Origin of the sequence: Sphingobacterium detergens (assembly GCF_003610355.1) — a bacterium.
GTDB classification, from domain to species: domain Bacteria; phylum Bacteroidota; class Bacteroidia; order Sphingobacteriales; family Sphingobacteriaceae; genus Sphingobacterium; species Sphingobacterium detergens.
Genome location: NZ_RAPY01000007.1, coordinates 57,672 through 173,014, shown reverse-complemented (window position 1 = coordinate 173,014; position 115,343 = coordinate 57,672). Strand labels below are relative to the sequence as shown.

Sequence of the window (115,343 nt, the reverse complement as noted above, 5' to 3'; positions counted from 1 at the left end):
AACGAATCATGATGGCATGATTGAAATCGCCATTGAAACCCATAAAGCCAATCGCTCCGGAGTAGAACGAACGTTGCAATCCCTCGTAGCGGTCAATGAGTGTCAATGCCATGTGTTTTGGAGCCCCAGAGAGCGTCCCGGCAGGGTAGGTATCTCCTACAATGTCGAATGGATTGATATTATCTTTTAATACCCCTGTTACCTTCGATACCAAATGGATGATATGCGAGTAGTATTGTGGTTCCATATAGGATTCTACTTTAACCTGTGTACAGTGTCTGCTCAGATCATTACGAGCAAGGTCTACCAACATCACATGTTCCGAGGTTTCTTTCGGATCCTGTTTTAGCCTAGAGGCAATTTTTTGATCTTCCTCCATGTTTCCGGTTCTTTTGAAAGTTCCGGCAATCGGGAAGATCGTAGCCTGCTTGCCATGGATGCGCAATTGTGCCTCAGGCGATGAACCGAATAGTTTAAAGTCACCATAATCAAAATAGAATAGGTAAGGTGAGGGGTTAATGGAACGTAATGCACGGTAGACATTAAATTCATCACCTGAGAATGGTGTCCGGAAGCCTCGGGATGGAACAATTTGAAAGACATCTCCACGTTGGATATGTTCTTTCATCTTTTTCACCAATTGGCGATGTTCTTCATCGGTACGGTTGGAACTTTCCTCTCCAGCCAATTTGAACGTATATTCTGGGAAGTTTTTGTTCTGGATCAGGAATTGCATGCGTTCCAGTTCTGACTCTTCATCTTCCAAAAGATGTTCGAAGATATAAAGCTGATTACGGAAATGGTCGATGGCAATCACGTACTTGTAGACATGGTACTGCATAAACGGTATTTTCCGTGCCGGATCGACGGGTGTCGTCAGTTTGATATCCTCAAAATGTTCGATGCAATCAAATGTAAAGTAGCCAAATAGACCATTGGAGATTAGGTTCAGTTCGGCTATCGTAGAATCTTCAAAAGAATTCCTGAAATCGGATACCTCCTGACGTAATTCTATTTCTTGTGCATTTTTTACAATTCGTTCCTTTCCGGGATAGGTTAATGTTAACTCTCGCTCATCTAGTTGAATCCCTGCAATGGGCTGGCAACAGATATAGCTGATATTGTTGTCACGACTATGGTAGTCGGAGCTTTCCAATAAGAGTGAATTTGGAAAGATATCCCTTAATCGAAGATAAATACTCACCGGTGTTGTTGTGTCGGCGAGCAACTTTCTGCTCTGTGTTTTGAATTTATACTTCATTTTATTCTTTTTCTTCGTTATGATAAATTTTATACAAAAAAAACCCGATACTGGTTAGCATCGGGTTTGGAATTTCCACAAATGGTTTTGGTTGATTATGAAATATTATGACAATACCAATTGATTCCCGATGCTTATTGCTTCAGGCCACCACCAATTTGTATTTGTATATCTTCGTGTCATTATTACACAAATTTATAAAAAAAAATAAATAACCAAACTTTTTGTGATAAAAAAACAAAAAATCCCCTTATTTCTTAATCATTTAATAAATCAGGGCGTCGTTCTTGTGTTCTTTTTAGCTGTTGTTCGTCCTTCCATGCAGCAATTTTTGCTTCATGTCCACTGAGTAAAATATCGGGTACTTTGTGCCCTTTCCACTCTGCAGGGCGTGTATAGATCGGTGCATCCAACAATCCGTCCTGAAAAGAATCTGAAAGCGCAGAGGTTTCGTCCGATAAAACTCCGGGGATCAAGCGGATGATCGCGTCTGTAACAATTGCCGCTGGAAGTTCACCTCCAGACAGCACATAATCACCTATAGAGATTTCCTTTGTCACATATATATCTCTGATGCGTTGGTCTATACCTTTGTAGTGACCACAGAGAATCATCATGTTACCTTTTGTCGAGAGCCCATTTGCAATATCCTGATTGAAGGTTTCTCCATCGGGAGTCATATAGATGATTTCATCGTATGTCCGTTCGGCCTGCAATTGTTCAATACACTTAGCGAAGGGTTCGATCTGCAGCACCATGCCGGAGCCGCCGCCATAGGGGTAATCGTCTACACTTTTGTGCTTATTTGTTGAGTAATCTCTTAAATTGTGTACATATATCTCCGCGAGGCCTTTATTCTTTGCACGTTGCAAAATAGAGTGTGCAAATGGACTTTCCAAAAGGTCTGGTAGGACCGTAATAATATCAAAACGCATGGCGCAAAGATACACAAAAATGATCCATTGTATATTTATAAGATTGATTCGCTTATCTTTGTGGCAAATTTAAGTGTACATACAGTGATTGACGTAAATAATATTTCTGTTTCCTTTGGGGGAACGACTCTTTTTTCGGATGTGTCTTTCTCGATCAATGAGAATGATAAGATTGCATTGATGGGTAAGAATGGTGCTGGTAAATCTACCCTGTTGAAAATTATCGCTGGAGTGGGTAAACCTACGACAGGTAATGTGGCGGGGCCAAAAGATGCCGTCATTGCTTATCTACCGCAACATTTGCTGACACAGGATCATGTGACGGTCTTTGAAGAGACCTCGAAGGCTTTTGAAGAGGTCTATGGGATGCGGGATGAATTGGAGCAGCTGAACGAGCAATTGAATATCCGTACAGATTATGAGTCGGATGATTATATGCAATTGATCGAGCGGGTGTCGGAACTGAGCGAGAAGTTTTATTCGATCGAAGAGGTCAATTACGATGCAGAAGTAGAAAAGGTATTGAAGGGGCTTGGTTTCGAACGTTCTGACTTTACCAGACAGACGTCGGAGTTTTCCGGGGGATGGCGTATGCGTATCGAGCTTGCCAAAATACTCTTGAAGAAGCCAGATCTGATTTTGTTGGATGAGCCAACCAACCACATGGATATCGAGAGTATCCAATGGCTAGAGGATTTCCTTGTCAATTCTGCCAAGGCAGTTATTGTTATTTCACACGATAGAGCCTTTGTTGATAATATCACGAACCGTACCATCGAGGTAACGATGGGCCGTATCTATGATTATAGAGCCAAGTATAGCCATTATTTGGAGTTGCGTCAGGAAAGACGTCAACACCAATTGAAAGCTTATGAGGAGCAACAACGTTTTATTGCTGACAATCAGGAATTCATTGATCGTTTCAGAGGTACTTACTCGAAGACGCTGCAGGTGCAGTCGCGTGTAAAGATGTTGGAAAAGCTGGAGGTTATCGAAATAGACGAAGTAGACACTTCGGCGCTGCGCCTGAAATTTCCACCTTCACCTCGGTCGGGTCAATACCCTGTCATTGTGGAGGATCTTACCAAGGCTTATGATGAGCATGTGGTATTCCATAAAGCCAATATGGTGATTGAACGTGGCGAAAAAGTTGCCTTTGTCGGTAAAAATGGAGAGGGTAAATCGACCATGATCAAAGCGATTATGGGTGAAATAGATTTTGAAGGTACATTGAAGGTAGGGCATAATGCCAAGATCGGTTACTTTGCCCAAAATCAAGCGGCATTGCTTGATGGTGAATTGACTGTTTTTGATACGATTGATCAAATTGCAATAGGTGATGTGCGTGTTAAAATGAAAGATCTCTTGGGTGCTTTTATGTTTAGTGGTGATGACACGACGAAAAAGGTGAAGGTATTATCTGGTGGAGAGCGAACTCGTCTGGCCATGATAAAACTTCTTTTGGAGCCAGTGAATGTGTTGATTCTCGATGAGCCTACCAACCATTTGGACATGAAGACCAAAGATATTATCAAAGATGCCTTAAAGGATTTTGATGGTACCTTGATCCTTGTTTCACACGACCGTGACTTTTTGGACGGCTTAGCAGAAAAAGTATTTGAATTTGGAAATAAGCGTGTCCGTGAGCATTTTGAGGATATCAAAGGATTCCTGGAATATAAGAAAATGAGCAGTTTGAAGGATATTGAGCGATAGCATCTAGATCAATGGAATGTAAATGTATGCTGTAAGTCTATCTCATATAATCATACGCTACAAGTTTTTGTTCAAATCCTGATATTTGCAGCACAGAAATCAGAAACTGTAAACGAAGCCTGCTTAGCTCAACTGGTAGAGCAACTGACTTGTAATCAGTAGTAGGTCCTTGGTTCATCCCGACAGGAGGGCTCAGTTATAAAAAGCGGCTTTTTGTATAAAGTCGCTTTTTTGCGGTTTAAACAGAGATTAAATCGAATTTTCAAGCTTTTGTCCCGTAATCCCAAAGCGTGTGAAAGATACCTTCCTGATCAATACGTTCATAGGTATGTGTGCCAAAGTAGTCTCGTTGTGCTTGTATAATATTTGTAGGTAATTTTTCCGATCGGTAGGCATCAAAATAAGAGAGTGCGTTTACATATCCGGGTAAGGGTATCCCGTTTGCGATAGCATCTTTCAATACCTGGCGAAACCGTTGTCGGCGATGTTCAGCAATAAATTACGTCCCATTACGCCGAGTCCAACTATTCCAAAATCGTAGGTATTCATTTTATCTATACTCATCGTTTAATACCGTTTTTCAAAGTTGAAATTTACCATTTTTGTTGAAACTATAAAAGACAATTATCAGCAGATCGGTATGAGGTGCTTTTCTCGCTTCAATTACTTCGCTGGTATTGAGTCTTTTGTTGTAAACCAACAGATAATCCGTATATTGAACTCTCCTAAACATCAATTTTATTTATGATCATTGGATTAGACATTGGGACATCATCTGCGAAAGCTGTTGCATTTGACTACGATGGTAACATCTTGTCGCAGCATAGTATACCTTATCCCATATTAAACCCGTCGGAAGGTTGGTATGAGCAAGATCCGGAGATTGTTTATGACGCATGTATTGAGTCTATTGCACATGTAATGATTGGCTTAAAGCAATCTAGTGCCGAGATACCGAAACCCGTATGTATTTCGGTGAGCAGTGCTATGCACGGACTAATCGCTGTTGACTCGGCGGGTAAGCCACTTAGCAATTGCATGATATGGGCAGATCGCAGAAGCGAGGATATTGCGGTTGCCTTGCAGGCAAGTGAGGCGGGCAGGCTGTTGTACCAGCAGACGGGCACACCAATACATCCCATGTCTTTGCTTTGCAAATTAATGTGGATAAAGTCTAACGATCAAAAATTATTTGCTCAGTCGCACAAGTTTATCGGTATCAAAGAATTTCTTTTTTACAGGCTCTTTGGAGTTTATGTGGTCGATCATTCCATTGCATCTGCAACAGGGCTTTTCGACATACATCAGCTAACATGGTCTGAGCAGGCATTAGGATTGACGGACATATCGGAAGAGCAACTAGCATCACCAGTTCCGGTCGATTATGTTTTAAATATGCCTAGCCGAGAAATTGCGGCCTTGATGCACATCCCTGAAGATACCCCTTTTGTTATAGGTGGTAGCGATGGTTGTTTGGCTAATCTCGGGGTGGGGGCTATAAGTCCTGGGGTGGCTTCGGTAACTGTCGGTACCAGTGGAGCTATTCGCGTAGCAAGTTCGCAGGCAAATCAAGAAAAAAAACAAAGGCTATTTACATACCTACTGAGACCAAATGAATATATAATTGGTGGAGCGGTTAACAATGGCGGTGTATTACGCAACTGGTTTCGAGATAATTTTTTGCAAGAATTTAATCAAAAGGAAGCGGATGGAGATCCTTCCGCGTTGTTAAATGCTTTGGTGGACTCCGTCGTTCCAGGGGCGGAGGGCTTGATATTCTTGCCCTATTTAACTGGTGAACGGGCACCACATTGGAATTCCAATGCAAAAGGCGTTTATTTTGGAATACAGTTGCATCATGGCAGGGCGCACTTTGCGCGGGCCATGATGGAAGGGATGTTGTTTGCAATTTACAGCGTAGGATTCGCATTAGAGGAGAACACCGGCCCCATTCATACGATCTTTGCAAGTGGTGGCTTAGCGCGTTCATCGTTGTGGGTACAAATGCTTGCAGACATTTTCAATAAGCCTGTATTCACAAAAAATACGGTAGAAAGCTCTGCATGGGGAGCAGCATTGATAGGTTTGGAAGCACTGGGTATACAGAGGGGTAATCCTACCGTAAAAAACAAGCAAGCGGAGGGAACACAAGATACCGAGCGCTATTACAAACCGAGTGCGGAGAATCACGCCGTATATATGAAGAACTTCCGGAAATTTGAACACCTGTACCACATATTGGAAGGTGAGTTTTAACTAGCTATAAATTATTATGCCTCTAATCATCGTTATTTTGGGAGTAGCTTTACTACTTCTTTTGGTCACTGTCGTCAGGTTAAACACGATCTTTTCATTACTGATAACTTCTGTTGCGGTCGGTTTTGCTATGAATATGAACGCCATGGATATCCTTAAATCTGTTGAAACCGGAGTGAGCAGTACCATGGGTCAGTTGGCACTTTTGTTGGCTTTCGGGTCTTTACTGGGGAAGTTGATGGCAGAGGGCGGTGCTGCAGAAAAGATTACAACGGTACTCACGGCTGTATTTGGTAGAAAGAATTTACCTTGGGCAATGGTTCTCACAGGCTTTTTAGTAGGAATTCCCTTGTTTTACAATGTCGGTTTTATTGTCTTGGTACCGTTTGTTTTCATGATATGTGCTTCCAATAAAATGCCCTTGCTTTACGTAGCCATTCCATTGCTGGCAGCGCTGTCCGTGACGCACGGTTATTTGCCACCACATCCGGGAGCTACGGCTATAGCGCTTGCCTACAAAGCGGACATAGGTTTGACAATGGCCTATGGCGTTGTTGTGGCGATTCCTGCTATAATTATCGGTGGACCACTCTTTGGCAGGATGCTTAAGCGTATTCCGACCAACCCACCGGCCGAGTTTTTTCCTGAACACAATCAAGCAGATAGGGAAGAGCTTCCCGGATTTGCAATTAGTATATTCACTGGGCTGTTTCCAATAGTTTTAATTGCTGTTGGTTCATTTTCACATCTACTATTCCCAGAAGGCTCCGCTTGGCTGACGGCACTACGTTTCTTGGGTGATCCGGTGGTGGCTTTAATGATTGCATCGCTAATGGCAATGTACACGATGGGTATCCGCCAAGGTAAAAGTTTGCGGGAGCAGTCAGCAAGTGTGGAAGAAGCAATCCGCGGGATAATGATGATCCTTTTTATCATTGCAGCATCAGGCGCCTTCAAGCAAATTTTGGTAGATAGTGGTGTAGCGAACTACATCGCTGACTTAACCGCAGACCTTAGTTTGTCGCCTCTTGTGCTTGCATGGTTAATAGCCGGTATCATTCGCCTGGTTATCGGTTCGGCTAGTGTTGCTGGGCTCACGGCAGCGGGCATTATGCTTCCCATTGTGCAGGCGGGAGATGTTACTCCCGAATTAATGGTGCTAGCGACGGGAGCGGGTAGTCTCATGTTCTCACACGTCAACGATCCGGGGTTTTGGATGTTTAAATCTTATTTTGGAGTGAGCATGAAGGATACGTTTCGCTCATGGACGGTGATGGAAACGCTCGTTTCTGTTATTGGATTGATCGGTGTCTTAATTTTACACTGGCTTGGTCATTGATAGCGATAAACAGGCCCGCGTACTGTGGCTGTAGCTCAACAAAACGATTATATAAAGTAATTGCTAGGATACATTAATAGGACGGAGAGTCTCAAACGAATATTGAATTATACAGGCCCATAATCGGTTGATTATGGGCTTTTTTTTGATGGAAACCTTTGTTTGATTTTTTTTTCTTAATATCGTGACAATGAACCAAATTTTGTTGTTTGAGTTATTCTAAAAAATATGCATAGATCACATCAACTCTATATCTTCCTTTTATTTTGGCTAAGCTGCTGTTTAAGTGCTGTTCCGGTATTGGCACAGTATACTGTCGATAATGTACCTAGTCCGAAATTACAGGGACAAGATTACTTCGTGTCCAATCCCGATGGGATCTTGTCATCGGGTACCGTCGCTGAATTGGATGGTTTATCCACACAGATCGAAGCAGCTACCAAAAGTGAGTATGCCATTGTATTGGTCAATGACTATGTCGGTGACAGCGATTTTGAATTTGCACTTAAACTATTTAATACCTGGGGTATCGGCAAGAAGGGGAGTAACAATGGTCTATTATTGTTTATTGCCAAAGATCGGCGGGAATATCGTTTTATTACGGGGTATGGGATGGAAAGTACCTTGCCTGATGCCTATTTAAAGCGGATCGGTGAGAAGTATCTGGTGCCTAATTTTCGAAATGGAAATTATGACCAAGGAGTTCTTGAGGCTTCACAGTTTATCAAAACCATTCTAACTTCTCCTGATAGCAAGGCTGAATTGGAGCGCCTGATGCCTGAGGCAACTCCGATCTGGAGCTTCAGCAGTCCTATCCTGCGAAATTCACTTTTGGTGCTGGCTTTATTTGCGATCTGTTATATCTGGCTGGGTGAGGTGACCCGCGCGATAAAGGGACAGTTAACCAAGAAAAGTAAGTATTTTCCACCACTGGTCAGCGGCTGCGGTTGTATGGGGATGTTGATGTTTGCCAGTGTATTTATATGTGCTTTTGCATTGAACAACTTTGAAGTCGTTTATCAATGGAAGAACCTTCCTTACTTTATTTTTATATTTGGCAGTATTACATTGGCGATGAAATATAATGCGAGCCGTACGCAGATTGTCAATTCTTATCGCGATGAGGAGAATATCCAGCAAGCCTTGCGTAAATTTCGCATTTGGGGACTTGTTCCTTTGTTGCTAAGTCCTTTGGCGCTGTTTGATCTTTTTGGAATAAATAAGCGGATTCGAAGGAATGAACTACGATTGACCCCTCCGGATGGTTCGGGGCGTTGGTTACGGATGAATAAGGATGATGTATCTATCCGAGAAAGTGCTTACCTGGATCAGGGACAGCTCATGGAGGAGAAAATTGGTAGCCGATCTTATGAGATTTGGATAGATCAGACAAGCAATGAAACCAAGTTGGTTCCCTGGGATGAAAACGCAGGGTACATTGATTGTCCTCAATGTCATTACCGTACGTTTGAAACGGGACTTACACATACGATCCGATCGGCAACATACAGTTCGCAGGGCTTGGAGGAACGTTTTGATAAATGTAAGAACTGTGGGCATCGCGTATCTCATGGCGAGCATACTATACCTGTTAAAGTACGGTCTTCATCGAGCAGGTCTGGTGGCGGTGGATCCAGTAGTAGCGGTGGCGGAAGTTTTGGCGGCGGTTCTTCAGGTGGTGGAGGCGCAGGTGGGCGATGGTAGTTCGTGATTTAGGGGCAAAAAAAAAGGTTTTCAATCGGGGAGAATGAAAACCTTAAATAACCAATTATAAACCTAAATTATGATGGTACAAATATAGTGTATTTCTTACACTATCAAAAGTTTTTTTTAAAAAAAATAAAAAAAGTAAGCTATATAGCGCATATATGATTTCTGTTTATAAATTAAAACCAAAGTTTCAGCAGTTATTGATGCCGATTCTGACTTTGTTGCATCGGAAAAAGGTAACAGCCAATCAGATTACTATTGGCTCGATCGTTTTGTCTTTGGTTATTGCAGTGTCGTTTTGGTACGCTGACCGGATGCCAATTTTGTTCTTGGCATTACCGATCGGTTTATTATTGCGGATGGCCTTCAATGCATTGGATGGCATGATGGCCCGTCTTTTCAATCAGACAAGTAAAAAAGGGGAAGTCTTGAATGAGGTAGGTGATATTGTCTCCGATGTCCTGATCTTTTTCCCCTTGCTGAAATTTCATCCCGAGAGTTTATATCTGGTGATATGCTTTATTATTTTGAGTGTCATCAATGAATTCTGTGGTCTGATTGGAAAAGTTGTGGCCAATGATCGTCGGTATGATGGGCCCATGGGTAAAAGTGACCGTGCATTGTTGCTCGGCGTATATGGTATTTTGAGCTTGTTACAGATCTCGATAACGACTATTTCAGTCTATATTTTTGCTGTGTTATGTTTGTTATTGGTCTTGAGTTCGATAACGCGATTGAGAAAGGCATTGGTGGTACATGAGTGAAGTATCCAATCCGAAGGACAAATTTGCTGACGTACCTGTACGGGTCAGAAGCTGGGGGTACATTGTACTGGTACTGGCGGTTGCTTTCGTTCCGCAAACAATAGCATTGCTGTTTGTTTCCTGGCTGACGTTTCAGGGGATGCGCGAATTTATGAAGATGTTTGTGCCCAATTTTAGTTTTGCGTTGCCTTTTGCTATTGTAGCTGGTCTATTGCAGCTGATCCTTTTAATCTACTGTTCATATAGCGCCTATCTATGTTGGGCGACACTATTGTGCATAGGGGTTGGGCTGTTTTTCCGGTTGGGACAGAAAACAGCGATGGACGCTGCTATCGGAATGACCTTTGGAGCGGCTGCCTGTCTGCTTGCATTCAGCCAGTTGGCCTTTATCCGGGCAGTACAAATCAATCAGGATGAGCTGATGGGATTACGGCTTGTGGCCTATATCATCGTTTTAACGGAACTGAATGATGTATTCCAATATCTAATGGGTAAATTCTTTGGTAAACGAAAGATCGTTCCGCGTATCAGCCCAAACAAAACTGTTGCCGGATGTATCGGTGGTATCGGGCTGACGGTAATTTTGAGTAATATCTTGGGCTATCTGTTATTGCCATTTGGGGATTTTATCTGCTTTTCGTTGCTTGGTCTGCTCTTTGGTACTTTAGGATTTTGTGGTGATGTGCTTTTCTCCTTTTTGAAGCGCAAGACGGGAGTCAAGGATACGGGTACATTAATCCCCGGACATGGTGGATTACTGGATCGGATAGATAGCTTGGTGTTTAATGCACCTGTTTTCTATGGCTTGATTTGTTTGATAGAAATGACGAATTTGTAAATAAAATCAGAATCTCATAGCTAATATATCGCGAAATGAATTATCAACGAGCAGTTTTATTTTCAGGAGGTGGTACTCGTTTTGGCTTGTACTTGGGAATGTATGCCGCGTTGGAGGAACTGGGGTTAAAACCGGATCTACTGATTGCTACCTGTGGTGGATCATTGGCTGCTGCGATTATTCAGGCCTTTGCAACGGATGCAGAGCGGAAATCTTATCTCCAATCCGAAGAGTTTTATCGCTTCTTCTGTGGACATCGGCTTACGGAACAACGTCATCTGGGTAAACTGGGGTGGTATGTGCTAAAAAAGGAGTGGGATAAACGATCTGCTCCTTATCTGGAAGATGTCTTTGATCGTTATCTGGTCGATATGGAACATGATCTTTCGCCCTTATTACCGACTTTGAACCGCCCATTTTCGGAAGAAATACCGTCGATTATTATTGGTTCGAAAATGCTTTTTGACCGTTCGGAAGTTGGGGAGAGACGTGGCGAACGTAAGCTTTATCAGAAAATCCTGATGGGGAATACAAATGCACTATCGAACGTAAATCTGGATAGCATTCAAATTCAAGGTGAAAATTATGGACAAAGTGCTGTTGCCCCAACGATAGCGATAAATTCAGCGGTGACATTGTTGGAGGCTGTTCGTATTTCCATGTCCGATATGTTTTATATTGAGCCGATACAGCGAAATGGGGAATATTATGCCGGTGGAGCCATTGATCTGGTCCCTGTAGAGTTGGCGAAGTCTTTGGTGGCAGAAGTGATCTGTGAGCGGAAACAGTCGTATAAATTGCAGGAAGAGGGATTGGTAAGAGCGGTATTGGGCTTTAGCGGAAACCAACGCTTGCGGGATATTGATCAGCAATTTCAAGGAATCCGATGGATCGATACGGCTGATGCTGCGGAACAGTTAACAGGAAACTATTGTAAAAAAGGCATCGATTGGCGTAGATTTGAAATAACATTGTCCCTACCAGCAAGTCTGGATGAATTTGCCACCGCTTTGGAAGCACAGTGGAATTATGGATATCGGAAGACGCTGGAACTGCGTATGGCGTAGTACACGATGTATCGGAGTAATGGTCGTCGGAAGTGTATATGGTTTAATACGGGATCTATTGGAGAATTTGGGCTGCATACATCGAAGGTTTATTTGGTTGACAAGATAGCCCGATTAAGCAGGTAATATAATCGCTATTTTTTTGTATAAAATGAAGGTATTTATCGCAGGCGGAACAAGCGGAATAGGTTTGGCACTAGCACAATGCTACCTCCAACAGGGGGCTGAAGTTGCTGTATGTGGTCGAGACATTTCAAAGTTGACCAATCAGCCAGCATACCATGCGCTCATCAAGTTTGAAGTAGATGTATGTAATCGGGATGCTTTGGCTGATGCCGTTGATTCTTTCTGTAATCATGTGGCATTGGATCTTTTTATCAATTGTACAGGCAGTTATGCCGATGATGTGGCAGAGCGCATCAGTTATGAGGAGGCAAGTGCGATGCTCCGAGTCAATATGCTGGGTACCCTGAATTGCTTTGAAGTCGCCAGCGAAGTCATGCGTGGACAATCAAAGGGGCAGATCGCAACAATAGCATCCGTCTCGGGAACTTTAGACTTTCCGAATTCAAGTTTGTACAGCAAAACAAAGCGAGCCGCAATCCAAGTAGCTGACGCTTATCGGAGGGCATTGCTTCCGTATGGGATTGCAGTGACAGTTATCGCACCAGGGTATGTGGATACAACTAAGCTCCGTCAACTTAATCAGCAGGATCTCTCCAAAAAGCCCTTTTTGATCAGTGTAGACGATGCCACACAACGCATCTTAAAAGCGATACAACAAAAGAAAGAAATCGTGATTTTTCCGAAGCGTATGAAATGGCTGATGAGATTTTTAGGCCTGCTCCCCCATGTATTATTAAGTAAAATCATGTTTAGGAAAGCCAAATGGATGAAAAACGATTAAAGAAAGTAGGCGGGCAGCTCCTTGTTGTCATCTATTGCCTGTTACTTTTTCAACTTACCTATCCTTATACAGCAGCCTACGCCTCCAGTTTAGCTGCGGTACCTTCTTTTGTATTTGCTTTTGAACAGTACATCCCATTCATTCCATGGATGATTCTGCCCTATATGAGCAGTGGGCTGTTTTTTTGCCTTGTGCCATTTTATTGCGGACAAAAGAGCGAACTCCAGTGCTATGCAAAGCGATTTACGTTTGTTACCCTGATTGCGGCATTGTGCTTTCTCCTTTTTCCGTTGCGGTTTTCTTTTGACAGACCGTCGGTTGAAAATCCTCTGTTTACCATTTTCTTTTCCTTCTTAAAGGAATATGATTCGCCTTTTAATCAGGCACCCTCCCTGCATGTCGCTTATGCCTGTCTTTTTTGGTCGGTGCTGCGTTGGAAGTTCAACGGATGGAAGAAAATAATCTTGGGCATCTGGCTCCTGTTGATGGGCCTAGGGACATTGACGGTATATCAACACCATGTGATCGATCTATTGACAGCTTGCATATTGGTTCAGGTCAGTTTTATACTCTTTCCAAATAAGGAGTGGGGCAGAAATCAACAGCCAGCGAATACTTATTACCTCATCGGGTGGATATTCATGCTACTGGCACTCTTCTGCGAGGGATACGTATTGCCGCTGATTGTTTTTGCTTGGATTGCCTTAGTCTGCTTTGCGGTTGGTTACAATTACCTGCGCGGTAATAAGGGGTTTTTAAAGGATCATCGGGGTCGAATACCGCTGATAAAGAAAGTATTTTACGCCCCTTACCAATTTGCGTACCGGTTGATGTGGCGTTTTTTTAGAAAGAAAAATAATCCGCCGCTGATGGAATTACTACCCCGCTGTTATGTGGGGCCAAGGTTGGACGCTTCGGAACTTATAGCCTTGGGGTTGGATCGCAATCTGGTTGTTTTTGACCTTGCAGCTGAACTGGAGGAAGTAAAACTCTTGGGTGCCATAGAAAAGTATCATTCTTTCCCTTTGCTGGATATTGCGGAGATCAATGTGCATGATGCCTATGTGATCATAGACGCAATGGTATCCGCTTATCGTACATTGGATGAACATGAAAATATGATCATTCATTGTACAATGGGTTATAGTAGGAGCATGATTTTTGCTGTTCTGATGATTCAGAAATTATTATCTTTAGATTTAAATAAAGCTATTGATCGAGTGAAGTCGGTCAATAGGCATATGGTGTTACAGGATCATGCGATCCAGTTGATGAAAATTATCGTCGCGGACAGATCCTAATCAAAAAGGGTGGCTTGGTCTTTGTTTTTAACCGCCATATCTGAATAGATACTAAAATTACATACGCCATTGTATTGATGGAATAAATTATAAAAAGATGAAATCAGGTTATTTTAAGAGTTTCGATCAAGGGGAACTGCTATATCGTGTTTGGAATTATCAAAAGGGACAAAAGGCTTTAGTTGTATTGCACCGTGGGCATGAACATTCAGAACGCCTGCAGGAGATGGCTACCGATCCACAGTTTGCCGATTATTCCATCTTTGCATTTGATCTGCGTGGACATGGCCATACCAAAGTGCCGGTATCACCAGTTTTCATGGATAATGTGCGCGATCTAGACAGTTTTGTGGCCTATATCCATGCCGAATATGCGGTTGATACGAAGGATGTCTTTGTCATCGCCAATAGTATTGCTGGGGTCATTGTGAGTGCTTGGGTACATGATTTTGCTCCTCCGATCGCAGGTATGGCTTTATTGGCTCCTGCCTTTGAAATTAAACTGTATGTACCACTGGCCAACCAGATGATTGCGCTTGGCACCAAGCTGAAAAAGGATCTTGTTATCCAAAGCTATGTCAAGGCGAAGGTACTGACCCATGATATTGAGCAACAACAGGCTTATGATGCCGATCCCCTAATCTCAAAATCCATTAACGGCGCTTTATTGGTCGACCTATTGAAAGCTGGTGTGCGTATCGTAGACGATGCAGCCGCAATCGATATTCCCGTGATTGTGCTATCAGCTGAAAAGGACTATGTGGTTAAAAACTCGGTGCAAAAGCAATTTTTCGTTTCCATCGCTTCCAAGCTAAAGACATTTATTACCCTACGCAATTTTTATCATGGTATCCTGTTTGAATCCAACAGACAGAAAGTCTATACCTATTTAAAAGATTTTATTACGAAAGCCTATGCAAGGCAAAAGCCTGAACAGGGGCTGGAGCCTGACGAGTTTTCGGTGAAAGAATATGAGAAATTGTATCATAAGGTGATGCCTGCGGCTGAGAAGCTTAACTATGCTTTTCAGAAATGGACTTTAGGCAAGATCGGATCATTGAGTCATGGTATGAACTTAGGGCTTCAGTTTGGTTTTGATTCGGGAATTTCATTGGATTACGTCTATCGCAATGAACCGAAAGGCAGGTTGGGGCTGGGTAAAGTCATCGATAAAGGGTACTTGGAAGCGATCGGCTGGAAAGGAATCCGTATACGCAAACAGCATCTATTACGTCTATTAGAAGAGAATATTGAGCAGGTCGAGTCTACAGGCCGACCTGTGAAAATTCTGGATATCGCTGGCGGTACCGGAAATTATTTGTTTGACATCAAAGAAAAATATCCGGAAGTGGAGATCGTGATCAACGAGTTTATGTTGTCAAATATTGCAGTGGGAGAGAAAATCATCAAGAAGAAAGGGTTCCAAGGAATACGTTTCAGCAATTACGACTGTTTTGATCCGGAGACTTACAGCAAACTGGATTTTGAACCTAATATTGTGGTGATCTCTGGTATTTTCGAATTGTTTGGCAACAATGAAATGGCGAGCAGGGCGGTACATGGTGCGACTTCCATTTGTGAGGAAAATAGCCATCTGGTCTATACCGGACAGCCATGGCATCCACAATTGAAAATGATCGCTTATGTGCTGAACAGTCATCAGAAGAAAGACTGGGTCATGCGTCGACGTTCGCAGAAAGAACTGGATCGGATTATGGCTTACAATGGAGTGATCAAAGAGCGGATGCTTATTGACGATTACGGAATATTTACCGTTTCTTCGGGAGCTGTAAAGTAGGGTAATTCCGCTTCGAAAGGACTGTAGATACCATCGTTGCTAAATCATTTGATAAATTATTTTTCTCCATTGGTTCGGATAGACCAATGGAGAAAAATTAAGTTTATGGTTTTAATTCTTATACTCCCGGATCGCCTGAATAATGCCTTCCAGATTTTCATTGAAGTCCAGTAGCTGACCGAATACTTTATCGTCTTTGGCCAGTCCACCATGTTTATTGTTCTTGCGGAAGATTTGCTTGATCGTTTCCCAACGTTCCAGTTCAACAGGGTTTAGCAGCTCGGCTAACTCTTTTAGCTTTAAAAGGTTACTTTCGGTATCCGTTGTCAGTGTCTGCGATTCGCTCTCATAGTGTGCGAGAAGAACCTGATCAATTTCCTGCTCATTCATCATTGGTACCACCTGTGCAACCAGTTTGCTCATATTCCGATAGGATCCCTGCATTTTGAATGGTGGTTCGGTGCGGTAATTATCCTGCATCGCTGCACTCTGAATATAATTCTGATTCACTTTGATCACGACATTTCTGATTTTCAGTACATGTCGCAGCACCGCGATAAAGTCATCAACATCCTGTTTCAGGTAGTTGCCCTCTAAATCGGGCAATTGATCCATAACAGACTGTGCATAATTGACTAGGGCATAAAAGTCATTAAATGATTTGCTTGCAATCTTTTCGAGGTAGCTGTTTTCAATCGCCGCATTTTCAATCAAACTGAGGTTGAATAATGCTTCGGTATCACCGATCACATCACCGAGATTGTACACGTCGGCACGGTTGGCAAGCATGTCGGGAATCTGAAACTTAGAGCCGCTCTCTGTATATGGGTTTCCGGCCATCACGATGCAGAAGCGCTTGCCACGGAGGTCATAGGTCTTGCTCTCGCCCTCAAAAATACCATCAATCTTACGTTGACCATCGGCAAGGGAGATAAATTTCTGTAAAAACTCCGGATTTAAGTGCTGGATATCGTCCAAATACAGCATGACATTGTCGGCCATCTCAAATGCAAGATTGATCTTTTTGAGCTCTTCCCGTTCTCCGGATGTTTTCGCTTCAATCGGATCAATGGATGTAATCGAATGACCAATGGTCGGGCCATTGATTTTGACGAAATGTAAGCCCATCGTTTTGGCAAGATATTCCATTAAGGTGGTCTTACCGTAACCTGGTGGCGAGATCAACAGCAGCATTCCCATACGGGCTGTACGCTTGTTGTCGCCTGCGGCTCCTAGCTGTTTGGCGAGGTTATTTCCGATCAATGGGAAGTAAACTTCGTTGATCAGCTTATTACGGACAAAGGAAGTCAGTACTTTGGGCTCAAACTCACCGATCTTTAGTTCTTTGGCATAGGACTTCGCAAGTTGTTCCTTCAATGTGGAGAATGCCACAAAACGAGGTACATTATACTCACTGAATTGCGCCAGACGTGCTAAAAACTCATGATATTGGATATGTTCCTCTCCATTGTTCTGGATCGGGTGATTGCCTTTTAATCCGCTGATATGCGCCTGGTCTTTTGCGATGATCAGGTGATACGCATGGGTCGGATAAAGCAACATGATCGCTGCTTCCTCGATATATTTGCGTAGCGTAAGATATTCCGGATGCTCATCCACAAAGGAGTTGAGCCAGTTTAAGGTCAGGTAAAAGCGATCTACCAAGCTAAACTGTTCGTTCTGAATATCCGCTTCAAATAGCTTGTAACTTTTCTTGGATTCCAGCAATCGAATAAAAGCCTTTTTCAGTTCATCGGATTGTTCACTGACGACAAAGGTATTGTAGCTTGTAAACGTCTGAAAAAGGTAAGTCGCGAGGTCGCGCCCCTGAATGGTAGAGCGATCCAAATGTGTCTCCCATGCATTGAATAACTTGGTCAGTTCATCAATGACAGACTGGTAACGATTTGAATTTGGAAACGTTTTTAATATCGTGTATGTCGAGTGTATCAGTGCCAGCTGCTTTGTCCGTTGATCATCCGAAAGGGATTGCCAAAATAACTGAGCCATCGTACGCAATAGGGGATCATAGCGAAGCAGATCCAATTTAGTATCCAACTGTTTGACCGTATCATAGATCAACAGTGCATCCACATTGTGAACTCCTTTGACATAACCTTCCGAATAACTTTGCTCCACAGTCTGTGTGATAAATAATGCGGCATCAAAATCTTGTTCTCCTTTTGAAGCAACGAAAGCTTTGTATGCAAGGTATTCTGCACGATAGACTTCCTTATTTTCAGAGACAAGTTCCTGATCCCAGATGTCCTGAAAACTGTTGATTTCCTCGGCCTGCACCTTTTGATAGAAACTTGTCCCAGTGAGGTGGAAATACAGTTCATCATTTCTGCGCAGCAAGGTAAGGCTGAGGGATTGACTATTGACTGCAAACTTATGCTTGCCCAGTGCAATGATATTTTCGCCATCAACAAAGAGATCATTTTTATCGCGTAAAACCCGTAAGGCATCTTCCTGTGATTTCTTTAATAGATTTTCAAGGTTTTCTGCTTTTGAGACATCCTGCAGTGTTTTTAGCTCCTGTACCAACTGTCTGATCTTGTCGATCATCAGATCCGAGGCAAAGAAGCTAAGGATCTCTTCCCGCGTTGCAAATGTCTTGGATTTGTTTTCAATGTTCTTTAATACACGAAGACCGATCTGTTCGAGCGAGGATGTCCGCTTGTTGATCTGTTCAACGATTTGTTCCCTGCGGGAATTAAAGGCCTTGATAACCTCATCACGTTTGTCCGCGATCTTCAGGGCAAAATCTTCAAATTCAGAAAATTTACTTTCAAGTTCCTCCAGCTGAACGATGACTTTTGTGTAATATTCGTCTACCTTTTCGGTTGTCGTTGACAGTTCGAGGTAGTTGGTCACGGATTGCTCCAACAGAGTCAGTTGTGCTGAGAACTCCGCTATCGCTTCCGTACTCTTCAATGAATTGAGTTTTCGCGTAAGCTGTGCACGAACCTCATTTAAGGAGGAGAAAATAACCGAAATCTTCTCAATGATTTTGGTTGTCTGTGTAGAGTCGTCAATTTTTAGACTATTGAGGATATCAATCAATAGTTCCAGTTCGCTTGAAATGGCTGAATTGGCTTCCTCAATTGCTTTGGCATCGTAGACCTTCACTATGGCCTCCACATTTTTCTTCTGCTGTTCCACCTTTTGTTCGTAAGGAAGCAGGGCTTCATCACGTAGGAGAAAAGTAATGGTTTTTTCGGCCAGTTCGGAGGTGATGCCCTGCAATTTTTCCAACAGACTATCTATCCTGACCGTATCAATATATTTTACATTTTTAAGGTCGATGATCTCACCCTGAAGACGACGGGAGTCGGCCAATTGATGGACGAGCTGATCGAGTTTGTCTACAACAGTACTATTGATGGAGAAGGTGAGTTCTTCCATCTTTTTTTCTGCTGCTATATTTAATTCTGCTGCATGTTTGCGTTGCGCCTGTACTTTGACGAACTCATCAATAGCGGTATTGGCGACTTCCTTGATCTGTGTTAATGGCTGGCCAAGATTTGATAAGGCGTCATCTTTTATCCAAAAATAGGAATCCAATAAAACTGTGGATTTTTTGAGGATATCTTCGTATAAACCTTCGTAACTGTCTTCTTTGTTGATCAGTTGTATGACCTCCTGTGCCTCGGCCATCGCCTGCACGATTTGTTTATTACCTACTTTATAAAGGGGATCATCTTTCTTCTGCTCATTTTCTTTGAGCATGGCCATATAAGGTGTTTCCCAGATCTGCACCTGATGATGTCTGGTGGCTTCCGCCTCGGTTCGGAAATAAATTAAGCTACCATCTTTGAACAGGGTAAATCCATTGCAGATAATCGGGGTTTCGACATGCTGTTGGATGATGTTATAGGACAGTAGGATATAGGTATTGGTTTCCTCCTGACAGAATATATACAGAAAATCTTCACCATTTGGGGAGGCTATCCTACGCAGGAACGATACATGTTCAAACTGGGCGTCAAAAACCTTGTGTGTACCATTTTGTAAGTAGTATCCATTGGAAAAAATAATCCCTTGATTGTCCGGTAATAATATTGCTGATTCATTCAGTGATTTGAGGTTGATTACTTCCTTTGTCCGTTGGTTATAGACAAAGGCCCTGAAATCTTCCTGGTAGGGTTTGATGCGTACAGCAATAAGATTGCCGAGATCTGCATAGTAATAATCGGCATCGTCCAATTGTTGGTCTGCATTGACCACTTTTTCGGAATAGATCCCTTTGCCACTGTCTGTATTGTTTTCGATCTTGAAGGTGATGTCGCCATTGATTGCCTCAATAAAGATCTTATCCATAATGGATATATGGGGATATTTTCCGAGTCGGCGATCATCGAGCGTTGTTTTTGTCCAGTCAAATTCAAATTGGTTGGGCAATTTGGCTTCATGAATGCTGCGGTCATCCTGATATTGGAGCTTACCATCTTTGATTAACCATTTGAATGCTTTAAGGTCAGCAGGATTTTTGCTGGTCTGAAAGATCATATACAAATAGTTCTCCGTCCTACGAAATTTGGAGAATATGGAGTCCCTATAGTATTTATATAGATTTTGATAATCTGAGATAAAATTTTGATCGTTGATCAGGTCGAGGGACTGCGGAATAAATTGATTATTCTCAAATGCATAAACACTGAAAACATCTTCCAGCTTGATCTCGGTACGCAGTCCAAAATGCACGTTATACCCAAAAATACATTGATTATCCAAGGCCAGAATGCCGCGGGCAACACAGTTGTTTTCTGTGGTGATCCGTTGATTGGCTTTGAGGACAAAGCTCGTTGAATTGAAGACTTCTTTACGGGCTTCATTCAACTGTTGGAGCTTGGTCGCTAGTTCTTCTTTTTGTGTAAGAAGCCGCTTTCGGATAATCTCATATGCACCTTGATCAAGGCTATCGTTCTGATTTATTACGTTTTCTTCTGGCATAAGTTCCGCTAGTTCTTGACTTATTTAACTTTATTGAATTTTAATTCCTGACCATTTTGATACAGCGTCAGCGCTGTGATCTGATCATTTTCTTTGCTGAATTTCAGCTCGGCTTGCACAGCCGTATAAAATAACTCTAACTCGTTTTTCGGATAGACTTCGATGGCTGACTGTCCCGATAACTGGGCAAATAGACTACCATTATCATCCGCTGTAATTTTGAACTTCAATTCAGGTTGTTTTGTGTATTCATATGTCCCTAAAAGCTGTTTGATCTGAAACTCCACAAGAATGATCGCTCCCGTTAATTTTTCACGTTCAATAACTGGAGCTTTTCTTTTTTGAAGAATTGCATTCACAGCGGATGTCAACGGATATACATCAACCGTATTCCATTTGTTCATTAAAGCGATGAAATATTTTTGTTCTTTAAAATCTCGAATGTTGATCGTTTTATAGCCTGGATATCCCCCGCTGTGAAAATGCATCTTGCTTTCACTGTTGGTACTGTCGGTAAAGAGCCAGCCAAAACCATAGTACAAACCTGCCATTTTAATGGATTTGCCATTATTGAGCGTATCGACAGAGATGGCCTTCATGAAATTTTGACGCGTTAATAGCGTATTGTTTTGGATAGCCTGATTCCATTTGAAGAGATCTTGAGCTGTACTACTTATTCCATAGGGGCCACTTCCGCCATCAAAATAGGTTAGATAGCTAAATGCGGGAAAGTCATCAACACTTTTGAAGCTCTTGGTCTTCGCATCATAGGCCATTCCTTTTGCGTAGTTTTTAAGGTCAGCATTGGATGAACGCGCCGAAAATACAGACGTGTTTTTCATTCCGGCGGGTTTGAATATATGCTGCTGCATATAGGAAGCAAAAGATTGCCCAGATACTTTTTCTACAATCAGAGCTAGAAGCAGGTAGTTTGTATTCGAATAAGTGTATTGATCACCTGGCTTAAAGGAGGTGCTGTCAATCTTTGTCTCAATTATTTTGAGGAAGTCCTGATTTGTATTTATTTTTTTCTTGTCAATCCATTGCTGATCCCAAGCCAAAAATTCCGGTATTCCCGAGGTATGACGCAATAGATTTTTGATACGGACATTTTTGAATTTTATATGTGGGAAATATTTGGTAATATCATCCTCATAGGAGAGTTTGCCCTGTTCTTCCAATTGCATAACGGCCATCGCTGTAAACTGTTTACTCACCGAGGCCAATTCAAAACGACTATTGCTATTTATTTTTTTCGTTTTTGCAGGGTTTTCGAAACCTATATATTTCTCAAAAACAACTTTTCCACCATCGGCGACCAAGAATGCTCCGCTGAATTCACCGTCCTGATTTAGGGATTGGAATAATGAATCCAATCGTTGCTGCACCGTCTGGGCAGTTACCAACAGGGTGTTTAAGCACAGGAAAATAGAAAATAGGACAAAACGAATCATATGATTACTTTGGTTTTTAGGGTATCATCTTGAGCCTGTTAAGATTTGATTCTTTAAAAGGCTCAAGATGATGAATATGGTTACAGCTTTTTATTGGAAATGCCTAAGTTTTTTGCCAATCCAAATAGGGAATTGATAAAACCTGCATCTTCACCGTTCTCGGCATCTGTGGCCGCTTGCTGTAATTTGATCAAAGCTGCAGAAACTGTTAAGTTCTTGATATCATTCGATGAGATACCATATTTATCTGCTAATCCACGTACTTTTTCAGCAAGATCACCTTTCCCGTCTGGGCCCAATAGCGAATTTTTGATATCAGTTGCATGTTTCGAAGTGTCGATCAAATGGTCAAAACCTTTGGCATTGGATACCTGACGCACAATGTTTTCGAAGAACATGGTTTCACCACCAACGATGTCAATCTTCGCTGTTTTAAGCGCTTCGGACAATACACCAGCCTGTGCTTGTGCAATATCTTTTTGGATATTGATCTGTGCAAGTTCAATGTCTCGTTCTTTCTGTAATTGTAATTTGAACTCTTCGTGGTCTTTACCCACACCATCCAGTTTTTTCATGGCCTCGGCTTTCTCTTCAATACCTTTCGCTTCGGCAAGAGCTTTTTCACGAACAACTTCCGCCTGTGCTAAACCTTCTTTGCGCATGGCTTCGGCTTTTTTCTCGATCACAGTTGCCTGTACAGTGCCTTGCTTCTCTTCGGCTTCGGCTTTTGCAACCATTACTTCGGCTTCAGACAAACCTATTGCGGCTTCTTCTTTCGCTTGTGCTTCCGCTATGATCTTACGGCTTTCGGCCTCTTTGAGGGACGCTTCTTTTTTCGCTTCGGCATCTATTAATAATTCCTGTGCACGTTTTTCAGCGATCTTACGTGCTGCTTCAGCGTCAATTACTTTTTTCTCCGCTTCTTGTTCTGCAGCAATTTTCGCTGCTTCAGCAGCTTTTACTGTAGAAATTAATTTCTCTTCGGCTTCTTGTGATGCTGCAATAACGCCTGCTTGTTTCTTCCGTTCTACTTCGCGGAATACTTCAATATCTTTGACTCCTTGTTGCTCTTCGATAACACCTTTTTCCAATTGGACACGCTCTTTGATCACACCCTGGATACTTTTCTTCTCAGTCTCAATAGAACGTTCTTTGTCAATCTGAGCCAAGGTAACAATACGCTCACGTTCGGTTTGTTCCAGTGCACGGTCTTTTTCAACACGTTCTGCTTCGACAGCATCTGTACGTTGCTTGTTCTTCTCGGCGATGATTATCTGACGCAGCTTATTTTCTTCCTGTACGGCCAGTTGCTCTTCGGTCGAAATGCGGACGCTTTCATATTTCAAGCGTTCTTCTTCACGTACCTTTGCTATTTCAGCTTCTTCACGTGCCTTGATATTATCAATTTCACGTTTTTGTTTTTCTTCTTTTTCGGCAAGTTGACGATCAAGTTCTAAAATCGCCTCACGTGCTTCGACGTTTTGCTTTTTGATCAATTTCTCTTCGTCACGACGGATGAAGTTGGCATTGATATTTTGTTTTGCTGTCAGCTCGGTGATTTTCTTGATACCTTCACTATCCAGGATGTTACTGGGATTTAAGTGTTCGATATCTGTTTGTTCCAGGTAGTCGATCGCACAGTCATCAAGGATATAACCGTTCAGGTCGGTACCAATGATATTGAGGATTTCATCACGAAACTCACGACGGGCTTCATACAATTCGATAAAATCGAATTTCTTACCTACGGTCTTTAGCGCTTCAGAAAATTTAGATTCAAAGATGCTTTTTAAAGTCTCAGGCTCACTTGCACGGTCACAGCCCAAATTCTGGGCAACGTTGATCACATCATCTACATTTTTGTTGACACGAACAAAGAATGCCACCTTAATATCTGCACGGATATTATCTTTACAGATCAATCCCTCGCTCTGCATACGGGCAATCTCAATTTTTTTGATGGAGATATCCATGATCTCCATCTTGTGGAAAACAGGGACGACATACATCCCCTTATTGAAGGCAACTTTTGTCCCGCCGACCCCCGTCCGGACAATCGCTTTTCCTTGTGGGATTTTTTTATAGAATGCACTCAGTACAACGAAGAATGCAAAGATTAGAAAGACAGCTAAACCGACAATTAGCAATATAATTCCGTTTAAGCCACTTAAAAATAAAAGAGGTTGATATAGCATATGATTAGTATTTATTTAGATTTTAGTATTTAGATTTTTCTTGTGCAAACTTATGGCTGACAAGGCGGTTCTGTTTTGCGCTTCAATTTTAAATATTGTCTATGGTGATTTCCTTCGTAACATAATAATATTTTTTGTCCTTGGATTCGTCCACGATAATGACATCATCCCCATAGCCGATCTTTTCACCATTATGACTCACGACATTGAGACGGATAGGGTCTTGTTGGATGATAAATTCAGCGGAACCTACTTTTTTGCCTTCAATACTTGCGCGCATTTTTCCCATGCGACCCAGGAAGTCATGGCTTGCTTCGCCATTATAGCCAATATTTTTAAACATTCTTGCGAGCGGTTTGGTCAGAAAATGCATTAAGAAAAACGTAACGATAAAAACAGGAATTAAGATCAACACCGATTTTATTCCCCAGGATGCGACGTCAATATACAATGAAGATACAATGGTGATCACCCAGCCAATGAATTTAAACATGGTCACAATAAGCATAATCGGTACTTTTCCGACATTGATATAATCCATTGCCTTGGCAAAGAAGCCCGGTTCGGTATGCGTATCGGAATCCGTATGATGGTGTGGGTGATCTGATCCATCAGCGTTCATATCATGCGAGCCATCTACGTCGCTGACATCGGGAGTAGGGTGTAGATCTATATCGGCATCCGCATCAAATAGATGTACACCATCGCCCATAAGAAACATAAAAAACCAATACACTACAGAAAGTCCTGTCAGGACAGTCATGATGCCATTTGATAATGGGTTGAATAAGATATTGATTAATTCTGTCATCGTATTTTCTTTTAAATTTTTTCTCGTTTGAACGTGTAATGAAACGACCAAGAGTGACCATTGACCTCCAAGTCTTGCATCGCAACCAATTCCCAGCCCTGATTACCTAGATCATTCAGGATCTCGTCGATTTTGTCCGGATCTAATTTGGTCCCCCAGAAACCTTTGGGCTCGATTTTGACTGTTTTATACTCAAATCTCCGCATCGCCATTTAATTTTCGTTTTAACTCTTCCAATTCATTGTTGACGGAGTCCGAACCACCGATGTTCTCATTGATCTCATCTATCCTACTTTTGTTGCCCGTTGCGATTTCGCCATAGGCTTTGGCCAAAGCCTCATCCTCTTCGACCTTTTCCTTCATGCGTTCCAGCATGGAAATGGTGCTGTTGGAATCAATGTTGGCTAGTTGTCGGTTGACCATTTTAGCCGCATTGGATACTTTAACCCGTGCTTTTAAGGTTGATAGCTCACTTTCCCATTTAGATATATTGAATTTAAGTATATCTACATTTTTATGCAACTCCTCTGCGGAACTCTGATGGATCGTCGCCTGTTTTTCCAATTCGGTGGCTTCGATCAATAACTGTTTTTTTAGTAATAAGGCTTCTTTGGCTAAGCTCTCTGCCTTTTCTGTAGAAAGGTCGCCTTTTTGAGCCTTTTGCAATAATAAAATGGCTTTGTTTTCAAATTCATTGGCCTCTTCTTTTTTCTTCTCACAATTATTTTGCGTACGTATGGCTAGCGCTTTTACTTTTGCGTAAGCTTCCAACGATTGCTCTAGGTCTTCTTTCATCTCACGGATACCTTGTTCCGTCATTTTGATGGGGTCCTCCATTTTGTCCACTACAGCGTGGATTTCTGCTTGACCGATTCTGAAAATTCTCTTAAAAATATTCATTATTCTATAATTTTGAAAAACTTATTAACTGATTATAATATTCACTGATCAAAAGACTGAGCGAATTAATAGCCGCATCAAATTCATTTTGATCGAGATTATGTATTTGCATGGTATATCGGAATATGACCTTTTTGCCATCCTCTGTCAAGGCAAACCCGCCATGGATGATATCTCTATTTTTGATGAGCAACGATTTGAACATGTCCATGTTTTCGTTGTTTATGGTAAATAGGTACTGCTCGAAAATTATGATAGGCTGCGCAATACCTACAATGAGATTGCGAATACCATCATCTTCGTTTTCGATAACAAAAACACCCTCTTTTTCATCTTTATGAGTGATGTTATAACCGATATTGGCGATATAATTTTCAATTTTTGAGAAGTACATAATCAAGTTTTTTATATATTGCACATATTCTTTGCATAAAGATAGTGAATTGCAAAAATATTTTGCAAGAAAAAATTAATTTTTTTTTAAAATGAGTAACGTCGGGAATAATATTAAGAAGCTGAGAAAGGTGAAAGGATTGAGTCAACAGGCTTTTGGAGATGTTTTTAATCTTACTAGAGGTAATATTTCATCTTACGAAGAGATGCGTGCTGAACCAAAAATCGAGATTGTCTTGAAAATTGCAAATTATTTTGGCATTCCTGTGCAGCATCTGATTGAAAAAAATCTATCCGTTAATGAGATCCTCAATTTTAACGACTATTTTCAGCCCGATATTCCTACATTAGGTGGTAAGCGACTGTCGCAGGTTCCGTTGTTGGAGCGAGAAGTGTTGTTAGATGCTTGTACTTATGTATCAAAACTAAATGAACTTCCGGTCATTGAGTTCCCGCTGCAAAGCCGTAATCGTTTTATAGCAATGGAGTATATGGATGCTATACCGGTACCAGGTGATTTTGTCATAACAGCACAATCGATTCTATTTTTTGAAGAAATTGATATTGAAAGCCTGCATACACTAAATAATGCCTTTGGACTGTGTTTTTCGGCAGAGGAATTCTTTATTGGGAAATATACCATGGTAGAAAGAGAAATAAGTTTGGTGTTAAACGCTTGGAAAAAAGTCGACTTTGTGTTGGCCGAGAAGGGAAACTTTTGGAAATTGTATGGTAAATTTGAAAGAATATAGATTAACATTGGTGATCGGGACCAAACACCAGCTCATTTGTACTGATGAGATCAACACTTATAGCGCCAAAAGCAGCGTGAATCGAGCGAACCGAAGAACCGAATGATTGAGCTCACGAATACCTTAAAATACCAATTTAATGGGTAAACGAGCTCATGAATGCCATTGGAAATAAATACTTACGAATAACACGTTAATCTAAAAATAATTGATGAACAAATAATTTATACAGATGAAAAAACAGATCTTATTTGTCCTTTTGATATCATTCCTTGCTTTTATCAGTTGTCAAAGCAATACATCCACTAAAGCAAAAAGTGACCAAATCCCTGAAAAACCAGCTGTAGAGCAAATTGAAACCTCAGCCAAAATAGGCGAGATGGCAGGTTGTTCAACAGAAGAGGCGATGAAATTAATCCTGGCGCTGAAAGAGGTTGAGGAAAGTAAAAGAAACTTGGATAGCTTGACTGATCACAAAGCCAATATTTCGTTCATGATCGATAGTTTGAAACAGGATGGAAGAGAGCTGTATTCTCTTACCGCTGGATATAATAGTGAAGAAAGATTTGAACCTTACTATCATTTCTATTTGAATAAGAGTGATTGTAAGAATATCCAGATTCTGGACATCGTTTCTGGAGAGTATCTTCCTTTGGAGGCCTGGAGGAAGCAGAATCGTAATTAAAGCCATGGTTTTGTTACAATCAGGTGCTATTTCAATCATCGGAGATTTAAACTTAAACGCATGGGGAAGAGAAAAACTGAGGTTTTTTAATATTTATTTGTTTTGTGAAAAAATATATTTGGATTATAAAATAAAATAATCCAAATTTAAGTTGGTAAATAATTTTAATTTATTATAAACTTATTCGTTTCATGAAAAAAATGATATTATCTGCAGCAATTGCTGCAATTTTCTTTGCTTCTTGTAATAATGCAGATAGCAAAAAAGTAGAAACAAAGGATACAGTCACTACAACTGATACTGAAGGTGGTGTTGCGCAGACAACAACAACAGAAACAACTACGACTACTGCAGTGCCTAAGTTTAGTTCTCCAGAAGCACAACAGTTGGCGGACGATTACACAAAATATGTGAATGAATATGTTGCTGCTGCTAAAAGTGGAGATGCGACTAAAATCCAAGAGTTAGCTGGAAAGCAACAGGAGTGGGCTACAAAAACAGCTACTGCTCTTACTAAATTAACTCCGGAAGATGCAAAGCTATGGACAGAGTATGCTCAAAAGCTAGCAGCAGAGTTAACTGCGAGTGCAACAAAATAGTTTTTTTGATATAAAGCGGAAAGTAGGACAACGTTAGATGTCCTACTTTCTTTTTATCCCTAAATTAAAATGGGAGCTCATCCTCATCCTCCTCTTGTAGTACTGGAATATCCTCGTTTGAGGAAGTTTGATCTGATAGAATCAAAAAGCTGTCAACTTTGATTTCGGTAATATACGTTTTTATTCCTTCAGCATTTTCATAGTTACGATAGGTAAGTTTCCCTTCAACCATTAGTTTGGTCCCGCGACGACATTTCTTTTCAATGGTATTATTCTGCTTACCCCAAATGACAAGGGTATGCCATTGTACTTCTTCAACCCATTCACCCGCTTTGTTTTTGAAAAGATCATTTGTGGCAAGTCGTAAAACTGAGTAATTTGTCCCTGTTGAAGTGGTTTTGATGATAGGATCATTTCCTAAATGACCGATTAATTGTACTTTGTTACGTAATGTGCTCATTTTGTCTGATTTTTAAATGTTTCTAATAATTCTTATTTTAGTTATAGGCCATAACCTTTAATGGATGTGGAATGACCTTGAGCAAAGATGAAAAGGAGAGGAAATAATAATCGTCTGTTTACCATTTGTATTCGACTATAGTCGGTTGTAACCGTTTGTTGTCGTTTAAATTTCATATTAAACACTATGGAAAAAATCTGTTTGGAATGTGGGCAAAATATAAAAGGAAGATCGGATAAGCGCTTTTGTGATGACTCTTGCCGAAATGCATATAACAATAAACTGAATAGCGATCAAACTAATCTAGTACGCAATCTGAATAATATCTTGCGCAAGAACCGCCGTATTCTAATGGATGTACTAAACGGAGAGGGGAAAGGGATGATAAAGGTGCAAGGTGAAAAATTAAAGAGACTGGGTTTTGATTTCAAATTCCACACACATACATTTGCTAATAATAAAGGGCAAACCTATAAATTTATCTATGAGATGGGCTACCTCATGCTAGAAAATGACTGGGTATTGATTGTCCAAAAGAAGCCATGATAATACGCTATTTACGATTTCTTTTTCCTATTATTTCTTTTGGGAGAAGAGTTCTTCTGATTTTATAAAATCTATTCATACAGCTGTATTTCAGCTTACATGAATCATGAATTTCGATTCGCGCAAGCTGAATACCAATTAATCCTAACTTACATCGGCTCCTCTAATTCTAAAATAGTTTACTGCTGAGAAGATGATAATCACGAAGTAATAGCATAGAGGGATTAGCAGAAAAAGCCAGCCTGTAAAGATGTAATTTAACGATGAAGGCAATCCAATTTTTAAAAAATCTGCCGCAAAAATATAACCTATAAAGGCGCCGAGAAATAAAAGACCGGTGGCATGTATGATGATTATCTTTTTTAGATGCTTGCTGTATTGGGCATCTTTATTTTGCTTGGTGTAGCCCATGATCGCTGGGACCAACAGGCCTAATAGCGGGTTGACTAGAAAAGTTAAGGAAGCTAGATAAAGTGCCTTTATACTTCCGCTTTGATTTTTGTCGATACTGATTTGATTTACATTTGGCATAATTAATTGTTCTAAAGGAATTTCTAAAATCTGACTGATTTGTCTTAAACTGAAACCACTGATCTCCTCTGTCCCCTTTTCGATTCGTTGTACTGTTCTTAGAGATAGGCCGGCTTGATTGGCGAGATCCTGTTGTGTCAGTCCTCTGAGCTTTCTAGATTGTTTGATGAGTTGATTTACTGTTTGACTTTCCATGAAACGAAAATGACTAAAAGATTGATGATGTTAAAAAAAACGATATGACAATAATATGCCAATGATATAGCGCATTTGTAAGTTGTTAATAATCAAATATTTTGTAATTTGATAAATATTTTGAATCTTTGCAGCACAATAAGGTATTAATATAAAATAAAAAAACGGAAGAATATGTTTGCTATACTAAAAACCCCAGCTTCGTCCTTAAAGAAGAGTCTTGGGCATATTCTCCGGAATACCGCACTCTCTTAATCTTCTTTTCCGGACCACTTTTGGCATTTGTATATGACATCGGATTGTGATGTCTGTATTGCCACGAGATCATTTGAGATGATCTAACCGATAAAAGGAAATGGCATCTGTGTGGCTAGAGGTAGCCGCAAGAAGCTCAATACTCATGTAATGTTTTAAAAAAACGATGAATTCAGTGAATAAATATGTTCTCCAGGCCTTGGATAATTATCCATATTATCTGGAGGATACGCTAGAATCCTTATCCTATGCCTTGTCATACGATGAATCCAATACCATGGCATTGTGCCTAATGGGGCGGGTCTATGCGGAGCAGCTGTTTGATTATGAACAAGCAAAGAAATATTTTCAGGAAGCTTTAAGCCACAATGTGCATGCTTTGGAGGTGTATCCTTATTTTATACAGACCCTGATAGACATGGGGGATTACGAAGCGGCAAAGAAAACCATCAAATATGCGTTGACATTGCCGGGGATGTCCCTGGCTGTAATCTGGATCAAGAAGGTGTTGCTACTTGAGAAATTAAAGAAATACAAAAAGGCTTTAAAAATCCTCAAAATGGCTAAATTGGATAATCTGAACAGCGATCTGTCCACGATCATAAAGTCTATTGAAGATCGGATTAAAGGAAAATTGGAAATGAATAAGATGGGCAAAAAGCGGAGTAAATAACAGACGAAGACGCTTAATGTCGGATAAAGTATTCAAAAAAAAGCCCAAGATGAAATTTCATCTTGGGCTTTTATCAATATAGTTTAAGAATTATTCTGCTCTTAAGATTTTCGCAGCTTCAACCATTGATTCTAAAGCAGCTTTAGTTTCAGGCCAAGCACGAGTTTTCAAACCACAGTCAGGGTTAACCCAAAGTTGTTCCGAAGGAACTACTGCTTTTGCTTTGCGCAATAGGTCTACCATCTCATCTTTGCTTGGTACGCGTGGTGAGTGTATATCGTATACACCAGGACCGATATCGTTCGGGTATTTGAAATCACCTGCAAAAGCATTCAATAATTTCATTTGCGAACGTGAAGTCTCAATTGTAATTACGTCTGCATCCATTGCTGCGATATCTTCGATCACGTTGTTAAACTCAGAGTAACACATGTGTGTGTGGATCTGCGTATCATCCTCTACATTGGATGAAGATACACGGAATGCACGTACAGCCCAGTTTAAGTAATCTTTTTGATCTGCTTTGCGCAATGGTAATCCCTCACGGATCGCTGGCTCATCGATCTGAATGATTTTGATACCTGCTTTTTCCAAAGCTTGTACTTCGTCTAAGATCGCCAATGCGATTTGGTAAGTTGTTGTTGAACGTGGTTGGTCGTTACGTACGAAAGACCATTGTAAGATTGTTACAGGACCAGTCAACATCCCTTTAACTGGACGGTTTGTCAATGATTGAGCGTATGAAGACCAACGTACAGTCATATCTTCTGGACGGTATACATCTCCATAAATAATTGGAGGTTTTACACAACGTGAACCATAGGATTGTACCCAACCGTTTTGTGTAAATGCATATCCAGCTAGTTGTTCACCGAAGTATTCAACCATGTCATTACGTTCGAACTCACCGTGAACCAATACGTCGATATCTAATTGCTCTTGAAGACGGATTGTGTTTTCAGTTTCTTCAGCAATTGCTTTATCGTACTCTTCTTGTGTGATCGATCCCTTTTTCAAATCAGCTCTCCATTTACGCACATCTTTTGTTTGTGGGAAAGAACCGATTGTTGTCGTAGGGAATGCTGGCAAGTTGAATTTCGCTTGTTGTGCCGCTTTACGGTCAGCAAAAACGGATGTACGCTTTGCATCATCATCAGTAATGTTGCTTGTACGTGTTTTAACTTCTGGTTTGTGGATCAATGGAGAAGTACGACGGCTTTCTGCAGCAGCTTTGTTTGCTTCAAAACGTTTTGTTGTTTCTGCATCAACTTCGCCTTCTGCTAAGACAGCTAGATCTTTTACCTCCGCTAATTTTTGTTTTGCGAATGCTAACCAGTTTTTAACTTCAGCAGGTAATGATTGCTCATTGTGCTCATTATCTAAGTCAAAAGGAACGTGCAATAAAGAGGAAGAAGGAGCAATCCAAACGCGGTCTTTGCCTAAAGCATCAACTGCTTGTTTGATTTTAACCAATGATTTTTCGTAATCGTTTTTCCAGATATTACGGCCTTCAACAATACCTAAAGACAATGTCAATGAAGCTGGAACTTTAGCTAAAACGGTATCCAATTGGTTTTCTCCACGTACTAAATCCAAGTGTAATGCATGGATCGGTAAGTTAACCGCGATATCTTCGTTGTCTTTTAAAGCTTCGAAGTAAGTTGTCGCGATCAATTTGATGTTTTTGGCAGCAGCAGCCAATTTCTCAAACGTAGGTTGGTATAATGCTTTTACTTTTGCATCTAAATCTAAAGCCAAGAAAGGTTCGTCGATCTGAACATATTGTGCTCCAGCTTCTGCCAATTTAGACAAGATTTGCTCATATACAGGAACTAATTTGTCTAATAGGTCGATACGGTCGAAACCAGCTTCTTTTTCTTTACCGATCAAAAGGTAAGTGATTGGACCTAATAAAACAGGTTTTGTCTCAATACCCAATGATTTTGCTTCGTTGTATTCATTTAAGAATTTCTCAGAAGTCAATTTGAACTCTTGATCTTTTGTGAATTCAGGAACCATATAGTGGTAGTTGGTATCTAACCACTTGGTCATTTCCATTGCAGTCACATCGATTCCTTCTTGTTGGAAACCGCGCGCCATTGCAAAATATAAGTCTAAGCTGTAGTTGTTGTCTACTTTATTCAACAAAGAATGGTAACGAGCAGGAATTGCGCCAACAGTAAGGGTTAAATCCAATACTTGATCGTAAAAAGAGAAGTCGTTGGAAGGGATCAAATCTATTCCAGCATCTTTTTGTGTTTTCCAATTGCCTTCACGAATTTTTTTTGCTGTGTCCAATAATTCCTCAACAGAAGATTTTTTAGCCCAATAGGCCTCATTGGCTTTTTTCAATTCGCGGAACGCGCCCACACGAGGGTAACCTAAATTGTTAGTCAATAACATAATAATGTTTTTAATATTTCTTTTCAACTATATTTCTTGCTAGAGAGAGAAGGACACACTAGAATTCGGTGACTTCGGCTTATCATTCCCATATCAAGTAGGGTAGAATTTAGCACCTTGTCAAGGGACAGGTTGCTAAGGCTTCATCGGGTCTATTCCCTCTGCCTTTCTCTATAAGCGATGCTAAGTTAGAACATTTCTTTTTGATATGCAAATTTTTTATAAAAGTGCATCTATTTTTTATATTCTACTAAGGATAGAAATGATTTATTTCTTTCTTTTTATTGGAAAGGAGGGTGAAATCACGCATTGGTATCTCACCCTCTATGCCTTTAACTCACCAGGAGTTTGTAACCTTTACCGTGGACATTGACGATTTCAACCTTGCTGTCTTCTCTTAGGTATTTACGAAGTTTGCTCAGGAATACGTCCATACTTCTACCTGTGAAGTAATTGTCGTCATGCCATATTTTTAATAAAGCTTCTTCCCTGGTCAATACATCATTCTTTTTTAAACAAAGTAGGCGAAGCAATTCAGCCTCTTTTGTCGATAGTTTTTGCATTTGACCCTTGTAGGAAATCTGCTGACTCGTATAATCGAAGAAGTAATCTCCAATTTCAAACTTATCTGCAACTACTTCGTCCTCTTTATCTCTGACACTTCGTTTCAATAGCGCATTAATCCGAAGAAGTAACTCCTCGACACGGAAAGGTTTTGTGATATAATCATCCCCACCTAATTCAAACGCTTCTGTCTTGTCCTCCATCATGCCTTTTGCGGTGGCGAAGATAATAGGTACTGTGCTATTTGTTTTTCTGATCTCACGGCCCACGGTAAAACCGTCTTTTTTAGGCATCATGACATCGAAAATGCATAAATCATAATCATTTTTTTTGAACTGAGAAACGGCTTCATCCCCGTCAATACAGAGCGTAACGTCAAATTTTCCCTTTAATTCGAGATAGTCCTTTAAAAGATCCCCCAAATTGGGATCATCCTCTGCTAATAATATCTTTTGCATAATGAATCTATTAATTTTCACTAATGTTCCCTGAATATACAAAAAAGGAACGTGTTATTTTTTTACGGGCAAAATTACTTCAAAGGTTGTGCCCTTATCTTTCTCACTTTTTACGGTGATTCTTCCATTGAGTCTTCTCAAAATATCCTGAACATAGCTTAAGCCCAGACCAAAACCTTTAACGTTGTGGACATTTCCTGTGGGGATACGATAAAATTGATCGAATATCTTTTGAAGGTGATCCCTACTCATGCCGATTCCATTGTCTGCGATAGTGATAACAATGTTGTCGCCAATATTTTTAGAACTGATATTTACATGTAAATCTCCTTTACTGTACTTAATTGCATTGTCCATTAGATTGTAAAATACATTGGAGAAATGCAGTTCATCCCCGACAACAATATCTTTTGTTGCCGCGAGATCGACACTGAATTTTCCGCCGATATTCTGCATCCGGAGCTGCATACTGTCTGTGACAGCGGCAACGAGGTCATTTATATGCACATCTTCGCGGTCGAGTTTCAGTGTTTCCTTTTCTAGTTTTGCTAAGTCTAATACGCGTTCAATATGATTTCCGAGGCGAACATTCTCATCGTAGATGATATTGGCCAATTTCTGTACACGTTTGTGGTCCGCATTGATATCAGGATCCTTAAGTGATTCACTGGCAATCATGATCGTGGCCACAGGAGTTTTAAACTCATGGGTCATGTTATTAATGAAGTCAGTTTTCATCTCAGATACCTTCTTTTGTCTAAAGATAATGATGAGTGTATAAGCAAAACATCCGACCAATAGAAATAAAAGTGTGAGCATAGGAAGTAGCAAGTAGCTCATATTATCTGCTATGATCGCCTTTTTGTTTGGGAAGTATATGGTCAGCTTCCCTGGGGCAGCACCAACATCACCTTTAAATAACGCTGTAGAATACTTTGTGGTATTTATGGGATTATTTAGTTCGGCCTCATTGAGAATATTATTTAGCAAAATATTGCTGGTGCTCCATATCTCGATATTAAACGGTGCTTTGATGTCACGATGGATCAATTCTTCTTTTAGGAGTTCCTGAACAATAATAATATTCAACCGATCCTTAAGCGGTCTTTTTGCCAACTCCATTCCGATAGCGACGTCTTCGATATAATCAGCCTTTTTACCACCAAGCATGGCGACAGAGTCATAAACATTGAAGCCATAGCCTGCATTTTTTTTCGACAGTTTATTTAATTTGGTTTCTAGCTCAAAAATTCGTTTCGATAGTTTTGGATTAGATCTTGGGGGAAGAGCGATAATACTTTTTGCTAGCAACCTTTTGAAATCATCGATATGAACAACGAGAAACCGAGTACTGTCGTCTTTTCCTTCTACACGTGGAATCGTTTTTGTTGCAGAAACAAGAATATCTTCTTGGTAATATAGTCCACTTGTCGGGGTTTTAACGATGTTAATTTCAACGAGATCTTGGTATTGAGTTCGTTTGACATAGGTTTCGTAAAACCAGTTTTCAATATTAATAATATTTGGATAGGTTGCTTTTAATCTATCTTCTTCTAATTTATATTTTTGATATATATGGTCCAATTTGCCTCTCAGGTTCTCAATCTGAGTTTGTAGTTGGAGCTGTTCGGTCAACTGTTGTTGCTTTGCCTGTTCCTGTTTGGATTTTTCGATATTACGCTCCTGTTGTACTTTCGCGAAATCGACAACTTCACGTCGCTCGAGTTTTCCAGCAACAGCAGTAAGTGCAGCATTGACTGACTCGTCAAAGAGCTGTGATTTTTGACGGTAGGAATCTCTCAGGAAATAGAATTGCATAGCCAATACGCCGATTAGTGCCAAAGACATTAGTCCAATGATTAATACAATACTATTTTTCTTCATGAAATTATGTTTTGCAAATATATATTTTCAATAGCATCATGAGCTCATTACATCCTGTGATTCTGAGCCATTCCCACATTCCATCTGTTGCTTTACTTGAATTGTTACAAATATAAAGATGCTAATTTGTTTTGGAGTTGTTTTAACAATGTTTAACAGCAATTGCTTTAAATCTTGGTTATGTTGTTGTAAATTAGAAGTTAAAATAGATTATGTTATGAAAACTTATGTATTATCATTGGCATTGTCTTTTACAGTGGGGATTGCTTTCGGTCAGATTAAGCTAAAAGAGCATCGTCCGTTACTGCAGGATAAGCAATCCAAGATGCCAGTCCTTGGATTAGATACCACATCGGCTAAGTATAATATGCCTGTTCAGAAATTCAAAAAGCTGGATGGTCTGGCACCTATGCCGGGAACAGAAAAATCGCCCAAGAGAAGAAAATCACAACAGGATACATTGCGGTTTAGGCTATTGGAAGATAGTTTGAAAGTAAAAGATTTCAAATTAAAGATTGACTCCTTGTACCCTAAGAAATAAAAAAAGAAAGGCATTCTCACGATGAGAATGCCTTTCTTTTTTATGATCCTATTTCTTACAACTGAGAAACACGGATTGTATTTGTTTTACCTTTTTCAATTAACGGAGTGGATGCCGTATTGATGATAATTGATCCTGGTTTAACATAGTTGTTTTTTACAATAAATCTATTGACATCATGGATAGAACCATCTGTGCTCTCAAATTTGTCGTAGATAAATGTTTTTACACCCCAAAGCAAACTCAATTGTTTCAATAGCTTTTCTGTTCCGGTAAATACCAAGATGTCTACGTTTGGTCTATAGCTTGTAATTTCAAATGCAGTTGCTCCAGAAGAAGTCAACACAGCGATTGCTGAAGCATTTGTTTTTTGAGCAAGATAAACTGAAGAAGCGCAAATCGCGTCTGGAATAAGTGTTCCGTCGTGGATTTCACTAACTTTCTCATTATAATAAGGATAAGAAGTTTGTTCCACGTGGATAATAATCTTACTCATTGTTTCGATTACAATTTCAGGGAATTCACCCACAGAAGTCTCGCCACTTAACATCACTGCATCTGCACCATCCAATACTGAATTGGCAACATCGTTTACTTCAGCACGAGTAGGACGAGGTGTTGTAATCATGCTCTCTAGCATTTGCGTAGCAATAATTACAGGTTTTGAAAGGTCTCTACATTTTTGGACAATGATCTTCTGAAGTCCTGGTACCTCTTCCATTGGAAGTTCAACACCCAAGTCACCACGAGCAACCATGACAGCGTCGGTAGCTTCGATGATTGCATCGATGTTTTCGATTGCTTCAGGTTTTTCTACTTTCGCGATTACGCGTGCGTGGCTTCCTTTTGCAGCAATGATTTCTTTGCATTGTGCAATATCTTCTGCCGAACGAACGAATGACATCGCGATCCAGTCAGCTCCGTGATCCAATGCAAAGTTTAAGTTATCTAAATCTTCTTCAGTCAATGAAGGGATAGATACTTTGGTGTTTGGTAAGTTTACGCCTTTACGTGAAGTAAGGACACCACCATGCACCACTTCACAAGTAACCGTGTCTTTATGGTTGGTCTCTAAAACACGAAGTTGAAGTTTTCCGTCATCAAGTAATATGATTTCGTTGGCTTCAACATCGTTTGGAAAGTTTTCGTATGTAATGTAGATTCTGTTTTCGTCTCCAATGAGTTCATGTGTGGTAATTTCAACTTTTGAACCATTTACGAGAACAGCACCACCCTCTTTCATTTTTCCGATCCGAATCTTGGGACCTTGTAAGTCAGCTAAGATGGCAACATTGAATCCGGTTTCATTATTTATTGCATTTATAGTTTCGATTACCTTAAGGTGATCTGCCTGGCTGCCATGAGAGAAATTCAACCGACACACATCAACCCCTTTGGCAATCATGTTGGTCAAAACTTGTTTGTCTGCCGAAGCAGGGCCTAATGTTGCGACAATTTTAGTCCTTTTTTGAACTTTTTCCATCTGTTATTTTGTATTTTTAATGTTCTTCATTTATGACAACAAACGGCAAGCCGTATTGTTGTCTTTTGTCAAAACTAAATCGAATTAATTTAGATTTACAGTTAGGTGTATTTGCTACACTAACCTACAGTCTGCTAAAATATGAGATTTTCTTTAGATTTCAATATTTTTGGTGATATTTCTTTTGCAATGACCACTTCCGGTAATTTGCTGATCCTTTTGATTATATGTTCAACATCGTCTTCGCAGATGTAATTTTTGATGATGACAAAGAAATCAAAATGGGGGTTTTCGGGAATTAAAAAGGTTCCCTCAATACTTTTATTGTTAATAAGAAAATATTCTGTGTCGGAATCCGGACTGAGATAATGAAAAGCAGTGAAGTGATAGCTGATTTTTTTCTTTACGTCAAAGATGATATGATATTCAAGTTCTTCTTCTGATTTATTTTTCGGGCGACCGTCATGGTCGTATTTGCTCTCCTTGCCTCTGGAAAAATCCAGGTTTGTCACTTTGTTGATAAAATGGCAGAGGCGGTAATCTTTAAGCGGACAGGTAATGGCGAGGAGGGTGAAATCTAACTCTTCATCCATATCCATGTCTAACCTTGCTACTAACTTATTGACCACTTTTTTCCTAAAATATATGTCCTTATGCTAACGAAGGTACTAATAATTTTAAGGTGGGAATATACTTTTTGTGTAAAATTTGAGTTAATTAGCTGAGTGTTTGGAATACAAAATAATTTTTGTTATACTTGAACTAAGTTAATATAGAGTGGGTTAGCTAGTATAAGACGCGAATAAGTTCGGTCGCCTAACATGGTGACTTTCATCTAAATATCAATTTAGGTTTGAATTTTGATGAAATTTATTTTTCTTTGCACAGATTTATTAAACAATTAAACTATAAAATCATGTCAGATATCGCTTCAAGAGTAAAAGCAATTATCGTTGAAAAATTAGGTGTAGACGAAAACGAAGTAACACCAGAAGCTTCATTCACTAATGATTTAGGTGCTGATTCACTTGACACTGTTGAGTTGATCATGGAGTTTGAAAAAGAATTCAACGTTGCTATTCCTGATGATCAAGCAGAGACTATTGGTACTGTTGGTCAAGCAATCGCTTATTTAGAAAAAAACGTTAACTAACTAATTTAATTAGGCTAATCGTAATAAATGGAGCTTAAAAGAGTAGTAGTAACAGGATTAGGCGCCCTTACACCAATTGGTAATACCGTCTCAGAATACTGGGAGGCGTTAATAAATGGTGTAAGCGGAGCTGCTCCTATTACGCATTTTGATGCGTCAAAATTCAAAACTCAGTTTGCGTGTGAGGTAAAGGGGTTTGATCCACATGATTTCATGGATCGTAAGGAAGCTCGTAAAGTCGATCCTTTTGTACAGTATGCAATTGCGTCTACTGATGAGGCAATTAAAGATGCTGGCTTAGATTTTGAAAAATTAGATACAAATCGTATCGGAGTAATATGGGGCTCAGGAATTGGAGGTCTGACAACTTTTACAGAAGAAGTTGCCAACTTTGCAAAGGGAGATGGAACACCACGTTTCAATCCTTTCTTTATTCCGAAGATGCTCGTTGATATTGCTCCAGGACATATTTCAATGCGTCATGGCCTTCGCGGTCCTAACTTTTCTGCAGTATCGGCCTGTGCCTCTGCTACCAATGCAATGATTGATGCTTTCAACTATATTCGTATGGGCAAAGCAGATGTGATTGTTACTGGTGGATCAGAAGCTACAGTCAATGAAGCTGGAATTGGTGGATTCAACGCTATGCATGCTTTGTCAACAAGAAATGATGATCCCAAAACAGCTTCCCGTCCTTTTGATAAAGACAGAGATGGTTTTGTTTCGGGTGAAGGTTCAGGTGCCTTGATCTTAGAAAGCTTAGAGCATGCCTTAGCACGTGGTGCAAAAATCTATGCAGAGATTGCAGGTGGTGGAATGAGTGCAGATGCACACCATATCACAGCTTCGCATCCAGAAGGATTGGGCGCTAAACTGGCAATGACAATGGCTGTCAATGATGCGGAGATGGATTTTTCAGATATTGATTATATCAATGTCCATGGAACATCTACACCGGTCGGCGATATCAGTGAAACAAAGGCTATTGTTGACCTGTTTGGTGAACACGCATATAAATTGAATATCAGTTCAACTAAATCAATGACTGGACACCTTTTGGGTGCTGCAGGAGCTATAGAAACTATCGCTTCGATCTTAGCTGTGCAAAATGATATTGTCCCACCGACAATCAATCACTTCACAGATGATCCGGAAATTGATAATAAATTGAATTTTACTTTCAACAAGGCGCAAAAACGTACAGTGAATGCGGCGTTGAGTAATACATTTGGATTCGGTGGCCATAATGCTACCGTGATTGTAAAAAAATATAAAGCTTAATGTTTGATCCTTCAAACATGGTTTGGTAATATGAGCTAGCGACAGGTTCTTTAATTAGAACTTGTCGCCTTATTTTTAGATGAGATGCCTTTTTCAAGGATATACAAGTTATATATTTCGCCGGATCGGGAATATGTTAAGAAACTAAAAAACCTACTAGGTTTTGTTCCCGGGAATGTGCATTTGTACAAGATGGCATTTAGACATAAGTCTGTTGCAGTAACAATCAAAGAGGGGGCTAAGAACAGTAATGAACGCCTGGAGTTTTTGGGGGATGCTGTTTTAGGTTCTGTCGTTGCCGAATTGTTGTTCAAGAAATATCCGTATAAAGACGAAGGTTTCCTAACTGAGATGCGTTCCAAAATCGTGAGTCGTGCAAACCTGAACCAACTTTCCAGAAAACTAGGATTCAACGAAATGATACAGTTCGATGCCCGAATGATCAGTTTCCCGAATAAACAAGGATCGTTGTTAGGTGATGCATTTGAAGCGCTGATTGGTGCCGTGTATCTGGACAAAGGTTATGTATTTACAAAAAGCTTTCTCCTAAACCGTATTATTAAACCACATGTTGATATCCAATTGTTGGAGCAGACCGAGACTAATTTCAAAAGTCGATTGATCGAATGGTGTCAGCATACTGGAAAAGAAATCCTATTTCAACAAACAGATAATCCAGAGGGTGAATCTTCGAAGATGTTTAGTGTCGAAGCTGTTGTAGATGGAGTTGTATGTGGTCTTGGACGCGATTTTAATAAAAAGTCGGCTGAAAAATTAGCAGCGGAAAAAGCCTGCGAATTTCTCAAGATTCTGGAAGTAGAATAAAGGATTTTTTGTTCTTTAATTTATTTAGTCCCCGCTAAATATTAACTTTGCCGGATATGGCAACAGTAAAACCTTCTTTGGCGAAAGGAACCCGTGATTTTTCGCCTTCCGAAATGATCAAACGTAATTATATTTTTGACACATTGAAAGCTGTGTTTAAAAAATATGGTTACAATGAAATACAGACGCCTTCATTTGAGAATTTAACGACCTTAACAGGTAAATACGGTGATGAAGGTGATAAATTGATCTTTAAGATCCTTAATTCCGGAGACTATTTGACAAAAGCTCCAGATAGTCTACTACAAGATAAAAATTCGAATAAGCTAATTCCTCATATTTCTGAAAAAGCACTAAGATATGATTTGACGGTGCCTTTTGCACGTTACGTTGTGATGCATCAAAATGATATCTCCTTACCATTTAAGCGTTTTCAGGTACAACCAGTCTGGCGTGCGGATCGTCCGCAAAGAGGCCGTTACCGCGAATTTTACCAATGTGATGTTGATGTGGTGGGATCAGAAAGCTTGCTGAATGAAGCTGAATTTATTCTGATTTATCAAGAGGCCTTCGAACGTTTTGGATTGAAAGATTTTAATATTAAAATCAACAACCGGAAGATCCTTTCTGGTATCGCCGAAATTATCGGAAAGCCAGAACTTATTGTCGATATGACTGTCGCCATTGATAAGTTGGATAAAATCGGATTGGATGGAGTCAATAAAGAATTGTTGGAAAGAGGTTTTACCGAAGCCGATCTAAATCTTTTGAAACCGATTATCTTATTGGAAGGTTCAAATGGGGAGAAACTTGCATCGCTAAAATCTATCTTGGCCAATTCCTCCATTGGTTTAACCGGTATTGCAGAGATTGAAGAGGTCTTTGATTATATTACCAAGTTGAGCGGGGATACGGAGTTATTGACCCGTATTATTGATCTGGATATTACATTGGCGCGAGGTCTCAATTATTATACAGGTTGTATTTTCGAGGTAAAGACAAATGAAGTAGCTATGGGAAGTATTGGGGGCGGTGGCCGCTATGATGACCTTACAGGAATGTTCGGATTGAAGGATCTGACAGGAGTGGGTGTCTCATTCGGTGCTGACCGTATATACGATGTGTTGGAAGAATTGAATTTATTCCCGGCAAATAAAGCGGATTCTACCAAGTTGTTGATTATCAATTTTGATAAACAACTTGAAACCTATACGCTAGGTTTGCTCAATAAACTTCGCAAGGAAAATATTGCGGTTGAATTGTATGCCGCTCCAGTGAAGCTGAAAAAGCAGATGGGTTATGCTGATGGAAAAGGAATCCCTTACGTGTTGTTGGTTGGAGATGAAGAGGTTTCATCCGGTCAATTATCGCTCAAGGACATGGAAAGTGGGGAGCAGGTGAAGGTTACCGAAAGTGAGCTTATCCAAAAACTGCGCTAGTAAACAATTTGTATAAAATAGATAAAGCCAAATGATTATTAAGTCGTTTGGCTTTTTTATTTTCATAAGTTTTTGATTTATTTGATTGTGCCGTTCATTTATTTGCTAAAAAATGCTATATACTTTAAATCAAATGTCTTAGAAGTGTCTTAAAGTATAAATAAAATTGACTTTTGACCAAGAAAATTCATCCAAAATTATTAGATTTGTAGTCTAGAATTGTAAGAAAATCAAAACTTTGAAATGAGTTCAACACCTATAACAAAAGAGACATATTTGGAGTGGTATAAGTCTATGTTACTTATGCGTAAGTTTGAAGAAAAAGCAGGTCAACTTTACGGACAGCAAAAGATTCGTGGTTTCTGTCACTTGTACATAGGACAAGAGGCAGTAGTCGCTGGAACGATGTCGGTTATCAAACCTGAGGATTCTTTAATCACTGCTTATCGTGATCACGCCCACGCTTTGGCTAAAGGCGTTTCTGCAAATGCTTGTATGGCTGAATTATATGGAAAGATCACTGGTTGTTCAAAAGGTAAAGGAGGCTCAATGCACTTCTTCTCTAAAGAACATAAATTCATGGGTGGCCATGGTATTGTCGGTGGTCAGATTCCTTTAGGTGCTGGTATCGCATTTGCTGAGAAATATCTTGGTACAGATAATGTAAACATCTGTTATATGGGCGATGGAGCTGTACGTCAAGGTGCATTTAACGAAACACTAAACATGGCGATGTTGTGGAAACTTCCAGTTATCTTCGTGTGTGAAAACAACGGTTATGCGATGGGTACTTCTGTACAACGTACAACTAACATGCAGGACATTTACAAAATGGGATTAGGTTTTGATATGCCTTCTGCTCCTGTAGATGGAATGGATGTCGTTGCTGTACACAACGCAATGGATGAAGCTGTTCAACGTGCTCGTGCTGGCGAAGGTCCTACATTCTTAGAAATCCGTACTTACCGTTATAAAGGACACTCAATGTCTGACCCTGCGAAATATCGTACGAAAGAGGAATTGGAAGCGTATAAAGATCGCGATCCATTATTGGCTACTAAACATGCTATTTTGGAAAACAAATATGCGGATGATGCTTGGTTTGCTGAGGTTGAGGCCGATGTGAAAAAAGTAGTTGATGAGTCGGTGAAATTTGCAGAAGAATCTCCTTACCCAACTGCAGATGAATTGTACAAAGATGTTTATGTACAACAAGACTATCCATTTATTTTAGATTAATACTCTTTAACTTGATAATATAATACAGAATGGCTGAAGTAGTAAGAATGCCCAAAATGAGCGACACAATGACCGAAGGGGTCATCGCAAAATGGCACAAAAATGTTGGTGATAAAGTAAATTCTGGTGATTTAGTAGCTGAAATTGAAACAGATAAAGCTACAATGGACTTTGAGTCTTACCAAGAAGGTACTCTTTTATATATTGGCCCTAAAGAAGGTGAAGCAGTAGCGATCGATGCTGTTATTGCTGTTTTGGGTGAACCTGGTGAAGATTTCCAAGCTTTGTTGAGCGGTGATGCTCCTGCAGCTGAGAAAGCACCAGAAAAAACCGAAGAAAAAAATACAGAGGAAGTTTCTACTCCAGAATCTTCGGCGAGCACAGTTACAGCTGAGGAATTGGGATGTACTGTGATCACAATGCCATTGTTAAGTGATACCATGAAAGAAGGTGTTATTGCACAATGGAATTTCAAAGTTGGTGACACGATCAAATCTGATGATGCTATCGCTGATGTAGAAACAGATAAAGCGACAATGGAAGTTACAGCTTATGCTGACGGTACATTGTTGTATGTTGGTCTTGAAGCCGGAGAAGCAGCAAAAGTAAATGATATTATTGCTATTGTTGGTCCTGCAGGAACTGATATTACACCTTTATTGAATCAAAAATCTGCTCCTGCAAAAGCGGAAACTGCGGAAGCACCTAAGGCTGATTCAGCTCCTACTGCAACTGCAGCTCCAGTAGCATCTGCTACAAATGATGACGCTCGTGTAAAGGCTTCTCCATTAGCACGTAAGATTGCAAAAGACAAAGGCATCAACTTGAGCGATATCAAAGGATCAGCAGATGGTGGTCGTATCGTGAAAAAAGATGTTGAATCTTTTGTTCCTGCTGCGGCGAAACCTGCTACAACAGCAGCTGCAGCGGCTCCTGCTACAGAGACAAAAGCAATTACTTTACCTACGTATGTTGGTGAAGAACGTTATACAGAGAAACCTGTCAACCAAATGCGTAAGACAATCGCGCGTCGTTTGGCGGAATCATTGTTTACAGCACCGCATTTCTACTTGACAGTTTCTATCGATATGGATAATGCAATGGTTGCTCGTGCGCAAATCAATGAGATCGCTCCAGTAAAAGTATCATTCAATGATATCGTGGTGAAAGCTGTTGCTGTCGCGTTGAAAAAACACCCAGCAGTGAATTCGTCTTGGCAAGGAGATAAAATCCGTTTCAACGAACATACCAACATTGGTGTGGCTATGGCTGTTGAAGATGGCTTGTTAGTTCCTGTAGTACGTTTTGCTGATGGTAAATCACTATCTCACATCTCTGCTGAAGTGAAAGATTTTGCTCAAAAAGCGAAAGCGAAAAAATTACAACCCGCGGATTGGGAAGGATCTACTTTCACAGTTTCCAACCTGGGAATGTTTGGAATAGATGAGTTTACATCTATCATTAACTCTCCTGATGGTGCTATTCTTTCAGTGGGAGCTATCCAAGCTGTTCCGGTTGTGAAAAATGGTGCTGTAGTTCCTGGTAACGTAATGAAAGTAACTTTGGGCTGTGACCACCGTGTGGTAGACGGCGCAACAGGTGCTGCATTCTTACAGACTTTAAAAGCATTGGTAGAAAATCCAGTTAGATTACTAGCATAGATTCCACAAGCCAATAAAATATTAGCCACTTTAGTAATAAAGTGGCTTTTTTTGTTCTAAAAATTCGTTTTTTTATACTAAAATCTTCATTTTAGCATTATTATCTTTAAACACGATTCTTTATTGAAAATCAAAAAGAATACACATTAATCAGAGTAAGAATAGCATGATTGTGATACAGGTATCGTGTAAAAAATGAGATACAGAATTGGCTTAGTGAACTAGGCAAACATAACACAATATAGAAAATCCAGGAGAAGCAATACGTGAAATTATTTTTTTTAAAGGGAATGGCAGCTCTTTTGTTCGTATCTACAATCGCTTGTAGTTCAAAAGAGAAAAAACAAAAAGAGGCGGCGATAGCACAAGCAAAAATAGATAGTACAAGACTCATTTATAATCCCCAGGATGCTGATCCAAAGATTGATGCCTTTATGAAAAACTTGCATTCAAAGGCTGCATTCAATGGAAATGTGCTGGTGGCGAAAGATGGAAAAATTCTATATCAAAATACTTTTGGCTGGGCCAATTACCTGAAGCGCGATAGCTTGGCAATTGATGATAAGTTTGAATTGGCTTCAGTCACCAAACCAATAACGGCTGTGGGTGTATTGAAGTTGGTCGAAGCTGGAAAATTACGTCTGGATCAGACGATCAATGATTTTTATCCGGATTTTCCGTACCCCGGTATTACTATTAAAATGCTATTGACCCACCGCTCGGGTTTACCTAACTATGTCTATTTTTCGGAAGACCACTGGCCTGATCGAAAAAAAGGAATGACGAATCAGGATGTTATGAAAATGCTGACAGAATTTAAGCCAAATAGATATGGTGCTCCGGGTGGTCGTTTTTTCTATAATAATTCCAACTTTATGGTTTTAGGAGCTATTATCGAAAAGGTGTCGAAGCAGGATTATGCGACCTATATGAAAGATAGTGTCTTCAATGTTGCAGGTATGACGAATACTGCCGCGTTGTCAAAGGCTGTCTATGATAAGATCCCAACTAATGTTATTGGTCATGATAAAGTATGGCGAAGATCTGTTGTACAGAATTTTCAAGATGGCCCATTGGGTGACAAGGGAGTTTACAGTACAGTACGTGACCTATACCGCTTTGATCTGGCGCTGCGGGATGGACGATTATTGAAGCAATCGACCTTGGATTCGGCTTATCGCGGTTACCCTGATGCCAAAAAAGGCATTTTTAGCTACGGCTACGGATGGCGGACATTTGAACATGGAAACGATCATATTGTCTACCATACCGGATGGTGGCACGGTTTTCGTCACATTTATGTACGGGATCTGAAAAGGAATATTGTGATTGTTTTACTTTCCAATATGACAAATGGTAGCTTGGTGAAATTGGATGAACTTTATAAAATTTTGGGGATGCCAGTTTTACGTAAGAATGCCTACAGTACCCATGGCGATTTTATTATTGATGAATAGATCCATTCCCTTGATCGCTGTAAAAAATAGAAGCAGTGTGTTTAAAGGGAAACTACAGGATTAAAACTCCAATACCGATGAAGGCTGTGTAAATGCCTTTGCGCCGTATAGTTGATGAACAAATAAGTATAAGGATGAAAAAGACATTAATCTTAGGTGCGAGTACGAACCCTTCGCGTTATTCAAATAAGGCAGCGAATATGCTCCGTAAGCACGGACATGATATTGTTAACATCGGTTTGAGCGGGGGAGAAGTGGCTGGTGCGCCTATCGAGAAGAAAGGCGAGGTGCATACCGATATTGACACAGTGACCATGTATCTTGGGGAGCAAAATCAAAAGGAGTATTATAACTATATTCTAGCAACTAAGCCAAAGCGTATAATATTTAATCCGGGAGCTGAGAATGCTGAGTTAGAGCAGATAGCTATGGAGAATGGTATTAAAACTGAAAGAGCCTGTACTCTGGTATTATTGAGTACAGGTCAGTTTTAGATTTTGGATTTCTGGAGCAATTCAACAGACAAATACTTTGTGATAAAATAGTTTGTCAAACCGATTGTATTACTGTCCAGATTCAAGCTTGATACTTTTATATCGCAATGTTCTTTTAATATCGCCATTGTATACGAATTGATTGCCTGTTGTATCGGGATCGTGATTAATTCATTGGCTTTGGCAATTTTACCGCCAAGTACAATAAGTTCTGGATTGAGCAGCTGGATCAGGGACGCGAAAGCTTTACCTAGATTTGTTCCCAACTTAGAAATTTGGTTTATAGCAAATTGATCACCTTTATTAGCCGCCTCGATCACATGAGTTGGTGTTAGGTGATCCAGTTCCTCCTTATGTAATTCATTGAGCTTAGTAAGTTCACCTTTTTGGATCTCCTGTTTTGCATTGTTGACCAGAGCAATTCCCGAAGCAACTGTTTCAAGGCAACCTCTTTTTCCACAATAACACAATTCGCCATTATCAATAAAGGGCATATGACCCACCTCGCCGGAATAACCATCCCGTCCGAGATAAACTTCACCATTGGAAACTATTCCAAGACCTATTCCCCAATCCATTAAGATAATAAGGCTATTTCTCGTGTTTTTGGCTAGACCAAATTTTAGTTCTGCATATGCTGCGCCCTTTACGTCATTGAGTATATAAACAGGTTTGCTATATTTGTTCTCGAAGTATGCCGTAATGGATTGTGATGCGTCATGCAAAAACGTCTCATTAGTTCCCTCCTCAGCATTGATTAGACCCGGCATGCTAATGATCAGTCCGGTTAAATTTTCCGTATCTACTGATTTTTCTAACAAATATTGATCGATAATCCGCGTAATATCATGAAGATTATCAGCATTGCGTGATAATTCATTATCCAGTTCTACAGTTTCAGCAACTATATTTTGGTTGTTATCCATGATGCTCAGCGTAATGGAGAAGCGCTGCAGCTCGATGCATAACACCTGAAACAATCCATCACACAGCCGATATAGGTTTGGTTTGCGACCACCGATAGATTCTCCCTTGTCAAATTGACGGACAATGTTATCCTCCAATAATTCAGCAATCAGGCTGTTGACCGTAGGAAGGCTTAGGGAGAGATTTTTTACAATGTCGTTTACTGATACAGATCCTAATTCGGCTATTAATTTGATAATTGAAAGTTTATTGAATAGATTTTTCTTTTCAGGTTTACTATCCAATTTTTTGTTAATCAGTAAGTTCACGGCTTTTGTCATAAAACATCATATTTTGAATTAGAATCCTAGAACCTTAATTTAATAAAAGTTTTGGAATCATTCGGTTATTTTTCTCACTTGTCAAACAAGCCGGTTGTTTAGAAAAAAGGGGATAAGATCCCTTATCCCCTTTATTTTACACTTCGTAAAACTATTTGAGCTTTTTTACTCGAATGTCTTTGAAGAATACTTCAGTTCCATGTCCCAAGAAACCAAGGTGGCCACTTGTACGTTTTAAACCTGGATGCTCTTTACCATCCAACGTGCCATTTTTACTGGCTTCAGCAATATCAGCGTCAACGATGACAGTGCCATTCAAGGTTACCTTAACACGGTTGCCTTTTACATAGATTTCTTCGGAGTTCCACTCACCCAATGGTTTTAAGTAACCTCTTTTAGCTGTTACCACACCGTAGATAGAGCCATGATATTGATAAGGTTTTAAATCTTTATAGACATCGGCATCGTTATCGAGAACTTGGATTTCCATGGCTTCATAAGCCGCATCACCTTCTAATGGGGCACGTATCCCGACACCATTGTTAGCTCCTGGTGTCAATTTGAAGTCAAAGCGATAGATAAAATCTGAGTACTCTTCTTTTGTATACAAGTTTCCACCAAATTTAGCATTAGGGTATACCCAGATATAACCTTCATCATTAATGATGTAAGCTTTGTTTTCAGTCCATTTGTCCAGATTTGTTCCGTCAAATAGCACCTCAAAACCATCTTTTTTCTCTTGGTCGCTTATTTTGAAGATCTGCTTTCTAGGGAATTCCTTGATGAAAAGATCTCTGTAGTAAACAACTGACCCATGAGCTTGGAGTTCGATCTGTTCTGTAGGGAAAATGGATTGATTTCTGTCCCAATAATTTTCAAGTGGAATATTATCGGTGACCAATTGACCATTTAACCAAACGGTGACTCTATCGTCGACCATTTTGATTTTGAAGGTATTCCATTCACCAGTAGCATTGTCAGCAACCTTGAGTGGTTTGCTTTCATTTTTTTGGTTGTTGTACAATCCACCTGAGCCTACTTGAGCGCCCACTCTTGTATTGGCGATATCCCAAATTTGTACTTGTGGAGTGCCTCTCAAGTAGATACCAGCATCACCCTCTATACCACCATAGTTCTCCAATTTCCAGTCTACAAGCATCTCAAAATCTCCATATTGTTTTATGGTAGCTAGGTTATCTCCTTTTCCACTAAAAACAATCTCTCCATTCGAGGCTGACCAACCCTTGCGCATGATCTCGTCTGCTTTCGCTTGCTCGGTTGCCAGCGTTTTGGCGTTCATTTTACCTCGTTTGATTGGATCGGCGACTAATCCTTTCCAACCGCTAAGGTCCTTACCATTGAAAAGTGATACATACCCTTCTTTTACTGGCATTTCAGAAATGTAGCGAACAACCGCCTCTTTCAGGTAACCACTCTCGCTACCGGATAGTTTGCCAATTACCTGTTCTAGAACTTCTCTGACTTTGCTACCATAGTATTTATTGTCCATGGCAATATTCATGGCTGTATTCGCAGCGGCTTCTCCTAGCTGGGAGTCAGCCATTTTATCTGCAGCAAAAATAAAAGCTTGATAAGTACCTGTTGGTTGAAGAGCTGAAAGTGCAGCCTTCTTCTGTTCTACAGTCTTTGCAACACTAAATGCGTCACGCAATAAAAGTGTTTTTTGATCAGCCGTATTAGCCGAAGATGAAATAGACTTGATTAATCCTCTGTAAACCGTATTGAATAGGTTGTCATCTTTTTCTGTTCTTGATAAGGATACTAGTTTAGGAAGTGCATTAGCGGATGACCAACTTGACAGCGATGTAATGGCTGCAGTCCTTAATTCCGGATTATTATTATTTACGTAATTGCCGACTGCTTGCAACGATTGATCGTCACCAAGTCCAGCAAAAATAGGGAAGTATTTTGCAGCGCTAGGAGCGGCTGATTTTGAAATATTTGCAGCTAATTTTCCTGTTAATCCTTTTGCATTAGGGCTTGATTGAACAACATTGACAACTGCTTTTTGCAATAAAGTTGCCGATTTCGGATCAGTGGTATTGTTCAACCTATTGAAAAGTTCTTCAAGATCAGATTCCTGAGCGACATTAGGTAAAGCTTTATTTATTGCTTCCTCTACTGTTGGATTTGTTGTTTTAATCGCTAGAACAGCTTTTGAAGACGCATTATTGGAGCGTTTACTCAATATATCCAATAACTGAACTTTTTTGCTGTCATCAACAGAAGCGAGTGCAGTATTGACATCATTGATCACATTAGCATCCTTTGAGGATAGGATAAGCGCCTTAACAGAATTGTTAAATTCTTGATCCGCATCAAAGGCCTGTATTAGGGTATTGGTCTCTTTTCCTTGTGAAAGTGTGTTGATCGCGCTTAATCCTGCCAATTTTGTCACTGGCGAAGTCGTTTTGCCGACTAAGGCCTGGATTGCGTTTAAACTGCTCGCAGATCCGTTGTGTGCGAGATAGTTTAGGACACTTTCCTGTACCTCTGGTGTACCCTTACTCGCTAGAGCCAACAGGCTTTTCGCATCACTACCTTTACCATATTTACCGAGCAATTGCAACGCAAGGTTACGGTATGCACCATTATCACTCTTTACAGCAGACAGTAGATTTTTTTGTTGCTTACCTGGATTGATGGCAGCCAGTAATTTCAATGAAGCAAATTGTCCGTTGATGGATTTCGCTTTCTGTGATTCCTGGAAGAATTTGTTCAGGAATTTGATGGCATCTTGATCATGCTTATTGTCGATCAACGATTGTGCATAGTCAATACCTAGTCCGACAGCATCAAATTTATCGTAACTGTATGCCGCATCGTTCAATTTATTTTGGAATAACGAAGCGGAAGCTGTACCACCAATTTTACTTAATGCGATCAAAGCGGTGCGTTGGAAAGCATCAGAGTTATATTTTTTGGTGAAATCCAAAATAGCGTTTTCAGCATTTGCAACCTTTAAATCACCTAGCGCTGTAACAATAGCGATTGCAGTTTTTTCGGTTGTAGAAGCTGCTAATGCTTTTTCCAATGCTGCAGCTGACTCGTTGGTACGGATAGAGACCAAAGTTCTTGCAGCAGCATCAGCTAGATTATCGTTCGTTAAACAATTTGCCACAGCTGAGATTGCGGAGTTATCTGCGCACTGGCGGAGCAAACGTAAGGCGAAAACTTGATTTGTAGGTTCGCTCAGTTGTGCAATGGATTTTGCTAAACCTTCAACATATACTTTTTTTTGCTGTTCTTTTCCAGTCTGATTGACATAAAAAGAATAGCTGTTGGCAGCGAATTCAATTGGAGCATTATTACTTCCTGGCGCTTTTAGACCTTTAAGAAAAGCAACGATGTCATCGGAAGTAAATCCTTCCAGCTCGTGCATGGCGAGCAGGAACTTTTCTTTTTCCTCTGCGGGCTGCTGAGCCAGCACATCAGCTATTTTGGTAGCTGTGGTTCTATTTTGCGGTTGCTGGGCATATGAGGCACTCGAGATGAGAAGCAATACAGCCAGCGAATTAAATATCTTTTTCATTGAGATTATTTATCTTTTATCGGCATGAATCTACCATGATTACTACTATCCATCCGGTGTTCTGATGTCTTTTTTTGTTCATGATATTTCATCGGATTATAATTGTTAGATAGACCAAGGACCTCTCATTGGTTGGTGAATTAAACGATTTGCAGCGTCATCATCAATAAATTGCTCATTTTGAGAATCGTATTTTAATGAGCGGTTGAGGCGCAGTGCTGCTAATCCCATATTAACCAATGTACAGGAGCGGTGTCCATTTATTTCATTGAGCGCGAATTTTTCGCGTGTCCGGACAGATTCCAAAAAGTCGGTGATTTGTGGTGCAGGCTCAGGGTATTGCGCCAGTTTTCTTTCCAGATCAGGAATATCGGACGCAAATCCTTTATATAATTTACCTTTAGGCCCTTCAATATAAGCCGCTTTTTCATCTTTGGCCTCACCATCTAAAATGATCTGACAGCCATCAGCATAAGTGAACGTAATGCGTCTCCAGGTACCAACGGCATCTGGGTGTTGTTGTGGTGCATCCACATCTACACTCACAGGGCTTTCATTGTCTTTACCCAAGAAATATTGCACTGGATCCATATAATGTTGGCCCATATCACCTAATCCACCACCATCATAATCCCAATATCCTCTAAAAGTGGTGTGTACGCGATGTTTATTGTAAGGTTTATATGGTGCTGGACCCAACCAAAATTCGTAGTCTAGTTCGGCAGGCACTTGTTCTTCTGGTAGGTTTTCTTTTCCTACCCAGTAGAATTTCCAGTCAAACCCTGTATGCTTACTTATCGTTACTTTTAATGGCCAACCCAACATGCCTGTATCTACTAGTTTTTTGATTTTACTAACAGGTACATTCATTCCATAAAAATCATCTTTGAAGCGAAACCAGGTGTTCAAACGGAACATATTTCCGTGTTGTGCAATGGCTTCTTTCACTTTCTTACCTTCACCAATCGTACGCGTCATTGGCTTTTCACACCAGATATCTTTTCCAGCTTTAGCAGCCTCTATAGACATAAGACCATGCCAGTGCGGCGGAGTTGCAATGTGGACAATATCTACTTCTGGAGATTTGATTAATTCTCTAAAATCGTGGTATTCTTTTATGCCGCCACCCAAGTCACTTTGTGCAGCTGCAAGATGGCTTTTGTCAACGTCACAAATGGCAACTGTTTTTGTTCCGGCATAGCCGAAGTGCCCACGGCCCATATTTCCGACGCCAATTACTCCTTTGGTTAGATGATCACTCGGAGCAAGATAGCCTTGGCCTCCAAGTACAAAGCGTGGTACAATAGAAAATGCTGCAGCACCTACCACTGATTTTTTAATGAAATCACGCCTTGATGAATTCTGTTCTTTCATGTTGGTTGGATTAGTTGTTTTATAATTGATCCATTTTAGGCTGTTAAAATTAACTGCAATTGGATATTGAACCTAAAAATAGATAAAAAACTGATAAATATAAACTGATAACTAAAATTTTATTATTGTTTCTTCTTGTTTTATGAAAAAATAATAAAAGAATAGCTCTAAATTCATTTCTTTCGTATATAAGGATCGATTCTATTGTCCAAAGCTAATATTTAGTTACAGAATTGTTACATGGGTTGCACCGCCAGAATTTCTTACTAAAAGGCAAAAATTTTCCAGACACAATCTAATCCACCTCGTGATATAGACCTTCAGTATGTGGGCATTTTGAAAGGGCAGAACGATTTATTGGTCCTATTGATACCTGAATAGTCCGCCTTAATTTGTATTCATCCAGAGGGTACTCACAAAAAAGCAGGTGGCAGGATACCAGAAAATCGTGAAACCACTCAATCGTTTTCGTAAAACAAGCTTGATTATACTTAGAGAATCAAGCATCTTTATGGAGCCTTCAAAAGAAGGAAACCGATATGATGAAACCAAAAACACTATTCATAATTATTTTTGCGACAATCCTACCCGTAATGGGATTTGGGCAATTTAAAGTTGCGCCACTCGGAAATACGATATATGAGGGTGTGTTTACAGGGAATGGTCTATTGGGAACGATGACTTACCTATCGGGTAAAAAATCTGTGCGTATTGACATCGGCCGAACGGATGTATATGATCACCGTGCAAACTCGGAGGATAAGTTGTTCGATAAAGCCCGTCTTTCATTGGGGCACTTTGATCTGGACCTGGGGAGTGCAATCGTCCAAAGCAGGGGTGATATCCATCTAAAGGAGGCTTATGCCGTGGCAACTGTCTCGACAGATCAGGGACAGATCAAAGTGAAGACGACAACACTTTCCAATGATAATATTATCTTATTGGAGGTGTTAAAAAAAGAGTTTAAGGGGAAGTATACGCTCAATTGGGTAGCCGATTCGGCAATCAGTCCACGCATGAAATTTTCCTATACCCAAAAACCGAAAAGATATCTAGCTAATCCTGCTGGAAAGAATGGACAAGAAGGTCATATAAAATACTATGAACAAGCATTAACAGCGGGTGGGGGGTATACGACTGCCTATCTGCTGCGATCAACGAAAGACACGGATACCTATGTGGTCACCGTTGGCTATAATCAAAAATCAACAGATTTTACCCAACAAACGTTAGCGTATCTTCTAAAATTTGGCGTGCGGGAAATAAATGCCGGTTTGAAACAACATCGTCAATGGTGGACGAACTATTTTAAGGCATCTACACTTGAACTGCCTGATTCAACTTATCAAGGTTTCTATGATATGCAATTGTACAAGCTGGCAAGCGCAACGCGATCGGATAAACCAGCTATGGATCTACAAGGGCCGTGGACGAGTCCTACTCCCTGGCCAGCTTATTGGCTCAATCTAAATATGCAGCTCGCCTATTCACCGACTTTTAAAGCAAATCATCTGGATATCGCCAATTCCTTGATTCAAATGATTGACCAAAATAAGGATAATCTGCGCCTTAATGTTCCGGAACCCTATCGCTACAATAGTATAGCTGTGGGGCGTTCTTCTGCACCAGATTTATGGAGCCCAGTATTATTGCAAAAAGGTGTCTCCCTTGAAAAAGCCTCTGATGGTGATAAAGAGCTTGGTAACCTTGTATGGCTACTGCACAGCTACTATCAGTATTATCGGGCAACACTGTCGCGAGATGTATATGATCGTTTATTCCCACTTTTGAAGGAAGCAGTCAACTACCATTTGCATTTGCTGGAGAAAGATCAAAATGGGAAATATGCTATCGCTGTTAAAACCTATTCACCTGAATATTCAAAAGGATTTGCTTATAATACAAACTACGACCTATCAATCCTAACGTGGGGCTTAAAGGCTTTACTGGAACTAGATGACGAACGTGGAGGCAACGATCCACTTCATGCCGTATGGAAGGATGTGCTGGAACATTTGGTTGAATACCCACAAAACACTGATGGTTTTATGATTGCCAAAGATGTACCCTATGACGAGTCACATCGACACTATTCGCATCTGATGATGATTTATCCTTTTTATGATGTAAACTGGGATCAAAAGGAAAACAGGGAGCTGATTGAAAAATCTATTGCACATTGGCAGAGTAAAAAACAATGGCTTCAGGGCTATTCCTTTTCGGGGGCGGCTTCGATGTATGCCATGATGGGACGCGGCGATGCGGCTTTAGCTTCGTTGGATGTTTTATTGAACAAATATGTAAAAGCGAATACCCTCTATGCGGAAAGTGGTCCTGTGATCGAAACACCGTTGGCCGCCATGGCAAGTATACAGGAACTATGTCTGCAATATTGGAATGGCATATTGCGCGTATTCCCAGCTGTTCCGAGCAAATGGAAGGATGTCTCCTTTAACCAGTTTTTAGCGGATGGGGGGAATTTGATTTCTGCACAACGTAAAAATGGGAATACAGTAGCTGTTGAAGTTAAAAGCCAATACGGTGGAACATTAAAGCTAAAGCTCGATATGCTTAACCCAATCGTTAAAATACAGGGAAAGGGTAAGTATACGAAGCAGGAGGATGGTTTAATCAGTTTAGAACTCAATAAGGGAGCTATAGTCGCTATCCGTGAAAGTAAATAACAGCAATATAGATTAAAACAATTAAAGTAAACAACGTATAGAAAGGGAATATAACTAATGAGATTTAGAAAGCAAATTTTTATGATTTTATGGGCTGCTCTGGGAACAGGTACTTTGGTCCATGGGCAAACTGTGAAATTGAAACTGTCAAAAGAGTTTGTACAACAGCAACTGGATGCAGCTGCCAAGCAGATTAAAGTTTTGGATAAGGAAACACCGGCGGATAAGTTTCCGAAAACATTTGAAAATGGTAAAGAAGTTTTCTCGTCATCAAGCTGGTGGTGTTCAGGATTCTATCCTGGGACTTTATTCTATTTATATGAAGGAACCAAAGATCCAGATCTACTAAAGAAAGCGGAGGATAAATTAACTTACTTAGAAAAGGAGAAGAATAATAAGGGTACACACGACTTGGGTTTTATGTTGTTCTGTAGTTTTGGAAATGCCCTTCGATTGACTGGGAATACACAACAATATGAACCAGTTTTGACAACAGGAGCAAATTCATTGGCATCGCGTTATAGTCCGAAGACCAAAACTATCCGTTCATGGGATCACGGGTCCTGGGATTATCCCGTCATTATAGACAATATGATGAACTTAGAGTTTTTGACACAGGTCTCTAAAATAACCGGAGATAAAAAGTACTATGATATTGCAGTCACACATGCTGAAACTACGTTAAAAAACCATTTTCGGAAAGATTATAGTTCTTACCATGTGATCGACTATGATAAGAATACAGGTAAAGTTCGCGCGAAGAAGACACATCAAGGTGCATTTGATGAGTCAGCCTGGTCACGGGGACAGGGTTGGGCCTTATATGGTTATACGATGATGTACCGTGAAACAAAGAAAAAGGAGTTTTTAAAGCAGGCACAGCAGATAGCGAAATACATTCTTGATAATCCAGACTTACCTTCAGATTTGATCCCGTACTGGGATTTTGATAAAGATAAGATCGCTGCATCTGATAAGATGTACCCAAATAAAGATTTAAGGGACGTCTCCGCTGCTGCGTTGTACGCTTCGGCCCTACTTGAGCTTTCGCAATACACCAAAGGCAGCGAATCCGCACTTTACTTTGAAAAAGCGGAGAAAATGATCAAAAATCTATCTCAAGCACCTTATTTGGCTACTTATGGCCAAAATGGTGGCTATATTCTTCAGCATAGTGTGGGGGCGCTTCCTTTAAATTCGGAGATTGACGTACCATTGACCTATGCTGATTACTATTATGTGGAAGCATTGGTGCGTTATAAAAGGCTCTTGGATGGCGAACCAATGATTAAGGAAATCGCGAAGTAAATACAATAAAGATACCAAGGTCAAGATAACAAAGGCGCCCAAAAAGGGCGCCTTTGTTATCTTTTAAATCTATTCGTATCCTCCCTACAGTCTCTTTTCAAATATTTAATAACCATTTTGTGTTTTAATCATCTTCGTAGGAATCCCCTACTTGTTCTGATGGATTATATCCAAATTGTTTCTTGAACTCCCTGCTAAAGTACTTTCTTTCGGAAAATCCAACTGCATAGGCTACCTCACTGACATTCAGCGAAGATTTTAGCAACTCCTTCGCTCTGTTAAGCCGGTACATCTTTACATAGTTATTGATAGAAAGGTTGGATATCGCCCGGAGCTTACGGTAAATAATAGGTGTGCTCATGCCCATCTTTCGGGAGATAAAATTAACATCAAAATCATCCGACTGCATATTATCTTCGATCAGTTGATCCAATGTGGCAATAAATTGAGCATCCAGTTCATTGTCGAAATCTGTCTTTTTAACCTGAAATTCCTTGCTCTTTTTATGACTGACTGCGATGAGATTCTGCACAGATAGAAACAACAGCCTATTGTCAAAAGGTTTTGTTAGATAGATGTTTGCTCCATATTGTAGGGCCTGTGTCTGTGAGTCAGTATCAGTCACTGCGGTCAACAGGATAACCGGAATATGGCTGGTTGCGATATTTGTCTTTACCGCTTGGCATAACTGGGCTCCATTCATATAAGGCATCATCAGGTCAGATAAGATCAAGTCGGGGATATACTCTTGCGCTTTCGATAAGGCATCTTCTCCATTGACAGCAGTGATGACGGTATAGCTGTCCTGAAACAAATGTACAATGGTATCCAGTAGTTCTCTATTGTCTTCGACAATGAGGATAGTCTGTTGCAAAGATCTGTCCATTACGGTCGGAGTTGCTAAATTTGATTCATCTATTACAGTGATCAATGAATCTGTGGGAGAGGATATACGGACTTTCGATAGCTTTGGCAAACGTAGGTTGAACACTGTCCACTCTCCTTTATCATCTTTCATGGTAAAACAACGGATCTCTCCCTGATGCTGTAGGACAATCTGTTTGGTTAAAGCTAGTCCAATACCGGTACCTATACTGTCATTTGCCTGTTCCTCCCGATAATACTCTTCAAAGATCTTGAATTGATTGTCCGTTGCAATGCCAATTCCGTTATCAACAATGTTGATAATGATGCTGTCTTCGCTATCAAGGAGCTCAAGATAAACGGTGCCATTCTCAGGGGTATACTTAATGGCGTTTGACAATAGATTGAACATGACCTTGTCGAATTGAACAGCGTCGATGGATTGTAACCCTACGGCATCCAATTGTCGGATATAATAATTGAGATGTTTATTCTGCGCAAGATCATTGAGGAGGTAGAATGTGTCTTCAATATATTCCCTGAAAGGAATATCGCTTTGTTTCAAGATGAAGTGCTTGTCATCAAATTTTTTGAAATCAAGTAACTCGTTAACAACCCCTAATAATTTGGCCGCGTTCTTTTTAATCCGTTTTATCTTAGATTGCGTAGTCGATAAGTTGGCCGTTTCGGTGATGATTTCATCCAGAGGAGCAGTGATCAAGGTCAGCGGGGTCCGGATCTCATGCGAAATTTGTGTAAAGAATTTGATTTTCTTTTCCTGTTCTCTTTCAGAATTGATCAGCATCTGGCGTTCTACGACAAACTTGATGACAAAGTGTACACCGAGGGTAAATAGTCCAGCGTATAAGAGGTAAGCCCACCAAGTTCTCCAGAGCGGCGGCTTTATATCAATGTGTATTTGTAGCGGAGTACTGCTCCAGATGCCATCATTATTGCTGGCATATACACTGAGTGTATGTCGTCCTTCGGGAATATTGGTATATCTGACACTTGGCGTACTGGTTTCTATCCAATCCTTATCAAAACCTTCGAGTTTATAACGATATCTATTTTTATGTGGTTTAATAAAATTGGAACTTGAAAAATTGACTGTGATAAAATTCTCGTCATAACGTAATTGCAACCTATAGTTGTTGGGGCGATCACCTTGCTGGATGCGCCCATAGTTTAATGGTGTCTCTTCAAGAAATATATTTCTAAAAAGCACGTTCGGTTTTTTCTGATTAAAGGTGATTTTTCGGGTGTCGATCGAAACCAAACCATTCAATGTGGTCACGAATAAAACACCGGCGTCGCTGCTATAGACCTTAGCTCCCTGCATATTTTTAACAGGGAGACCATCGTACTGATTCAGGACAGTGTGAAACTTTGTCCTTGGATCGAAAAAAATCAGTCCATTTTTACTACTGATCCAGAAATGTTTGTCAATCATGACAGGCCAGCCTAAGGTGTTATTGTGAAAACGGGCCAATGGCTTGATATCGCCCAAATGATATAATTCAGTTGCAGTTGTAAACCAAATATTACCATCGGGGTGGACATAAAACCCTTGAATGGATAATTTTGGATCCGTAAATAGTTGAATAACTTTTGTTCTGGGATCTTGCTTGTAAAGTCGCCCCGCCAATAAAAAATAAACACAATTTTTGTTATCCGCTTGGATATCCGTTAATGTAGTAGGGAGTATTTTGACCGGATATGGCGGTTTCCCTGGAGGTACAATATATAAACCAGCATTTGTACCCAGATACAGATAGTTGTCTACTCCGGCATAGATGCTATAGATATTGTTTTTTAAATGTAACGGATTTTTGTCCAATAGGATATGTTGTGCAGTTTTAGTCGTTAAATCAATGATCGAGTAACCGCCACCATGCTGTGCAGCATAGAGGACATTGTTACGTATTGACAGGTCCTTGATCAGATTGGATCGTGATAGCTGAGGAAAAGGATGGATTGTTCCTGTTTTTTTATCTAAAAGATTTATTCCTTCCTCTTCGGTACCGATCCAATAAGCATCCTGGGATTCTGCAAAACTGCCAATAATATCACTATTTAATCTGTTTTGGGGAGACTCACGACTCGAATAAACATGCAGGGGGATCATGTTCGGATAAATGGCATTGATTCCGCCAAAATAAGTGCCTAACCAAATAATTTGTTGATCGTCGACAAATATATCATAAATGGAATTTTGGCTTAGCGAATGTGGAACCAAAGTATTGTGCTTGTAATTAATAAAAGGTGTACTGCCTGTAAATACAGAAAGCCCTTTTAGTGTGCCCAGCAATAATGTATTATTGGGGCCTTTATTGATTTTTCGGATGTTATTACTTAGGAGATTGCTGTTCCCTTCATGAATGTGCTGCCAATGTTGATCCGATAATCGATATTGAAATAATCCCTGCAGTTTTGTTCCTATCCATAATACGCCATTTTGGTAATATAAAGAGCTAACAATACCCTGATCTTTTAGTGGCAATGCGATATGGTCTATCCGTGTTATGGTATTATCTTTTAACGTACAAAACTCAATACCACTATCGCTGGCAACAGCATATGTTGTCGAATTAACCGGAATAATGGCTTGGACATGATTGCGGGTCAAGATCGGTTTTATGGTATAGGAGTTTCCCAAAGGAATGGCAAGATAGAGCCCACGAGCGGCAGAGATGATGGTCTGATTGCCGTGAACATAAATATCATGGATAGCTAAAGGAAGATCAAATGGTTTGTTTTGTTGATAGACGGGTTTTCTTTTGTCAATATTGAAAATGAAGAGTTTTTTCGCGGTTGCAATAAAAAGATCGTTCCGTGTATTGATATTAATCCTATTGATGTAATCCACATTTTTGAAAATCGAGTCAGAGACTAAAACATTCGTCACATTCCTGGAATCGTAAATAAATAGGTTGTTTCCCCCACCAAACCACAATTTACCTTGTCGATCTTGCGCGATTGTAAGTACCGCCTGTTTGTCCAGGATATTATCCTGTGTCAGTGTTTCGAAACTAAAGTGCTGAGCACAACAAATGATACTAGAGCAGAGGAGCAAAAGAGTAACGACGATGCTTCGGATCTGTTGTACTGGAAATTTCATAGATAAATAGAGGTTACAGCATCAAATTTAAGATTTTACCCCTTAATATTTATAAAAATCACCCTATTAAATAATCGGTCTTGCTCAATTTTGACATAGTTAAGTAACCATTTTAATTATAAAACCAATTTCCTAAAGTATGGCTAAGTTTTACACAATAGGATTGTCCGCTATGACGTTATTTGCTGTAGGTGTCGTTCATGCACAGCAGAAAATAAATGTCACAGGACAGATCAAAGACAGTCAGGGAACACCTTTGTCAGGTGTAACCATTCGGGAGAAGGGCGGAACGCTCTCCACTTCCACAAATGGATCGGGAACCTACTCCTTATCTGTTAACGCTAACGCAACAATAGTAATTTCCTATGTAGGATACCAAAACCAAGAGATTGTACTAAACGGCCGCAAAGTTGTTAACGTAACGCTCGAGAATGCAAGTTCAGCGATTGATGAAGTTGTTGTTGTAGGATACGGAACGCAGAAAAAAGCAAATTTGACGAGCTCGGTATCTACAATAGATCAAAAAGTTCTGGATTCCCGCCCAATATCCAATGTCATGTCTGCAATGCAGGGAGCTGCACCCGGCTTAGTTGTGACTCGCTCTGGTGGACAACCCGGTGCCGAGGGCTTTTCGGTTAATATTCGTGGAGATCTATCTACGGGTTCATCTAACCCATTGGTACTTATTGACGGTGTTCCTGGTTCTTTGACCTATACCAATCCAGACGATATTGCAAGTATTTCTATTCTTAAAGATGCCTCGGCCACGGCCATATATGGATCTAGGGGAGCAGCGGGTGTTGTTCTTGTGACGACAAAATCTGGTCAGGGAAAATTGAAGGTAAACTATCAGGGGATGTGGACTGCAAAAAAGATGGGACTTTTTCCGGAGCGGATTAATAGCTGGGAGGAGGCTGAAATGCAGAACCTCGCTCGTATAAACGCTGGTCAATCTCCAGATTGGTCGGCTGAGTTAATTGCTTTGATGAAGGATCCCAATCAATATTATAGAATTAACCCAACGAACCCCACTGCCTATCAATATTTTGGCAATTATAATTATCCGGAGATTTTATTGAAAGATAAATCAACACGTTTAAATCAAAATCTATCTATTTCAGGAAGTACAGAAAAGGATAATTACTTGTTCTCATTGGGGTATATCACGGATAAAGGAATTTTTAGATTTGGACCAGATGACTATAAACGTTTGAATGGACGTTTTAATTATCATCGGGAACTTTCCAAGATGTTTAGCTTGGACTCTAAAATATTATACAGTAGATCGGAGAGGAACTCAAGTGTTTTAGGAGCCAGTAATGATTATGGTTTGATTTATAATATTGTTTCTTCAAGGAGTATTAGTCCCATATACCTTCCAGAAAGCGGTGATACAAAATATGCTGCCGGAAGTGCTGCTGGGGAAACTGTTGGGTTATTAAAGGATGGTGGACGTAACAATAATGTCATTCAAGAAATTGGCGGAAGTTTTGAGCTCGGAGCAAAGGATATTTTTACAGAAGGTTTAAAACTACGTGTTTTATATAGTCCAAGGATAGTAGTCGAAAATGATAATAATACCAGAATACCAGTTCCAATGTATAATGTAAATGGACGAACTGGATGGGCAGGGGGAATTAATCTTAATTCAATCATTAAGGGGCGTTCTCAAACATTAACGAACAATTGGCAGGCGGTAGGTGAGTATAACCGTACTTTTAATGACAAACATGAAGTATTAGCACGTGGAGGCTACCGTTATGACGATTACCGTTACGATTATATTGGCGCGTCGGCTTCTAATCTTCCGACGGATGATGTCTTGGCTTTAAGTCAATTTGGGGATAAAAATAACACCACTGTTGGCGATAATATTCAAACTAATACATTGATTTCTTTCTTTGGTACCGCGCAATATGTTTTTGACCAGAAGTATATTATTCAAGGAACGTTAAACAGAGAAGGAAGCTCACGTTTATCACCAGCCAACCGCTGGATCACTTTACCTGGTGTCTCTGCAGGATGGCGGATAAATAATGAATCTTGGTTTGGGGCTGCTTCTAAAATATTCAATGAATTAAAATTGAGAGCTGCCTGGGGTAAACAAGCCAATGACCCCAATAGTGATAATCCTCGCGCAAGCAATTATGACTATACGAATTTATTATCTAAGGGCGATGCATATCCATTTAATAATGTCCGTAATACCTATTATTGGATTAACGCCGCCGCGTCACCTTTAAGAAAATGGGAAAAAGTGACAAATACAGATGTAGGATTGGATTTTGCGATGTTCAATAGAAAACTCGATGGATCATTCTCCTATTTTTGGAGACAAACAAGAGGAACTTATGGGGTAGTCATTCAACCAGGTGTATTTGGTATTGGAAGCCCGAGTACTAATATTGGCGATTTTGATTCTTGGGGCTGGGAACTGAGCTTAAATTGGCGTGATAAGATAGGGGAGGATTTCAATTATTCTATTGGTGCTAACTTATCTGATAATAACAATAAAGTTGTTAAATTTTTAAATAGAACCAATGTAAGTAATGGTGTCGCTTCCCTTTTAGAAGGATATTCTAAAAACTCAATTTTTGGATATCGTACGGATGGTTACTTCCAAAATGCTGATGAGATAAAAAATAACCAGGTAAATCATCAAAACCCTAATTTGGGGCCTGGAGATATTCGCTATGTTGATGTAAATGGTGATGGGATTATTTCCTCTGGCAAAGGTAACTTAGAAGATCCAGGTGATTTAGTATACCTCGGTACTCAAAATCCAAGATATTCTTTCGGATTGAATCTAGGTTTTAATTATAAAGGATTTGATTTTAGTGCATTTATTCAAGGTGTTGGGAAAAGAGAGTTTTTACTACCTTCCGTTTTGACCCTTCCTTATGTTGAAAGCTGGCGGCAGGCCTGGGCCATCCATAAAGATTACTGGACGCCAGAAAATCCAAATGCAATGTTCCCAAGGCCAGTCATGGGGGGCGGAAGTAATACAAGGATTTCGGATAAATGGGTAGTCAATGGTGCCTATGCACGCATGAAAAATATCCAATTGGGCTATACCTTACCAAAGGAATTGACGACAAGAGCGAAAATAGAACGTTTAAGAGTCTTTTTCTCCGGCGAAGATCTATTTGAATTTAAAAAATCATGGAACCCTTATTATGATCCTGAAACGCCAAATGGACAGGCATTCGGATATCCATTTTTCCGTTCATTCACATTAGGGGTAAATGTTACGTTTTAAAACCTGGGAAATTATGAAAATCGAAATAAATAAATCAAAAACCATTATAAAGAGAGTTGCAAAATTGGGAGTCCTAATCGCGTCGGCCAATATCCTATTTTCATCATGTATGAAGGATTTAGATAATAAGATAGATGAGACTAGGGTGACGGATGCGTCTTTTTGGAAAACCGAACAGCACTTGTTGATGGGGGTAAATTATCTTTATACCTTCTTGCCAGGAATAGGCGAAAATAGCGCCGCAAATTGGACTGATGATTCTCGTTCAACAGGGAACAATTCGATCAGCGATGGATCCCGCTTGGTGCCTAATGGTAGCGGAGATTATACAAGTAATTATCAGCTAATCCGCGCAGTAAATACTGTCTTGGAAAAGGCAGAAAAGATGTCGCTAGACGCAGTTGTTATAACGAAATATAGCGCTGAAGCACGATTTTTTAGAGCTTATGCTTATGGCGAATTGCTCAAGAGATTTGGAGGAATGCCGATTATAACCCGTACCATGGACCTTGGGGATGAATTGCTTCAAGCGCCAAGAGGAACACGTGATGAAGTTGTCAATCTGATTTATAGTGATCTGGATTATGCGATCCAAAATTTACCTGAGGCCAGTGCGACAAAATCCACCGATTACGGTCGAATCAATAAAAGTGTTGCACAGGCGCTTAAGGTTAGACTTGCACTTTTTGAAGGGACTTTTGAAAAGTATCATCAATTTGGAGATGCTAAAAAACACCTGACAATAGCGAAAAATACAGCCAATGATATTATTTCATCAGGCTATTTTAAGCTTTTTACTTACGGAGCTAACCCGGAAAAGAGTTATTATTATCTTTTTCAAAAAGAAGGAAACGGTTATGCAAATAAGGAAGTCATATTACCCCGTTTATATGGGAAAGATATGACAGATAGAATCTCGACACATAATTATAGCCGGAATATAGAACAAGGGGCGATTACACCCACACGTTATTTAGTGGATGCTTACTTGTATATCGATGGTTTGCCTAGAGAGGGGGCGAATAGATCTCCGTATTATAAACCGAGTGTAAGCACATTAACGGAATTTGAAAATAGAGATCCTCGTTTGGCAATGACTGTTTTTAAAACGGGAGATACCTATATCAATGGTTCCAAATATCAACCTATGTTTTCATTTACGCAAACTGGCTATAAAACCTTCAAATATTTTAATGATACAGATTGGGTGAATCAAGCTAGTTTCAATGAGCATAAAATTATTCGATATCCTGAAGTACTGCTGTCGTATGCTGAGGCAGTCTATGAGTTGGATGGAAATATTTCAGATACTGACCTGAATAAGTCTTTAAATATAGTTCGTGAGCGTGCAGGAATGCCAAAATTGACAAATGCTTTTGCTTTAGACCATCAATTGAATGTATTAGAGGAGATTAGAAGAGAGCGTAGAGTCGAATTTGCAATGGAAGGTGAGCACCGTTATTGGGATATTATCCGGTGGAAAATCGCAGAAAAGGTATTACCTCTACCCACACTTGGTATTCAATTTTTCAAAGGTGAATATGCGGAACAGCCTGTTGTGAGTCTTACGCCTGAAGGATACGTGATTGCCCAAACAGCTGCTACGAGAAAATTTGATCCTGCTCGTGATTATCTCTGGCCGCTTCCTATTTCAGAATTGTCCTTAAATCCGAATCTGGTGCAGAATCCTAAATGGCAGTAAGGTTTAAGTTGTAACAAAGTTATGGATCAATCGCTCTGGCAAACGATTGCACGAGCGATTGATTCTTTTTAGCTTGTTTTTCTATATTAAAATAAAGATTTTTAATGTTTTATGTGCGCTTGTAGCGTACACATTTACTTATAAACCATTATCGATGAAGAGAAGATCTGTATTAAAATTGTTAGGCGGTGCTGGCGTTGGTGCATTGACTGCCTCGTTGCCAATGGGGGCGAAGGCAAGTGTTTTATCTGATGAAAGTATAAGTTATGCTGGGAATGACCGTGCTTATTGGGTTTCAATACTAAGCAAGATGGCTACACCTATATTGGATAATATCAGTAAACAGCAATGGCGCAAAATGATGCCGATGGAGGTAAGTCCTACTTTTGACAGTAGAGATCCAGGGGTTGGTTATCTTGAGGCTTTCGGTCGATTGCTGGCTGGCATGGCGCCTTGGCTGGCTTTACCTGATGACAGCACGGAAGAAGGGAAATTACGTAAAAAATTACGTGATCAAGCCTTATTGGGTATTCAATATGGTGTAGACCCTAAATCTCCGGACTATTTTACATGGCGGGGACCTTCATCACAAACGCTGGTAGATGCTGCACATCTCGCCCTTGCGTTCCTGAGAGCACCCAAAGCACTTTGGGAACCATTGGATCAGGTCACAAAGAAAAGGGTTGTCGAAGAATTCAAACTATTACGTAAGATTAAACCTAATGAAAGTAACTGGTTGCTTTTTGCTGCAATGACCGAAACTTTCCTATACAGTGCAGGTGAGGAATGTGCGCGTGAGAAAATAGACTATGCCGTCAATAAATTTGATCAGGAATGGTATGTTGGTGATGGCTGGTATAGTGATGGGGCGCGCTTTAGTTTTGATCATTATAACGGCTACGTGATCCATTGCATGCAGGTCGAATCACTTCGTCATAATATCTCCGCTGATGGAAAGTACAAAGAAATGTATGAACGTGCCTATAAACGTATGCAGCGTTATGCGCATCATTTAGAACGGATGATATCGCCTGAAGGATACTATGTGGTTGTAGGACGTTCGTCTACCTACAAAAATGCAGCGTTTCAACCTTTGGCAACTGTAGCCTTAGAAAATAAATTACCGGACGATATTTCAAAAGGTCAAGTGAGGGCAGCCCTGACTGCAGTACTCCGGCACATCTATATTGACAAAACTTTCGCTCCGTCGGGATGGCTCCGTATGGGGGTGGTTGGAGACCAGCAGTCAAATTTGGCCGACTATTATACCAACGCCGGATCAATGTATGTGGCATCGTTGTCGTTCCTACCCTTAGGATTACCTGCTACGGATGAGTTCTGGACATGTGCCCCACAGAAATGGACATCACAGAAGTGCTGGAATGCGGAACAGTTTCCAAAAGATTATTACGTCAGTTACTAATTCCTTGTTCTTTTATTCATAATCTAAATACTAAAAAAATAGAGATACTAGGTAGGTCTTAGACGTGTATAAGTAAAATCTTGATACTCATATCTCAATACTCAATACTAATATGAAGATACAACACTATATTACAGGAGCTTTAATGATTGGGCTTGGCGTACAAGCAATATCATGTTCTAGTCAGAAGAATTTAACAACAGCCAAATTAGGACTGAACAAAGAATTTGTCAAAACCAATCTTGGAGATGCACATAAACAGATTAACTATCTAGCTTCGTCCATCCAGGAGTCGGATATTCCTACCACCTATAAAGATGGGAAATATGTCAATTGGGGTTCTAGCTGGTGGTGCTCCGGATTTTATCCGGGTACTGTGCTCTATCTTTATGAATATACAAAAGATGAAAAGTTGTTGAATGAGGCAAAACGAAAATTAAAACATTTAGAAAAGGAGAAAAATAATAAAGGAACACATGATCTTGGGTTTATGCTTTATTGTAGTTTCGGTAATGCATTACGGTTGACAGGTGATTCTACAGCATATAAAGGCGTGTTAAGTACAGGTGCTGCTTCATTGGCAACACGCTTTCATGAAGCTCCAAAAACAATCCGCTCATGGGATGGCGGTAAGAATTGGGACGGGCAACCGTGGACATATCCAGTTATTATTGATAATATGATGAATCTGGAATTTTTGACCGAAGTGTCCAAAATGACAGGAGACAAAAGATTTCGGGATATTGCCATACGGCATGCAAATACGACAATGGTCAACCATTATCGAAAAGACTACAGTTCTTACCACGTGGTAGATTATAATCCGGATAATGGAAGTATAATCTCAAGAAAAACAGCACAAGGAGCATTCGATGAGTCTGCATGGGCAAGGGGACAAGCTTGGGGATTATATGGATATACAATGATGTACCGCGAAACAGGTGAAAAGAAATACCTGGAACAAGCGCGGAATATCGCTAAGTTTTACCTTAATCATCCCAATCTTCCAAAGGATCTGATTCCGTATTGGGATATGGATCAAAATAAACTGACCAAGGAAAGTAAGTATTTTAATCAAAAGGATCTGCGCGATGTTTCTACTGCTGCTGTTACAGCTTCTGCATTGTTGGAATTGGCACAATATACAAAGGGTAGTGAAAGTCAGTTGTACATTTCCAAAGCTGAGCAGATGTTAAAGTCACTTTCTTCGAAACCATACAAAGCGGATTACAAAGAAGCTGGGGGGTATATATTGAAACATAGTGTCGGTTCTATTCCGCATAAAACGGAGGTAGATGTGCCATTGACTTATGCCGATTATTACTACGTTGAGGCATTGATCAGATATGACCGAATGCTCAATGGCGAAAAAGTGATCAAACAATAAGGGCATTATCTATGGATAACGGATGAGGGAACCTAGTTCCATTTAAAATAAATAATTCCAATACTATGAACTATAAAAAATTAGTCATTATCATATTGTTAGTGCCACAGGTATTATTTGCTCAAAAGAAAGAGGAAAATAATGGTTTACAGCAGCGGGCATATTTGGTAAAAACGCTTACCAAAATTGCTGATCCTGTATTAATGGCATTAAGTAAAGGCGAATTAGTTAAAACAATGCCGATCGAATCGCGTAACAGTCTGGACCGGACAGGTTGTACTTATCTGGAAGCATTCGGTCGGTTAATGGCTGGAATGGCGCCTTGGCTTGAACTTGGACCGGATAATACCGTCGAAGGTAAGTTGAGAAAGAAATATATCGATTTATCCATCGCCTGTATAAAAAATGCAACGGATCCCGATAATCCGGATTATATGAACTTTAGAAAGCATCCCACAACACAAAGTCAAGCGTTGGTGGATGCTGCATTTTTAGCGCAGGCGCTTTTAAGGTCTCCAAATCAACTCTGGGGTAAATTAGATGATCAGACCAAGAAAAATGTGATCAATGCATTTAACCTGACCCGCGAAATGAATGCCTATGGCAATAACTGGGTGTTATTTAGTTCCGAAATCGAAGCCTTTTTCTTAAAATATGATAAAGTTGTTGATAGAAGTCGGTTGGACAGGGCTATTGACCTAATGGTTTCCTGGTATAAAGGTGATGGAATATACGGTGACGGCCCTAACTTTCATTACGATTATTACAATAGCTTTGTAATACATCCGATGCTTTTAGAAACTAGTCTGGAACTGAAGAATGCTAATTTGGATACAGCAAACCTCTATCCGATATTCCTAGATCGCGCCAGAAGATACGCGACCATACAAGAACGTTTAATCTCTCCAGAAGGAACTTATCCACCAGTAGGACGTTCATTGAGTTACCGTTTCGGTGCCTTTCAGCTGCTTTCGAAAATTGCTTATATGCACGAATTAGATAAAGGAATCGAACCAGCTCAGGTGCGATGTGCGCTTTATACGGTAATAAAAAGACAGATTGAAATGCCGGGAACTTTTAATAGCTCCGGTTGGTTAAATATTGGATTTGCTGGTCATCAACCAGAAGTGGGCGAAACCTATGTTTCTACGGGAAGTGAATATTTATGCTCAGAAGCCTTTATTATTCTGGGCTTACCGTCAAACGATCCGCTGTGGACTGCCGCTGATGCAAGTTGGACGGCGAAAAAGGCATGGAATGGTGAAACAATGATTATAGATCACACGTTGACTCCGGATATTATTGGTGCAGATGTTTACAAAGAACGGAAGAAATAACAAGCACAATAAAAATGAAAACAAACTATGTGTTAGTTCTGATCGTAATGCTATTGGGCGCTGTGCATGGAAATGCTCAAAATAAGGCATTAAACCCTCGGTTGGATATTCTTAAAATAATAGATAAAAGTCTGAAAAATGCGACGGAACAATATAAGGTTCTGATAAAAAATGTGGAGCCAGACAAATTTCCTGAAACATTTACAAAAGGATATGTAAAGCAAAAGGCTCCTAACGGATGGGTAACGGGATTTTATCCAGGTACATTACTTTATTTATATGAAGCAACGAAAGATACAGTGATGTACAATGCCGCCTTGCAAAAACTGCCCTTACTGGAGAAGCAAAAATACATCTCCTCACATGATATTGGGTTTATGATTAATTGCAGTTTTGGGAATGCCTACACGATTGATCCTAAAGCTGAATATAAAGAAACCATTATTACGAGTGCACAAACATTAGCTAGTCGTTTAAATCCGACGGTCGGTTGTATCCGGTCATGGGATTCACAAAAAGATTTTCTCGTTATTATTGATAATATGATGAATCTGGAATTGCTGACACTCGCTAGTAAACTGTCTGGTGATTCCAGTTATAAAAAAATCGCCATAACCCACGCAGATACAACATTAAAGAATCATTTCCGTCCAGATTATAGTTCTTATCATTTGGTTGTTTATGATCCGCTGAGCGGTGCAGTAACAAGAAAGAAGACTGTTCAGGGGGCCGGTGATGAGACAGCCTGGGCGCGTGGGCAAGCTTGGGCACTATACGGTTACACGATGATGTACCGTGAAATAGGAGACCGAAGATATTTGGAGCATGCTAAAGGTATTGCAAAATTTATTTTAGACAATCCCAATTTGCCTAAGGATAAAGTTCCTTACTGGGATTTTAGCGCACCAGATATCCCAAATGCGTTGAGAGATGCATCTGCGGGTGCTTTATATGCTTCGGCTCTAATTGAGCTTGCTGGTTTTGTTGATACGAAAAGTGCGAAAGAATATATCCATGTAGCCGAAACAATTATTAAAACCCTATCGGGACCAGAATACACTGCGGCTATTGGTGATAATGGTGGATTCTTATTGAAACATGGCGTCGGTAGTTTACCCGATAAAAGTTTTGTAGATGAGCCATTGGCCTATGCTGATTACTATTATGTCGAGGCCATGCTCCGTTATAAAAACCTTGGGAAAGGAAAAAGATAATTGATATTCAAACAGGGTACGAAAATAATCTTGGGAGAGTTGGAACGACCATTACATATATTTTCATTGGGATAAGCGATTGATTCAGTTTATTCTGTTAGTAACTAACATGAAAGGAGGTTGCCTATGGTGTGTTGAAAGCGGAGGTTTATTTTTTGATACGCTGTAAAAAGCTTATCGTTCATTCAATTATTTATAAACAATTTTAAATTATGTTAAAAAAATCTTTTATAGTAGCATTTATGCTATTGATCAGCGTGAGCTTATTGGTTCAAGCGCGCGATCATGGAACCTCAAATCTTGTTAAAAGTTCGAAAGCAGCAAATAAAACTTTAACAACTCATCTCTCCAACAAAAAGGTAGCAGGTAAGCGTACAACAAACCTTAGCGATACCTTTGAGTTTTATGTCTGGAATTTTACTAGTTCACCTATTTATTTAACTTTTAGCCCCAATTTTTCTGGTGGTTCAACTCAACATGTTACTGTTCCGGCAAATACACGAGGATATACTGTTAATTTACAGAGAGGAAGCCATTATATCTATGCAAGCTGCCCATATGGACTGTCTATGCGATATATGATGAGTTGCGGTTATTCTGGCTTAGGACAATACTATACTTTTGAAAATGTCGTTTTGTCTGATACCCAGGGATGTACTTCTTTGGATATAGAAAACGAATAATTAATAACACGATATTTTGAAAACGCCTGTCTCATTTTGTTGAGGCAGGCGTTTTTTATAGAATTTAGGATCGATTCAGTCTAAACGAATAGCTGTCTTTTAAGGGGTATTTTTCTATGCATTTGTTGATAATCCTTTGCTTGTATATGATGTTGATCTTTTCTCGATTGTTTGCTATTCGGGAGCTGTTCAGGAATCCTTCGGGAGCTCATTGACATTGCTTCGGGATAGCGTTGAGACAAGCTCGGGACTGGTTCGACTGTTCTTCGGCTGTTGTTTACCCTGTTGTCGATGAATGACCGACGCCGAACTGACCAAATGTCGAACCAGTGCTGACGCAGTCCCGAAGCATGTGCAGAGCGTACTCGAACGTTGTTGGCACTTGCGCGGACTTGAAGGGACTTTAAGGGAGTTGAGGGGACTTTGTCGACTCTGACGATCTTGGTCTTATGTATTGTTTTACATCCTATAATTGATATGATTGATTTGGAATTACATAGGATATAACTGTGGTAGTTGTATAAAATGTCGTCAGAAAACAACAATATATTGTCTTTTTTTTGCATTTTGTGTGATAGAATTGGATCAATCTGTCAATATTAAACTGAATAGATGAAAAAGCTTGTTTTTCTTACAATGCTACTGTGCAGTACGCTTTTATCTACTTTTGCATTACAGCAGAGCGGGGCATCAATCAGTTCCATTGACAGTCTACGGAATGTATTCAATACCGTTAAGAACGATAGCGTGAAGGCCAGAGCAGCGCTATTATTGGCAAATAACCTCATGTTTGAGCAGAAGGATACCGTCGCTGCGACAGGTTATCTGGGGGCAGCACAGAAATTGTGTACAACGAAGCCTTACCTGAAAGCACTATACACCTATTATAGTGCCTCCCATATCTTTATGACTGCGGGTGAAACTGATGAATGCTTACAGCTGTATAAACAGGCTGCGGTAATGCTCGAGAAATTTAAGACTAAGGAAGCTTATGAATTCTGGGTGAAGGCTTGGTGGAATTACGCCATGATCATCGATCATAAAGATGATCGGAAAGGTATGGTACGGATCCAGGTTGATAAAATAATTCCCGAAGCAATTAAGCAAAAGGACTATAATCAAGCTGCTAAATCCTACCAGTCGATTGGCTTTGCTTTTAAGGAAATCGGCGATCAGGAAAAAGGAATCTATTATTTCAAAAAAGGGCTTGAGCTCTATGAAAAATATCCCCTGTCAAAAGAGAGACATGCAATATCACTACTAAACTTGGCACGTGAATATGTTGAATCTCGCGAACTTAACTTAGCGAAATCCTATCTGTTAAAATCGGAGCAAATTCTGGATACGCTACAGGAGTCCTTAGCTCACCTAAACTATGGTGAGACAGCCAGCATGTATTATTGTGCGAAAAATGATTTCACGAAGGCCCTCGAGGTTGCCGAGAAAGCACTGAAAATTGCAGAACGACTAAATATGCCTTATGAGATCGGCATGATGCATTATCAGAAGTTTAATATCTATTTTAGTTTGGAAAAATATGAACTGGCATTGAAGGAGCTTAAGATTGTCATGCGGGATATGCCTTATGATATGACAAGTAACATGCAGCAATTTGCCAAGGATTTGTCTGATACCTATGCCAAATTAAAGGATTACCCCAATGCTTATAAATGGCTGGGAAAACATGTTGCCATTAAAGACAGTTTGGCCCAAGCGGCTTATAAAAGTGAAATAGCTGGTCTTGAAACCAAATTTAGAACGGCCGAGAAGAACGAGAAGATCATGAGATTGGAGTTTGAACAGAAGCAGACGGTACTTCAACAGAAAAATCAGCGTTTGTATAATTATATATTGGGTATATTTTCTTTGGTATTGTTGTTTTTGCTCGGTTTGTCTGTTTATTTATATCGTCAGCATAGAAAGAGGTCGCAGCGCGATATGGAACTGTTGGCGCAGCAGCAAGAACTTCGGGTGACCAAAGCACTATTGGAAGGGGAGGAACTGGAACGTCATCGGGTTGCCCGTGATTTGCATGATGGCCTTGGTGGCCATTTGACGGCGATGAGACTCCAGATCTCTTCCGAAGGGAATCTGCCTGTATTGGATGGGATAAAATCTCAGCTGGATCAGATGATTGCTGATGTCAGGTTGATCGCCCACAATATGATGCCAGAAAACTTATCACGCTCGGGGCTATTGGTTGCACTTGAAGATCTCTGTACTTCGATGCAGCATGGTGCTGTTGCCATTGAGTTGCAGTGCAATGGCCTGTCCAACAATATTGCGGAGAATATGCAGGTCAATATTTATCGTATTATTCAGGAGTTGATCAACAATGCCATTCGACATGGGAATGCCGATCAAATCATTGTGCAATGCCTGCAAAACGAGCAAGGCTTTTTGATCGGGGTGGACGACAATGGGAAAGGATTTGATGTGGAGGCCGTTGTGGAAGCTAACGGGGGAATGGGACTTAAAAATGTACAAATGAGAGTTGAATATTTAAATGGAAAAATGAACATCTTATCACAGCCAGGGGCGGGAACAAGTGTCAATATCGAAATACATGTCTGAGCAGCAAAAAACATTGGCTATCTTGGACGATCATCCAATTGCCATCGAAGGGATCAAATCATTTTTAAAAGAAAATCTATCCTATGACCGGGTACTAGGGTTTTCGCTGGGACAGGCGCTGACCGATTTTTTGAAACAGGATCAGGTAGACCTACTCTTATTGGATATCGCTTTGCCTGATGCGAATGGTATCGATCTCTGCGGCGAACTCAAAAAGAACCATCCTGAGCTTATCATCGTTGGCTTTAGTAATCATATGGCGCGCAATAGCATACTACAGATGCTTGCCAATGGTGCTGCTGGATATATCTTGAAAAGTGCTGATGCGGAGGAAATTATTACTTGTATTCAGAAAGTTTCTCAAGGTAACATGGCCTTATGTGGGGCAACACAACGGATCATAGCGGCCTCCCCAACCCGACAACTACCCTCATTGACAATGCGCGAGAAGCAAGTGTTACAATTGTTGGCAGAGGGAAAGACAAGTGCACAAATTGCCGAGAAACTATTCTTAAGCCCATTAACGGTGGATACTTATCGAAAAAATCTGATTCAGAAATTTGCCGTAAAAAATACCGCAGAACTGTTGACAATATTATTTAAGGAAAATTTGCTCTAATTCAATAGGAGCAGGGATACCCTAAAATTAGGAGGGTAAATTACCCTATTTCGTGGTATTGTCCTGTGTACAGTGTATTTCTACTTTTGCTTATATAGATATGCAAAAGATGAAAACAATAAACAAAAACCTAATGATCCTTTGCCTAGTGGCAATGGTTGCAATGATCTTTGTCGGATGTAGCAAAGATAAGAATGAGCCAATAGTCTCAGGAAAAATAGATGCCATTGTAGGCACGTTTAAAGGAAAGATGGTCATCGGTGGGGATGCTGAATATTTTAATGCGATTATCACTGTTACCAAAGTTGATGATGGCAAGGTGAAAGCAACAGTGAAAGCAGGGGAGGCGTACAGTAGAGCTACAGCAAAAACATTCCCTGTACAGAATGTTTCCAATATCCATGTTTCCGGTCAGGGACCTATGGGGGGAATTACTTATACAATTGATGATAAGAATATCCAGATCACTACGGAGGCTGAGGCCAGTGGTGATGTAGTATACCTCTTCCAAGGGACAAAACAATAGCCATCGCTGCTCTAGGGGCTTTTGGTAATAAAAGATCACGATCCATGTATTTGGATCGTGATTTTTTGTTTTGTCATGCTGTTTTAATCAATATCATTTAGTTTAAAAATATGGAATAACTCGTACCTTTACCCTTATGACCGACATTCAGAAACGATTCGACCGTATCCTTGCTATCTATATGCACTTACAGGCAAAACCTGTGGTGACAGCCGCTGCGCTGGCAGAAAAATATGAAGTAAGCCTACGGACAATCTATCGTGATATCCGATCCCTGATGCAGGCTGGAATACCTATTTATGGCGAAGCCGGAAATGGTTACTCTTTGGTTGAGGGGTATAAGATGCCGCCATTGCAATTTAGCCGCGAGGAGGCCTTGAGTTTTGTCGCCGCAGAGAAATTGGTCGAAAAGTATACAGACAAGAATCTCGCGCACCATTTTACGACAGCAATGCTCAAGATGAAAGCTATTTTGAGAGGGAATGAAAAGGAACATGTTGCTCTGGTCGGAGATAACTTTTTAGTACGGGGAGAACGTCATCAATTCAATGAGAAATTAACGCATGGAACCAATACACTTATTGAAAGTATAGCGGCGAAAAAATGCGTAGAAATCTATTATTCCAAACCGTCTGACAAAACCCCAGAAAAACGTGAAATCGAAGCAGTTGGTATTTTTGTGGAAAGTAAGTTTTGGTATATACTTGCTTTTTGTAAACTCCGAAAGGATTATAGGCAATTTCGTCTGGACCGGATCAGCAATATCCGGATACTCGCCGACGATTTTGGGAAAGACCATCCTGAACTTTCATTTTTTCTGAATAAGAAACATGAAATGCCAACAACCAAAGTGGTGGTTCAGGTGGACAAGGAAATGGCGCGATATATGGAATGGGATCGCCATTACTTTGGATTTCAAAAAGAAGTGGTTACTGATAGTTATGTTGAAATGCACTTTGAAAGCATTCATGTTGAAGGTGGATTTGCACGCTGGTACCTGATGTTTGCTGATAAAGGAAAGATTATAGAGCCGGAATCACTAAAAGGAACCGTAAAACGATTGCTGGCGGCCGCAATCGAACAGGTTTAATCTGAGGTTAGGGCCCCTGGTGTTCTCCATCACGACATGACTAAAAAGGATACTTGCCCGGTATCTGAGTTGACCCCGAACAAGTATCTTTATATTGTATGGATTTTAAGATGTCAGTGATAATAACATGGTAGGTCTCCAATACTATCTAGCGCGTCTTCGACTAGTAATACTAGTATCTCCTATCTCAAATCTAATATCTCTCATCTAACAATTAGTCCCGCTCCCAGAAAAATGGAGGTTGGATACCCAACAAACGTAAATAGACAAATCCTTGACCACGGTGGTGGATCTCATTATCGATGAAATAGAATATACTGTGGATGATCGGCGAATTGTATTGTCCGAACAGGTTAAATTCTTCGGAGAAACGTTCTGTTGGAATCTTGTCGAATAATGCGCTGATCTGCGGAGTGGCCTCGTCCCAAGCTTGTAACAGTTGAGCCTTGGTTGTATAGCTAAACTTCTCATTAAGCTCACCGCTTTTATTATTGACAATTTCCTGTAGCCCCGGGACAGCAATGCCCAAAAGCTCCTGGATCATTTCGGCAAATGTCCGCATGCCCTCTACTTTATAGTTGAAAAGTGCTTCTTCGGGAAATTTTTCGATTGCTTGTCTTGTTAAGTTTCTGTGGCCCAGCCAATGTGCAAGTAGTTCGTTCTTGGAAATGATTTCTGTTTTCATGATTATCGTATTAAAGTATTTAAATTTTAGTCTATACTAAGCGTCTTGCGTTGTTAAGACAATTCAAAATTAGCTGATCCAATGACAGCTGTGTGGCAGCAGGAAAATAGAAATATTAGTTTTTTATATTTTTTGTGCGGGCTGTTATGATCGGGAACAGGAGCTGTATAAATGGAGGAATAAAAACTGATAACGGAGTAAAGTAGAAAATAAAAAAAAATAATTCACTAATTATTTGACAGTTATAAAAATGTTTGTAACTTTGCAGTCCCTTAATGGGAATAGTGTGTCTTGAGCGAAGCCCTACTGCTTCGAAGGACTTTTAATTAATTAATTTACAACATGTCAGGTATTATTGGAAAAAAAGTAGGAATGACGAGCCTGTTTAACGCTGATGGGAAAAATATTCCTTGTACAGTGATTCAGGCCGGGCCGTGCGTGGTTACGCAGATACGTACGGAAGAAAAGGATGGCTACTCGGCAATTCAACTTGGTTTCGACGAAGCTAAGGAGAAAAACACGACAGCTCCTTTGAAAGGGCACTTTGCGAAAGCAAACACAACGCCTAAGCGTAAGTTGGTAGAGTTTAAAACTTTCCCAGATGCAAAACAACTTGGTGACGTAGTTGACGTTACACTTTTCGAGGAAGGCGAATTCGTAGATGTAGTTGGTACTTCAAAAGGTAAAGGTTTCCAAGGTGTAATGAAACGTCATGGATTTGGTGGTGTAGGTGGTGCGACTCACGGTCAGCACAACAGATTACGTGCTCCAGGTTCATTAGGTGCTTCATCATGGCCTTCACGCGTATTTAAAGGTATGCGCATGGCTGGTCGTACAGGTGGTGACAGAGTTAAAGTTCAAAACTTACAGGTGTTGAAAGTTTACGCTGAGCAAAACCTTATCGTTGTTAGTGGTTCCATTCCAGGAGCTAAAGGTTCTTATGTAATCGTAGACAAATAGTAGAGATGGAAGTTAAAGTTTTAAATTTATCAGGTAAAGAAACAGGTGCCAAGGTGCAACTTCCTGAGTCGGTATTTGGGTTAGAGCCTAACGATCATGCGATCTATTTGGATGTGAAACAATACTTAGCGAACCAACGCCAAGGAACTCACAAATCTAAACAACGTAATGAAATCGCGGGTTCAACTCGTAAATTACACAAACAAAAAGGTACTGGTGGTGCTCGTGCGGGTTCTATCAAATCTCCATTGTTTAATGGTGGTGGTCGTGTATTCGGTCCTCAACCTCGTGATTACTCGTTCAAATTGAACAAAAAATTGAAACAAGTAGCACGTAAATCAGCGTTATCTTACAAAGCTCAAGATAACAATGTAGTTATTTTGGATGCAGTTCAATTTGATTCTTGCAAAACAAAAAACTATGTAGCTTTAGTAAACGCGTTGAACATTGCTGACGAAAAAACTTTATTGGTTTTGCCAGCATATGATAAAAATGTTTATTTATCAAGCAGAAACTTGAAAAAAGCAAAAGTTATTGTTGCTTCTGATTTAAATACATATGATGTATTAAACGCAACAAAATTATTGTTGACTACAGATTCTGTTAAAACTTTGGAGGAAGCATTAGCTAAGTAATATGGAAATTATCAAAAAACCTATCTTGACTGAGAAAGCTTCATTGTTAACGGAAAAATTAAACCGTTACGCTTTCAAAGTAGATCACAGAGCAAACAAAATCCAGATTAAATCAGCTGTTGAAGCTATGTTCGGTGTTACAGTTCTTGCTGTAAACACTGCGGTTGTAGCAGGTAAAGCAAAAAGCCGTTACACAAAAGCAGGTTTCGTATCTGGTAGAGCTCCTAAGTATAAAAAAGCTATCATTACTATTAAAGATGGCGAAACTATTGACTTTTACAGTACTATATAATTTAAGATGGCAGTTAAAAGATTCAAACCGGTAACCCCTGGTACTCGTTTCAGAATAGGCGCAGATTATTCTGATGTTACTACAAACGTTCCTGAAAAATCGTTAGTAGTAAAAATCAACAAGAAATCAGGTGGTCGTAATAACTCCGGTAAAATGACTATGCGTTATCTCGGTGGGGGACATAAAAAAGTATACCGATTAATTGATTTCAAACGCGATAAAAAAGATATCCCTGCAAAAGTAGCTACTATTGAGTACGATCCAAATCGTACTGCTCGTATTGCTTTGTTGCACTACGTAGATGGTGAAAAACGCTACATCATTGCTCCAGCTGGTTTAAAAGTTGGTCAAACTGTAGTAGCAGGTGATAAAGTTGCCCCAGAAGTTGGTAATACATTACCATTAGCAAACATTCCATTGGGTTCTATCATCCACAACATTGAATTAAATCCTGGTCAAGGTGGTTCAATTGCTCGTTCGGCTGGTACTTATGCTCAATTGTCTGCTCGTGATGGTAAATATGCCATCATCAAATTGCCTTCAAGCGAAACACGTATGATCTTATTGACTTGTGTTGCTACAATTGGTTCAGTATCGAACCATGAAAGATCTAACCAAGTGTTAGGTAAAGCAGGTCGCAAACGTTGGTTAGGTCGTCGTCCAAGAGTTCGTGGTGTTGCAATGAACCCAGTAGATCACCCTATGGGTGGTGGTGAAGGCCGTACTTCAGGAGGTCACCCACGCTCACGTACAGGTGTATTAGCTAAAGGCTTCAAAACACGTTACAAGAAGAAAACATCGAATCGTTACATCATTGAGAGAAGGAAAAAATAATGGCTCGTTCAATTAAAAAAGGTCCTTATATCGATCACAACTTAGAAAGAAAAGTTCTTTCTATGAATGAAACTAACAAAAAGTCAGTTATCAAAACATGGTCTCGTAGATCAATGATTTCACCTGATTTTGTTGGCCATACCTTCGCAGTGCACAACGGGAATAAATTTATCCCTGTTTATGTAACAGAAAATATGGTAGGTCACAAGCTTGGTGAATTCGCGCCTACGCGTACATTCAGAGGCCACGCAGAAAAGAAAAAATAATAGGTAATGGAAGCAACAAAAAAACTTAAAAAGTCTGTCTTAATTAGACAGCGCAAAGAGCAAGAGAAAGCTCAACAAGGTGGAGCTTCGGATGCCAAATTATTGAACTGCCCTACTTCGCCTCGTAAGATGCGTTTAGTGGTAGACTTAATTCGTGGTCAGCGTGTTGAAAATGCATTATACATTTTGAAACACTCTAGTAAAGAAGCTGCTGCTCGTGTAGAAAAATTATTATTATCTGCAATCAAAAACTGGGAAGCCAAAAACGAAGGTAAATCAGTGGAAGAAAGCGAACTTATTGTAAAAGAAGTATCAGTAGGTGGAGGTCGTCAATTGAAAAGATTGCGTCCAGCTCCTCAAGGTCGCGGATACAGAGTTCGTAAACGTTCAAATCACGTTACGTTGGTAGTTGATAGCAAATTAAACGTTGAACAAAACTAATTTATTGAGAAATGGGACAAAAAGCAAATCCAATAGGTAGCAGATTAGGAATCATCAAAGGTTGGGATTCTAACTGGTTCGGAGGTAAAAACTATTCCGATAAATTAGTTGAAGACGAAAAAATCAGAAAATATCTTTCTGTTCGTATTGCAAAAGGTGGTGTTGCTAAAGTTGTTATCGAAAGAACTTTAAAACGTATCACTGTTACAATTCACACTGCTCGTCCAGGTATCGTTATCGGAAAAGGTGGTCAAGAAGTTGACAAGATCAAAGAAGAGTTGAAAAAGCTGACTAAAAAGGATGTTCAAATCAACATTTTCGAGATCAAACGCCCTGAGTTAGATGCTAAGTTAGTAGCTGAAGGTGTCGCTAAGCAATTAGAGGCGCGTATTTCATTCCGTCGTGCAATGAAAACTTCAATTGCTTCTACAATGCGTATGGGTGCAGAAGGTATCAAAATCATGTGTTCTGGTCGTTTAGGTGGTGCTGAAATGGCGCGTACTGAACAATACAAAGAAGGAAGAACTCCTTTACACACATTGCGTGCTGATATCGACTACGCTTTAGCTGAAGCATTGACTACATACGGTAAAATCGGTATCAAAGTTTGGATCTGTAAAGGTGAGGTTTACGGTAAACGTGACTTATCTCCAAACATTGGTCAAGCATCAGGTGTAAAATCACGTGGCAACCACGAAGGTGGTGGCGAACGTCGTGACAACCGTAACAACAAAGGTGGTCGCGGTGGAAACAACCGTGGTGGAAACAACCGTGGTGGAAACAACCGTGGCGGAAATAACCGTGGTCCGAAAAAAGATTAATAGAGTTTATTTAGATTACAACAAAAACCTGCTGAGGAAGCAGATTTAAAAAGTATACGAACATGTTACAGCCAAAAAGAACGAAGTTCAGAAAGATGCAGAAAGGCCGCATGAAAGGTAACGCTTCTCGTGGAGCGGAGTTAGCTTTCGGTTCTTTCGGTATCAAAACAATGGAGCAAGCATGGATCACTAGTCGTCAAATCGAGGCAGCTCGTATTGCGGTTACACGTTATATGAAACGTGAAGGTCAAGTTTGGATTCGTATTTTCCCTGACAAACCTGTTACGAAAAAACCTGCAGAGGTACGTATGGGTAAAGGTAAGGGTGCTCCAGAATACTGGGTAGCAGTAGTACGCCCAGGCCGTATGTTATTTGAAGCAGAAGGTGTGCCTTTGGAAATTGCCAAAGAAGCTTTACGCCTTGCAGCTCAAAAACTTCCGGTTCAAACTAAGTTTGTGATTCGTAGAGACTACGTTGAAGCATAAAAATCTTGGTAATGTCATCATTTAAGCGTTAGGGCCGTTACCCCTAACGCTATATATAAACGGATGATAACCCAAATAACAACTGAAAAAACATGAAAAATTCAGAAATTTTAGAATTATCTAATGAGGACCTAGCAGCTCGTCTAGTCGAGGAGAAAACGGCCCTTACAAAATTGAAATTTGCACATGCTGTTTCAGCTATTGAGAACCCTAACGTGATCAAAGCAGCACGCAGAGCTATCGCCCGTATTAGTACAGAGATCAGTGCACGCAAAGCTGCAGCTAAAAACGAAACAGCCTCTGAGGCGTAAAAATTAAGTCGAAATGGAAAGAAATTTAAGAAAAACAAGAATCGGCTTAGTAGTTAGCAACAAAATGGACAAATCTATTGTAGTAAGTGTTGAGCGTAAAGTAAAACACCCTATCTATGGTAAGTTCGTTAAAAAAACTACTAAATTTAAAGCTCATGACGAAACTAATACCTGCGGTATCGGCGATACGGTATTAATCATGGAAACTCGTCCGCTGAGTAAAACGAAAAACTGGAGATTAGTTGAAATTATAGAAAGAGCTAAATAACATGGTACAACAAGAATCAAGACTTAATGTAGCTGACAATAGCGGTGCTAAAGAAGTTTTAGTAATCCGTGTATTGGGCGGTACGCGTAAGCGTTATGCATCAATCGGAGATAAGATTGTTGTATCGGTGAAAAGCGCTATGCCTTCAGGAAACGTGAAAAAAGGTTCCGTTTCTAAAGCAGTAGTAGTTAGAACGAAAAAAGAAATCCGTCGTAAAGATGGTTCTTATATCCGTTTTGATGACAACGCCGCTGTATTATTAAATAATAATGATGAGCCACGTGGCTCACGTATCTTTGGCCCTGTTGCCAGAGAGTTGCGTGAGAAACAGTTCATGAAAATTGTATCACTAGCACCGGAGGTTTTATAATTATGGCAATCAAGAAAACAAAAACGACTACGCACAAAATCAAAATTAAAAAAGGTGATTTAGTGAAAGTTATCGCTGGTAACTCTAAAGGTGTTCAAGGAAAAGTATTAACTGTTTTAGTGGATAAAAATAGAGCTATCGTTGAAGGCGCTAACATCGTAAAAAAACACACTAAACCAAGTGCAGCTAATCCTAATGGTGGTATCATTGAGAAAGAAGCTGGTATTCACATCTCTAATTTAGCTGTTATCGATCCTAAAACGGGTGAAACTACTCGTGTAGGTCGTAAGTTAAATGCAGATGGTAAATTAGTTCGTTACGCTAAAAAATCAGGGGAGGAAATTAAATAATGACTTACGTACCAAGATTAAAAGTGAAATATGCGGAGGAAATCCGTAAAGCACTTCAAGAAAAATTTCAGTATAAAAGTATTATGCAGGTTCCTAAACTTGAGAAAATCGTTGTTTCACAAGGCGTAGGAGCTGCAACAGCTGACAAAAAATTAATCGATAACGCTATCGCAGAATTGACTTTGATTACAGGTCAACAAGCTGTTGCTACAAAATCGAAAAAAGATATTTCAAACTTTAAATTGCGTAAAGGTATGCCTGTAGGGGCACGTGTTACTTTACGTGACAACAACATGTTTGAATTCTTGGATCGTTTGGTAGCAGTATCGCTTCCACGTATTCGTGACTTCCGCGGTATCAACGATAAAGGTTTTGACGGACGTGGTAACTATAACTTAGGTATCACTGAACAAATCATTTTCCCTGAGATCAACATTGATAAAATCAACAAGATCCAAGGTATGGATATCACTTTCGTGACTTCTGCTCAAAATGATGTTGAGGCTTTAGAATTGTTGAAACAGTTCGGTTTACCATTTAAAAATCAAAATACTAATAACAATGGCTAAGGAAGGATTAAAAGCACGCGAAGTAAAACGCGCTAAATTGGTAGCTAAATATGCAACAAAACGTGCAGAATTAAAAGCTGCTGGCGATTACGTTGCATTAGATAAATTACCTAAAAATGCTTCTCCGGTACGTTTACACAACCGTTGTAAATTGACTGGCCGTCCTAAAGGATATATGCGTCAATTCGGTATCTCTCGTGTAACTTTCCGTGAGATGGCTTTAGATGGCAAGATCCCAGGGGTGAAAAAAGCTTCTTGGTAATTAAAAAAAAATACTTAATTTTGCCCGGGCAATTCTACTAGGGATTGCCGGGGTTTTTGCATTTTAAAATTGTTTAACAGATAGAAGGTCCCATACCAATGGTTGGGAGGGAAACCGCTGTCACAAATTTTCATATATAATGACTACAGATCCAATTGCGGATTACCTTACACGAGTAAGGAATGCCATCAAGGCCAACCACAGGGTTGTTGAAATTCCTGCATCGAACCTTAAAAAAGAAATCACTAAAGTTCTTTTTGACAAAGGTTACATTGCTAATTACAAATTCGATGAGAATGGCGTACAGGGTACGATCAAAATCGCATTGAAATATAACCCAATTAGCAAAATTCCGGCTATTCGTACGTTGACACGTGTGAGTAAACCTGGTTTAAGAAAGTATGCAAGCGTTGATACTATGCCTCGTGTTTTGAATGGTTTAGGTATTGCTATCTTGTCAACATCTAAAGGTGTAATGACAGATAAAGAAGCTAGACTTCAAAATGTTGGTGGTGAAGTTTTATGTTACGTTTATTAATCTAGGTAAAAACACAAAGAAATGTCAAGAATTGGAAAAGCGCCTATCGCTATCCCTGCTGGGGTAACTGTTACTATTTCGGACAAAAACTTAGTTTCAGTAAAAGGTCCTAAAGGCGAATTAACACAACAAGTTGACCGTGACATCACTATTGCTCAAGAAGAAGGCAATATCGTCGTGACACGTCCAACTGATCAAAAGAAACACAAAGCATTACACGGTCTATACCGTTCCCTGTTGAACAACATGGTTCAAGGTGTGACTGAAGGTTACAAAACTACTCAAGAGTTAGTCGGTGTAGGTTATCGTGCTACAAGTACAGGTAATGTATTAGAGTTAACTTTAGGTTTCTCTCACCAGATTGTTTTTGTATTGCCAAATGAAGTTAAAGTATCAACTACTGCTGAAAAAGGTAAAAACCCTACAATCACTTTAGAATGTGCTGACAAACAATTGATCGGTCAGATCGCGGCAAAAATCCGTGGCTTCCGTAAACCAGAACCTTACAAAGGAAAAGGTATCAAGTTTGAAGGCGAAGTGTTGAGAAGAAAAGCAGGTAAATCAGCTAAAAAATAATAATCATGGCAGGACAAAAAGCATCTCGTAGAGAGAGAATCAAAAAAGGAATCAGAAAAAACCTTGCTGGAACGTCTGAACGTCCACGTTTATCGGTTTTTAGAAGTAACAAAGGTATCTATGCGCAAATCATTGATGACAATGCAGGTAAAACATTAGTTGCTGCATCTAGCTTGTCAAAAGATTTTGTTGCATCTGGTAACAAAGTTGATCAATCTAAAGCTGTAGGTAAATTGGTTGCTGAAAAAGCAGTAGCAGCAGGTATTAATAAAGTAGTTTTTGACCGTAATGGGTACTTATACCATGGCCGTATCAAATCTTTGGCTGAAGGTGCTCGCGAAGGCGGTTTAGACTTTTAATCTTAGAAAGAAATGGCATTAAGCAATATAAAAAGAGTAAAATCAAGCGAAATTGAATTGAAAGATCGCTTAGTAAGTATCCAACGTGTAGCTAAAGTTACTAAAGGTGGTCGTACTTTCAGCTTCTCTGCAATTGTTGTAGTAGGTGATGAAAACGGTATCGTTGGTTACGGTTTAGGTAAAGCGAAAGAGGTAACTGAAGCTATCACTAAAGGTATCGACGACGCAAAGAAAAATTTAGTGAAAGTTCCTGTAATCAAAGGTACTGTTCCTCACGCGCAATATGGTAAATATTCTGGTGGTTCAGTTTTGATTAAACCAGCTGTAGGTGGTACAGGAGTTTTGGCAGGTGGTGCAATGCGTGCAGTATTGGAGTCTGCTGGTATCAAAGACGTATTGGCTAAATCATTAGGTTCTTCTAACCCACACAACGTGGTAAAAGCAACTGTAACTGCTTTAGCAAACATGCGTGATGCATATACAGTGGCACAACACCGCGGTGTCGATTTGAATAAAGTATTTAACGGTTAATTATCATGGCAAAAATCAAAATCACCCAGATAAAGAGCGTTATCGACAGAAGCGAGCGCCAAAAGAAAACTATTGAGGCATTAGGTTTGAAAAGAATCAACCACTCAGTAGAAGTTGAAGCTACTCCATCAATCATTGGAATGGTACGTAAAGTAAACCATTTAGTAGCTATCGAAACTATTTAATATTAGCATATGGAAAGGGTCTTTGGGCTCTTTCCATTACTTGTTATTAATAATAATTATTTTTTAATCGCTAGTACCTGTTTAGTGAGAGCGAAGGGCTAGCACAATTTAGTTTAAAAATGAACTTAAGTAATTTAAAACCTGCAAAAGGTGCAGTAAAAGGTAGCAAACGTATCGGTCGTGGTACTGGTTCTGGTCGTGGTGGTACTTCTACACGTGGTCACAAAGGTGCTGGTTCTCGTTCAGGTCACTCTACGAAAATCGGTTTCGAAGGTGGTCAGATGCCTTTGCAACGTCGTGTACCTAAATTTGGTTTCAAAAACATCAACCGTGTTGAGTACAATGGTGTCAACCTAGATACTTTGCAAGCGTTGATCGAGAAATTCAATTTGACAGCTGTAGATTTCGATGCATTGAAAGCTCATGGATTAGTGTCTAAAAATGACAAAGTAAAAATCTTGGGTCGCGGTGAATTGAAAGCTAAAGTTGAAGTAACAGCGCACGCGTTTACTGCTTCTGCTCAAAAAGCTATCGAAGCTGCAGGCGGTTCTATCGTTAAAATTTAATAAATGAAGAAACTAATCACAACCTTAACCAATATTTGGAAAATCGATGATTTACGTACGCGTATTCTAAATACCTTACTTTTTCTTTTGATTTACCGTATTGGATGTCACGTGGTATTACCAGGTGTAAATCCTCAGGCTTTGGCTTCCGGTCAAAAAGAGGGTTTATTGGGCCTATTGGATATGTTTGCGGGGGGCTCGTTCTCTCGTTCAGCTATCTTTGCGTTAGGGGTAATGCCATATATCTCGGCATCCATTGTTGTTCAATTGTTGGGCATCGCGGTTCCTTACTTCCAAAAGATGCAGAAAGAAGGGGAAAGTGGTCGTCAAAAAATGAATCAAATTACTCGCTATTTAACATTAGGGATTACTTTGCTTCAGGCTTTTGCTTATGTACGTACTCAGATCGAGCCAAGTGCTAAGACAATCGCTGACCCATTGTTCACTATTCTGACTGCCATAGTTTTGACAGGCGGTACTTTATTTGTGATGTGGTTAGGGGAAAAAATTACTGATAAAGGTATCGGTAATGGTATTTCTTTGATCATCATGACTGGTATTATCGCTCAATTGCCAAGTGGTATCACTGCGGAATGGGTTTCTAGAATGGCGAAAGGTGGTGGTGGTCCAATTCCATTGTTGCTTGAATTTGTGGCTTTGTTTTTCGTTGTGATCTTTACGATCTTGATCGTACAAGGGGTTCGTAAGATTCCTGTACAATACGCGAAGAAAATTGTTGGAAACAAGCAAGTCGGTGGAGTACGTCAGTATATACCGTTAAAGGTAAATGCTGCAGGTGTAATGCCGATCATTTTTGCACAGGCAATTATGTTTGTGCCGATGAGTTTAGGACAGTTCTTCCCAAATCTTCAGTCGGAATTTTTGACTTCGTTGAGTAACTATACTTCTGTAGCGTACAACGTGACTTTTGCGGTGTTAATTATCGCATTTACGTTCTTCTATACAGCGATCATGGTTAATCCACAACAGATGTCAGATGACATGAAGAAAAACGGAGGTTTTGTTCCAGGTATTAAACCGGGATTGGAAACTAGTAATTTTATAGACCGCGTAATATCAAATATTACATTTCCAGGTGCAATTTTCCTAGCGATCATTGCTATTCTACCTGCTATTGCAAGTTTGTTTGGTATTAATAATCAATTTGCGCACTTCTACGGAGGTACGTCCTTATTGATTTTAGTAGGTGTGGTGTTGGATACTTTGCAACAGATCGAATCTCATTTATTGATGCGTCATTACGATGGATTGATGAAAACAGGTCGTATTAAAGGTCGTTCGGCCGCGTCTGTTGAGGGAATGGATCATTCGGCAATTTAATTTCTTTAGATGTCTAAAGTATTTTATAAGTCAGCAGATGATATAGAGCAATTGCGGAAGTCAGCAGATGTGCTTTCGCAATTGCTTGGTGAAATCGCAAAAGTGATTAAACCTGGGGTAAAAACTATATCTCTTGATAAATTAGCTTATGAGTATATTCATGATAACGGTGGAACGCCAGCGTTCTTAAATTATCATGGATTTCCATACTCTTTGTGCATCTCTGTCAACGATCAGATTGTACACGGTTTTCCTAGCGATTACGAAATTAAAGATGGTGATCTTGTTTCTGTCGATGGGGGTGTCAATTTGAACGGTTTTATCAGTGATTCAGCCTACACTTTTGGTGTTGGTGAAATTTCTGAGGAAGCGCAATTGTTGTTGGATGTCACAAAGGAATCATTGTACAAAGGTGTTGAACAGGCTGTGGCCGGTAAACGTGTTGGGGATATTTCCTCTGCGGTTCAAGAGTACGTGAGCAAATTCGGTTTCGGAATTGTGCGCGAACTGGTCGGACATGGCGTTGGATATCATTTACATGAGAAACCTGAGGTTCCGAATTACGGAAAACGTGGCGCAGGTCCAAAATTGGAAGAAGGTTTGGTTATTTGTATCGAACCGATGATCAATGCAGGACGCGCAGGTGTTCGTTTTTGGGATGATGGTTGGACTGTAAGTACAGTAGATGGGAAGTTATCGGCGCACTTCGAACAGATGGTTGCAATCCGAAAAGGAGAACCAGATGTGTTGCTGACATTCGAACATGTAGAGAAAGTTTTGAACAAAAAGTAGTTGGTTTTCAATTATTTTTATTTATCTTTGCACTCCTGTTCGCAGGCTTTTAAATTAAATTTAATCGAGAATATATGGCTAAACAAGCCTCAATAGAACAAGACGGTATAATTAGAGAGGCACTTTCTAATGCTATGTTTAGGGTAGAATTGGAAAATGGACATGAAATCATTGCCCATATTTCTGGTAAAATGCGTATGCACTATATCAAAATTTTACCTGGGGATAAAGTTAAATTGGAAATGTCTCCGTATGATTTGACTAAGGGAAGGATCACTTACCGCTATAAATAGTCGTAAGCCTTTTAATTAGCGCAAGCTTTTGAAAAAATAAATATCATGAAAGTAAGAGCATCAATAAAAAAACGTAGCGCGGACTGTAAGATCATCCGTCGTAAAGGTAAAGTTTTTGTAATCAACAAAAAGAACCCTAAGTTTAAACAACGTCAGGGTTAATTCATTAAAAAAATAATAGCTTAATATTATATGGCAAGGATAGCAGGTATTGATTTACCTAAAAACAAAAGAGGTGTGATCGGCCTTACCTATATTTTTGGTATCGGTCGTACAAGAGCTGAATATATCTTGGAAAAAGCTGGTATCAGCGAAGATGTGAAGGTACAAGAGTGGAATGATGAGCAATTGGCAGCAATTCGTAGCATCATCAACGACGAATTGAAAGTAGAAGGTGCATTGCGTTCTGAAGTTCAATTAAACATCAAACGTTTAATGGATATCGGTTGTTACCGTGGATTGCGTCACCGTAAACACTTACCAGTTCGTGGTCAACGTACTAAAAATAACTCACGTACTCGTAAAGGTAAACGTAAGACAGTTGCAAACAAGAAAAAAGCTACTAAATAATAAATAAGAAATGGCTAAAACTAAAAAAGCTGCAAAAAAGCGTATCGTTGTTATTGAACCTGTAGGTCAGGCTCACATTAACGCAACGTTTAACAATATCATTGTAACTTTGACTAACAATCAAGGACAAACTATTTCTTGGTCTAGTGCTGGTAAAATGGGTTTCCGTGGTTCTAAAAAGAACACTCCATACGCTGCTGGTCAGGCTGCACAAGATTGTGGAAAAGTTGCTCATGATTTGGGTTTACGCAAAGTTGAAGTGTTTGTTAAAGGACCTGGTGCTGGTCGCGAATCGGCAATCAGAACATTACAAACTGTAGGAATCGATGTGACTACTATCAAGGATATCACTCCACTTCCTCACAACGGTTGTCGTCCTCCAAAACGCAGAAGAGTTTAATTAATTTAAAGATAAGATTCATCGGCTATAGGCTGATAGATACTTTAATTGTAAAAGAAAATGGCTAGATATACAGGACCTAAGTCCAAAATTGCCCGTAAATTTAGAGAGCCGATCTTCGGCCCAGATAAAGCGTTAGAAAAGAAAAATTACCCTCCTGGACAACATGGAGCTTCTAAACGCAGAGGTAAACAATCTGAATACGCTATTCAGTTGTTAGAAAAACAAAAAGCAAAATACACTTACGGTGTATTGGAGCGTCAATTCGCAAACTTATTTGTTAAAGCTGCCTCTAAACAAGGTATTACAGGTGAGATCTTCTTGAAATTACTAGAAGCTCGCTTGGACAACGTAGTTTACCGTTTAGGTATTGCTACTTCTCGTGCCGCTGCTCGTCAGTTGGTATCTCACAAACACATTACTGTTAACGGAAGTGTTGTTAACATTCCATCATATAGCTTGCGTCCAGGTGACGTTGTAGCAGTTCGTGAACGTTCTCAAACTCTTGAAGCCATCTCAAATTCAGTTGCAGGTCGTACTGTAAATAAATTTTCTTGGTTAGAGTGGAATGCGAAAGAATTGACAGGTACTTTCTTAAGCTATCCAGAAAGATCTGATATTCCTGAAAACATCAAAGAGAACTTAATCGTTGAGTTATACTCTAAATAATAAATAAAATAGAAGTATGCATAGTCCATTTTTGGGGTATGCATCTTTCTATTGTATTACAATTATTATTACAAATAAAACATTAAAAGAAAATAAATGGCAATTTTAGCATTTCAAAGACCGGATAAAGTTATCATGCAAAAATCTACGGATTTTGATGGTACGTTTGAATTTCGTCCATTGGAGCCTGGTTTTGGTGTAACCATTGGTAATGCTTTGCGCCGTATTCTATTGTCCTCGTTAGAAGGATATGCAATTACGTCGATAAGGTTTTCTGGCGTTTCGCACGAATTTTCAACGATCAAAGGTGTTGTTGAAGACGTAACTGAAATTATCTTGAACTTGAAACAAATCCGTTTCAAAAAAACAGGTGAGATTGGCGACAACGAAAAGGTATTTGTAGTAATCAATGGTCAAGAACAATTCTTAGCTGGTGATATCACAAAATTCTCTAATAACTTTACTGTCTTAAATCCAGACTTAGTAATCTGTAACATGGATAACGCAGTGACAATTGAATTGGAATTGAGTATTGCTAAAGGTCGTGGATATGTAAATGCAGATGAGAATAAAGTGACTGACGCTCCAGTAGGTGTTATCGCTATCGATTCGATCTTTACTCCGATCAAGAATGTTAAATATACCATTGAGAATTACCGTGTAGAGCAAAAAACTGACTACGAGAAATTGTTGTTAGATATCTCTACAGATGGCTCAATTCACCCCGAAGAAGCTTTAAAAGAGGCTGCTAAGATCTTAATTCAACACTTTATCTTATTCTCTGATGAGAATATGCTTCTTGAGTCACAAACGAAAGAAGAAACTAAAGTAGTCGATGAAGAAATCTTGCATATGCGTAAGATTTTGAAAACTGAATTAGTAGACCTTGACCTTTCAGTGCGTGCATTGAATTGTTTGAAAGCTGCTGATATTCGCACATTAGCTGAGTTGGTAACTTACGACGTAGCTGATATGTTGAAATTCAGAAACTTCGGTAAAAAATCGTTAAGTGAAATCCAAGAATTGGTTAAATCTAAAGGTTTATCATTCGGAATGAACTTAGCAAAATATAAATTAGACGAAGAATAATAATTTATTAAGCGACCACTATATGTAATTCCTCTTGAAATCGATTGCTGAAGAAGATAGGCATATTGCCTTTGAAAAGTTTAGCAATTTAGGTAAAACAAGAACGGTATATATAGTATAATAAAATCAAAATGAGACACGGAAAAAAAGTAAATCACTTAGGCCGTACGGATAGCCATAGAAAAGCAATGTTGGCTAACATGGCAACATCATTAATCCTACACAAACGTATTACTACGACTTTGGCTAAAGCTAAAGCATTGCGTACATACGTTGAGCCTTTGATTACTAAATCTAAAAACGACACAACACACTCTCGTCGTACAGTATTCGCTTATTTGAAAGATAAAGACGCAGTTTCTATCTTGTTCCGCGAAATTTCTGAAAAAGTAGCTAACCGTCCAGGTGGTTACACTCGTATCATCAAAATGGAAAACCGTTTAGGTGATAACGCAGAAATGGCTTTCATCGAGCTAGTTGATTACAACGAAATCTACGGTAAAAAAGCTGCTGCAGCTGAGAAAAAAGCTACTCGTCGTCGTGGCGGTGCTAAAAAAGCTGCTGCTCCTGCTGAAACTGACGCTCCTGCGGAAGTAAAAGCTGAAGTAGAAGGTGAAGAAAAAGTTGACGGAGAATAATATTGTTCCCGTTATCATAGAAAAAGTCCTCTTTTTAAGGGGACTTTTTTTATTTTATGACCATTCCTACCGTTATAACTGATATATTTGTAATGCTAAAATCTGATAGCTTTTTCTAATACAAGCTATTTCGTTTATCAATCTATAATTCATTAAGATGAAACCATTTGATGTTTATCCCATTAATCCCATTAACATAGTTAAAGCTAATGGATCTACGGTGTGGGATGCCGAAGGAAATGCTTATTTGGACTTGTATGGTGGCCATGCCGTGATATCGATCGGACACACGCATCCACACTATGTGCAACGTATTACAGAGCAGTTGAATCGTATCGGATTCTATTCTAATTCTGTTGAAATTCCAATTCAGCGTGAACTTGCACGATTGCTTGGCAAAGTATCTGGTAAGGTTGATTATGACTTATTCCTTTGTAATTCTGGCGCTGAAGCGAATGAAAATGCATTGAAGCTTGCTTCTTTCTATAATAAGAGAAAAAAGGTAATTGCATTCTCTAAATCTTTCCACGGTAGGACGTCGTTGGCTGTAGCTGCTACGGACAACCCGAGTATTGTTGCGCCTATTAACGAAACAGAGAACGTTGTTTTTCTTCCTTTCAATGATGAGGATGCACTAAAGGAAGCATTTTCAGCTTATGGTGATGAAATATCTTCTGTTATTATCGAAAGTATTCAAGGTGTTGGTGGAATTAGGGAAGCATCCGTTGCCTTTCTTCAATTGATCCGCTCACTTTGTGACCAATATAATGCCGTATTTATTGCTGATGAGGTACAATGTGGCTATGGTCGGACAGGTTCCTTCTATGCACAGGATTATTCTGGAGTAGATGCAGATATTTACACGATGGCGAAGGGAATGGGAAATGGTTTTCCTATCGGTGCAATCAGTATCTCTCCCAAGTTTAAAGCTTCCCATGGTAGTTTGGGGACAACCTTTGGCGGCAACCATCTGGCTTGTGCAGCAGCTTTGGCTGTTTTGGAGGTCATTCAACAAGATCGTTTGATGGAGAATGCGAATGCTGTAGGACAGTATCTCATTGACGAACTAAAGAAAATTGAAGAGATTGTAGAGGTGAGGGGTAGAGGATTAATGATCGGAATTGAACTTCCAGCATCTTTGGCACATGTAAAGAAAGATCTTTTGTTAAAGAATCGTATTTTTACGGGAGAGGCTAAACCGAATGTTATTCGATTGCTTCCAGCATTGAATATTACCAAAGAGCATGCTGATCAATTTTTATTGGCATTAAAAGAACATATAAAGGCGGTCGTAGTCGCTTAAAGATAATAGATGAAATAGTCCAGATTGGCCTTCTGATATCGGGTAAGATCAATCTGAGTTGTTCCATCAGCATAAATAAACAAAGTGGGTAGCACAGTGTGTTGTGTCATAGAAAATACCCCCATAAATGATTTATATATAGATGAAAAAGTTTTTCTCTGTAAAAGACGTGTCCAGTGTAGCAGATGTTGTCCAGGAGGCGTTAGCGCTAAAAGCGGCACCTTATGATAATCAAGATCTTGGTAAACATAAGACCTTGGGTCTTGTGTTTTTGAACCCTAGCTTGCGTACTCGTCTGAGTACCCAAAAAGCGGCGATGAACTTGGGGATGAATGTGATGGTCATGAACATGGACAAAGATGGTTGGGCATTGGAAACACAGGATGGTGTTGTGATGAACGGCAGTACTGTTGAGCATATCCGCGAGGCGGCAGCGGTCATGGGCGAATATTGCGATATACTTGGATTGCGATCTTTTCCGAAGCTAAAGGACCGAGAGGAGGACTACAGCGAGGATCTATTCAATAAATTTATTAAATATTGTGGTGTCCCTGTTGTTTCTTTGGAAAGTGCCACACGTCATCCATTACAGAGTTTGACGGATATCATTACCATTACCGAGCATAAGAAGACGGCGAAACCAAAGGTTGTATTGGCTTGGGCTCCGCATGTGAAAGCTTTGCCACAAGCTGTGCCGAATTCCTTTGCAGAGTGGATGTGTAAGGCACAGGAAGAAGGGCTTGTAGAGTTTACGATTGCACAACCTATGGGTTATGAACTGAGCAAGGATTTTACAAAGGGAGCTACGATTTCAACGAATTTAAATGAAAGCCTGAAAGACGCTGATTTTGTTTATGTGAAAAACTGGTCATCCTATCAGGAATATGGTGAGGTATATACGGTAGACGAGGATTGGATGATGGATAATGAAAAGCTGTCTTTGACAAATGATGCGAAGGTTATGCATTGTTTGCCTGTAAGACGGGATCTGGAGTTGTCATCTGAAATCTTGGATGGACCGAACTCGTTGGTTATTAAAGAGGCAAGTAATCGTGTCTGGGCAGCTCAGGTTGTTTTAAAACGAATGCTGGAAGATCTAGTCTAAGACCGATCTTTTGATTATTGAGAAACTATTTTTATTTGGGAAAAGTTGCGTAATGGCTAATAGTGTATTAAATATTATAAAAATTGGCGGAAATATTATCGATGATGAGCGTCTGTTAGATTCTTTTTTGGAGAAATTTTCTGCATTGTCTGGGAAGAAGATCCTAGTGCATGGCGGTGGTAAAATTGCAACACGGTTGGCAAGTGAGCTTGGTGTACAAGCTCAAATGGTTGAAGGCCGTAGAGTGACTGACGAAGATATGCTGCGTATAGTCACGATGGTATATGCAGGATTAACAAATAAAACCATCGTTGCCAAATTACAAAAATTGAAATGTGATGCTGTAGGTTTAACTGGTGCTGATGGGGATGTGATAAAGGCTATAAAACGCCCTGTCAAGGATATTGACTATGGTTTTGTAGGGGATTTATTGCATGATTCTGTGAATACACTGGCGATAAAAAAATTCCTGGAAGCGGGTTTTATTCCTGTGTTCTCTGCCATCACTCATAATGGTTTAGGACAGCTGCTTAACACCAATGCAGATACCATTGCCTCTTCGTTAGCGGTCTCTCTGGCGTCTTTATATGAAACGTCATTGGTCTATTGTTTCGAGAAAAATGGTGTATTACGCGATGTGACAGATGAAAACTCGGTTATACCAACGATTAAATCCGAAGAATTTGAATATCTCAAAGAATCGGGAATTGTCAATGATGGTATGATTCCGAAACTACAAAATGCATTTAATGCAATAAATAAAGGTGTTCAGGAGGTATATATTGGTCATGCCAATAATTTGCACTTATTCCAACAAGGACAGTTTGGTACCTGCTTGACATTAAAGTAATCATGTAATCTAATCTAAACCCAACTATGAAAAAGGTCACTATTATCGGAAGTGGCAATATCGGTCTATCCTTGGCAAAGGGGCTTGTAAAAAGCGAATTTGCCAGTGCTGCTGATATTACATTGACCCGCAGAAATCTGAATGCTTTGGCTGAAGAGGCAAGCCAAGGATTCTCGGTAAGTAATGATAATAAAGCTGCTGTTAAAGGCGCTGATATTATTGTCTTCGCCATACTACCACAGCAGTTAAAAAAGGTATTGGTCGAAGTTGCTCCCGAAATAGATAAGAAAAACCAGATTTTTGTATCCATTGTATCTGGCGTTTCATGTGCTGACCTGAAAGCAGTGTTGGGTGAGGATGCAACTGTAATACGCGCTATGCCGAATACGGCAATCGCGATTGCTCAGTCGATGACTTGTATTGCGAGCGATAATGCTTCGGATGTTAGCCTTGCTGAGGTAGAGAAGATGTTTGAGACCGTTGGATCAGTTGTCGTTATCAATGAAGATCTAATGACTTCGGCAACTGCTTTGTGTGCCTGTGGAATAGCCTTTTTCCTGCGTGCTATCCGAGCAGCGTCTCAAGGTGGGGTTGAAATAGGTTTCCATGCACATGATGCCTTGAAAATGGCCGTTCAAACAGCTAAAGGTGCTGCGGATCTATTGTTGCATACGAATGCTCATCCAGAAGGTGAGATTGATAAAGTTACTTCGCCGAAAGGATGTACCATTGCGGGATTGAATGAGATGGAACATAATGGTTTTAGTTCTGCATTTATCAAGGGAATAAAATTGTCTGCGGATAAAGCAGGAGGATTATATCATGAAGGATAAAGATAGCTTATTTCAGGATAGTCTAGCTTTATTGAAACAGTTGATCGCTGTATCTTCCCTAAGCCGGGAGGAAATGTTGACAGCAGATCTGATTGAGGCCTTTTTCAAAGAACGGTATGTTAAGACCTTCAGGAAGGGAAACAACGTTTGGGTATATAATGCGCATTACGCATCAAATAAGCCAACGATCCTGCTTAATTCGCACCATGACACAGTGAAGGCTAACCCTGGTTATACCCGTGATCCATTGGTTCCTACGGTAGAGGAGGGGAAGCTCTATGGCTTGGGTAGTAATGATGCAGGCGGGTGTTTGGTGTCACTGATTGCCACCTTCTTGTATTTTTACGAAGAGAAGGATTTAAAATATAATTTTTGTCTGGTAGCGAGTGCTGAAGAGGAAATCTCAGGTCGAAACGGTATTGAATCTGTCTTGGAAGATATTGGAACGATTGATTTTGCAATCGTTGGTGAGCCAACACTGATGGATCTTGCCGTAGCCGAAAAAGGGCTGATGGTATTGGACTGTAATGCAATAGGAATAGCAGGCCATGCCGCTCGTAACGAGGGTGATAATGCGATTTATAAAGCAATTAAAGATATTCAATGGTTTAAGGATTATGCTTTTGAAAAAACATCAGCGACCTTAGGCCCGATCAAAATGTCAGTGACGATGATTCAAGCTGGATCGCAGCACAATGTAGTCCCGGCCAACTGTAGTTTTGTCGTCGATGTAAGGACCACTGATGCTTATACCAATGAAGAAACCTTAGCGATAATCAAGTCCCATGTCTCTTCGGAAGTTTCGGCTCGTTCTACGCGTTTGAAATCTTCTTCTATTCCGGAAGAACATCCTATTGTCCAAGCAGGAATAACGCTTGGCCGTAAACTATATGGCTCTCCGACGATGAGTGATCAAGCGCTTATTCCGGTACCTTCTTTAAAGCTGGGGCCAGGGGATAGTGCGAGATCGCATATGGCGGATGAATTTATCTATATTGATGAAATTAGGGAAGGAATTGATTTGTATATAGCGATGCTACAAAAGATCGTATAAAAAAAGCTTCCAACTGTTGGAAGCTTTTTTTATACTAGACTAAGCTGATCTGACGCTTAATACTTTCTTCAAGGGAGATGATCGTTTCCGTACGCTGGATGCCAGGTACCGATTGGATATCTTCGTTCAATACTTTTCTGAGGTGGACAGTGTCCCTACAGATAATTTTTGCAAAAATACTGTATTGGCCGGTACAATAATGTAGCTCAACCACTTCTTTGATTTCTTTCAATTTATCTACCGCATCTGCATATTGTGAACCTTTTTCTAGATAGATACCGAGAAAGGCAGTGATGTCAAATCCAACTTTTTGAGGATTGATAATAAGATTTGAACCTCTGATGATACCTAACTCTTCCATCTTCTTCATTCTAACGTGGATGGTACCACCTGATACGATTAGCTTTTTCGCTATCTCAGTATAAGGAATAGAAGCATCGTTCATTAGAATAGACAGGATTTGGATATCCAAATTGTCTAGATCATAGTTTGCATATTGATTTTCCATTAACAATGGGTTTTGTGTTTCATTCATTGGTCATACATCAAAATCTGACCAATAGCTAAAATAATTAAATTTATTTCAAAATTACTAAGAATTTTCGGTTTATAGATGTAAATTTAATAAAAAATACTTATTGATATTGATAATGTTATATGTTTTTGATTGAAAGTGCTTATAATTGTTTTAGAGGTGATTTTATTGTAAGGTTATCGGATTGTTTCGTTATCTTGTTATTAAAGTCAAGAAGACGATAAAGATGTAGGATAAAGATCAAAAACAAAAGACAAGTAAGCTGCAGGTGTGTTAAACCAAAGTCTCCGTACGCATATCTAATATCTCAAGACTAAAATAAAGATGGAAGAAGTTCAAGATGTAAAGATTTCGAGGAAGAAGCCGATATTTGAGGTAGGGGAAGGGCTTCATAAATATCTTAAGCTATATCAAAGGGATGAAAAGCTGCCCATTGGTTATAAGGATTTATTGAATTTTACAGAGACCGTACCGGTCATGGATAAATTTGGTAATGATACGTTCTGGGAAACACCACTTTATCCTCAATATCTGATTGATCAATTATATGATGGGCTAAAGGTCATCTATGCAAAGCTTAAAGCTTCTGGCAACACACGCATTGTACAGCACAAATATATCGACCGTGTTGAGTATTGTGGTTTTGGTAATACAAGACCATTTCGGATTCGTATTGTAAACCGATTGAATGACGTTTATGATTATTTTTATATCAAACAGGCGGATGCATCACGGATTTATGGGTTAGAACTGGAGGAAATATTATCTCCAAATCAGGTCAACTATATGGTGGATCAGGATACACTGGTTGAAGAGCATATCGTTGGTATCCCTGGTGATATATTTTCGCAAACAAGGATGTTTACACCGGATTACAATTTGACACGTATTTCGAAGGAATTCGTCAAGTTTAATGAACGTTGTATTATCACGCTGCTGGGAGATATGCGTGCCTATAATTTTGTTATGCAGATTACACCTGATTTTGATGATTTTCAGTTTCGGATCAGAGCAATTGATTTTGATCAGCAATTTTATGAGGGAAATCCCAAGGTTTATATGCCGCAATTTTTTAAAGAGAACTATCCATATGTCAAGCTTGCGATGGAACATCTAACTGAAAAAACGGTGTTGCAATACCAACAGGAGGAGCGGTCCTCGATCGTACATCGGGTACGAAGTGAACGGCACAGAATCGCTGATCTTCGGGACGCTTCGCAGACTCAGATCCTTTCGACGCCGGAAAATATTAAACAACTGCGCGAAGGCTACGCAGAGTTTTACCAAAATAATTCTTATTTGAAGTGCAAGACCATGACTGATATTGTCGAATTAAATGTGAAGAATGTAATTCGACAGGTACAGATGTAGCTATTTGATTCGGTCTTTGTTGTCTTTGATAAAAGAGGACCAGCCTGAATAAGATTTGCCGCTACCTGAGGTACTATTTTTTTGAAATGAATGACAAACAGCAATTGCCAGCCCATCTGTTGCATCTAGAAATTGAGGTGTCTCTTCGAATTTTAAGAGATTTTTGAGCATGGCAGAAACCTGTTCTTTCGTAGCGTTTCCATTTCCCGTAACGGATTGCTTTATTTTTCTGGGTGAATATTCAAAAATCGGAATATCCTGTGCCAGCGCTGCCGCCATAGCAACACCCTGTGCCCGTCCTAGTTTGAGCATCACTTGAATGTTTTTGCCATAGAAGGGTGACTCCAGTGCAACACAGTCTGGATTATATTCTTGCATTAATGCAGAGGTTTTTTTGAAGATGCGTTGCAATTTTAGCGCATGGTCGTCGAGATGCCCCATTTTGATGACACCCATTGAAATAAGGGAGATGGTATTGCCAACTTCTTTAATAATTCCGTACCCGAGTACGACTGTACCGGGGTCGATCCCTAAAATAATTCTTTCTTTCGCCTTTTCCTTCTGCATGTACAATATTACAAATTTTGCTTTTTATAAGTGGATTGCTGTACACAAAACTTAATCATTTGGCTAAAATTTAGTAACATTGCTCTCTAATTATCAAAAGTTGACTGGGAGACAAAAAAAATATATCAGTCTTTTATTGAAGATACTTGTGTTTGCACTTGCAACATGGTACATTATTACCAAGGTATCTGATAAAAGCAATATCGATAAGTTTAAGACGCTAATCACAGGACTAGAGCAACATTCTGTTGTCTGGACATTGATCTTGATTGTTGTTTTAATGCTTGTAAACTGGCTTCTGGAGGTTGTTAAATGGCGCTATCTTGCATCCAAACTGGAGCATATATCCTTTTGGAAGGCATTTCAATCTGTTTTTTGTGGACTTACATGGGCGATTTTTACCCCGAATAGGATTGGCGAATATGGCGGAAGGGTGTTGTTCCTGAAGCCGCAGAATAGGGCTAAAGGTGCTGTTGCGATGGGCGTAGGATTATTTGCTCAACTGGTATTGACAAGTGTTGCAGGTTCGCTGAGCATTGCTTGGTTTATCTGTAAGTTTTTGTCCACACCTTTATCCGTCCAATTTGGTGTCTGGTTGCTGGCCATTATTTACGCTGCTGGATTTGTCATTTTGTATTTTAATGTGAGATGGGTGGATATGCTTGTGGGGCGAATTAAGTTTTTGGCGAAAATAAAACCTTTTTTTGAGGTACTGGAGCATTATTCCGCACGTGAACTGAGCATTGTTTTGGTAAACTCACTAGCAAGGTTTATTATTTTTACTTCGCAGTATATTATTTTGATGAAGCTAACCTTACCAGAGTTGCCACTTGTCTCCATGGTTTTGATGATCTTTATCCTCTTTTTTGTTCAGGCAGCTTTGCCGACATTGGATATTTTCGATTTTAGTGTACGTAGTTTTGTGGCAAGTAATCTTTATAGCTATATTACGACACAAGAAATTGCGGTGATGGCTATTGTATCGTGTATCTGGTTTGTCAATTTGATTCTCCCCGCGATATTTGGTTCTATTTTTGTTTTTAAGATTAATTTTTTCGGTGATACAAATTCTTAGCTATTTATTGATCAGTTTTGCCTGCGTGTACGCCATTCTAGTATTATGGATGCGTAAAGGCTGGGCCACGATTCAAGCGCCCACAGGTCTCTTACTTTCTACCAAGACTGTATCAGTTATTATCGCTGCACGGAATGAAGAATTGAATATCCGGCGAACGATAGAATCAATAATGAATCAAAATTTTCCGGGTGAACTTCTTGAACTTATTATTATTGATGATCATTCGGATGACAATACCTCCGCTATTGTAAAGGAATATGCGGAACGGGGTGTGAAATTGATTCAGTTAAATGAGAATGGCCGAATGAATTCCTATAAGAAGCTTGCGATTTCAAGAGCAATTGACTGCTGTAGGGGGGAGATTGTCATTACTACAGATGCAGACTGTAGGATGGGAGCAAATTGGCTTGCGACTGTGATCGGAACCTTTGAAAAGGAGGATGCTTATTTATTGTCTTCTCCAGTTGTATATTCGGAGGAAAAGAGCTTTTTTGAGCGATTGCAGACCTTGGAATTCCTGTATCTCATAGGTCTTGGTGCCGCAGGTATAGGTAATAGAAAGCCTACGACCTGTAATGGTGCAAATTTGGCCTATCGAAAAGATATATTCAAGCAAATGGGCGGTTTTAAAGGAATTGACGAGCTGGCATCTGGGGATGATGAGTTATTTTTGCATAAAGTGGCGGAGAAGCACCCTGAACGAATTTCTTTCTGTAAATCGGAGGAGGCGACCGTGTATACAGATGCCAAGCCCGATCTTAGGTCATTTATCAGCCAAAGAAGACGTTGGGCATCTAAGAGTACCAAGTATAAAAATAAGGGAGTTATTGCTTTAGGGATCGCTATTTGGCTGTTTAATGTGTTATTATTGGTCGGAGCCATTCTTGCAGTTGCAGGTATTAAAACACTTGCTTGGGTTGTCCTCTTCGCATTACTACTTAAAATGATAGTCGAACTGTTTTTTATCCAGCCTTTAACCAATTTTGCAAAACGGACTAATCTGCTCTGGTATCTTCCTATATTGAGTCTGGCCCATATTCTGTATTTAGCTTATATTGGAATATTGGGGAATATTGGAAAGTATGATTGGAAGGGTAGACAAGTCAAATAATTCTACTTTATTTTTCAACTTTCTGCTTAATAGTCTCTTCGGCTAGTTTTACGATTTCTTCAATGTCTTTATCCTTTGTATCTAGTGGATCAAGTACTTCCCATGTCATATGCAGAAAAGGAGTCAACGGATACATACCATATTGTACCATCTCATATGATCCTTTGATCGCAATAGGGACGACCAATGCATTTGGGTTTTTCTTTAATAATGTTGCAATACCACCGACGTGAAAGGCTTTCATCTTACCTGTTTTTGATCGAGTCCCTTCTGGAAAGATAAAGGCCGACCAATTCTTTGTTTTCATATTGTTGGCAAGTTTCAGAATCTCAGCTATCGATTGTTTGGGGTCATTGCGATCGATATTGGCTGCGCCACCATGTTTTAGATTGAACGAAATACTCGGTATACCACTGGCCAGTTCAATTTTTGAGATAAATTTTCCATGAAATCTCCGCAGAAAATAGATGAGCGGTGGAATATCAAAGGTGCTTTGATGATTGGCAACAAATATAATGGGTTGTCCTAATGGGATGCATTTGTTGTCAATAAAAGTGACTCTATTGAATAATGTATAGTAAGATGCAACGAGGCATGCATTTAAGATGTCAACACTTTTTTTGTGTGCATTATAGCCACCGAATTTCAAGCACAGCCATTGGATGGGGTGGAATATAATCAAGGATAAGCCAAAACAGAACCAAAATATAATAGATAGAATATAGCCTAAAAACTTTTTCATATGCTTTTTTTATTGTTTACAAATATATCATTAAGCAATGATTTTGAAAAATATTGATAATATTGTGTTTGATTTTAATATTATTAATATTAAATTTAATAATATCAATGGTCTTATTGTTAAATGAAAAAGATACCTGTAAATTGTCCATGTTGTGATGCAAAATTGAAAGTCTCCAAGCTGGTCTGCGATTCCTGCGACACTGAAGTTGTCGGTAAGTTTACTTTACCCTTACTGATGCAGTTGACAGTCGAAGAGCAGGAGTTTGTTCTCAATTTCTTAAAGTATTCAGGTAGTTTAAAAGAAATGGCCAACCAGATGGGTAAATCTTACCCAACGGTTCGTAATATTTTGGATGATCTGATTCATAAATTAAATTCGCTCGCCAATGAAAATTAAGCAGTTATTTTTAAATCCGTTTGCGGATTTTTCAGAACGGACATTGTTTCTCGTGGGTATCATCGGTTTCTTATTATCCAGTTACCTGATTTATTTATCAGGTCAGCAGTTCAATGGCTTTATGCACTTCTATAAGCCTGAGGTGACCGTCTCTTTTATTGCGGTGTTAAAAGTTCATGCCTATATGGTTTTGGCTCCTTTAATTCTGCTATATATTGTGGGTGTTATAGCCAATAATAAGACAAGAATTATTGACGTGTTGAATGTTATCTTGATTGCACCATTTCCACTTTATCTAATGTTGCTCTTGAGTAAGTTAATCAATCAGGACAAGTTTACCAGTGAGATAGATCAAGCGTTAAAAAATGGTGACCATACCTTGTCGAGCATTGATAAGGGGCAGATGGCACTATTTGGTTTATTTGGGATCTTTGTGTTGTTTCTCTTGTTTTATCAGTTCTATTTATTGGTGAAGGGAATGAACATTGCTGTTAACAATAAAAAGGTTTGGATAAGCATTTTGTTTGTGGCATTATATTTTATGCTTGATTTGGGTATACAGTTTTATTTTTAACGGACAGAAAACTATGAAGAAAATTCTCTACTTATTTTTGATCTTTTTACATTTTTCATGCGCTGATGCGCAAACCTTTGACGGTTCGTGGAAGGGGGAGGTGAATGTGTCCGGACAGAAATTGCTTTTGGTGTTCAACTTAAAGAAGGATAGTAATGCGAATTGGGTAGGAACCTTTGAAAGTCCAATGCAGACCTCATTGAAGTTTCCAATTAATACAATAAAAACACATGAGGATTCGATCTCAATGGATGTCAAAGCAATTGGGTTATCGTATACGGGCTATCTGGATCGGGATAAAGATGTGATGAAGGGTGTTATGAAACAGGGGAATTTTGAGTCTGCGATGATATTGGTGCGTAGTGAGAATGAGCAAAGTGGGCTTTCACGCAAGCAAGATGTCTTTCCTCCGTATGATTATATTGAACAGGACGTTTCATTTCAAAATGCAAAAGGCAATGCTTCTCTAGCCGGTACCCTGACTTATCCAAAGGGTGGGGGATCTTTTTCAGCTGTCATTTTGGTCAATGGGAGTGGGCAGCAAAATAGAGATTCGGAAGTTTTCGGCCATAGGCCATTTAAGGTATTAGCGGATCACCTCAGCAAAAATGGCTTTGCTGTTTTACGTTATGATGACCGCGGTATTGGCGGTTCGAAGGGTGAGGTTAATTTGGCAACAACGATTGACTTTGCGTCAGATGCAAATGCAGCGGTGGATTTTCTGAGTAAGCAGCAGATGGTCAAAACCGGTAAAATTGGTATCATTGGTCATAGTGAAGGGGCTTTGATAGCGGAAATAGTTGCCGCTGAAAACGATAAGGTCAATTATATTGCTTTGTTGTCTGGACCTGTCCTCAAAGGTGATTCCTTATTGATCTTGCAGAGCTATGCTTTGGGAAAAGTGGCTGGACTATCTGAGCCTGCATTGGAGGCAAATAAGCTCAATAACAGAAAGCTATATGACATTCTGCTAAGGGACGAGCCGCCGAAGGTTTTAGCAGAATCATTGGAAAAAGAACTTATCCGTCAAAACAATGGAAATGCATTAACATCTGATATGAAAGTTAAACTGAGCCCGATGTTGATCCCATGGTTCAAAACATTCCTGCGTATTGATCCTGCCTATTATCTGAAACAAGTGAAAGTACCTGTTTTCGCTTCTTTTGGAGGTAAAGATATTCAGGTTCCTGCAAATGAAAATATCTATGCACTTCAACGCTTGCATTTGAATACGACAGATGTCACAATTAAAGACTATCCAAATTTGAATCATCTGTTTCAAAATGCGCAAACAGGAAAAATTGAGGAATATTTTGAAAATCAGGAAAGTTTCAATGAGCAATTGATGGATGATCTGACCAAGTGGCTTAAATTGAAAACAAAGTAATCGAATCTTGATGCCCGTCGTTATGACATGTGCTTTTGCACAACTTGGAATAGCTGCTCGCTATAAAGGCGAGAATTAAAGGATTGTCTCAAAAATAAAAACCCTGATTATAAATCAGATTAAATTTTGGAGATCGCTTTAAAAGTAAGATCTAAAAAAAATGACCAAAATTCATTAAGAACTTGGTCATTTTTCATTTGATTTAATGAAGTCTCGAAATTTTATTTGGAGCCATTTGCAACATCGACGTTTGACATAGCCCTTTCATATATGAATATTTTGATGCTAATCGTTAGGCTGCTATCTGGTCGCCATTTGTTATGGTGTTGTATTGGCAACAGGTAGGATTTTGCCGTTAAAGTATTTGTGCCCATTCTGCGCAAACTCCGCAATATATCTACCCATTTCAAAAGCTAGTGTACCTGCTTCCATACCCGGAAAAGCGGCTTCAAACATTTCAGTTTGTGATGATCCAAGGGCCAGGCAGTTGACTTTGATTCCTTTTTCCTTAAATTCTTCAGCCAGACATTCCGTTAAAATTGCCAATGCACCTTTACTGGTAGAGTAGGCGGATAGACCAGGGAACTTCATCGAGCCTTGAAATCCACCCATACTACTGATATTGACAATATGTGAACCTTCACGCATGAATGGAACGATATGCTGGATCATATTAACATGTCCCATCACATTTGTTTGGAGCATTTCTGCAAAATCCTGTCCAGTGGTTTCCATAAAAGGTTTATTCACTAATGCTCCAGCATTGTTGATCAGGATATCAACAGTCTCGAATTTCGATTGAATAAAAGGGACCAATGTTGCGTAGTCGTCATAGACGATATCAAATTGAGCGGGGAAGAGTGTTCCTCCATCATGATTGAGCTGACTTGCAATTTCATGAAGTTTTCGCAATTTGTCTGCTGATCGGGCCAATGCGATAACTTTGTTGTCCTTTTTTGAGGTCAAATCAAGTACTGCTTCAAACCCAACACCGCTACTTGCTCCTGTGATAATAATATTCGCCATGTTTATTCTTCTAATTTTTGACTTTGCTCAACTTCCTCGACAGAAGGGAGTTTATCCTCTCCGATTGCTTTGGGATTGAAGATAAAATAAATTCCTGAAAGAGCGACCGTCGCTGAGATAATATAAAATAACAATGTGATCAATACAGCATTGTGTGAATCTACGTGAAATATACCTGCCCCCCACATGATAACAAGTTCACGCATACCTAATCCGCCTACTGAAAAAGGAATAATAGATACTAATGAAGATGCTAGAAATAGGAATAAGTAAGGTGAAAACTTTCCATTAAATTCTAGGGCGTAAAGAATCAAAATTGCAGCGATTACTTGCATAGACTGTACACCAATTGCTTTTAAATGCGCCTTTAAGAAGGTAGCCTTATACTCTTTGAAAAATTTTGTGACAATAAAATAATAGAGGATACTACCCAATATAAATAATATGATCGTCAAGTAATTTGGTATGCCCAGTTGTGGCATATAGGTAATTAAAGCTGCAATAATTAAACATAAGGCCCATAAGCCACTTAGTCTATCTAGGAATAATGCTGTAAATAATTTCCTGCCCTTAATACTGAACCTTTTCCGGAGAAAGAAGATCTTGTAGCCATCTCCACCTACTCCACCGGGGAGAATCAGGTTATAGAATAGTCCCAATTGATAGAGCTTTAAATTATATTTTTCGGATACATCTAAGCCGATAGCCCTTAAAAAGGTCAATAAGCGTGAAGAGGATATAAAAATCGATATACTATAAGCTAATAAGGCTAGAAATAAATAGATGGGATTTGAATTAATTACAGCTTCTTTGAGATCTTTGAGTGAAACTTTGCTGAAAACCCAATACAAGGCTCCTACAGTAACGACAATCTTTAGTATGTTTTTTAGGATCTTTAAACCTTTTTTTTTGTCCATAGAAGTTTATTTTTCCAATCTTGATCAATTATAATAGCGATTTTGGAAAATTCAAAGTTAGGAACTTTGTCGAATTGTGCAATTGAACTTAGGCAATAGTTGGGTAAATTCTTGAATACAATAATATCAGATATAAAATACCGAATATAGTCGCAAGAGAAAATAGCCAATTTAGGTCAATTCTATTATATTTGTGCTTAAGCACAGCAATCATTAATCCGACGATAAAGCAAAATAATAAAATAGGGGCAATGAAAGCAACCTTATTTGTGAAAGCGAGGCTTATTTGGCTTAATTTTGCTTTGGCTTCCTGTCCTAAAAACAGTGGATAGGCGGCGAATGCCAAGAGGATAATAAATAACCGCAAAAGAGTTTTTGCTATTATTTTGCTTATGGTATGATTTTTGGCTGTTACGTTCATGATCTGTGGATTAATTTACCCCAAAAATACAATTTGAAATTAAAATTTATACATATGAATCGATTCGTTTTATCATTAGCAACTGTTTTTGCTACGGTGACCTTGTTCTCTTGTGGTGCACAAAAGCAAGGTACATCATCTGGAAATCCTGGTAATGGTTCTTCCAATACAAGTGCAGCTTCGGGACCTAGCGCTTCGGAGTGGAAATCTGCGGTGAAAGGAACTTGGACATTAAATTCAATCGATAGAGAAAATTTGCCTTCGACTTTCACTATTAAAAGTGTCTTTGAAGAAGCTCCGGCGGAGTGTTTTGTCGGTAGTAACTGGAACTTTATTGGAAATGGAAGGGGATCAATCACGTTCAACGCACAAGGTACTTTATGTGCTCCGGGTGCATCACGTGAGATCTTTTGGTCTATCTACAATCCTGGAAAAGGTTTAGGTGAACCACAATTCCAATTTAAAAAGATCTATGCAGGAGACAAAGCTAAAAACGTAACAACAGGTTACCGTTTGGATTTGTCTTATTCTGATGGTAATAAATTAGTCATGAAAATGCCGTTGACAGTTGCCAATGGTGAAGCATATTTAGTGTTTAATTTTTCCCGCGTAAACTAAGGTCAAACGAGAAAAAAAGAATAACGAAAAGCTATAGGAATTCCTATGGCTTTTTTTGTTGAAAATTTAATACTTTTACAGTCCGAAACGATTTTGATTTATTCAACTCGCTTCATCACCTTTAAAAACAGATTGATCGGATAAAAATAGCATGATCCCCAAGGGGTAGCTTAGGGCATGCTTAATATAACTAGAAATATGGCTGAACAAAACACGAAAACTGCGTTGATAACAGGTATTACAGGTCAAGATGGTGCCTATTTAGCAGAATTCCTATTGAAAAAAGGTTATAGGGTTCATGGTCTAAAACGCCGTAGTTCTCTGTTCAATACTGATCGTATTGATCACCTTTATCAAGATCCTCATCTTGACAATAGAAATTTCACATTGCATTTCGGTGATTTGACAGATTCAACCAATTTGATCCGTGTCATTCAAGAAACTCAGCCGGATGAAATTTATAATCTTGCAGCTCAATCCCATGTTAAAGTAAGCTTTGATACACCTGAGTATACAGCCAATGCTGACGGTATCGGCACGCTCCGCATATTGGAGGCAGTCAGATTACTCGGAATGATTGAGAAGACGCGTATTTATCAGGCATCGACGTCAGAATTATATGGTCTTGTGCAAGCGGTGCCGCAAAGTGAGACGACTCCTTTTTATCCGAGAAGTCCGTATGCTGTTGCCAAAATGTATGGTTACTGGATTACAGTTAACTATCGGGAAGCTTACAAGATGTATGCTTGTAATGGAATTTTGTTCAACCACGAAAGCCCTGTCCGGGGTGAAACATTTGTGACACGTAAAATAACCCGGGCTGTGGCGAAAATTGCGTTAGGTTTGCAGGACAAACTCTACCTTGGCAATCTTTCCGCTCAACGCGATTGGGGACACGCAAAAGATTATGTTGAAGCGATGTGGCTGATCCTCCAACAGGAAAAACCTGAGGATTTTGTAATTGCAACTGGGGTCACGACAACTGTTAGAGACTTTGTTCGTTTGGCCTTTGCCGAATTGGGGATAGAAATAGAATTTAGTGGAAAAGGCGAACAGGAAAAAGGTGTTATAATAGATGTCGACGAGGAGCGTTTGGCCGAATTAAATATTGATAAATCGCTTATTAAGTTTGGACAAACTGTCGTTAAGGTAGATCCAGCTTATTACCGTCCAACGGAGGTTGACTTACTTATTGGAGATCCAACAAAAGCAAATACCAAACTGGGTTGGATTCCTAAATATGATCTCCAAATGTTGGTAACAGATATGGTACAATCAGATCTTCATTTGATGAGAAAGGAAGAATATCTGAAACAAGGCGGTTTTGAGACCTTGAACTATTTTGAATAATCATAAATAATAGAGGAAAAATAAAACTGGAATAATTTTTGTTTAAACATTTAAATGGTATGAATCAATAAATTCATATGATGAAAATGACAGTGCATGTATTATGATGAATTCAGAGGTTGTTTCGAGTAAGAAGGAAGACGAAAAGAAGAAAGATTCTTCTAAAGTTTATTTCTTCATCATTGCGATAGCGGCGTTACTAGCAACGAATATATATTTTTATGTTAAGTTTAAGACGAACGGTGAGAAAGTCTATGCCTTAACAGTGGAGAAAGAAAACCTTCAGGTACAAATCGATCGGATAGAAGCCGAATTGGATAAGATTGATGTCGAAAATGTTCAATTGACTCCTGAAATGACTGTACAAAAAGAGGATTCTAGAACTGAGATTGCGGAACTTCGCAAAAAGCTTGAAAATAAGAGTATTACTCCTAAGGATATTGACGACGCTCAACGTAAAATTAACTTGTTAAAAAAACAAGTTGATAACTATCGCATAGATGTTCAACGATTGATTCAAGAAAATCAAATTTTATCAAAGCAGAATTCTAATTTAAATGAATCGGTAGTTGAGAAAAATAAGCAAATTACTTCTTTGACAACCACTAATTCTGAATTGAAAGAGAAGGTGACAACAGCATCTGCTTTGAAGGTTTCAAGTATCAGTATCAACGGGCTTGAGGTCAAAAGAAACGGGAAGGAATCTGTGGAAGAACGCGCCAAGCGGGTGGATAAATTGAAAATCAATTTTACTATCGCTGATAACTCGCTTGCTAAAAGCGGAGAACGTGACATTTTTATAAGAATAATCGATCCTCAGGGAAATCTTGTCGTCCAAGGCGATAATATCTTCTTTGTACACGGTGAAAAATTACAGTATACCTTTAAACATAACATTTTGTTTACGAATAAGGGTGAGGATTATATCGTATATTGGGCTGCCGAAGATGGTTTTACCAAAGGAGCATATACGATATTACTTTATGAGGACAATGCGATCATGGGTAGATCAACTGTTGTATTGCGTTAGCAAGATATTACGTAAAGAATAGAGAAGGGGCAGTCCAGAGTTGAGCTGCCCCTTTTGCTTTAGTTATTTCATGTAATAACCTCCGAGTGGGTCTTTAAATATTCGTCCTGAATAGGTTCACTTTTACTTTTTACAGTACATTTAGTATCAGTCCTGTCTTTATTCTTCCTTTACTGTAGGAAGGCCAATCGGAACTGCTGATGTCTTTCGTCTGTTCGATGATACCCTTTCTGAATTTAGTATTTAAATGCGCATCAGAACCAATTCGGTATAGGCCGTAAAGTTCCTTAACAAAGGATTTAATGGAACTGTTGATGCTTTTATCTGTCCGATAAGGGCGATCTTCTTAATTAATAGATAGAGCTCTTTGTGAGCCAGGTTTCATATATGCGGTGAGACTCATAACATCCACCATACTTAAGATTCAATTTGTTGTAATGGAAGCAAAATATGGAATGTCGTGCCTTCACCTTCCATCGTCTCAAAATATATCTGTCCATTACTTGCTTCGATTGTTTTCTTCACGAGCACCAAACCTAGGCCATTTCCGGAACTCTTCGTTGTGAAGTTGATCTGGAATATTTTATCTTTCATTGCTGCAGGGATACCATAGCCATTATCCTTGACATCTATTTTGACGAACTTGTCAGAGTATCGTTCGATAGAGATCTCTATCTTCATGTTTTTTCGTCCATACCCTCCTTCAATAGCGTTTTTTATCAAATTATTGAAGGTCCGTAATAATTCGTTTCCATCTGCTTTAACAATCAATGTTTTTTGATCAGCATTGTTTATTAATCGGATACTGACATTTGGCGTATTATTGTATACCGATATCGACTTCGTTATTTTCTCCACAATATTGATATTTTCCATCACAGTCGTTGGAAATTTTGCAAAGTGGGAAAACTCTGAGGCAATTTGTGTTAAGGCATCTATTTGTTCAATAAATGAAGTTGAAAATTTATTGAAACGATCAGGAAATTTAGGATCATCATCTTTATATGATCTTCTAAGCTGCTGTATACCTAATTTCATCGGTGTTAACGGATTTTTGATCTCATGGGCAATCTGTTGTGCCATTTCCCGCCAGGTCGATTCACGCTCAGTATCCTTTATTTTATTGGCATAGTCTTCCAGCTTTATGATCATGAGGTTGTACTCTTTGATCAAGGTCCCTATTTCGTCATTTCGCTGCCAGAATAAAGGTTCATTGGGTTGTCCCAATCGTAATTGAGATATTTTTTTACTGATTATACTAAGCGGATTGGTCACACTATTGGCTACAAAAGTCGCATAAAAGCCGAAACCAATGATAATTAGAGAATAAATATTGACAATGGTGTTTAATAGTAAGTTTTTATTAATATTCTCTTCCTTTTGGAGAGAAAAATTCGGAATGCCGATATAGGCTAACGTGCTATAATCCTTGTCTCTTATTGTTGCATAACTCGTCTCAAACTGGAATGTTCCGATACGCTCATCCTCTATTGTTTCTGATTTTTTAAGCAGTGAGAGATTTTTGAGTGCTGCGGGATTAATAAAAGTGGAGAACAGCTCCAGATCATAAATTCTACGCTGGGAGCTATATAATAATTTGCCAGATTTTGAATACAAATTGAAGTCCTTCGATATCGTCTCGGATAAAGTCTTTAAAATATTGGTAAGCTGGTCTTCATTAGGAATTTCCTCGGTAGAGGTTAACATATTTTCCAGCCGTTTGCCCAGTTCGATGATGAAACGCTCTTTACTATTCCTGTTGTTATTGTAGAGCTGTTTATTGATGCTGATATATGAAATGACGGCTGATATCAGAATGGCTAATATAACCGAAGAAATAATCGAGGTCTGGATACGTGTGGAATACTGTATTTTGTTTATGATCTTATAGAACTGATATTTTAGGTTACGGAACGTGAGTTTTGTATTCTTGAGAAAGATATAAAAAGACGCTGCATAATGGAAAATCATGAAAATCATGAAAAATACCAAAAATAGGAAAGAAGTTGTGGCGACATAGTCCCAGAAAGAAGGCTTCTGCTTGCTAATGATATAAGTCGAAAAGGTATTGGCAACATAAGCCATATGCAGGTATGAGTCCCGATCCAATACTTCAATGTATTGCCCGGGTGCCCCTTTTAATCCCCGAAGGTTATTTTCATAGGTATATTTTCCAAATTGTGTAACCAGCGAACCGCCTTTATATAGGGCAATCGAATACTCTCCTTTATTGTAATATTGCGAATTATTGATTCGCATATCTGTTAATATCTCAGGATAGGGTACTGTGTAGCTGAAATCCTTATTGGATAGATTGATGATCACATTAACGATCCTGTTTTGATCGATCGTCACCGGAATGATCGAAAAGTATTCATGAGTTCCGAGTTCAGCACTGGCACGGTAGAAATTTTGAGTAACCTTTATCGACTTGTTGATTACTTTCTCCCGATATTCATTAATTCTGTTTTGACTGTTCGGGTTTAACGGAATATTATTTTGATCATAGTAATACGCCTTAAATTCATATTTCGAAAGGTATCCGCTAAAGTATTTTTTCTTAATGAAGTCATTGATTCCCTCCGTATTGGTATTGGGGAGACTGATGTTAAAGAGATGTTTTAATTCCTTGTCATTAGAGATGCCACTCTCAATATCCGAAAACAATGAAACAGCGTTTAAGTCATCTTCTGACTGCAGATTGTTCAACAAGATCTTCATATCGATAAGATCCCGCTCTTGGTAGAAGCGTGCATGCGTAATTGTACTTATGATCGCCCATAGGATCAAAACGGCGATATAGTTGGTCAATATATGCCTGTCGAAATATTT

At 39.6% G+C, this 115,343-nt stretch carries 110 protein-coding genes, 1 tRNA gene and 1 riboswitch (2 of these 112 cut by a window edge); of the genes, 81 read left to right on the top strand and 30 right to left on the bottom strand.

Features of this window, described 5'->3' with window-relative positions; translation table 11 throughout:
• Window positions 1–1,261: the 5' portion of an anthranilate synthase component I family protein gene (locus DFQ12_RS25225; RefSeq protein ID WP_120261796.1), read on the bottom strand. 143 nt of this gene lie to the left of the window's left edge; the window shows 1,261 of its 1,404 coding nt (coding positions 1–1,261); it begins with the start codon at window positions 1,259–1,261; the stop codon falls past the left edge of the window.
• 257 nt (window positions 1,262–1,518) lie between these two features.
• Entirely contained in the window at window positions 1,519–2,196 is a 678-nt protein-coding gene (gene trmD, locus DFQ12_RS25220) for a tRNA (guanosine(37)-N1)-methyltransferase TrmD (protein ID WP_120261795.1), read from the bottom strand.
• A gap of 84 nt (window positions 2,197–2,280) precedes the next feature.
• Here trmD and DFQ12_RS25215 point away from each other — a divergent pair, with 84 nt between their 5' ends.
• Window positions 2,281–3,912: an ABC-F family ATP-binding cassette domain-containing protein gene (locus DFQ12_RS25215; protein WP_104385401.1), complete on the top strand. Its 1,632-nt coding sequence runs from the start codon at window positions 2,281–2,283 to the stop codon at window positions 3,910–3,912.
• A 117-nt stretch (window positions 3,913–4,029) separates the two neighbouring features.
• Window positions 4,030–4,105, top strand: a tRNA-Thr gene (locus DFQ12_RS25210).
• Window positions 4,106–4,174: 69 nt separating this feature from the next.
• On the opposite strand, the gene DFQ12_RS25205 is transcribed toward DFQ12_RS25210, so the two are convergent.
• On the bottom strand, window positions 4,175–4,372 hold the full coding sequence (locus tag DFQ12_RS25205) for a hypothetical protein (protein ID WP_244211847.1): 198 nt from the start codon (window positions 4,370–4,372) through the stop codon (window positions 4,175–4,177).
• The gene (locus DFQ12_RS25200) at window positions 4,369–4,476 is read right to left on the bottom strand and encodes an NAD(P)-binding domain-containing protein (RefSeq protein ID WP_120261793.1); all 108 of its coding nucleotides are present in this window, start codon (window positions 4,474–4,476) and stop codon (window positions 4,369–4,371) included. The genes DFQ12_RS25205 and DFQ12_RS25200 overlap by 4 nt, the downstream gene beginning before the upstream one ends.
• Before the next feature lie 180 nt (window positions 4,477–4,656).
• Between DFQ12_RS25200 and DFQ12_RS25195 the strand changes: the two genes are divergently transcribed.
• The 9 genes from DFQ12_RS25195 to DFQ12_RS25155 all read left to right on the top strand — a co-directional run bounded on the left by DFQ12_RS25195 (window position 4,657) and on the right by DFQ12_RS25155 (window position 15,892).
• Window positions 4,657–6,168: a gluconokinase gene (locus DFQ12_RS25195; protein ID WP_120261792.1), complete on the top strand. Its 1,512-nt coding sequence runs from the start codon at window positions 4,657–4,659 to the stop codon at window positions 6,166–6,168.
• A gap of 16 nt (window positions 6,169–6,184) precedes the next feature.
• Window positions 6,185–7,507, top strand: coding sequence for a gluconate:H+ symporter (locus DFQ12_RS25190; RefSeq protein ID WP_120261791.1), 1,323 nt, complete (start codon window positions 6,185–6,187; stop codon window positions 7,505–7,507).
• A 228-nt stretch (window positions 7,508–7,735) separates the two neighbouring features.
• Window positions 7,736–9,211: a TPM domain-containing protein gene (locus DFQ12_RS25185; RefSeq protein ID WP_120261790.1), complete on the top strand. Its 1,476-nt coding sequence runs from the start codon at window positions 7,736–7,738 to the stop codon at window positions 9,209–9,211.
• 164 nt (window positions 9,212–9,375) lie between these two features.
• Complete coding sequence (locus DFQ12_RS25180; RefSeq protein WP_120261789.1) at window positions 9,376–9,981, top strand: CDP-alcohol phosphatidyltransferase family protein; 606 nt, start codon at window positions 9,376–9,378, stop codon at window positions 9,979–9,981.
• Complete coding sequence (locus DFQ12_RS25175) at window positions 9,974–10,819, top strand: phosphatidate cytidylyltransferase (protein ID WP_120261788.1); 846 nt, start codon at window positions 9,974–9,976, stop codon at window positions 10,817–10,819. The genes DFQ12_RS25180 and DFQ12_RS25175 overlap by 8 nt, the downstream gene beginning before the upstream one ends.
• Before the next feature lie 35 nt (window positions 10,820–10,854).
• Window positions 10,855–11,886 (top strand): patatin-like phospholipase family protein, encoded by a 1,032-nt coding sequence (locus DFQ12_RS25170; RefSeq protein ID WP_120261787.1) that lies wholly within the window; start codon window positions 10,855–10,857, stop codon window positions 11,884–11,886.
• Between the two features lie 151 nt (window positions 11,887–12,037).
• Window positions 12,038–12,793 carry an SDR family NAD(P)-dependent oxidoreductase gene (locus tag DFQ12_RS25165; protein ID WP_120261786.1) on the top strand — a complete coding sequence of 252 codons (756 nt, stop codon included), beginning with the start codon at window positions 12,038–12,040 and terminating at the stop codon, window positions 12,791–12,793.
• Window positions 12,775–14,094: a phosphatase PAP2 family protein gene (locus DFQ12_RS25160; RefSeq protein ID WP_120261785.1), complete on the top strand. Its 1,320-nt coding sequence runs from the start codon at window positions 12,775–12,777 to the stop codon at window positions 14,092–14,094. The genes DFQ12_RS25165 and DFQ12_RS25160 overlap by 19 nt, the downstream gene beginning before the upstream one ends.
• Before the next feature lie 97 nt (window positions 14,095–14,191).
• Window positions 14,192–15,892, top strand: coding sequence for a bifunctional alpha/beta hydrolase/class I SAM-dependent methyltransferase (locus DFQ12_RS25155; RefSeq protein WP_120261784.1), 1,701 nt, complete (start codon window positions 14,192–14,194; stop codon window positions 15,890–15,892).
• 111 nt (window positions 15,893–16,003) lie between these two features.
• Here the strand turns inward: DFQ12_RS25155 and DFQ12_RS25150 are convergent, their stop codons facing one another.
• The 7 genes from DFQ12_RS25150 to DFQ12_RS25120 all read right to left on the bottom strand — a co-directional run bounded on the left by DFQ12_RS25150 (window position 16,004) and on the right by DFQ12_RS25120 (window position 26,602).
• Window positions 16,004–20,848: a DNA repair ATPase gene (locus tag DFQ12_RS25150; protein ID WP_120261783.1), complete on the bottom strand. Its 4,845-nt coding sequence runs from the start codon at window positions 20,846–20,848 to the stop codon at window positions 16,004–16,006.
• A gap of 20 nt (window positions 20,849–20,868) precedes the next feature.
• Entirely contained in the window at window positions 20,869–22,302 is a 1,434-nt protein-coding gene (locus tag DFQ12_RS25145) for a serine hydrolase domain-containing protein (RefSeq protein ID WP_120261782.1), read from the bottom strand.
• Window positions 22,303–22,382: 80 nt separating this feature from the next.
• Window positions 22,383–24,497 (bottom strand): flotillin family protein, encoded by a 2,115-nt coding sequence (locus tag DFQ12_RS25140; protein ID WP_120261781.1) that lies wholly within the window; start codon window positions 24,495–24,497, stop codon window positions 22,383–22,385.
• An 88-nt stretch (window positions 24,498–24,585) separates the two neighbouring features.
• Complete coding sequence (locus DFQ12_RS25135) at window positions 24,586–25,308, bottom strand: OB-fold-containig protein (RefSeq protein ID WP_120261780.1); 723 nt, start codon at window positions 25,306–25,308, stop codon at window positions 24,586–24,588.
• An 11-nt stretch (window positions 25,309–25,319) separates the two neighbouring features.
• A complete protein-coding gene (locus DFQ12_RS25130; protein ID WP_120261779.1) occupies window positions 25,320–25,514 on the bottom strand; it encodes a DUF4177 domain-containing protein in 195 nt (64 codons plus the stop codon).
• Entirely contained in the window at window positions 25,501–26,208 is a 708-nt protein-coding gene (locus tag DFQ12_RS25125) for a PspA/IM30 family protein (RefSeq protein WP_120261778.1), read from the bottom strand. The genes DFQ12_RS25130 and DFQ12_RS25125 overlap by 14 nt, the downstream gene beginning before the upstream one ends.
• 4 nt (window positions 26,209–26,212) lie before the next feature.
• Window positions 26,213–26,602 carry a type III secretion system chaperone family protein gene (locus DFQ12_RS25120; RefSeq protein WP_120261777.1) on the bottom strand — a complete coding sequence of 130 codons (390 nt, stop codon included), beginning with the start codon at window positions 26,600–26,602 and terminating at the stop codon, window positions 26,213–26,215.
• 91 nt (window positions 26,603–26,693) lie between these two features.
• On the opposite strand from DFQ12_RS25120, the gene DFQ12_RS25115 reads away from it, so the two are divergent.
• The 3 genes from DFQ12_RS25115 (at window position 26,694) to DFQ12_RS25105 (ending at window position 28,637) form a co-directional block, all read left to right on the top strand.
• On the top strand, window positions 26,694–27,353 hold the full coding sequence (locus DFQ12_RS25115) for a helix-turn-helix domain-containing protein (protein WP_120261776.1): 660 nt from the start codon (window positions 26,694–26,696) through the stop codon (window positions 27,351–27,353).
• 232 nt (window positions 27,354–27,585) lie between these two features.
• Entirely contained in the window at window positions 27,586–28,038 is a 453-nt protein-coding gene (locus tag DFQ12_RS25110) for a hypothetical protein (RefSeq protein WP_120261775.1), read from the top strand.
• Between the two features lie 191 nt (window positions 28,039–28,229).
• Window positions 28,230–28,637, top strand: coding sequence for a hypothetical protein (locus DFQ12_RS25105; RefSeq protein WP_120261774.1), 408 nt, complete (start codon window positions 28,230–28,232; stop codon window positions 28,635–28,637).
• Window positions 28,638–28,701: 64 nt separating this feature from the next.
• On the opposite strand, the gene DFQ12_RS25100 is transcribed toward DFQ12_RS25105, so the two are convergent.
• The gene (locus DFQ12_RS25100) at window positions 28,702–29,097 is read right to left on the bottom strand and encodes a single-stranded DNA-binding protein (RefSeq protein ID WP_120261773.1); all 396 of its coding nucleotides are present in this window, start codon (window positions 29,095–29,097) and stop codon (window positions 28,702–28,704) included.
• A gap of 186 nt (window positions 29,098–29,283) precedes the next feature.
• Here DFQ12_RS25100 and DFQ12_RS25095 point away from each other — a divergent pair, with 186 nt between their 5' ends.
• Window positions 29,284–29,643: a hypothetical protein gene (locus DFQ12_RS25095; protein WP_120261772.1), complete on the top strand. Its 360-nt coding sequence runs from the start codon at window positions 29,284–29,286 to the stop codon at window positions 29,641–29,643.
• A 144-nt stretch (window positions 29,644–29,787) separates the two neighbouring features.
• Here the strand turns inward: DFQ12_RS25095 and DFQ12_RS25090 are convergent, their stop codons facing one another.
• A complete protein-coding gene (locus tag DFQ12_RS25090; protein WP_120261771.1) occupies window positions 29,788–30,369 on the bottom strand; it encodes a helix-turn-helix domain-containing protein in 582 nt (193 codons plus the stop codon).
• 421 nt (window positions 30,370–30,790) lie between these two features.
• On the opposite strand from DFQ12_RS25090, the gene DFQ12_RS25085 reads away from it, so the two are divergent.
• Window positions 30,791–31,297, top strand: a complete 507-nt coding sequence (locus DFQ12_RS25085; protein WP_120261770.1) for a tetratricopeptide repeat protein — start codon at window positions 30,791–30,793, stop codon at window positions 31,295–31,297.
• A 90-nt stretch (window positions 31,298–31,387) separates the two neighbouring features.
• Here DFQ12_RS25085 and metE read toward each other — a convergent pair whose 3' ends face one another.
• The 3 genes from metE to DFQ12_RS25070 all read right to left on the bottom strand — a co-directional run bounded on the left by metE (window position 31,388) and on the right by DFQ12_RS25070 (window position 36,606).
• Complete coding sequence (gene metE, locus DFQ12_RS25080) at window positions 31,388–33,700, bottom strand: 5-methyltetrahydropteroyltriglutamate--homocysteine S-methyltransferase (RefSeq protein WP_120261769.1); 2,313 nt, start codon at window positions 33,698–33,700, stop codon at window positions 31,388–31,390.
• A 76-nt stretch (window positions 33,701–33,776) separates the two neighbouring features.
• Window positions 33,777–33,880, bottom strand: a riboswitch (SAM riboswitch).
• Window positions 33,881–34,032: 152 nt separating this feature from the next.
• A complete protein-coding gene (locus DFQ12_RS25075; RefSeq protein ID WP_120261768.1) occupies window positions 34,033–34,722 on the bottom strand; it encodes a response regulator transcription factor in 690 nt (229 codons plus the stop codon).
• 54 nt (window positions 34,723–34,776) lie between these two features.
• On the bottom strand, window positions 34,777–36,606 hold the full coding sequence (locus tag DFQ12_RS25070) for an ATP-binding protein (protein WP_120261767.1): 1,830 nt from the start codon (window positions 36,604–36,606) through the stop codon (window positions 34,777–34,779).
• 217 nt (window positions 36,607–36,823) lie between these two features.
• Between DFQ12_RS25070 and DFQ12_RS25065 the strand changes: the two genes are divergently transcribed.
• Window positions 36,824–37,147: a hypothetical protein gene (locus DFQ12_RS25065; protein ID WP_120261766.1), complete on the top strand. Its 324-nt coding sequence runs from the start codon at window positions 36,824–36,826 to the stop codon at window positions 37,145–37,147.
• Between the two features lie 55 nt (window positions 37,148–37,202).
• On the opposite strand, the gene pyk is transcribed toward DFQ12_RS25065, so the two are convergent.
• The gene (pyk, locus tag DFQ12_RS25060; RefSeq protein WP_120261765.1) at window positions 37,203–38,630 is read right to left on the bottom strand and encodes a pyruvate kinase; all 1,428 of its coding nucleotides are present in this window, start codon (window positions 38,628–38,630) and stop codon (window positions 37,203–37,205) included.
• Window positions 38,631–38,764: 134 nt separating this feature from the next.
• Window positions 38,765–39,229 carry an IPExxxVDY family protein gene (locus DFQ12_RS25055; RefSeq protein WP_120261764.1) on the bottom strand — a complete coding sequence of 155 codons (465 nt, stop codon included), beginning with the start codon at window positions 39,227–39,229 and terminating at the stop codon, window positions 38,765–38,767.
• A gap of 317 nt (window positions 39,230–39,546) precedes the next feature.
• On the opposite strand from DFQ12_RS25055, the gene DFQ12_RS25050 reads away from it, so the two are divergent.
• The 8 genes from DFQ12_RS25050 (at window position 39,547) to DFQ12_RS25015 (ending at window position 48,179) form a co-directional block, all read left to right on the top strand.
• The gene (locus DFQ12_RS25050) at window positions 39,547–39,783 is read left to right on the top strand and encodes an acyl carrier protein (protein WP_028070665.1); all 237 of its coding nucleotides are present in this window, start codon (window positions 39,547–39,549) and stop codon (window positions 39,781–39,783) included.
• A 27-nt stretch (window positions 39,784–39,810) separates the two neighbouring features.
• Complete coding sequence (fabF, locus tag DFQ12_RS25045) at window positions 39,811–41,064, top strand: beta-ketoacyl-ACP synthase II (RefSeq protein WP_120261763.1); 1,254 nt, start codon at window positions 39,811–39,813, stop codon at window positions 41,062–41,064.
• An 84-nt stretch (window positions 41,065–41,148) separates the two neighbouring features.
• Window positions 41,149–41,889: a ribonuclease III gene (rnc, locus tag DFQ12_RS25040; protein ID WP_120261762.1), complete on the top strand. Its 741-nt coding sequence runs from the start codon at window positions 41,149–41,151 to the stop codon at window positions 41,887–41,889.
• Window positions 41,890–41,945: 56 nt separating this feature from the next.
• Entirely contained in the window at window positions 41,946–43,328 is a 1,383-nt protein-coding gene (gene hisS, locus DFQ12_RS25035; protein WP_120261761.1) for a histidine--tRNA ligase, read from the top strand.
• A gap of 243 nt (window positions 43,329–43,571) precedes the next feature.
• Complete coding sequence (pdhA, locus tag DFQ12_RS25030) at window positions 43,572–44,567, top strand: pyruvate dehydrogenase (acetyl-transferring) E1 component subunit alpha (protein ID WP_120261760.1); 996 nt, start codon at window positions 43,572–43,574, stop codon at window positions 44,565–44,567.
• A gap of 29 nt (window positions 44,568–44,596) precedes the next feature.
• Window positions 44,597–46,228 (top strand): pyruvate dehydrogenase complex dihydrolipoamide acetyltransferase, encoded by a 1,632-nt coding sequence (locus tag DFQ12_RS25025; protein WP_120261759.1) that lies wholly within the window; start codon window positions 44,597–44,599, stop codon window positions 46,226–46,228.
• Window positions 46,229–46,518: 290 nt separating this feature from the next.
• Complete coding sequence (locus tag DFQ12_RS25020; protein WP_120261758.1) at window positions 46,519–47,685, top strand: serine hydrolase domain-containing protein; 1,167 nt, start codon at window positions 46,519–46,521, stop codon at window positions 47,683–47,685.
• A 134-nt stretch (window positions 47,686–47,819) separates the two neighbouring features.
• Window positions 47,820–48,179 (top strand): CoA-binding protein, encoded by a 360-nt coding sequence (locus tag DFQ12_RS25015; protein WP_120261757.1) that lies wholly within the window; start codon window positions 47,820–47,822, stop codon window positions 48,177–48,179.
• Here DFQ12_RS25015 and DFQ12_RS25010 read toward each other — a convergent pair.
• The 3 genes from DFQ12_RS25010 to DFQ12_RS25000 all read right to left on the bottom strand — a co-directional run bounded on the left by DFQ12_RS25010 (window position 48,176) and on the right by DFQ12_RS25000 (window position 54,353).
• Complete coding sequence (locus DFQ12_RS25010) at window positions 48,176–49,426, bottom strand: ROK family protein (protein WP_120261756.1); 1,251 nt, start codon at window positions 49,424–49,426, stop codon at window positions 48,176–48,178. The genes DFQ12_RS25015 and DFQ12_RS25010 overlap by 4 nt on opposite strands.
• Before the next feature lie 151 nt (window positions 49,427–49,577).
• Window positions 49,578–52,979 (bottom strand): 3-keto-alpha-glucoside-1,2-lyase-like domain-containing protein, encoded by a 3,402-nt coding sequence (locus DFQ12_RS25005; RefSeq protein WP_120261755.1) that lies wholly within the window; start codon window positions 52,977–52,979, stop codon window positions 49,578–49,580.
• A 105-nt stretch (window positions 52,980–53,084) separates the two neighbouring features.
• Window positions 53,085–54,353, bottom strand: coding sequence for a Gfo/Idh/MocA family oxidoreductase (locus tag DFQ12_RS25000; protein ID WP_120261754.1), 1,269 nt, complete (start codon window positions 54,351–54,353; stop codon window positions 53,085–53,087).
• Between the two features lie 539 nt (window positions 54,354–54,892).
• Here DFQ12_RS25000 and DFQ12_RS24990 point away from each other — a divergent pair.
• Together DFQ12_RS24990 and DFQ12_RS24985 are read left to right on the top strand one after the other, a co-directional pair.
• A complete protein-coding gene (locus DFQ12_RS24990; RefSeq protein WP_147420474.1) occupies window positions 54,893–57,037 on the top strand; it encodes a glycosyl hydrolase family 95 catalytic domain-containing protein in 2,145 nt (714 codons plus the stop codon).
• A gap of 57 nt (window positions 57,038–57,094) precedes the next feature.
• Window positions 57,095–58,345 (top strand): glycoside hydrolase family 88 protein, encoded by a 1,251-nt coding sequence (locus DFQ12_RS24985; RefSeq protein ID WP_120261751.1) that lies wholly within the window; start codon window positions 57,095–57,097, stop codon window positions 58,343–58,345.
• A gap of 124 nt (window positions 58,346–58,469) precedes the next feature.
• Here DFQ12_RS24985 and DFQ12_RS24980 read toward each other — a convergent pair whose 3' ends face one another.
• A complete protein-coding gene (locus tag DFQ12_RS24980) occupies window positions 58,470–62,330 on the bottom strand; it encodes a hybrid sensor histidine kinase/response regulator transcription factor (RefSeq protein ID WP_120261750.1) in 3,861 nt (1,286 codons plus the stop codon).
• Between the two features lie 139 nt (window positions 62,331–62,469).
• Between DFQ12_RS24980 and DFQ12_RS24975 the strand changes: the two genes are divergently transcribed.
• The 11 genes from DFQ12_RS24975 (at window position 62,470) to DFQ12_RS24925 (ending at window position 78,144) form a co-directional block, all read left to right on the top strand.
• Complete coding sequence (locus DFQ12_RS24975) at window positions 62,470–65,589, top strand: SusC/RagA family TonB-linked outer membrane protein (protein WP_120261749.1); 3,120 nt, start codon at window positions 62,470–62,472, stop codon at window positions 65,587–65,589.
• Window positions 65,590–65,602: 13 nt separating this feature from the next.
• The gene (locus DFQ12_RS24970) at window positions 65,603–67,291 is read left to right on the top strand and encodes a RagB/SusD family nutrient uptake outer membrane protein (RefSeq protein ID WP_120261916.1); all 1,689 of its coding nucleotides are present in this window, start codon (window positions 65,603–65,605) and stop codon (window positions 67,289–67,291) included.
• A 154-nt stretch (window positions 67,292–67,445) separates the two neighbouring features.
• The gene (locus tag DFQ12_RS24965) at window positions 67,446–68,714 is read left to right on the top strand and encodes a DUF2264 domain-containing protein (protein ID WP_120261748.1); all 1,269 of its coding nucleotides are present in this window, start codon (window positions 67,446–67,448) and stop codon (window positions 68,712–68,714) included.
• A gap of 112 nt (window positions 68,715–68,826) precedes the next feature.
• The gene (locus DFQ12_RS24960; protein ID WP_120261747.1) at window positions 68,827–70,101 is read left to right on the top strand and encodes a glycoside hydrolase family 88 protein; all 1,275 of its coding nucleotides are present in this window, start codon (window positions 68,827–68,829) and stop codon (window positions 70,099–70,101) included.
• Window positions 70,102–70,166: 65 nt separating this feature from the next.
• Entirely contained in the window at window positions 70,167–71,438 is a 1,272-nt protein-coding gene (locus DFQ12_RS24955) for a DUF2264 domain-containing protein (RefSeq protein ID WP_120261746.1), read from the top strand.
• 14 nt (window positions 71,439–71,452) lie between these two features.
• Window positions 71,453–72,652, top strand: coding sequence for a glycoside hydrolase family 88 protein (locus DFQ12_RS24950; RefSeq protein ID WP_120261745.1), 1,200 nt, complete (start codon window positions 71,453–71,455; stop codon window positions 72,650–72,652).
• 212 nt (window positions 72,653–72,864) lie between these two features.
• Entirely contained in the window at window positions 72,865–73,335 is a 471-nt protein-coding gene (locus tag DFQ12_RS24945; protein WP_120261744.1) for a hypothetical protein, read from the top strand.
• 612 nt (window positions 73,336–73,947) lie between these two features.
• Window positions 73,948–75,909: a tetratricopeptide repeat-containing sensor histidine kinase gene (locus DFQ12_RS24940; protein WP_120261743.1), complete on the top strand. Its 1,962-nt coding sequence runs from the start codon at window positions 73,948–73,950 to the stop codon at window positions 75,907–75,909.
• A complete protein-coding gene (locus DFQ12_RS24935; RefSeq protein ID WP_120261742.1) occupies window positions 75,902–76,528 on the top strand; it encodes a response regulator in 627 nt (208 codons plus the stop codon). Before DFQ12_RS24940 ends, DFQ12_RS24935 begins: the two co-directional genes overlap by 8 nt.
• 109 nt (window positions 76,529–76,637) lie before the next feature.
• A complete protein-coding gene (locus DFQ12_RS24930) occupies window positions 76,638–77,054 on the top strand; it encodes a hypothetical protein (RefSeq protein ID WP_147420473.1) in 417 nt (138 codons plus the stop codon).
• 136 nt (window positions 77,055–77,190) lie between these two features.
• Entirely contained in the window at window positions 77,191–78,144 is a 954-nt protein-coding gene (locus DFQ12_RS24925; protein WP_120261740.1) for a helix-turn-helix transcriptional regulator, read from the top strand.
• A gap of 214 nt (window positions 78,145–78,358) precedes the next feature.
• On the opposite strand, the gene DFQ12_RS24920 is transcribed toward DFQ12_RS24925, so the two are convergent.
• Complete coding sequence (locus DFQ12_RS24920; protein ID WP_120261739.1) at window positions 78,359–78,829, bottom strand: DinB family protein; 471 nt, start codon at window positions 78,827–78,829, stop codon at window positions 78,359–78,361.
• Window positions 78,830–79,171: 342 nt separating this feature from the next.
• Between DFQ12_RS24920 and rplC the strand changes: the two genes are divergently transcribed.
• From rplC to DFQ12_RS24750, 34 genes are all read left to right on the top strand, one after another.
• Complete coding sequence (gene rplC, locus DFQ12_RS24915; RefSeq protein ID WP_104385215.1) at window positions 79,172–79,789, top strand: 50S ribosomal protein L3; 618 nt, start codon at window positions 79,172–79,174, stop codon at window positions 79,787–79,789.
• Window positions 79,790–79,794: 5 nt separating this feature from the next.
• Window positions 79,795–80,424 carry a 50S ribosomal protein L4 gene (gene rplD, locus DFQ12_RS24910; protein ID WP_120261738.1) on the top strand — a complete coding sequence of 210 codons (630 nt, stop codon included), beginning with the start codon at window positions 79,795–79,797 and terminating at the stop codon, window positions 80,422–80,424.
• Window position 80,425: 1 nt separating this feature from the next.
• Window positions 80,426–80,716, top strand: coding sequence for a 50S ribosomal protein L23 (rplW, locus tag DFQ12_RS24905; RefSeq protein ID WP_120261737.1), 291 nt, complete (start codon window positions 80,426–80,428; stop codon window positions 80,714–80,716).
• A 6-nt stretch (window positions 80,717–80,722) separates the two neighbouring features.
• Window positions 80,723–81,550 (top strand): 50S ribosomal protein L2, encoded by an 828-nt coding sequence (gene rplB / locus DFQ12_RS24900; RefSeq protein ID WP_120261736.1) that lies wholly within the window; start codon window positions 80,723–80,725, stop codon window positions 81,548–81,550.
• The gene (gene rpsS / locus DFQ12_RS24895) at window positions 81,550–81,816 is read left to right on the top strand and encodes a 30S ribosomal protein S19 (RefSeq protein WP_002997495.1); all 267 of its coding nucleotides are present in this window, start codon (window positions 81,550–81,552) and stop codon (window positions 81,814–81,816) included. Before rplB ends, rpsS begins: the two co-directional genes overlap by 1 nt.
• 6 nt (window positions 81,817–81,822) lie before the next feature.
• A complete protein-coding gene (rplV, locus tag DFQ12_RS24890; protein WP_077438121.1) occupies window positions 81,823–82,257 on the top strand; it encodes a 50S ribosomal protein L22 in 435 nt (144 codons plus the stop codon).
• Window positions 82,258–82,268: 11 nt separating this feature from the next.
• The gene (rpsC, locus tag DFQ12_RS24885; protein ID WP_120261735.1) at window positions 82,269–83,078 is read left to right on the top strand and encodes a 30S ribosomal protein S3; all 810 of its coding nucleotides are present in this window, start codon (window positions 82,269–82,271) and stop codon (window positions 83,076–83,078) included.
• Between the two features lie 62 nt (window positions 83,079–83,140).
• Window positions 83,141–83,563, top strand: coding sequence for a 50S ribosomal protein L16 (gene rplP / locus DFQ12_RS24880; RefSeq protein ID WP_046674870.1), 423 nt, complete (start codon window positions 83,141–83,143; stop codon window positions 83,561–83,563).
• A gap of 92 nt (window positions 83,564–83,655) precedes the next feature.
• Window positions 83,656–83,874, top strand: coding sequence for a 50S ribosomal protein L29 (rpmC, locus tag DFQ12_RS24875; protein WP_108636200.1), 219 nt, complete (start codon window positions 83,656–83,658; stop codon window positions 83,872–83,874).
• A gap of 13 nt (window positions 83,875–83,887) precedes the next feature.
• Window positions 83,888–84,142: a 30S ribosomal protein S17 gene (gene rpsQ, locus DFQ12_RS24870; RefSeq protein WP_046674872.1), complete on the top strand. Its 255-nt coding sequence runs from the start codon at window positions 83,888–83,890 to the stop codon at window positions 84,140–84,142.
• 1 nt (window position 84,143) lies between these two features.
• Entirely contained in the window at window positions 84,144–84,512 is a 369-nt protein-coding gene (gene rplN, locus DFQ12_RS24865) for a 50S ribosomal protein L14 (protein ID WP_104385212.1), read from the top strand.
• Window positions 84,513–84,514: 2 nt separating this feature from the next.
• On the top strand, window positions 84,515–84,862 hold the full coding sequence (gene rplX, locus DFQ12_RS24860; protein WP_104385211.1) for a 50S ribosomal protein L24: 348 nt from the start codon (window positions 84,515–84,517) through the stop codon (window positions 84,860–84,862).
• Window positions 84,862–85,431 (top strand): 50S ribosomal protein L5, encoded by a 570-nt coding sequence (gene rplE, locus DFQ12_RS24855; protein ID WP_046674875.1) that lies wholly within the window; start codon window positions 84,862–84,864, stop codon window positions 85,429–85,431. Before rplX ends, rplE begins: the two co-directional genes overlap by 1 nt.
• Entirely contained in the window at window positions 85,424–85,693 is a 270-nt protein-coding gene (gene rpsN, locus DFQ12_RS24850) for a 30S ribosomal protein S14 (RefSeq protein ID WP_120261734.1), read from the top strand. The genes rplE and rpsN overlap by 8 nt, the downstream gene beginning before the upstream one ends.
• Before the next feature lie 139 nt (window positions 85,694–85,832).
• Window positions 85,833–86,231: a 30S ribosomal protein S8 gene (gene rpsH, locus DFQ12_RS24845; RefSeq protein ID WP_046674876.1), complete on the top strand. Its 399-nt coding sequence runs from the start codon at window positions 85,833–85,835 to the stop codon at window positions 86,229–86,231.
• A 21-nt stretch (window positions 86,232–86,252) separates the two neighbouring features.
• Window positions 86,253–86,807: a 50S ribosomal protein L6 gene (gene rplF, locus DFQ12_RS24840; protein ID WP_120261733.1), complete on the top strand. Its 555-nt coding sequence runs from the start codon at window positions 86,253–86,255 to the stop codon at window positions 86,805–86,807.
• 5 nt (window positions 86,808–86,812) lie between these two features.
• Window positions 86,813–87,166, top strand: coding sequence for a 50S ribosomal protein L18 (gene rplR / locus DFQ12_RS24835; RefSeq protein WP_120261732.1), 354 nt, complete (start codon window positions 86,813–86,815; stop codon window positions 87,164–87,166).
• Window positions 87,167–87,178: 12 nt separating this feature from the next.
• Entirely contained in the window at window positions 87,179–87,697 is a 519-nt protein-coding gene (gene rpsE / locus DFQ12_RS24830) for a 30S ribosomal protein S5 (RefSeq protein WP_104385209.1), read from the top strand.
• Between the two features lie 5 nt (window positions 87,698–87,702).
• A complete protein-coding gene (rpmD, locus tag DFQ12_RS24825) occupies window positions 87,703–87,882 on the top strand; it encodes a 50S ribosomal protein L30 (RefSeq protein WP_046674880.1) in 180 nt (59 codons plus the stop codon).
• 119 nt (window positions 87,883–88,001) lie between these two features.
• On the top strand, window positions 88,002–88,448 hold the full coding sequence (rplO, locus tag DFQ12_RS24820; RefSeq protein WP_120261731.1) for a 50S ribosomal protein L15: 447 nt from the start codon (window positions 88,002–88,004) through the stop codon (window positions 88,446–88,448).
• Between the two features lie 3 nt (window positions 88,449–88,451).
• On the top strand, window positions 88,452–89,789 hold the full coding sequence (gene secY / locus DFQ12_RS24815; RefSeq protein ID WP_108636196.1) for a preprotein translocase subunit SecY: 1,338 nt from the start codon (window positions 88,452–88,454) through the stop codon (window positions 89,787–89,789).
• Between the two features lie 9 nt (window positions 89,790–89,798).
• The gene (gene map, locus DFQ12_RS24810) at window positions 89,799–90,581 is read left to right on the top strand and encodes a type I methionyl aminopeptidase (protein ID WP_104385207.1); all 783 of its coding nucleotides are present in this window, start codon (window positions 89,799–89,801) and stop codon (window positions 90,579–90,581) included.
• Window positions 90,582–90,655: 74 nt separating this feature from the next.
• Entirely contained in the window at window positions 90,656–90,874 is a 219-nt protein-coding gene (gene infA, locus DFQ12_RS24805; protein WP_002997456.1) for a translation initiation factor IF-1, read from the top strand.
• A gap of 45 nt (window positions 90,875–90,919) precedes the next feature.
• Window positions 90,920–91,036 (top strand): type B 50S ribosomal protein L36, encoded by a 117-nt coding sequence (gene ykgO / locus DFQ12_RS24800; RefSeq protein WP_013665024.1) that lies wholly within the window; start codon window positions 90,920–90,922, stop codon window positions 91,034–91,036.
• Between the two features lie 30 nt (window positions 91,037–91,066).
• On the top strand, window positions 91,067–91,444 hold the full coding sequence (gene rpsM, locus DFQ12_RS24795) for a 30S ribosomal protein S13 (RefSeq protein ID WP_120261730.1): 378 nt from the start codon (window positions 91,067–91,069) through the stop codon (window positions 91,442–91,444).
• A gap of 10 nt (window positions 91,445–91,454) precedes the next feature.
• Window positions 91,455–91,844: a 30S ribosomal protein S11 gene (rpsK, locus tag DFQ12_RS24790; RefSeq protein WP_046674885.1), complete on the top strand. Its 390-nt coding sequence runs from the start codon at window positions 91,455–91,457 to the stop codon at window positions 91,842–91,844.
• A 60-nt stretch (window positions 91,845–91,904) separates the two neighbouring features.
• Window positions 91,905–92,513 carry a 30S ribosomal protein S4 gene (gene rpsD, locus DFQ12_RS24785; protein ID WP_120261729.1) on the top strand — a complete coding sequence of 203 codons (609 nt, stop codon included), beginning with the start codon at window positions 91,905–91,907 and terminating at the stop codon, window positions 92,511–92,513.
• A gap of 96 nt (window positions 92,514–92,609) precedes the next feature.
• Window positions 92,610–93,602 (top strand): DNA-directed RNA polymerase subunit alpha, encoded by a 993-nt coding sequence (locus tag DFQ12_RS24780; protein ID WP_077438111.1) that lies wholly within the window; start codon window positions 92,610–92,612, stop codon window positions 93,600–93,602.
• A 131-nt stretch (window positions 93,603–93,733) separates the two neighbouring features.
• A complete protein-coding gene (gene rplQ, locus DFQ12_RS24775) occupies window positions 93,734–94,240 on the top strand; it encodes a 50S ribosomal protein L17 (protein ID WP_120261728.1) in 507 nt (168 codons plus the stop codon).
• A gap of 157 nt (window positions 94,241–94,397) precedes the next feature.
• A complete protein-coding gene (locus DFQ12_RS24770; protein ID WP_120261727.1) occupies window positions 94,398–95,543 on the top strand; it encodes an aspartate aminotransferase family protein in 1,146 nt (381 codons plus the stop codon).
• 142 nt (window positions 95,544–95,685) lie between these two features.
• Complete coding sequence (locus DFQ12_RS24765) at window positions 95,686–96,648, top strand: Rossmann-fold NAD(P)-binding domain-containing protein (protein WP_120261726.1); 963 nt, start codon at window positions 95,686–95,688, stop codon at window positions 96,646–96,648.
• A 52-nt stretch (window positions 96,649–96,700) separates the two neighbouring features.
• Window positions 96,701–97,498, top strand: a complete 798-nt coding sequence (gene argB, locus DFQ12_RS24760) for an acetylglutamate kinase (RefSeq protein WP_120261725.1) — start codon at window positions 96,701–96,703, stop codon at window positions 97,496–97,498.
• A gap of 26 nt (window positions 97,499–97,524) precedes the next feature.
• Window positions 97,525–98,331, top strand: a complete 807-nt coding sequence (proC, locus tag DFQ12_RS24755; RefSeq protein ID WP_120261724.1) for a pyrroline-5-carboxylate reductase — start codon at window positions 97,525–97,527, stop codon at window positions 98,329–98,331.
• On the top strand, window positions 98,321–99,385 hold the full coding sequence (locus DFQ12_RS24750; RefSeq protein ID WP_120261723.1) for a M20 family metallo-hydrolase: 1,065 nt from the start codon (window positions 98,321–98,323) through the stop codon (window positions 99,383–99,385). The genes proC and DFQ12_RS24750 overlap by 11 nt, the downstream gene beginning before the upstream one ends.
• A 34-nt stretch (window positions 99,386–99,419) precedes the next feature.
• Here the strand turns inward: DFQ12_RS24750 and DFQ12_RS24745 are convergent, their stop codons facing one another.
• Complete coding sequence (locus tag DFQ12_RS24745) at window positions 99,420–99,893, bottom strand: Lrp/AsnC ligand binding domain-containing protein (protein WP_046674894.1); 474 nt, start codon at window positions 99,891–99,893, stop codon at window positions 99,420–99,422.
• A 351-nt stretch (window positions 99,894–100,244) separates the two neighbouring features.
• Here DFQ12_RS24745 and DFQ12_RS24740 point away from each other — a divergent pair, with 351 nt between their 5' ends.
• Entirely contained in the window at window positions 100,245–101,291 is a 1,047-nt protein-coding gene (locus tag DFQ12_RS24740) for a hypothetical protein (RefSeq protein WP_120261722.1), read from the top strand.
• Here DFQ12_RS24740 and ruvC read toward each other — a convergent pair whose 3' ends face one another.
• Entirely contained in the window at window positions 101,292–101,858 is a 567-nt protein-coding gene (gene ruvC / locus DFQ12_RS24735) for a crossover junction endodeoxyribonuclease RuvC (RefSeq protein ID WP_120261721.1), read from the bottom strand.
• A 136-nt stretch (window positions 101,859–101,994) separates the two neighbouring features.
• Here ruvC and DFQ12_RS24730 point away from each other — a divergent pair, with 136 nt between their 5' ends.
• Complete coding sequence (locus DFQ12_RS24730; RefSeq protein ID WP_244211845.1) at window positions 101,995–102,933, top strand: lysylphosphatidylglycerol synthase domain-containing protein; 939 nt, start codon at window positions 101,995–101,997, stop codon at window positions 102,931–102,933.
• Window positions 102,917–104,047 carry a glycosyltransferase gene (locus DFQ12_RS24725; protein ID WP_244211844.1) on the top strand — a complete coding sequence of 377 codons (1,131 nt, stop codon included), beginning with the start codon at window positions 102,917–102,919 and terminating at the stop codon, window positions 104,045–104,047. The genes DFQ12_RS24730 and DFQ12_RS24725 overlap by 17 nt, the downstream gene beginning before the upstream one ends.
• A 7-nt stretch (window positions 104,048–104,054) precedes the next feature.
• Here the strand turns inward: DFQ12_RS24725 and DFQ12_RS24720 are convergent, their stop codons facing one another.
• The gene (locus DFQ12_RS24720) at window positions 104,055–104,789 is read right to left on the bottom strand and encodes a lysophospholipid acyltransferase family protein (RefSeq protein WP_120261718.1); all 735 of its coding nucleotides are present in this window, start codon (window positions 104,787–104,789) and stop codon (window positions 104,055–104,057) included.
• A gap of 123 nt (window positions 104,790–104,912) precedes the next feature.
• Here DFQ12_RS24720 and DFQ12_RS24715 point away from each other — a divergent pair, with 123 nt between their 5' ends.
• From DFQ12_RS24715 to DFQ12_RS24705, 3 genes are read left to right on the top strand one after another with little or no spacing between them, the layout of a single operon-like run.
• Window positions 104,913–105,188 carry a DUF2089 family protein gene (locus DFQ12_RS24715; protein ID WP_120261717.1) on the top strand — a complete coding sequence of 92 codons (276 nt, stop codon included), beginning with the start codon at window positions 104,913–104,915 and terminating at the stop codon, window positions 105,186–105,188.
• Window positions 105,178–105,762 carry a YIP1 family protein gene (locus DFQ12_RS24710; RefSeq protein ID WP_120261716.1) on the top strand — a complete coding sequence of 195 codons (585 nt, stop codon included), beginning with the start codon at window positions 105,178–105,180 and terminating at the stop codon, window positions 105,760–105,762. The genes DFQ12_RS24715 and DFQ12_RS24710 overlap by 11 nt, the downstream gene beginning before the upstream one ends.
• 13 nt (window positions 105,763–105,775) lie before the next feature.
• Entirely contained in the window at window positions 105,776–107,149 is a 1,374-nt protein-coding gene (locus DFQ12_RS24705; protein WP_120261715.1) for an alpha/beta hydrolase family protein, read from the top strand.
• 318 nt (window positions 107,150–107,467) lie between these two features.
• Here DFQ12_RS24705 and DFQ12_RS24700 read toward each other — a convergent pair whose 3' ends face one another.
• The 3 genes from DFQ12_RS24700 to DFQ12_RS24690 all read right to left on the bottom strand — a co-directional run bounded on the left by DFQ12_RS24700 (window position 107,468) and on the right by DFQ12_RS24690 (window position 109,513).
• Window positions 107,468–108,175: an SDR family NAD(P)-dependent oxidoreductase gene (locus DFQ12_RS24700; RefSeq protein WP_120261714.1), complete on the bottom strand. Its 708-nt coding sequence runs from the start codon at window positions 108,173–108,175 to the stop codon at window positions 107,468–107,470.
• A gap of 2 nt (window positions 108,176–108,177) precedes the next feature.
• Window positions 108,178–109,092, bottom strand: a complete 915-nt coding sequence (locus tag DFQ12_RS24695) for a lysylphosphatidylglycerol synthase transmembrane domain-containing protein (RefSeq protein WP_120261713.1) — start codon at window positions 109,090–109,092, stop codon at window positions 108,178–108,180.
• Window positions 109,093–109,180: 88 nt separating this feature from the next.
• Window positions 109,181–109,513, bottom strand: a complete 333-nt coding sequence (locus tag DFQ12_RS24690) for a hypothetical protein (RefSeq protein ID WP_120261712.1) — start codon at window positions 109,511–109,513, stop codon at window positions 109,181–109,183.
• A gap of 54 nt (window positions 109,514–109,567) precedes the next feature.
• Here DFQ12_RS24690 and DFQ12_RS24685 point away from each other — a divergent pair, with 54 nt between their 5' ends.
• The 3 genes from DFQ12_RS24685 to DFQ12_RS24675 all read left to right on the top strand — a co-directional run bounded on the left by DFQ12_RS24685 (window position 109,568) and on the right by DFQ12_RS24675 (window position 112,511).
• A complete protein-coding gene (locus DFQ12_RS24685) occupies window positions 109,568–110,131 on the top strand; it encodes a lipocalin family protein (protein WP_120261915.1) in 564 nt (187 codons plus the stop codon).
• Window positions 110,132–110,329: 198 nt separating this feature from the next.
• Window positions 110,330–111,481: a GDP-mannose 4,6-dehydratase gene (gmd, locus tag DFQ12_RS24680; protein ID WP_120261711.1), complete on the top strand. Its 1,152-nt coding sequence runs from the start codon at window positions 110,330–110,332 to the stop codon at window positions 111,479–111,481.
• A gap of 103 nt (window positions 111,482–111,584) precedes the next feature.
• Window positions 111,585–112,511 (top strand): hypothetical protein, encoded by a 927-nt coding sequence (locus tag DFQ12_RS24675; RefSeq protein ID WP_120261710.1) that lies wholly within the window; start codon window positions 111,585–111,587, stop codon window positions 112,509–112,511.
• 417 nt (window positions 112,512–112,928) lie between these two features.
• On the opposite strand, the gene DFQ12_RS24670 is transcribed toward DFQ12_RS24675, so the two are convergent.
• Window positions 112,929–115,343 carry the 3' portion of an ATP-binding protein gene (locus DFQ12_RS24670; RefSeq protein WP_120261709.1) on the bottom strand. The gene runs 1,332 nt beyond the window's last position, so the window shows 2,415 of its 3,747 coding nt (coding positions 1,333–3,747); its start codon lies off the right edge, out of view — the gene reads right to left on this strand; its stop codon occupies window positions 112,929–112,931.

Bases quoted from the DNA above. Each gene is read 5' to 3' on its own strand.
- DFQ12_RS24960 (WP_120261747.1), top strand. From the start codon at position 68,827: ATGAAGATACAACACTATATTACAGGAGCTTTAATGATTGGGCTTGGC.
- DFQ12_RS25070 (WP_120261767.1), bottom strand. From the start codon at position 36,606: ATGAAGAAAAATAGTATTGTATTAATCATTGGACTAATGTCTTTGGCA.
- pdhA (WP_120261760.1), top strand. From the start codon at position 43,572: ATGAGTTCAACACCTATAACAAAAGAGACATATTTGGAGTGGTATAAG.
- rplV (WP_077438121.1), top strand. From the start codon at position 81,823: ATGGAAGCAACAAAAAAACTTAAAAAGTCTGTCTTAATTAGACAGCGC.
- DFQ12_RS24950 (WP_120261745.1), top strand. From the start codon at position 71,453: ATGAAAACAAACTATGTGTTAGTTCTGATCGTAATGCTATTGGGCGCT.
- DFQ12_RS24720 (WP_120261718.1), bottom strand. From the start codon at position 104,789: ATGAAAAAGTTTTTAGGCTATATTCTATCTATTATATTTTGGTTCTGT.
- DFQ12_RS24920 (WP_120261739.1), bottom strand. From the start codon at position 78,829: ATGAAAACAGAAATCATTTCCAAGAACGAACTACTTGCACATTGGCTG.
- rplP (WP_046674870.1), top strand. From the start codon at position 83,141: ATGTTACAGCCAAAAAGAACGAAGTTCAGAAAGATGCAGAAAGGCCGC.
- rplE (WP_046674875.1), top strand. From the start codon at position 84,862: ATGACTTACGTACCAAGATTAAAAGTGAAATATGCGGAGGAAATCCGT.
- DFQ12_RS25130 (WP_120261779.1), bottom strand. From the start codon at position 25,514: ATGCGGAGATTTGAGTATAAAACAGTCAAAATCGAGCCCAAAGGTTTC.
- DFQ12_RS25165 (WP_120261786.1), top strand. From the start codon at position 12,038: ATGAAGGTATTTATCGCAGGCGGAACAAGCGGAATAGGTTTGGCACTA.
- rpsD (WP_120261729.1), top strand. From the start codon at position 91,905: ATGGCTAGATATACAGGACCTAAGTCCAAAATTGCCCGTAAATTTAGA.
- DFQ12_RS25135 (WP_120261780.1), bottom strand. From the start codon at position 25,308: ATGACAGAATTAATCAATATCTTATTCAACCCATTATCAAATGGCATC.
- rnc (WP_120261762.1), top strand. From the start codon at position 41,149: ATGCCTTTTTCAAGGATATACAAGTTATATATTTCGCCGGATCGGGAA.
- rplW (WP_120261737.1), top strand. From the start codon at position 80,426: ATGGAAATTATCAAAAAACCTATCTTGACTGAGAAAGCTTCATTGTTA.
- DFQ12_RS24935 (WP_120261742.1), top strand. From the start codon at position 75,902: ATGTCTGAGCAGCAAAAAACATTGGCTATCTTGGACGATCATCCAATT.
- DFQ12_RS24970 (WP_120261916.1), top strand. From the start codon at position 65,603: ATGAAAATCGAAATAAATAAATCAAAAACCATTATAAAGAGAGTTGCA.
- DFQ12_RS24750 (WP_120261723.1), top strand. From the start codon at position 98,321: ATGAAGGATAAAGATAGCTTATTTCAGGATAGTCTAGCTTTATTGAAA.
- hisS (WP_120261761.1), top strand. From the start codon at position 41,946: ATGGCAACAGTAAAACCTTCTTTGGCGAAAGGAACCCGTGATTTTTCG.
- rplF (WP_120261733.1), top strand. From the start codon at position 86,253: ATGTCAAGAATTGGAAAAGCGCCTATCGCTATCCCTGCTGGGGTAACT.
- DFQ12_RS25105 (WP_120261774.1), top strand. From the start codon at position 28,230: ATGAAAAAAATGATATTATCTGCAGCAATTGCTGCAATTTTCTTTGCT.
- DFQ12_RS25025 (WP_120261759.1), top strand. From the start codon at position 44,597: ATGGCTGAAGTAGTAAGAATGCCCAAAATGAGCGACACAATGACCGAA.
- rpsN (WP_120261734.1), top strand. From the start codon at position 85,424: ATGGCTAAGGAAGGATTAAAAGCACGCGAAGTAAAACGCGCTAAATTG.
- rpsM (WP_120261730.1), top strand. From the start codon at position 91,067: ATGGCAAGGATAGCAGGTATTGATTTACCTAAAAACAAAAGAGGTGTG.
- DFQ12_RS25110 (WP_120261775.1), top strand. From the start codon at position 27,586: ATGAAAAAACAGATCTTATTTGTCCTTTTGATATCATTCCTTGCTTTT.
- DFQ12_RS24965 (WP_120261748.1), top strand. From the start codon at position 67,446: ATGAAGAGAAGATCTGTATTAAAATTGTTAGGCGGTGCTGGCGTTGGT.
- DFQ12_RS24925 (WP_120261740.1), top strand. From the start codon at position 77,191: ATGACCGACATTCAGAAACGATTCGACCGTATCCTTGCTATCTATATG.
- DFQ12_RS25020 (WP_120261758.1), top strand. From the start codon at position 46,519: ATGGCAGCTCTTTTGTTCGTATCTACAATCGCTTGTAGTTCAAAAGAG.
- rpsE (WP_104385209.1), top strand. From the start codon at position 87,179: ATGGCATTAAGCAATATAAAAAGAGTAAAATCAAGCGAAATTGAATTG.
- ykgO (WP_013665024.1), top strand. From the start codon at position 90,920: ATGAAAGTAAGAGCATCAATAAAAAAACGTAGCGCGGACTGTAAGATC.
- DFQ12_RS25155 (WP_120261784.1), top strand. From the start codon at position 14,192: ATGAAATCAGGTTATTTTAAGAGTTTCGATCAAGGGGAACTGCTATAT.
- DFQ12_RS25090 (WP_120261771.1), bottom strand. From the start codon at position 30,369: ATGGAAAGTCAAACAGTAAATCAACTCATCAAACAATCTAGAAAGCTC.
- DFQ12_RS24695 (WP_120261713.1), bottom strand. From the start codon at position 109,092: ATGGACAAAAAAAAAGGTTTAAAGATCCTAAAAAACATACTAAAGATT.
- rplQ (WP_120261728.1), top strand. From the start codon at position 93,734: ATGAGACACGGAAAAAAAGTAAATCACTTAGGCCGTACGGATAGCCAT.
- trmD (WP_120261795.1), bottom strand. From the start codon at position 2,196: ATGCGTTTTGATATTATTACGGTCCTACCAGACCTTTTGGAAAGTCCA.
- DFQ12_RS25005 (WP_120261755.1), bottom strand. From the start codon at position 52,979: ATGAAAAAGATATTTAATTCGCTGGCTGTATTGCTTCTCATCTCGAGT.
- DFQ12_RS25175 (WP_120261788.1), top strand. From the start codon at position 9,974: ATGAGTGAAGTATCCAATCCGAAGGACAAATTTGCTGACGTACCTGTA.
- DFQ12_RS25180 (WP_120261789.1), top strand. From the start codon at position 9,376: ATGATTTCTGTTTATAAATTAAAACCAAAGTTTCAGCAGTTATTGATG.
- pyk (WP_120261765.1), bottom strand. From the start codon at position 38,630: ATGGAAAAAGTTCAAAAAAGGACTAAAATTGTCGCAACATTAGGCCCT.
- DFQ12_RS25015 (WP_120261757.1), top strand. From the start codon at position 47,820: ATGAAAAAGACATTAATCTTAGGTGCGAGTACGAACCCTTCGCGTTAT.
- DFQ12_RS24675 (WP_120261710.1), top strand. From the start codon at position 111,585: ATGATGAATTCAGAGGTTGTTTCGAGTAAGAAGGAAGACGAAAAGAAG.
- rplB (WP_120261736.1), top strand. From the start codon at position 80,723: ATGGCAGTTAAAAGATTCAAACCGGTAACCCCTGGTACTCGTTTCAGA.
- rpmD (WP_046674880.1), top strand. From the start codon at position 87,703: ATGGCAAAAATCAAAATCACCCAGATAAAGAGCGTTATCGACAGAAGC.
- proC (WP_120261724.1), top strand. From the start codon at position 97,525: ATGAAAAAGGTCACTATTATCGGAAGTGGCAATATCGGTCTATCCTTG.
- DFQ12_RS25055 (WP_120261764.1), bottom strand. From the start codon at position 39,229: ATGGATATGGATGAAGAGTTAGATTTCACCCTCCTCGCCATTACCTGT.
- DFQ12_RS24980 (WP_120261750.1), bottom strand. From the start codon at position 62,330: ATGAAATTTCCAGTACAACAGATCCGAAGCATCGTCGTTACTCTTTTG.
- DFQ12_RS25065 (WP_120261766.1), top strand. From the start codon at position 36,824: ATGAAAACTTATGTATTATCATTGGCATTGTCTTTTACAGTGGGGATT.
- DFQ12_RS24705 (WP_120261715.1), top strand. From the start codon at position 105,776: ATGAAGAAAATTCTCTACTTATTTTTGATCTTTTTACATTTTTCATGC.
- rpsH (WP_046674876.1), top strand. From the start codon at position 85,833: ATGACTACAGATCCAATTGCGGATTACCTTACACGAGTAAGGAATGCC.
- DFQ12_RS25125 (WP_120261778.1), bottom strand. From the start codon at position 26,208: ATGAATATTTTTAAGAGAATTTTCAGAATCGGTCAAGCAGAAATCCAC.
- DFQ12_RS24975 (WP_120261749.1), top strand. From the start codon at position 62,470: ATGGCTAAGTTTTACACAATAGGATTGTCCGCTATGACGTTATTTGCT.
- DFQ12_RS25170 (WP_120261787.1), top strand. From the start codon at position 10,855: ATGAATTATCAACGAGCAGTTTTATTTTCAGGAGGTGGTACTCGTTTT.
- rplN (WP_104385212.1), top strand. From the start codon at position 84,144: ATGGTACAACAAGAATCAAGACTTAATGTAGCTGACAATAGCGGTGCT.
- DFQ12_RS24715 (WP_120261717.1), top strand. From the start codon at position 104,913: ATGAAAAAGATACCTGTAAATTGTCCATGTTGTGATGCAAAATTGAAA.
- fabF (WP_120261763.1), top strand. From the start codon at position 39,811: ATGGAGCTTAAAAGAGTAGTAGTAACAGGATTAGGCGCCCTTACACCA.
- DFQ12_RS24990 (WP_147420474.1), top strand. From the start codon at position 54,893: ATGATGAAACCAAAAACACTATTCATAATTATTTTTGCGACAATCCTA.
- DFQ12_RS24745 (WP_046674894.1), bottom strand. From the start codon at position 99,893: ATGGAAAATCAATATGCAAACTATGATCTAGACAATTTGGATATCCAA.
- DFQ12_RS24700 (WP_120261714.1), bottom strand. From the start codon at position 108,175: ATGGCGAATATTATTATCACAGGAGCAAGTAGCGGTGTTGGGTTTGAA.
- infA (WP_002997456.1), top strand. From the start codon at position 90,656: ATGGCTAAACAAGCCTCAATAGAACAAGACGGTATAATTAGAGAGGCA.
- DFQ12_RS25150 (WP_120261783.1), bottom strand. From the start codon at position 20,848: ATGCCAGAAGAAAACGTAATAAATCAGAACGATAGCCTTGATCAAGGT.
- DFQ12_RS24780 (WP_077438111.1), top strand. From the start codon at position 92,610: ATGGCAATTTTAGCATTTCAAAGACCGGATAAAGTTATCATGCAAAAA.
- DFQ12_RS25085 (WP_120261770.1), top strand. From the start codon at position 30,791: ATGAATTCAGTGAATAAATATGTTCTCCAGGCCTTGGATAATTATCCA.
- rplD (WP_120261738.1), top strand. From the start codon at position 79,795: ATGGAAGTTAAAGTTTTAAATTTATCAGGTAAAGAAACAGGTGCCAAG.
- DFQ12_RS25115 (WP_120261776.1), top strand. From the start codon at position 26,694: ATGAGTAACGTCGGGAATAATATTAAGAAGCTGAGAAAGGTGAAAGGA.
- ruvC (WP_120261721.1), bottom strand. From the start codon at position 101,858: ATGCAGAAGGAAAAGGCGAAAGAAAGAATTATTTTAGGGATCGACCCC.
- rplC (WP_104385215.1), top strand. From the start codon at position 79,172: ATGTCAGGTATTATTGGAAAAAAAGTAGGAATGACGAGCCTGTTTAAC.
- DFQ12_RS25075 (WP_120261768.1), bottom strand. From the start codon at position 34,722: ATGCAAAAGATATTATTAGCAGAGGATGATCCCAATTTGGGGGATCTT.
- DFQ12_RS24985 (WP_120261751.1), top strand. From the start codon at position 57,095: ATGAGATTTAGAAAGCAAATTTTTATGATTTTATGGGCTGCTCTGGGA.
- DFQ12_RS25160 (WP_120261785.1), top strand. From the start codon at position 12,775: ATGGATGAAAAACGATTAAAGAAAGTAGGCGGGCAGCTCCTTGTTGTC.
- DFQ12_RS25185 (WP_120261790.1), top strand. From the start codon at position 7,736: ATGCATAGATCACATCAACTCTATATCTTCCTTTTATTTTGGCTAAGC.
- DFQ12_RS25140 (WP_120261781.1), bottom strand. From the start codon at position 24,497: ATGCTATATCAACCTCTTTTATTTTTAAGTGGCTTAAACGGAATTATA.
- rplO (WP_120261731.1), top strand. From the start codon at position 88,002: ATGAACTTAAGTAATTTAAAACCTGCAAAAGGTGCAGTAAAAGGTAGC.
- rpmC (WP_108636200.1), top strand. From the start codon at position 83,656: ATGAAAAATTCAGAAATTTTAGAATTATCTAATGAGGACCTAGCAGCT.
- metE (WP_120261769.1), bottom strand. From the start codon at position 33,700: ATGTTATTGACTAACAATTTAGGTTACCCTCGTGTGGGCGCGTTCCGC.
- DFQ12_RS25195 (WP_120261792.1), top strand. From the start codon at position 4,657: ATGATCATTGGATTAGACATTGGGACATCATCTGCGAAAGCTGTTGCA.
- gmd (WP_120261711.1), top strand. From the start codon at position 110,330: ATGGCTGAACAAAACACGAAAACTGCGTTGATAACAGGTATTACAGGT.
- argB (WP_120261725.1), top strand. From the start codon at position 96,701: ATGGCTAATAGTGTATTAAATATTATAAAAATTGGCGGAAATATTATC.
- DFQ12_RS24710 (WP_120261716.1), top strand. From the start codon at position 105,178: ATGAAAATTAAGCAGTTATTTTTAAATCCGTTTGCGGATTTTTCAGAA.
- rpsQ (WP_046674872.1), top strand. From the start codon at position 83,888: ATGGAAAGAAATTTAAGAAAAACAAGAATCGGCTTAGTAGTTAGCAAC.
- DFQ12_RS25145 (WP_120261782.1), bottom strand. From the start codon at position 22,302: ATGATTCGTTTTGTCCTATTTTCTATTTTCCTGTGCTTAAACACCCTG.
- DFQ12_RS24740 (WP_120261722.1), top strand. From the start codon at position 100,245: ATGGAAGAAGTTCAAGATGTAAAGATTTCGAGGAAGAAGCCGATATTT.
- DFQ12_RS24690 (WP_120261712.1), bottom strand. From the start codon at position 109,513: ATGAACGTAACAGCCAAAAATCATACCATAAGCAAAATAATAGCAAAA.
- DFQ12_RS25200 (WP_120261793.1), bottom strand. From the start codon at position 4,476: ATGAGTATAGATAAAATGAATACCTACGATTTTGGAATAGTTGGACTC.
- DFQ12_RS24930 (WP_147420473.1), top strand. From the start codon at position 76,638: ATGAAAACAATAAACAAAAACCTAATGATCCTTTGCCTAGTGGCAATG.
- DFQ12_RS24770 (WP_120261727.1), top strand. From the start codon at position 94,398: ATGAAACCATTTGATGTTTATCCCATTAATCCCATTAACATAGTTAAA.
- rplX (WP_104385211.1), top strand. From the start codon at position 84,515: ATGGCAATCAAGAAAACAAAAACGACTACGCACAAAATCAAAATTAAA.
- DFQ12_RS25050 (WP_028070665.1), top strand. From the start codon at position 39,547: ATGTCAGATATCGCTTCAAGAGTAAAAGCAATTATCGTTGAAAAATTA.
- rplR (WP_120261732.1), top strand. From the start codon at position 86,813: ATGGCAGGACAAAAAGCATCTCGTAGAGAGAGAATCAAAAAAGGAATC.
- DFQ12_RS24685 (WP_120261915.1), top strand. From the start codon at position 109,568: ATGAATCGATTCGTTTTATCATTAGCAACTGTTTTTGCTACGGTGACC.
- DFQ12_RS24765 (WP_120261726.1), top strand. From the start codon at position 95,686: ATGAAAAAGTTTTTCTCTGTAAAAGACGTGTCCAGTGTAGCAGATGTT.
- DFQ12_RS25100 (WP_120261773.1), bottom strand. From the start codon at position 29,097: ATGAGCACATTACGTAACAAAGTACAATTAATCGGTCATTTAGGAAAT.
- DFQ12_RS25190 (WP_120261791.1), top strand. From the start codon at position 6,185: ATGCCTCTAATCATCGTTATTTTGGGAGTAGCTTTACTACTTCTTTTG.
- map (WP_104385207.1), top strand. From the start codon at position 89,799: ATGTCTAAAGTATTTTATAAGTCAGCAGATGATATAGAGCAATTGCGG.
- secY (WP_108636196.1), top strand. From the start codon at position 88,452: ATGAAGAAACTAATCACAACCTTAACCAATATTTGGAAAATCGATGAT.
- DFQ12_RS24955 (WP_120261746.1), top strand. From the start codon at position 70,167: ATGAACTATAAAAAATTAGTCATTATCATATTGTTAGTGCCACAGGTA.
- rpsS (WP_002997495.1), top strand. From the start codon at position 81,550: ATGGCTCGTTCAATTAAAAAAGGTCCTTATATCGATCACAACTTAGAA.
- DFQ12_RS25010 (WP_120261756.1), bottom strand. From the start codon at position 49,426: ATGACAAAAGCCGTGAACTTACTGATTAACAAAAAATTGGATAGTAAA.
- DFQ12_RS25000 (WP_120261754.1), bottom strand. From the start codon at position 54,353: ATGAAAGAACAGAATTCATCAAGGCGTGATTTCATTAAAAAATCAGTG.
- DFQ12_RS25120 (WP_120261777.1), bottom strand. From the start codon at position 26,602: ATGTACTTCTCAAAAATTGAAAATTATATCGCCAATATCGGTTATAAC.
- DFQ12_RS25095 (WP_120261772.1), top strand. From the start codon at position 29,284: ATGGAAAAAATCTGTTTGGAATGTGGGCAAAATATAAAAGGAAGATCG.
- DFQ12_RS24940 (WP_120261743.1), top strand. From the start codon at position 73,948: ATGAAAAAGCTTGTTTTTCTTACAATGCTACTGTGCAGTACGCTTTTA.
- rpsC (WP_120261735.1), top strand. From the start codon at position 82,269: ATGGGACAAAAAGCAAATCCAATAGGTAGCAGATTAGGAATCATCAAA.
- DFQ12_RS24945 (WP_120261744.1), top strand. From the start codon at position 72,865: ATGTTAAAAAAATCTTTTATAGTAGCATTTATGCTATTGATCAGCGTG.
- rpsK (WP_046674885.1), top strand. From the start codon at position 91,455: ATGGCTAAAACTAAAAAAGCTGCAAAAAAGCGTATCGTTGTTATTGAA.